General features: G+C 71.0%; 104 protein-coding genes, 2 pseudogenes and 1 riboswitch (1 of these 107 only partly in view). Of the genes and pseudogenes, 22 read left to right on the top strand and 84 right to left on the bottom strand.

All coding sequences use genetic code 11. The annotated features are described in order from the left end of the window. A protein-coding gene (pulA, locus tag QSK32_RS39300; protein ID WP_285474774.1) for a pullulanase-type alpha-1,6-glucosidase crosses the window boundary here: on the bottom strand, positions 1-3587 show its 5' portion. Its footprint begins 1666 nt before the window's first position; 3587 of the gene's 5253 nt are visible here — the first part of the coding sequence; the start codon lies at positions 3585-3587; the stop codon falls past the left edge of the window. A gap of 395 nt (positions 3588-3982) precedes the next feature. Between pulA and QSK32_RS39295 the strand changes: the two genes are divergently transcribed. Then, on the top strand, positions 3983-5023 hold the full coding sequence (locus QSK32_RS39295; protein WP_045743214.1) for a LacI family DNA-binding transcriptional regulator: 1041 nt from the start codon (positions 3983-3985) through the stop codon (positions 5021-5023). A gap of 171 nt (positions 5024-5194) precedes the next feature. Here the strand turns inward: QSK32_RS39295 and argH are convergent, their stop codons facing one another. Continuing rightward, positions 5195-6646: an argininosuccinate lyase gene (gene argH / locus QSK32_RS39290; RefSeq protein ID WP_045743138.1), complete on the bottom strand. Its 1452-nt coding sequence runs from the start codon at positions 6644-6646 to the stop codon at positions 5195-5197. Positions 6647-6735: 89 nt separating this feature from the next. On the opposite strand from argH, the gene dapE reads away from it, so the two are divergent. After that, positions 6736-7821, top strand: coding sequence for a succinyl-diaminopimelate desuccinylase (dapE, locus tag QSK32_RS39285; protein ID WP_285474773.1), 1086 nt, complete (start codon positions 6736-6738; stop codon positions 7819-7821). Between the two features lie 652 nt (positions 7822-8473). On the opposite strand, the gene argG is transcribed toward dapE, so the two are convergent. From argG to egtA, 13 genes are all read right to left on the bottom strand, one after another. Further along, entirely contained in the window at positions 8474-9709 is a 1236-nt protein-coding gene (gene argG / locus QSK32_RS39280; RefSeq protein WP_045743140.1) for an argininosuccinate synthase, read from the bottom strand. Continuing rightward, complete coding sequence (locus tag QSK32_RS39275) at positions 9706-10599, bottom strand: hypothetical protein (RefSeq protein WP_285474772.1); 894 nt, start codon at positions 10597-10599, stop codon at positions 9706-9708. Before QSK32_RS39275 ends, argG begins: the two co-directional genes overlap by 4 nt. Beyond that, positions 10596-11096 (bottom strand): arginine repressor, encoded by a 501-nt coding sequence (locus tag QSK32_RS39270; RefSeq protein WP_045743142.1) that lies wholly within the window; start codon positions 11094-11096, stop codon positions 10596-10598. Before QSK32_RS39270 ends, QSK32_RS39275 begins: the two co-directional genes overlap by 4 nt. Further along, the gene (gene argF / locus QSK32_RS39265) at positions 11093-12031 is read right to left on the bottom strand and encodes an ornithine carbamoyltransferase (protein WP_045743143.1); all 939 of its coding nucleotides are present in this window, start codon (positions 12029-12031) and stop codon (positions 11093-11095) included. The genes QSK32_RS39270 and argF overlap by 4 nt, the downstream gene beginning before the upstream one ends. Further along, positions 12028-13179 carry an acetylornithine transaminase gene (locus tag QSK32_RS39260; RefSeq protein ID WP_045743144.1) on the bottom strand — a complete coding sequence of 384 codons (1152 nt, stop codon included), beginning with the start codon at positions 13177-13179 and terminating at the stop codon, positions 12028-12030. Before QSK32_RS39260 ends, argF begins: the two co-directional genes overlap by 4 nt. Beyond that, positions 13176-14051 carry an acetylglutamate kinase gene (gene argB, locus QSK32_RS39255; RefSeq protein ID WP_045743145.1) on the bottom strand — a complete coding sequence of 292 codons (876 nt, stop codon included), beginning with the start codon at positions 14049-14051 and terminating at the stop codon, positions 13176-13178. The genes QSK32_RS39260 and argB overlap by 4 nt, the downstream gene beginning before the upstream one ends. Further along, entirely contained in the window at positions 14048-15223 is a 1176-nt protein-coding gene (argJ, locus tag QSK32_RS39250; protein WP_045743146.1) for a bifunctional glutamate N-acetyltransferase/amino-acid acetyltransferase ArgJ, read from the bottom strand. The genes argB and argJ overlap by 4 nt, the downstream gene beginning before the upstream one ends. Further along, a complete protein-coding gene (gene argC, locus QSK32_RS39245) occupies positions 15220-16221 on the bottom strand; it encodes an N-acetyl-gamma-glutamyl-phosphate reductase (RefSeq protein ID WP_045743147.1) in 1002 nt (333 codons plus the stop codon). Before argC ends, argJ begins: the two co-directional genes overlap by 4 nt. Before the next feature lie 146 nt (positions 16222-16367). Further along, complete coding sequence (locus QSK32_RS39240; protein ID WP_285474771.1) at positions 16368-16808, bottom strand: hypothetical protein; 441 nt, start codon at positions 16806-16808, stop codon at positions 16368-16370. Positions 16809-16839: 31 nt separating this feature from the next. After that, positions 16840-17802: an L-histidine N(alpha)-methyltransferase gene (egtD, locus tag QSK32_RS39235; protein ID WP_285474770.1), complete on the bottom strand. Its 963-nt coding sequence runs from the start codon at positions 17800-17802 to the stop codon at positions 16840-16842. Next, a complete protein-coding gene (egtC, locus tag QSK32_RS39230) occupies positions 17799-18548 on the bottom strand; it encodes an ergothioneine biosynthesis protein EgtC (protein WP_285474769.1) in 750 nt (249 codons plus the stop codon). The genes egtD and egtC overlap by 4 nt, the downstream gene beginning before the upstream one ends. Continuing rightward, positions 18548-19840 (bottom strand): ergothioneine biosynthesis protein EgtB, encoded by a 1293-nt coding sequence (egtB, locus tag QSK32_RS39225; protein WP_045743151.1) that lies wholly within the window; start codon positions 19838-19840, stop codon positions 18548-18550. The genes egtC and egtB overlap by 1 nt, the downstream gene beginning before the upstream one ends. Then, on the bottom strand, positions 19837-21066 hold the full coding sequence (gene egtA / locus QSK32_RS39220; RefSeq protein WP_285474768.1) for an ergothioneine biosynthesis glutamate--cysteine ligase EgtA: 1230 nt from the start codon (positions 21064-21066) through the stop codon (positions 19837-19839). Before egtA ends, egtB begins: the two co-directional genes overlap by 4 nt. Before the next feature lie 179 nt (positions 21067-21245). Here egtA and QSK32_RS39215 point away from each other — a divergent pair, with 179 nt between their 5' ends. Next, positions 21246-23516, top strand: a complete 2271-nt coding sequence (locus tag QSK32_RS39215) for an exo-beta-d-1,3/1,6-glucosidase (protein ID WP_502872587.1) — start codon at positions 21246-21248, stop codon at positions 23514-23516. A 24-nt stretch (positions 23517-23540) separates the two neighbouring features. On the opposite strand, the gene QSK32_RS39210 is transcribed toward QSK32_RS39215, so the two are convergent. Next, positions 23541-24380, bottom strand: coding sequence for a GNAT family N-acetyltransferase (locus QSK32_RS39210; RefSeq protein ID WP_285474766.1), 840 nt, complete (start codon positions 24378-24380; stop codon positions 23541-23543). Between the two features lie 50 nt (positions 24381-24430). On the opposite strand from QSK32_RS39210, the gene QSK32_RS39205 reads away from it, so the two are divergent. After that, entirely contained in the window at positions 24431-25126 is a 696-nt protein-coding gene (locus tag QSK32_RS39205) for a SanA/YdcF family protein (protein ID WP_502872589.1), read from the top strand. Positions 25127-25271: 145 nt separating this feature from the next. Here QSK32_RS39205 and QSK32_RS39200 read toward each other — a convergent pair whose 3' ends face one another. From QSK32_RS39200 to QSK32_RS39185, 4 genes are read right to left on the bottom strand one after another with little or no spacing between them, the layout of a single operon-like run. Further along, complete coding sequence (locus tag QSK32_RS39200) at positions 25272-27494, bottom strand: YehQ family protein (protein ID WP_285474764.1); 2223 nt, start codon at positions 27492-27494, stop codon at positions 25272-25274. Then, positions 27491-28606 carry a VWA domain-containing protein gene (locus QSK32_RS39195; RefSeq protein ID WP_285474763.1) on the bottom strand — a complete coding sequence of 372 codons (1116 nt, stop codon included), beginning with the start codon at positions 28604-28606 and terminating at the stop codon, positions 27491-27493. Before QSK32_RS39195 ends, QSK32_RS39200 begins: the two co-directional genes overlap by 4 nt. Then, positions 28603-30897, bottom strand: a complete 2295-nt coding sequence (locus QSK32_RS39190; RefSeq protein ID WP_285474762.1) for a DUF5682 family protein — start codon at positions 30895-30897, stop codon at positions 28603-28605. Before QSK32_RS39190 ends, QSK32_RS39195 begins: the two co-directional genes overlap by 4 nt. Continuing rightward, complete coding sequence (locus QSK32_RS39185; RefSeq protein ID WP_245673995.1) at positions 30894-31976, bottom strand: ATP-binding protein; 1083 nt, start codon at positions 31974-31976, stop codon at positions 30894-30896. The genes QSK32_RS39190 and QSK32_RS39185 overlap by 4 nt, the downstream gene beginning before the upstream one ends. A gap of 611 nt (positions 31977-32587) precedes the next feature. Between QSK32_RS39185 and QSK32_RS39180 the strand changes: the two genes are divergently transcribed. Further along, on the top strand, positions 32588-33355 hold the full coding sequence (locus QSK32_RS39180) for a GNAT family N-acetyltransferase (RefSeq protein ID WP_045743156.1): 768 nt from the start codon (positions 32588-32590) through the stop codon (positions 33353-33355). Between the two features lie 900 nt (positions 33356-34255). Here QSK32_RS39180 and QSK32_RS39175 read toward each other — a convergent pair. After that, positions 34256-34939, bottom strand: a complete 684-nt coding sequence (locus QSK32_RS39175) for a class I SAM-dependent methyltransferase (protein ID WP_285474761.1) — start codon at positions 34937-34939, stop codon at positions 34256-34258. A 35-nt stretch (positions 34940-34974) separates the two neighbouring features. Here QSK32_RS39175 and QSK32_RS39170 point away from each other — a divergent pair, with 35 nt between their 5' ends. Further along, positions 34975-35280 carry a hypothetical protein gene (locus tag QSK32_RS39170; protein WP_045743158.1) on the top strand — a complete coding sequence of 102 codons (306 nt, stop codon included), beginning with the start codon at positions 34975-34977 and terminating at the stop codon, positions 35278-35280. Here QSK32_RS39170 and QSK32_RS39165 read toward each other — a convergent pair whose 3' ends face one another. Beyond that, positions 35281-35499, bottom strand: coding sequence for a hypothetical protein (locus QSK32_RS39165; protein WP_045743159.1), 219 nt, complete (start codon positions 35497-35499; stop codon positions 35281-35283). It lies immediately after the preceding gene. A 73-nt stretch (positions 35500-35572) separates the two neighbouring features. Between QSK32_RS39165 and QSK32_RS39160 the strand changes: the two genes are divergently transcribed. Together QSK32_RS39160 and QSK32_RS39155 are read left to right on the top strand one after the other, a co-directional pair. Then, positions 35573-36010 (top strand): MarR family winged helix-turn-helix transcriptional regulator, encoded by a 438-nt coding sequence (locus tag QSK32_RS39160; RefSeq protein ID WP_045743160.1) that lies wholly within the window; start codon positions 35573-35575, stop codon positions 36008-36010. A gap of 24 nt (positions 36011-36034) precedes the next feature. Beyond that, positions 36035-36652, top strand: coding sequence for an isochorismatase family protein (locus QSK32_RS39155; RefSeq protein ID WP_045743161.1), 618 nt, complete (start codon positions 36035-36037; stop codon positions 36650-36652). 89 nt (positions 36653-36741) lie between these two features. Here QSK32_RS39155 and pheT read toward each other — a convergent pair whose 3' ends face one another. The 9 genes from pheT to QSK32_RS39110 all read right to left on the bottom strand — a co-directional run bounded on the left by pheT (position 36742) and on the right by QSK32_RS39110 (position 44552). Further along, positions 36742-39219, bottom strand: a complete 2478-nt coding sequence (gene pheT / locus QSK32_RS39150) for a phenylalanine--tRNA ligase subunit beta (protein WP_045743162.1) — start codon at positions 39217-39219, stop codon at positions 36742-36744. Positions 39220-39223: 4 nt separating this feature from the next. Then, positions 39224-40285 (bottom strand): phenylalanine--tRNA ligase subunit alpha, encoded by a 1062-nt coding sequence (locus QSK32_RS39145; protein ID WP_045743163.1) that lies wholly within the window; start codon positions 40283-40285, stop codon positions 39224-39226. A gap of 167 nt (positions 40286-40452) precedes the next feature. Continuing rightward, complete coding sequence (locus QSK32_RS39140) at positions 40453-41226, bottom strand: TrmH family RNA methyltransferase (RefSeq protein WP_045743164.1); 774 nt, start codon at positions 41224-41226, stop codon at positions 40453-40455. Between the two features lie 73 nt (positions 41227-41299). Then, entirely contained in the window at positions 41300-41692 is a 393-nt protein-coding gene (gene rplT, locus QSK32_RS39135; protein ID WP_045743165.1) for a 50S ribosomal protein L20, read from the bottom strand. Between the two features lie 38 nt (positions 41693-41730). After that, complete coding sequence (gene rpmI / locus QSK32_RS39130) at positions 41731-41925, bottom strand: 50S ribosomal protein L35 (RefSeq protein WP_014446292.1); 195 nt, start codon at positions 41923-41925, stop codon at positions 41731-41733. Between the two features lie 55 nt (positions 41926-41980). Continuing rightward, positions 41981-42607 carry a translation initiation factor IF-3 gene (infC, locus tag QSK32_RS39125; protein WP_045743166.1) on the bottom strand — a complete coding sequence of 209 codons (627 nt, stop codon included), beginning with the start codon at positions 42605-42607 and terminating at the stop codon, positions 41981-41983. A gap of 351 nt (positions 42608-42958) precedes the next feature. Beyond that, a complete protein-coding gene (locus QSK32_RS39120; RefSeq protein ID WP_045743167.1) occupies positions 42959-43405 on the bottom strand; it encodes a PH domain-containing protein in 447 nt (148 codons plus the stop codon). Beyond that, a complete protein-coding gene (hisG, locus tag QSK32_RS39115) occupies positions 43405-44247 on the bottom strand; it encodes an ATP phosphoribosyltransferase (RefSeq protein ID WP_045743168.1) in 843 nt (280 codons plus the stop codon). The genes QSK32_RS39120 and hisG overlap by 1 nt, the downstream gene beginning before the upstream one ends. Before the next feature lie 41 nt (positions 44248-44288). Further along, positions 44289-44552 carry a phosphoribosyl-ATP diphosphatase gene (locus QSK32_RS39110; RefSeq protein WP_045743169.1) on the bottom strand — a complete coding sequence of 88 codons (264 nt, stop codon included), beginning with the start codon at positions 44550-44552 and terminating at the stop codon, positions 44289-44291. Between the two features lie 79 nt (positions 44553-44631). Here QSK32_RS39110 and QSK32_RS39105 point away from each other — a divergent pair, with 79 nt between their 5' ends. From QSK32_RS39105 to QSK32_RS39095, 3 genes are read left to right on the top strand one after another with little or no spacing between them, the layout of a single operon-like run. After that, positions 44632-45507, top strand: coding sequence for an ABC transporter substrate-binding protein (locus tag QSK32_RS39105; protein WP_045743170.1), 876 nt, complete (start codon positions 44632-44634; stop codon positions 45505-45507). Next, positions 45504-46343: an amino acid ABC transporter permease gene (locus tag QSK32_RS39100; RefSeq protein ID WP_045743171.1), complete on the top strand. Its 840-nt coding sequence runs from the start codon at positions 45504-45506 to the stop codon at positions 46341-46343. The genes QSK32_RS39105 and QSK32_RS39100 overlap by 4 nt, the downstream gene beginning before the upstream one ends. Continuing rightward, entirely contained in the window at positions 46343-47083 is a 741-nt protein-coding gene (locus tag QSK32_RS39095; RefSeq protein WP_045743172.1) for an amino acid ABC transporter ATP-binding protein, read from the top strand. Before QSK32_RS39100 ends, QSK32_RS39095 begins: the two co-directional genes overlap by 1 nt. Before the next feature lie 164 nt (positions 47084-47247). Here QSK32_RS39095 and ribH read toward each other — a convergent pair whose 3' ends face one another. From ribH to ribD, 4 genes and pseudogenes are all read right to left on the bottom strand, one after another. After that, on the bottom strand, positions 47248-47724 hold the full coding sequence (gene ribH / locus QSK32_RS39090) for a 6,7-dimethyl-8-ribityllumazine synthase (protein ID WP_045743173.1): 477 nt from the start codon (positions 47722-47724) through the stop codon (positions 47248-47250). Between the two features lie 75 nt (positions 47725-47799). Continuing rightward, positions 47800-48390: pseudogene (gene ribB / locus QSK32_RS39085) on the bottom strand (3,4-dihydroxy-2-butanone-4-phosphate synthase); the annotation flags it as partial. Further along, positions 48383-48982, bottom strand: coding sequence for a riboflavin synthase (locus QSK32_RS39080; RefSeq protein ID WP_045743174.1), 600 nt, complete (start codon positions 48980-48982; stop codon positions 48383-48385). The pseudogene ribB and the gene QSK32_RS39080, both read right to left, overlap by 8 nt. Then, entirely contained in the window at positions 48983-50047 is a 1065-nt protein-coding gene (ribD, locus tag QSK32_RS39075) for a bifunctional diaminohydroxyphosphoribosylaminopyrimidine deaminase/5-amino-6-(5-phosphoribosylamino)uracil reductase RibD (protein WP_285474797.1), read from the bottom strand. A gap of 125 nt (positions 50048-50172) precedes the next feature. Next, positions 50173-50352: riboswitch (FMN riboswitch) on the bottom strand. A gap of 136 nt (positions 50353-50488) precedes the next feature. Between ribD and QSK32_RS39070 the strand changes: the two genes are divergently transcribed. Then, positions 50489-51061 (top strand): TetR/AcrR family transcriptional regulator, encoded by a 573-nt coding sequence (locus tag QSK32_RS39070; RefSeq protein ID WP_285474760.1) that lies wholly within the window; start codon positions 50489-50491, stop codon positions 51059-51061. Positions 51062-51198: 137 nt separating this feature from the next. Beyond that, positions 51199-51891: a lysophospholipid acyltransferase family protein gene (locus QSK32_RS39065; protein WP_045743177.1), complete on the top strand. Its 693-nt coding sequence runs from the start codon at positions 51199-51201 to the stop codon at positions 51889-51891. A gap of 239 nt (positions 51892-52130) precedes the next feature. Here QSK32_RS39065 and QSK32_RS39060 read toward each other — a convergent pair whose 3' ends face one another. Both QSK32_RS39060 and rpe read right to left on the bottom strand, forming a co-directional pair. Further along, positions 52131-53147 (bottom strand): GGDEF domain-containing response regulator, encoded by a 1017-nt coding sequence (locus QSK32_RS39060; protein WP_045743178.1) that lies wholly within the window; start codon positions 53145-53147, stop codon positions 52131-52133. A 72-nt stretch (positions 53148-53219) separates the two neighbouring features. Then, positions 53220-53897: a ribulose-phosphate 3-epimerase gene (gene rpe / locus QSK32_RS39055; protein ID WP_285474759.1), complete on the bottom strand. Its 678-nt coding sequence runs from the start codon at positions 53895-53897 to the stop codon at positions 53220-53222. 7 nt (positions 53898-53904) lie between these two features. On the opposite strand from rpe, the gene QSK32_RS39050 reads away from it, so the two are divergent. Beyond that, positions 53905-54072 carry a hypothetical protein gene (locus QSK32_RS39050; RefSeq protein ID WP_285474758.1) on the top strand — a complete coding sequence of 56 codons (168 nt, stop codon included), beginning with the start codon at positions 53905-53907 and terminating at the stop codon, positions 54070-54072. Positions 54073-54113: 41 nt separating this feature from the next. Here QSK32_RS39050 and QSK32_RS39045 read toward each other — a convergent pair whose 3' ends face one another. From QSK32_RS39045 to QSK32_RS39030, 4 genes are all read right to left on the bottom strand, one after another. Continuing rightward, complete coding sequence (locus QSK32_RS39045; RefSeq protein ID WP_083449086.1) at positions 54114-55583, bottom strand: RsmB/NOP family class I SAM-dependent RNA methyltransferase; 1470 nt, start codon at positions 55581-55583, stop codon at positions 54114-54116. A 70-nt stretch (positions 55584-55653) separates the two neighbouring features. Beyond that, positions 55654-56580, bottom strand: coding sequence for a methionyl-tRNA formyltransferase (gene fmt, locus QSK32_RS39040; protein ID WP_045743221.1), 927 nt, complete (start codon positions 56578-56580; stop codon positions 55654-55656). 4 nt (positions 56581-56584) lie between these two features. Further along, positions 56585-57142 (bottom strand): peptide deformylase, encoded by a 558-nt coding sequence (def, locus tag QSK32_RS39035; protein WP_045743180.1) that lies wholly within the window; start codon positions 57140-57142, stop codon positions 56585-56587. Between the two features lie 58 nt (positions 57143-57200). Continuing rightward, positions 57201-59111: a primosomal protein N' gene (locus QSK32_RS39030; RefSeq protein ID WP_285474796.1), complete on the bottom strand. Its 1911-nt coding sequence runs from the start codon at positions 59109-59111 to the stop codon at positions 57201-57203. A gap of 185 nt (positions 59112-59296) precedes the next feature. Here QSK32_RS39030 and QSK32_RS39025 point away from each other — a divergent pair, with 185 nt between their 5' ends. Further along, positions 59297-59761: a hypothetical protein gene (locus tag QSK32_RS39025; RefSeq protein WP_045743182.1), complete on the top strand. Its 465-nt coding sequence runs from the start codon at positions 59297-59299 to the stop codon at positions 59759-59761. Here the strand turns inward: QSK32_RS39025 and QSK32_RS39020 are convergent. The 3 genes from QSK32_RS39020 to coaBC all read right to left on the bottom strand — a co-directional run bounded on the left by QSK32_RS39020 (position 59721) and on the right by coaBC (position 62892). After that, a complete protein-coding gene (locus tag QSK32_RS39020; protein WP_045743222.1) occupies positions 59721-60287 on the bottom strand; it encodes a histidine phosphatase family protein in 567 nt (188 codons plus the stop codon). The two genes, QSK32_RS39025 and QSK32_RS39020, sit on opposite strands and share 41 nt — an antisense overlap. A gap of 151 nt (positions 60288-60438) precedes the next feature. Continuing rightward, entirely contained in the window at positions 60439-61629 is a 1191-nt protein-coding gene (gene metK / locus QSK32_RS39015) for a methionine adenosyltransferase (protein WP_045743183.1), read from the bottom strand. A gap of 45 nt (positions 61630-61674) precedes the next feature. Beyond that, complete coding sequence (coaBC, locus tag QSK32_RS39010; protein ID WP_285474757.1) at positions 61675-62892, bottom strand: bifunctional phosphopantothenoylcysteine decarboxylase/phosphopantothenate--cysteine ligase CoaBC; 1218 nt, start codon at positions 62890-62892, stop codon at positions 61675-61677. Between the two features lie 171 nt (positions 62893-63063). On the opposite strand from coaBC, the gene QSK32_RS39005 reads away from it, so the two are divergent. Next, a complete protein-coding gene (locus tag QSK32_RS39005; RefSeq protein ID WP_285474756.1) occupies positions 63064-63306 on the top strand; it encodes a hypothetical protein in 243 nt (80 codons plus the stop codon). Positions 63307-63350: 44 nt separating this feature from the next. On the opposite strand, the gene rpoZ is transcribed toward QSK32_RS39005, so the two are convergent. From rpoZ to pyrR, 11 genes are all read right to left on the bottom strand, one after another. Further along, positions 63351-63614 (bottom strand): DNA-directed RNA polymerase subunit omega, encoded by a 264-nt coding sequence (rpoZ, locus tag QSK32_RS39000; protein ID WP_015623990.1) that lies wholly within the window; start codon positions 63612-63614, stop codon positions 63351-63353. 13 nt (positions 63615-63627) lie between these two features. Further along, the gene (gene gmk / locus QSK32_RS38995; protein WP_045743223.1) at positions 63628-64236 is read right to left on the bottom strand and encodes a guanylate kinase; all 609 of its coding nucleotides are present in this window, start codon (positions 64234-64236) and stop codon (positions 63628-63630) included. 32 nt (positions 64237-64268) lie between these two features. After that, on the bottom strand, positions 64269-64586 hold the full coding sequence (mihF, locus tag QSK32_RS38990; protein ID WP_043528493.1) for an integration host factor, actinobacterial type: 318 nt from the start codon (positions 64584-64586) through the stop codon (positions 64269-64271). Between the two features lie 181 nt (positions 64587-64767). After that, positions 64768-65598, bottom strand: coding sequence for an orotidine-5'-phosphate decarboxylase (gene pyrF / locus QSK32_RS38985; protein ID WP_285474755.1), 831 nt, complete (start codon positions 65596-65598; stop codon positions 64768-64770). Positions 65599-65624: 26 nt separating this feature from the next. Continuing rightward, entirely contained in the window at positions 65625-66899 is a 1275-nt protein-coding gene (locus tag QSK32_RS38980) for an adenosylmethionine--8-amino-7-oxononanoate transaminase (protein WP_285474754.1), read from the bottom strand. Then, positions 66896-67933 carry a quinone-dependent dihydroorotate dehydrogenase gene (locus QSK32_RS38975; RefSeq protein ID WP_045743187.1) on the bottom strand — a complete coding sequence of 346 codons (1038 nt, stop codon included), beginning with the start codon at positions 67931-67933 and terminating at the stop codon, positions 66896-66898. The genes QSK32_RS38980 and QSK32_RS38975 overlap by 4 nt, the downstream gene beginning before the upstream one ends. Positions 67934-67956: 23 nt before the next feature. Further along, positions 67957-71271, bottom strand: a complete 3315-nt coding sequence (gene carB / locus QSK32_RS38970) for a carbamoyl-phosphate synthase large subunit (protein ID WP_045743188.1) — start codon at positions 71269-71271, stop codon at positions 67957-67959. 5 nt (positions 71272-71276) lie between these two features. Next, a complete protein-coding gene (gene carA, locus QSK32_RS38965) occupies positions 71277-72383 on the bottom strand; it encodes a glutamine-hydrolyzing carbamoyl-phosphate synthase small subunit (protein WP_285474753.1) in 1107 nt (368 codons plus the stop codon). Then, positions 72380-73648, bottom strand: a complete 1269-nt coding sequence (locus tag QSK32_RS38960) for a dihydroorotase (RefSeq protein WP_045743190.1) — start codon at positions 73646-73648, stop codon at positions 72380-72382. The genes carA and QSK32_RS38960 overlap by 4 nt, the downstream gene beginning before the upstream one ends. Next, entirely contained in the window at positions 73645-74568 is a 924-nt protein-coding gene (locus QSK32_RS38955) for an aspartate carbamoyltransferase catalytic subunit (protein ID WP_045743191.1), read from the bottom strand. Before QSK32_RS38955 ends, QSK32_RS38960 begins: the two co-directional genes overlap by 4 nt. Further along, positions 74565-75125 carry a bifunctional pyr operon transcriptional regulator/uracil phosphoribosyltransferase PyrR gene (gene pyrR / locus QSK32_RS38950; protein ID WP_045743192.1) on the bottom strand — a complete coding sequence of 187 codons (561 nt, stop codon included), beginning with the start codon at positions 75123-75125 and terminating at the stop codon, positions 74565-74567. The genes QSK32_RS38955 and pyrR overlap by 4 nt, the downstream gene beginning before the upstream one ends. 312 nt (positions 75126-75437) lie before the next feature. Between pyrR and bldD the strand changes: the two genes are divergently transcribed. After that, complete coding sequence (gene bldD, locus QSK32_RS38945) at positions 75438-75926, top strand: transcriptional regulator BldD (protein ID WP_014446326.1); 489 nt, start codon at positions 75438-75440, stop codon at positions 75924-75926. Between the two features lie 334 nt (positions 75927-76260). Here bldD and nusB read toward each other — a convergent pair whose 3' ends face one another. From nusB to QSK32_RS38855, 18 genes are all read right to left on the bottom strand, one after another. Beyond that, complete coding sequence (gene nusB / locus QSK32_RS38940; protein WP_045743193.1) at positions 76261-76695, bottom strand: transcription antitermination factor NusB; 435 nt, start codon at positions 76693-76695, stop codon at positions 76261-76263. Beyond that, positions 76695-77252 carry an elongation factor P gene (efp, locus tag QSK32_RS38935; RefSeq protein WP_045743194.1) on the bottom strand — a complete coding sequence of 186 codons (558 nt, stop codon included), beginning with the start codon at positions 77250-77252 and terminating at the stop codon, positions 76695-76697. The genes nusB and efp overlap by 1 nt, the downstream gene beginning before the upstream one ends. A 75-nt stretch (positions 77253-77327) precedes the next feature. Then, the gene (gene aroQ, locus QSK32_RS38930) at positions 77328-77747 is read right to left on the bottom strand and encodes a type II 3-dehydroquinate dehydratase (protein ID WP_045743195.1); all 420 of its coding nucleotides are present in this window, start codon (positions 77745-77747) and stop codon (positions 77328-77330) included. Positions 77748-77784: 37 nt separating this feature from the next. Beyond that, positions 77785-78849 carry a 3-dehydroquinate synthase gene (aroB, locus tag QSK32_RS38925; protein ID WP_045743196.1) on the bottom strand — a complete coding sequence of 355 codons (1065 nt, stop codon included), beginning with the start codon at positions 78847-78849 and terminating at the stop codon, positions 77785-77787. 149 nt (positions 78850-78998) lie between these two features. Then, positions 78999-79502, bottom strand: coding sequence for a shikimate kinase (locus tag QSK32_RS38920; RefSeq protein ID WP_045743197.1), 504 nt, complete (start codon positions 79500-79502; stop codon positions 78999-79001). After that, positions 79502-80680, bottom strand: a complete 1179-nt coding sequence (gene aroC / locus QSK32_RS38915) for a chorismate synthase (RefSeq protein ID WP_045743198.1) — start codon at positions 80678-80680, stop codon at positions 79502-79504. The genes QSK32_RS38920 and aroC overlap by 1 nt, the downstream gene beginning before the upstream one ends. A 201-nt stretch (positions 80681-80881) precedes the next feature. Beyond that, positions 80882-81787, bottom strand: a complete 906-nt coding sequence (locus QSK32_RS38910; protein WP_083449087.1) for a shikimate dehydrogenase — start codon at positions 81785-81787, stop codon at positions 80882-80884. Positions 81788-81828: 41 nt separating this feature from the next. Continuing rightward, complete coding sequence (gene mltG, locus QSK32_RS38905; RefSeq protein ID WP_045743200.1) at positions 81829-83010, bottom strand: endolytic transglycosylase MltG; 1182 nt, start codon at positions 83008-83010, stop codon at positions 81829-81831. Positions 83011-83330: 320 nt separating this feature from the next. Beyond that, positions 83331-84512, bottom strand: coding sequence for an endolytic transglycosylase MltG (mltG, locus tag QSK32_RS38900; RefSeq protein ID WP_502872586.1), 1182 nt, complete (start codon positions 84510-84512; stop codon positions 83331-83333). Beyond that, the gene (ruvX, locus tag QSK32_RS38895) at positions 84513-84974 is read right to left on the bottom strand and encodes a Holliday junction resolvase RuvX (protein WP_045743224.1); all 462 of its coding nucleotides are present in this window, start codon (positions 84972-84974) and stop codon (positions 84513-84515) included. 88 nt (positions 84975-85062) lie between these two features. Further along, positions 85063-87747, bottom strand: a complete 2685-nt coding sequence (gene alaS, locus QSK32_RS38890) for an alanine--tRNA ligase (protein ID WP_045743202.1) — start codon at positions 87745-87747, stop codon at positions 85063-85065. Then, positions 87744-88034, bottom strand: a complete 291-nt coding sequence (locus QSK32_RS38885) for a hypothetical protein (protein ID WP_045743203.1) — start codon at positions 88032-88034, stop codon at positions 87744-87746. The genes alaS and QSK32_RS38885 overlap by 4 nt, the downstream gene beginning before the upstream one ends. Before the next feature lie 17 nt (positions 88035-88051). Continuing rightward, entirely contained in the window at positions 88052-88501 is a 450-nt protein-coding gene (locus QSK32_RS38880) for a DUF948 domain-containing protein (RefSeq protein WP_045743204.1), read from the bottom strand. Between the two features lie 80 nt (positions 88502-88581). Continuing rightward, positions 88582-93927: a hypothetical protein gene (locus QSK32_RS38875; protein ID WP_285474752.1), complete on the bottom strand. Its 5346-nt coding sequence runs from the start codon at positions 93925-93927 to the stop codon at positions 88582-88584. Further along, positions 93924-95678, bottom strand: coding sequence for a replication-associated recombination protein A (locus QSK32_RS38870; RefSeq protein WP_285474751.1), 1755 nt, complete (start codon positions 95676-95678; stop codon positions 93924-93926). Before QSK32_RS38870 ends, QSK32_RS38875 begins: the two co-directional genes overlap by 4 nt. A gap of 183 nt (positions 95679-95861) precedes the next feature. After that, on the bottom strand, positions 95862-96086 hold the full coding sequence (locus tag QSK32_RS38865; protein ID WP_045743206.1) for a hypothetical protein: 225 nt from the start codon (positions 96084-96086) through the stop codon (positions 95862-95864). Positions 96087-96105: 19 nt separating this feature from the next. Next, positions 96106-97371 (bottom strand): MFS transporter, encoded by a 1266-nt coding sequence (locus tag QSK32_RS38860; RefSeq protein WP_285474750.1) that lies wholly within the window; start codon positions 97369-97371, stop codon positions 96106-96108. Continuing rightward, positions 97368-97973, bottom strand: coding sequence for an ArsR/SmtB family transcription factor (locus tag QSK32_RS38855; protein WP_285474749.1), 606 nt, complete (start codon positions 97971-97973; stop codon positions 97368-97370). Before QSK32_RS38855 ends, QSK32_RS38860 begins: the two co-directional genes overlap by 4 nt. 103 nt (positions 97974-98076) lie before the next feature. On the opposite strand from QSK32_RS38855, the gene QSK32_RS38850 reads away from it, so the two are divergent. Next, positions 98077-99273 (top strand): hypothetical protein, encoded by a 1197-nt coding sequence (locus QSK32_RS38850; protein ID WP_285474748.1) that lies wholly within the window; start codon positions 98077-98079, stop codon positions 99271-99273. A 108-nt stretch (positions 99274-99381) separates the two neighbouring features. Here the strand turns inward: QSK32_RS38850 and QSK32_RS38845 are convergent, their stop codons facing one another. The 7 genes and pseudogenes from QSK32_RS38845 to QSK32_RS38815 form a co-directional block, all read right to left on the bottom strand. Beyond that, positions 99382-99870 carry a GyrI-like domain-containing protein gene (locus tag QSK32_RS38845; RefSeq protein WP_052720532.1) on the bottom strand — a complete coding sequence of 163 codons (489 nt, stop codon included), beginning with the start codon at positions 99868-99870 and terminating at the stop codon, positions 99382-99384. A gap of 134 nt (positions 99871-100004) precedes the next feature. Then, complete coding sequence (aspS, locus tag QSK32_RS38840) at positions 100005-101807, bottom strand: aspartate--tRNA ligase (protein ID WP_045743210.1); 1803 nt, start codon at positions 101805-101807, stop codon at positions 100005-100007. Positions 101808-101897: 90 nt separating this feature from the next. Then, complete coding sequence (locus QSK32_RS38835) at positions 101898-102626, bottom strand: hypothetical protein (RefSeq protein WP_285474747.1); 729 nt, start codon at positions 102624-102626, stop codon at positions 101898-101900. A 686-nt stretch (positions 102627-103312) separates the two neighbouring features. Further along, the gene (locus QSK32_RS38830) at positions 103313-103612 is read right to left on the bottom strand and encodes a hypothetical protein (RefSeq protein ID WP_285474746.1); all 300 of its coding nucleotides are present in this window, start codon (positions 103610-103612) and stop codon (positions 103313-103315) included. A gap of 15 nt (positions 103613-103627) precedes the next feature. Then, positions 103628-104416 carry a 2-phosphosulfolactate phosphatase gene (locus QSK32_RS38825; protein ID WP_285474745.1) on the bottom strand — a complete coding sequence of 263 codons (789 nt, stop codon included), beginning with the start codon at positions 104414-104416 and terminating at the stop codon, positions 103628-103630. A gap of 5 nt (positions 104417-104421) precedes the next feature. Next, a pseudogene (locus QSK32_RS38820) lies at positions 104422-104551 on the bottom strand (ADP-ribosylation/crystallin J1); the annotation flags it as partial. Positions 104552-104593: 42 nt separating this feature from the next. Beyond that, the gene (locus QSK32_RS38815) at positions 104594-105760 is read right to left on the bottom strand and encodes an alanine racemase (RefSeq protein WP_285474744.1); all 1167 of its coding nucleotides are present in this window, start codon (positions 105758-105760) and stop codon (positions 104594-104596) included. 52 nt (positions 105761-105812) lie between these two features. Here QSK32_RS38815 and QSK32_RS38810 point away from each other — a divergent pair, with 52 nt between their 5' ends. Then, complete coding sequence (locus QSK32_RS38810) at positions 105813-106604, top strand: aminoglycoside phosphotransferase family protein (protein WP_285474743.1); 792 nt, start codon at positions 105813-105815, stop codon at positions 106602-106604. An 11-nt stretch (positions 106605-106615) separates the two neighbouring features. Here QSK32_RS38810 and QSK32_RS38805 read toward each other — a convergent pair whose 3' ends face one another. From QSK32_RS38805 to QSK32_RS38790, 4 genes are read right to left on the bottom strand one after another with little or no spacing between them, the layout of a single operon-like run. Beyond that, on the bottom strand, positions 106616-107983 hold the full coding sequence (locus QSK32_RS38805; protein ID WP_285474742.1) for a beta-N-acetylhexosaminidase: 1368 nt from the start codon (positions 107981-107983) through the stop codon (positions 106616-106618). A gap of 11 nt (positions 107984-107994) precedes the next feature. Next, complete coding sequence (locus tag QSK32_RS38800) at positions 107995-108834, bottom strand: carbohydrate ABC transporter permease (RefSeq protein ID WP_285474741.1); 840 nt, start codon at positions 108832-108834, stop codon at positions 107995-107997. After that, positions 108831-109712 (bottom strand): carbohydrate ABC transporter permease, encoded by an 882-nt coding sequence (locus QSK32_RS38795; protein WP_045746703.1) that lies wholly within the window; start codon positions 109710-109712, stop codon positions 108831-108833. The genes QSK32_RS38800 and QSK32_RS38795 overlap by 4 nt, the downstream gene beginning before the upstream one ends. Beyond that, complete coding sequence (locus tag QSK32_RS38790) at positions 109709-110971, bottom strand: extracellular solute-binding protein (protein ID WP_045746702.1); 1263 nt, start codon at positions 110969-110971, stop codon at positions 109709-109711. Before QSK32_RS38790 ends, QSK32_RS38795 begins: the two co-directional genes overlap by 4 nt. A 191-nt stretch (positions 110972-111162) precedes the next feature. Here QSK32_RS38790 and QSK32_RS38785 point away from each other — a divergent pair, with 191 nt between their 5' ends. The 3 genes from QSK32_RS38785 to QSK32_RS38775 are packed head-to-tail and all read left to right on the top strand — an operon-like array spanning position 111163 to position 114042. Beyond that, entirely contained in the window at positions 111163-112428 is a 1266-nt protein-coding gene (locus QSK32_RS38785; protein WP_285474740.1) for a helix-turn-helix domain-containing protein, read from the top strand. Continuing rightward, on the top strand, positions 112425-113660 hold the full coding sequence (locus QSK32_RS38780; RefSeq protein WP_285474739.1) for an amidohydrolase family protein: 1236 nt from the start codon (positions 112425-112427) through the stop codon (positions 113658-113660). The genes QSK32_RS38785 and QSK32_RS38780 overlap by 4 nt, the downstream gene beginning before the upstream one ends. A 1-nt stretch (position 113661) precedes the next feature. Beyond that, positions 113662-114042 carry a RidA family protein gene (locus QSK32_RS38775; protein ID WP_285474738.1) on the top strand — a complete coding sequence of 127 codons (381 nt, stop codon included), beginning with the start codon at positions 113662-113664 and terminating at the stop codon, positions 114040-114042. The last annotated feature ends 666 nt before the right edge of the window (positions 114043-114708 follow it).

Below are 114708 nucleotides of genomic sequence, written 5' to 3'. Positions count from 1 at the left end.
ATGGTGGCGAAGTCGAAGGCCGGCAGCAGGTGCAGGTGGGTGACGCCGGATCCGGCGAGCGCGGCGAGATGCGTCATCCCCGCCGTCCCGGGATCGGTGAACGCCTCGAAGGTTCCCCGCTTCTCGGTGGAGACCGTCGTGTCGGCGATCGAGAAGTCCCGCACCGACAGCTCCGAGATCTGCGCCTTCGCGGACGCCTGGGCGGCCGGTTTGCGCAGGGTCTTCCAGCCTTCCGGCGCGAGCGCCGGGTCGGTCAGGTCGGTGAGGCGGCTGCGGGCCGAGTCGGTCGAGACATTCGTCGAGTACGGGTCGGAGACCGATGCCGTGACGATCCGGCCGGACGCGGGTTGCCAGGCGGTGACCCGGAACGTGTACTCGGCGCCGGCCGGGGCCCGTGCCGACCAGATTCCGGTCCGGTCGTCGCGGGTCATCGCCACCGCCCCGGGGTGGAGCTCCAGGTCGACGTTCTGCGCGGTGGGCGCCCAGACCGACACGGTGTCGCCGTGCGGGCCGAGCGTGGCGTCCGCGGCCGGCGCGTAGAGGTCGTCCAGCGCCCCGGCGAGTTGCACGCCGGTCGCCGAGAGCAGCTTGCCGTCGGCGTCGCGTTCGGTCACCACGACCTGGCCGCGCAGGATGTCCTTGACGTCGTTCTTCCCGGTGAGCGTGAAAGCGCCGTGCTGCCACAGGTGCGGGAAACGCTCCCGCTGCGCCTCGGTGATCCCGGTCCGGCGGGCCGACAGCCGGGCACTCCGGTAGGCGCCGGTCAGCTCCCCACCGGCGACGCCGATGCCGCCGGTCCGCGACCAGACCAGGTCGTAGACCCTGCCGTCGGTGTTCGCGCCGACCGGCTCCAGGGTGCTGCCGGTGCCGGTCTTCCAGGCGATCGTCGACCGGTCCATCCAGACCGCCCGGGACTTCGCGACGTCGATCTCGCCGGCCCCGGCCACCGTCTTGACCAGCGGCAACAGACGCGTCTCCTGACCGGCCAGCAGCCACACCTCGTGTCCCGCCCGGGCGAGGTCGAGCGACTGGTCGGTGGGCAGGTCCTTGGTGTCGCCGTTGTGCAGGATGTAGCTCAGCGAGGTCGCCCCGGCCGCCAGCGGCACCTCGAACACCGCGCCGTAGGAGTCGATCCGGGACGGGAGCAGCGGGCTCGCCCAGTCGGTCGGGTTCGCGGCACCGGACCAGACGTGCAGACCCCAGCCGTCGTAGTTCCCGTCGGCACGCCGCCAGTGGATGACCGCTGTCGAATCGTCCGCGGGTGGGCCGGGATCCGCGGACTCGTGGATCGTGGGGTCACCCTGCTTCAACCAGATCTCCGGGTGAGCGCCGACGTCGATCGTCCGGTCGGCGTCGACGTCCTTCACCCCGTCCTTGTCCACCACGATGAAGCCGACACTCCGGGCGCCGGGCTTGAGCTTGACGTACGCGAACCGCCCGTAGGAGTCCTCGCCGGCGAACGGCTGCCCGGCCGGCCAGGTGGTCGTCATCGACGGGTCGACGTCACCCCGGACGTAGAGGCCGTAGTCGTCGTAGTCGCCCGCCGGACGCTGGTAGTGGACCACCGCGTACCCGGCTGAGGTGGTCGGTGCCGGGGTGCCGACGGCGATCTTCGTGGTGGCCTCGGCGAGGCGGCCCCGGCTGTCCCGGACGACCGCCTTGTATCGGACCTCGGTGTTGCCGGCCAGACCGGTCAGGTCGTGGTGGATGCGGTACGGGGCGCTGGTCGCGGTGCCGAGCAGCTGCCACGCGCCGCCGGCCACCTGGGCGGCGAAGGTGACGGTGGCCAGCGGGTCGGTGGTTCCGGTCTCCGCGACGATCTCGGCGCGGGTGGTGTCCCGGGGTGCGGTGAGGGCGATCGTGGGTGTTTCTGTGGGGATCTTTACCTTTTGGCCTTGGTAAACCGCAGTTGATAGGGCGGGGACCGTGATGGTGATCCTGTTGTTCGCCTCGATCCTTCCGTTGTTCCCGTAGATCGCGGTGAACGTGCCGGTGGTCGACGTCGGGAACGTGACGGTCTGCGCGGTGGTCGCGTTGTTGACCGCGACCACGTACTCCGTCCGCTTCGACCGGTCGAACCGGGAGGTGGCGAAGACGCCCTGCCCCTCGGCCGCGTACCGGGTGACCTGCACGCCGTCGACCAGCGCCGGATGCGCCCTCCGCAGCTTCGCCAGGCCGGCGATGGTCCGGTACACCGGATGCGCGGTGTCGAAGTTGTCCACCGCGTGCGTCCGGTCGGTGCCGATCAGGTCGTCGTCCAGGTACTCCGCGGTCCGGCTGGCGAACATGTCCTGCCGGGCGTCCCGGTCACCGCCCGGCCCGGTGAAGCCCTGCTCGTCACCGGAGTAGACGACCGGCTGGCCGCGGGTCAGGAACATCAGCTCGTGCGCCAGCTGATCCCGCTTGAGCTGCGTCTCGGCGGATGCGGCAGCCGCGATGAACGACCCGATCCGGCCCATGTCGTGGTTGCCGAGGAAAGTGGGCAGACGGTCCGCGCCGGTGTCCCGAGCGGTGTAGAGGTCGTCCTCGGCGTACAGACCCTGCAGGGCGGTGGCCGGGCTCGCCCCGGTCACGAAGCCCTTCGCCGTCTCCTGGAACGAGAAGTCCAGCGTCGCGGGCAGACCACCGCGCCGGACGTAGGTCGATTCGATCTCCTGGTCGGCGCTGTAGACCTCGCCGAACATGAAGAAGTCCTTCTTGCCGGCCTTCGTCGCGGCCGCCTCGATGCCGGGCGCCCACTGCTGCCAGAACTCCAGGTTGGAGTGTTTGACAGTGTCCAGGCGATAGCCGTCGATGCCGGTGTCACCGATCCAGTCGGCGTAGATCTTCGTCATGCCCCGGACGACCTCGGGGCGTTCGGTGAACAGGTCGTCGAGGCCGTAGAAGTCGCCGTACTCGCTGTTCTCTCCGGCGAAGGTGGAGTCGCCGCGGTTGTGGTACATCGTGACGTCGTTGAGCCAGGCCGGGGTCTTGGCCGTCCGATCCGAGGCCTGCGGATATATCGGCGTATAAGGGAACTTGCCGATCGGTGGGAAGGTTTTCGCGGTCGCGTAGTTTCGATCCTCGAACGGTTGGCCCTCGGCGTCCACATAGGGCTTCCCCGACTTATCCACGTACGCGTAAGAGTTTTCCGCATATTTGATGACGTCGGCTGTGTGGTTGACGATGATGTCCAGGAAGATCTTCATGCCCCGGGCGTGCGCGAGCCCGACCAGACGCTTCAGGTCGGCGTTGGTGCCGAAATGCGGGTCGACCCGGGTGAAGTCGGTGATCCAGTACCCGTGGTACCCGGCTGACACGTCGTCACCCGTACCCTGCACCGGCTTGTTCTCGAAGACCGGGGCAAGCCAGATCGCCGTGGTGCCCAGCCCCTGGATGTAGTCGAGGCGGTCGATCACACCCTTCAGGTCACCACCGTGGTAGAAGCCCTTGTCGGTGGGGTCGAGACCGGTGGTGAGCCGGTCGCCGGTCAAGCCGCCGGTGTCGTTGCGCGGGTCACCGTTGGCGAACCGGTCCGGCAGGACGAAATAGAACTGTTCACCGCCGGACGGCCGGTCAGGCCGGTCGGAGCCCCAGGAGGCGATCACTGCCGCGCTCGGGTCGGCCTTTGCTGCGGCCTCTGCTGCGGACCCCGCTGCGGCCTTTGCTGCGGCCCCTGCTGCGGCTTTTGTTGCGGCCCCTGCTGCGGCTTTTGTTGCGGCCCCTGCTGCGGCTTTTGTTGCGGCCTTTGTTGCGGCCTGCGTCGCGGCCGGCTCCGCGGTCGCGGCGGCGGGAACGGCGATCACGGGAAGAAGGAGACCGAGCAGCGCGGCACCCAGCCGGCCGCGTCGGGACAGGTTCGGCGCCACAACGCACCTTCCGATTCGAAGACATAGACAATCGCGTATCGGTTCTGTTGCCGGGACGTTAGCAATCCCTTGCAGCGTTTGGAAGGCCTTTCAGCGCCGTGCCGGGGCAGACCGCCGAGCACTACAGTGGGACCATGCGTGCGCGAATGGCCGATATCGCCAAACAGGCCCAGGTCAGTGAGGCGACGGTGTCGCGGGTCATCAACGACCGCCCCGGCGTCTCCACCGAGACCCGGCAGGCCGTGCTCACCGCGCTCGACGTCCTCGGCTACGAACGCCCGGAACGCCTCCGCAAGCGCAGCGCCGGCCTGGTCGGCCTGGTCGTCCCCGAGCTGGAGAACCCGATCTTCCCGGCGTTCGCGCAGGTAATCGAGTCGACGCTGGCCCAGCACGGATACACGCCGGTGCTCTGCACACAGACCCCCGGCGGCGTCACCGAGGACGAATACGTCGAGATGCTCCTCGACCGGCAGGTCTCCGGCATCGTGTTCGTGTCCGGCCTCTCCGCCGACACCACCTCCGACCGGTCCCGATACCAGCGGCTGCTCGACCGTCCACTACCGATCGTGCTGGTCAACGGCTTCGCCGCCGGCCTCGAGGCGCCCTTCGTGTCCTGCGACGACCGGCTCGCCGGCGACCTGGCCGTCTCCCACCTGCTCGCACTCGGCCACCGGCGGATCGGCCTGATCTCCGGCCCGAACCGGTTCGTCAACACCCAGCGCAAGATCCAGGGCTACCGCGCCGCGATGGAACGGGAGACCGGCCTCTCCGGCGCCGACGTGGACTCGTGGATCTCACTGACCCTGTTCGGCGTGGAAGGCGGCGAGGTCGCCGCCGACCGGCTGCTCGCCCAGGGCGTGACCGGCATCGTCTGCGCCTCGGACATGATGGCGCTCGGCGCGATCCGGGCCGCACGGCGCCGGGGGCTGCGGGTGCCGGAGGACGTGTCGGTGGTCGGCTTCGACGACTCTGCGCTGATCCCGTTCACCGATCCGCCGCTGACCACGCTGCGCCAGCCGGTGACGTCGATGGCGGTGGCCGCGGTGCGCTCCCTGGTCGACGAGATCAACGGGCATGGGGCGCCACACTCGGAATATCTCTTCCACCCGGAACTCGTCGTGCGCAACTCGACAGCCATCGCACCGGCCCACGCGTCCCTGGCAGCGCCCGCCTAGGGCCGCATCGGCCCCGGTCGGCGGCTACCTGCCTGGCCTCCCGCGCCTGGGGATCCGGGTGTATCGGCCGGGCGGGAATGCCACCACGGCGCGGGTTGACCTCGGAGGCTCAGGACACGGGAAGCGCGAACGGCATGGCGGCACGTCACCGCCGGGGTGTGACAGCCGGACTCAGCGGGGAACGACCTGCTCGACGGCCCACTGACGCCAGTTGTCGAGCTTGTGCTCCACGACGGCGAGCTGGTCGGCGACCGGGCCGGGACCGGTGGAGCCCGGCGTGGTGCGGGCGGCCAGCGCCGAGGAGACCGAGAGGACCTCGCGCACCGACGGGTCGAGGTGTTCGCTGACCGTCTTCAGGTCGTCGTCGGTGACGTCCTCGAGCTCGCAGTCGCGGGCCGAGCAGAGGGCCACCAGCTTGCCGGTGATCTCGTGGGCGTCGCGGAACGGCACGCCCTTGCGGACCAGCCAGTCGGCGACCTCGGTGGCCAGCGAGAAGCCCACGGGTGCGGCGGCGGCCAGGCGGTCCACCCGGACGGTCATCGTGGAGATCATCCCGGCCAGGGCCGGCAGCAGGAGCTCCAGGGTGTCCACCGCGTCGAAGACGGGCTCCTTGTCCTCCTGCATGTCCCGGTCGTAGGTGAGCGGAAGGCCCTTGAGCATGGTCAGCACCGCGACCAGGCCGCCGACCAGGCGACCGCTCTTGCCGCGGGCCAGCTCGGCGATGTCCGCGTTCTTCTTCTGCGGCATGATCGACGACCCGGTGGCGAAGGCGTCGTCGAGCTCGACCCATCCGAACTCGGTCGAGGTCCAGAGGACGATCTCCTCGCCGAGGCGGGACAGGTGCACGCCGATCAGCGAGGTGATGAAGAGGAACTCGGCGACGAAGTCACGGTCGGCGACGGCGTCCATCGAGTTGGCCGCCGGGGCGGTGAAGCCGAGCTGCTTGGCGACGGCCGCCGGGTCGAGCGGCAGGGACGAGCCGGCGAGCGCGCCGGAGCCCAGGGGGCTGATCGCGGTGCGGACGTCCCAGTCGCGCAGACGCTCCAGGTCGCGCAGCAGCGGCTGGACGTGCGCGAGCAGCCAGTGGCCGAAGCTGACCGGCTGCGCGTGCTGCACGTGGGTCATGCCCGGCGCCGGGGTGTCGACGTTGCGGGAGGCCTGCTCGGTGAGCGCGTCGGCCAGCTCGATCAGCGCGACGGCCACGCCGCGGGCGTGGTCACGCATGTAGAGCCGCAGGTCGGTGGCGACCTGGTCGTTGCGGGACCGGCCGGCCCGCAGTTTGCCACCGAGCGCGCCGAGGCGCTCGAGCAGCCCCCGCTCCAGGGCGGTGTGCACGTCCTCGTCCTCGATCGTGGGACGGAACTCGCCGGCCGCGCAGGCGGCGTCGAGGTCATCCAGCGCGGCGAGCATCCTGCCCAGCTCGTCGGCGTCGAGCAGGCCCGCGTTGGCCAGGACCCGGGCGTGCGCGCGGGAGGCGAGCAGGTCGTAGGGCGCCAGGCGCCAGTCGAACTGGACGCTCACGCTCAGCCGGGCCAGCGCCTCGGCCGGGCCGCCCGCGAAACGCGCTCCCCAGAGCCGCGTCGGCTCGTCGCTCTCCGGCACACCGTCTCCTCGGTCGCTCACTGTATTTCCCTGACCCTATCGCTGAGAGCCTCATGCATAGCGTGAGGCCTGGCTGCATAAAAATACTATCAGCATGATAAAGTTGCAACATGAGCAGCCTCGATCCCACCGACCTCGACCTGACAGGCGACGTGGTCGCCCTCACCCGCGCCATCTGCGACATCCCGTCGGTCAGCAGCGAGGAGAAACAGCTCGCCGACGCCGTCGAGTCCGCCCTCTCGGCGTTCCCGCACCTCGAGGTGCTGCGTGACGGCGACGCCGTGGTGGCCCGCACCAGCCTCGGACGGCCGACCCGGGTGGTGCTCGCCGGCCACCTCGACACCGTCCCGATCAAGGACAACCTTCCGGTCACCACCACCGGCACGGGCGACGACGAGATCCTGCACGGCCGGGGCACCGTCGACATGAAGGCAGGCGTGGCCGTGATGCTGCACCTCGCCGCCGCGCTGGCCGAGCCGCGTTACGACGTGACCTACGTGTTCTACGACCACGAGGAGGTCGCGGCCAAGCTCAACGGCCTGGGCCGCCTGGTGCGCAACCATCCCGAGTGGCTGGCCGGCGACTTCGCGATCCTCGGTGAGCCGTCCGACGGCACGGTCGAGGGCGGCTGCCAGGGCACCATGCGCATCAAGATCACGGTGCCCGGGGTGGCCGCGCACGCCGCCCGGTCCTGGCGGGGCAGCAACGCGATCCACAGCGCGGGGGCGGTGCTCGACGTGCTCCGGGCCTACGTGCCGCGGCAGCCGGTCGTCGAGGGCCTGCAATATCACGAGGGGCTCAACGCGGTGAAGATCGAGGGCGGGATCGCCGGCAACGTCATCCCCGATCTGTGCACCATCCACATCAACCACCGTTTCGCGCCGGACCGGGACGTGGCTGCCGCCGAGGCCCACCTGCGGGAGGTGTTCGCCGGCTTCGAGCTCGAGGTCACCGACGCGGCGCCGGGCGCACGGCCGGGCCTGGAGCAGCCCGCCGCCAAGGAGTTCGTCGACCTGGTCGGCCGGACCCCGGCACCCAAGCTGGGCTGGACCGACGTGGCCCGCTTCGCGACCCTGGGCGTCCCGGCGGTCAACTTCGGTCCGGGCGACCCGCTGCTGGCGCACACCGACCACGAGCACGTGCCGTCCGCCGAGGTCCGGCAGGCCCTCAAAGTGCTGACCACCTGGCTCTCCTGAGTCCGGGTCGCCGCTCGCCGGTGGGATCGGGCCGGATGTGGGCCGGCCCTCCCGGCCTTGCGCCGGGTTGACGACGGCTGGACACGTTTCGTGGACAACGGCCGTGTGGTGACTTGGGCACGTAGCGCTCTCCACGCCTCAAATCACCACACCCCGGCAGCCGTGTTGATTTGGGGCGCGCAGCGCGCCATAACTCAACACACCCCGTCAGCCGTGGCGACTTCGGGCGCGCAGCACGCCATAACTCAACACACCCCGTCAGCCGTGGCGACTTCGGGCGCGCAGCACGCCATAACTCAACACACCCCGTCAGCCGTGGCGACTTCGGGCGCGCAGCGCGCCGTAACTCAACACACCCCGTTCGCTGTTGTGACAGTGAGGGCGCCTGGCGCGGCTGAAGTCACCACAGCGAACGGGCTTCGCACACTGACCACGAAACGTGTCCAGCACCTGGAGACGGCACGTTGCGCCCTGAAGACGACGCCTTGCGCCCGGAGACGAGACGACGCCTTGCGCCTGGAGACGAGACGGATCTCCCACGTCTTGGTGTGATCGGAGCCGGCGGGGCCGCAGCGGGCGGGAGTGGGCACATGGCCCGCCCCGCCCGCAGCTCCAGGAAGGTGTGACCCTGGTGGCAGGTGTGGTTCGTACCCTATGAGGGGTTTCCGGCAGCGCGAGCGATCGTCCCCGGTGTGGCATACATGTGGGCGAACGCCCGTGCCTGTTCGCCGGTCCAGAGCGACGAGCCGTGGCCGTAGACGACGCCCGCGCGGGTGGCGGCGTCGAGCAGGCTGTACGGGCTCCTGCTGCCGAGCAGGACGATGTTGCCCTTGTGCAGCTTGACGCGGACGGCGCCGGTGACCCGGGTCTGGCTGGACGTCAGGAAGGCCCGGAAGTCGTCCATGATCGGGTCGAAGTAGACAGCCTCGTGGAGCAGGTCGCCGTAGGTCGTGCCGAGTGTCTGCTTGGTGGCCTGCTGACGGTTGGAGAGGACGAGTTTCTCCAGCTCACGGTGCGCGGCGATGAGGATCAGCATGCCCGGGGCCTCGAAGCCGACGCGGGCCAGGTTGCCGACCATGGTCGAACCCATGTGGATGCCGCGGCCGACGCCGTGCTCGCCGCCGAGGACGTTGAGCGCCTGCAGGATGGCGAAGTTCGGGGCGTCCTTGTCGACGAGAGAGTCGCCACCGTTCACGGAAGCCGCCGTGACCACGCCCTGCTCGAACGAGATCAGCAGCTCGACGCCCTCGGACGGTGCCTCGTCGATCGACTTGGTGTAGGTCCAGGCCGACTCGGGGAGGTACTCCCAGCTGCCGTAGGTCTCCTCGCCGCCGATCGAGGTGCCGATCAGGCCCTCGTTGATCGAGTACTTCTTGACCTTGTCGCTGACGGCGTAACCGCGGGACCGCAGGAAGTCGGTCTCCTCCTCGCGGGTGGCGCGCTCGTCGCGGACCGGCGTGACGATCTCCAGGTGCGGGGCGAGGGCCCGGATCACCGCGTCGTAGCGGACGTGATCGGCGCCGGCGCCGGTCGAGCCGTGGGCGACGGCGTCCGCGCCGACCTCGAGGGCGACCTGGACGACCTTCTCCGCCTGGATCAGCCGCTCCGCGCCGACACACGACGGGTACGCCCCGTTGCGCAGGTAGTTGGCCTGGATCGCGTACGTGACGACGCGGTCGTAGAGCTCGGCGCGGGCGTCGACGACGTGGTGCTCGACGGCGCCCAGCTCCTCGGCCCGGGCCTTGACGGCCTCGCCCTCACCGCTGTGCAGACCACCGGTGTCGATGTTGGCGGTGATCACGTCCCAGCCCTGCTCGCGGAACTTCACGAGCAGGTAGGAGGTGTCCAGGCCGCCGGAGAAGGCGAGAACGATCTTGCGCTTGGTCATCGGGGCAGTTCCTTTTCGAGAATCGGCACATATGTCTTACCGTCCCGGCGGACGTGGCCGGGCTGCAGGACATAGAACTCACAGCGTCCCGCCTCGATGTCCTTCTGCATCGCCCGCTGGCGACTGTAGTCGAACGGATCGAGCAGGAAAGTCGGCTCGGGCAGCTCTCCCCCGGCGGGGAGGGTGAGGTCACTCTGATAGACGAACGACCCGGGCGAGGTGTGGAACGGGACGGTCGCCACCAGGATCTTCAACGCGCCGAACTCGGTGTGCACCTTGAGGGCGCTGTTGTCGTACTGGGTGACGCCGTCGAGTTTCTGCGCGCGGTACGCCGACAGGGCGAGCGCCTTGGCCGCCTTGCCGAGTCCGACCGCCGGCATCAGCGACCAGAGCGACCAGCCGACCCAGCGCCCCGGCTCGGCGGACGGCGCGGCACAGTAGCCGCCGACCGGCACCGGACCGCGGTAGCCGCTGTCCCGCATGTCCTGCTGGACCTTGCGGAGCAGTTGCTTGACGTCGGTGTCGAAACGGAACGTGGACCGTTCCACCATCGCGGCGAACTCGTCCTGCGGCAGGCCGGCGATCACCGCGGCGGCCGGCATCAGGATCAGGTCGACCATCACCCACTGCGGCATCGGGATGCCCCGGTCGCCGAACGCGATCCCGTTGATCACGTTGAAGAAGTTCAGGAAGTCCCGGGTCGACCAGTCCTTCTCGGTGGTGTCGGTGAAGTCCAGCCAGGTGAGCTTGTGGCCGTACGGCGTCTCGTTGAACTGGGGACGCAGCGTGTCGTTGGAGGCGAGGAAGAACTCCACGCCGTGCCCGACGAGCTTGTCGGTGTGATCGGCGAAGTCGGGGAACCGGGCCTCGACCGCGGGTGCGAAACTCATCGGTGGTTCTCCTCGTTCTCCGACCGGCTCCAGTTGCCGAGCTTCTCGGCCAGGGCCGCACCCGACGTGGGCCCGTTGTCCCGGGCCACTACGAAGATCGTGTCATCACCGGCGATCGTGCCGACCACATCCGACAGACCCGACCGGTCCAGTGCACTCGCCAGGAACTGCGCGGCGCCCGGCGGAGTGCGCAGCACGGCGATGTTGCCGCTCGAGTCCACCCCGGTCAGCAGTTCCTTGAGCAGCCGGATCAGCCGCGCCGGGCCCTGACCGGTGGTCTCCCGCAGCGGGCGCTTGCCGTCCTCCGGGATCAGGTAGGCGCCGCTGACCTTGACGGCGTTCAGCTCCTCCAGATCCCGGGAGAGCGTGGCCTGGGTGACCTGGACGCCCTCACTGGCGAGCATCTCGGCCAGTTCGGTCTGCGACCGCACGGTCCAGGTGCGGATCAGCTCCACGATCCGGGCGTGCCGCCCCGCGCGGGTCACCGGTGCGCTCATCTCTCGTCGGTGTTCTTCGCCAGCAGCCAGGCCAGCAGCGCCTTCTGGGCGTGCAGCCGGTTCTCCGCCTCGTCGAAGACGGCGCTGTGCGGGCCGTCCATCACCTCGTCGGTGATCTCATCGCCGCGATGCGCCGGCAGGCAGTGCAGCACGATCGCGTCCGGGGCGGCCACCGCGAGGAGGTCCTTGTTGATCTGGTACGGCCGGAACGGCGTCAACCGGTCCTTCCCGTCCTCCTCCTGCCCCATCGACGTCCAGGTGTCCGTGGCGAGCACGTGTGCCCCGTCTGCTGCCTCGCGCGGGTCACGCACCACGTCGACCGATCCGCCGGTCCACGCCGCGATCTCGGCGGCCCGGTTGACGACGGCCGGGTCCGGGTCGAAGCCGGACGGGCCGGCCACCCGGACGTGCATGCCGGCGGTCGCGCCCGCGATCAGGTAGGAGTGCGCCATGTTGTTGGCGGCGTCACCCACGTAGGCGAGCGTCCGCCCGGCCGTGGAACCGAAGCGTTCCCGGACCGTCAGCAGGTCGGCGAGCAGCTGGCACGGGTGGTATCCGTCGGAGAGCGCGTTGATCACCGGGACGTCGACGCCGCTGGCCAGTTCGGCGAGACGCTCGTCGCCGTGGGTCCGGAAGACGATCGCGGAGACGTACCGGGAGACGACCCGGCCGGCGTCGGCCAGGCTCTCGCCCCGGCCGAAGTGCGTGTTCTGGGTGTCCACGATGATCGGCTGTCCGCCCAGTTCGGCGATGCCGGCCTCGAACGACAGGCGGGTCCGCAGGCTGGCCTTGTCGAAGAAGACCGCGACCGAGTGGGGGCCGGCCAGCGGCGTGAAGCCGAACCGGTTCGCCTTCATCTCGGCGGCCAGGTCGAGGACGGCGGTCTGCTCCTGCGGGGAGAGGTCGTCGTCGCGGAGGAAGTGTCGGGTGGTCACCGGATACCGTCCAGGGCAGCGATCAGGGCATCCGCCTGATCGGAGGAGATGATCAGGGGCGGGGCGAGCCGGATCACGTCCGGCTTCGGGGCGTTGACGAGGAATCCGGCGTCGCGCAGCTTGGCGGCCACGTCGGCGGAGACCGGCTGGGTGAGGACGATCCCGAGCAGCAGGCCGGCACCCCGGACGTGCTCGACCAGCGGGTGCCCCAGGCCCTCGATGCCGCGGCGCAGCTGCTCGCCGACCCGCTTGACGTGGTCGAGCAGGCCCTCGCTGGCGATCGTGCGGATGACCGCGAGACCGGCGGCGCAGGAGATCGGGTTGCCGGCGAAGGTGCTGCCGTGCGAGCCGGGGGTGAACAGGTCGGCCGTGGGGCCGAAGGCGATGCAGGCGCCCAGGGGGAGGCCGCCGCCGAGGCCCTTGGCCAGGGTGACCATGTCGGGTTCGACGCCCTCGCTCTGGTGGTGGAACCAGTGGCCGGTGCGCCCGATACCGGTCTGCACCTCGTCCAGCACCAGCAGCGTGCCCGTTTTAGTGGTTATCTCGCGAGCTGCCGCCAGATATCCGGATGGCGGCAGGACGACGCCGTTCTCACCCTGGATCGGCTCCAGGATGAGCATGGCGGTCTCCGTGGTGACAGCGGCTTCGAGGGCCTCCACGTCGCCGAAGGGCACGTGGGTGACGTCTCCGGGCAGCGGCAGGAACGGCGTCTGCTTCGACGGCTGACCCGTCAACGCCAGCGCACCCATGGTCCGGCCGTGGAAGGCGCCGTCGGTGGCCACGATGTGAGTGCGGCCGGTCAGCCGGGAGATCTTGAAGGCGGCCTCGTTGGCCTCCGCACCCGAGTTGCAGAACAGCACCCGGCCGGACCGTCCGGCCAGCGCCAGCAGCAGGTCGGCGAGGGCCACCGTCGGCTCGGCGACGTAGAAGTTGGAGACGTGACCCAGCTGCTGGATCTGGTGCGTCACCGCCTCCACCACGGCCGGGTGGGCGTGGCCGAGTGCGTTCACCGCGATGCCACCGAGGAAGTCGACGAACCGCGTGCCGTCCTCCGCGGTGAGCACCGCGCCCTCACCCTTGACCAGGCCGATCGACGGGGTGCCGTAGTTGTTCATCATCGACTGCTGCCAACGATCGACCAGGGTCATGACGGGACCACCATGGTTCCGGAACCTTCTTCCGTGAAGACTTCGAGCAGAGTCGAGTGGGCGACCCGGCCGTCGACGACGTGCGCGGCCGGCACCCCGCCCCGGACCGCGCGCAGGCACGCCTCCATCTTGGGTGCCATGCCCGACTCGAGCGTGGGGAGCAGTTTCTCCAGCTCCTCGGCGTTGATCTCCGAGGTGAGCGAGGAGGTGTCCGGCCAGTTCGTGTACAGGCCCGGGACGTCGGTGAGGACGATCAGCTTGCGGGCCCCGAGCGCCACGGCCAGGGCCGAGGCGGCGGTGTCCGCGTTGACGTTGTGCGGCACGCCGGCGGCGTCCGGGGCGACGGTGGCGATGACCGGGATCCGGCCGGCCGCGATCAGGTCGTCGACCGCCGAGGTGTCGACCTTGTCGACGTCGCCGACCTGGCCGAGGTCGACCTCCTCGCCGTCGAGCAGAACGCCGCGGCGGACCGCGGTGAACAGGCGGGCGTCCTCGCCGGAGAGGCCCACGGCGTGCGGGCCGTGCTGGTTGATCAGGCCGACCAGTTCCCGGCCGACCTGACCGGTCAGCACCATCCGGACGACGTCCATCGCCTCCGGGGTGGTGACGCGCAGGCCACCGCGGAACTCGCTCTCGATGCCGAGACGCTTGAGCATCCGGCTGATCTGCGGGCCGCCGCCGTGCACGACGACCGGCTTGATCCCGACATGGCGCAGGAACACCATGTCGGCCGCGAACGCCTTCTGCAGCTCGGGATCGATCATGGCGTTGCCGCCGTACTTGATCACGATGGTGGTGCCGTGGAAACGCTCCAGGAACGGCAGCGCCTCGATCAGGATCTCGGCCTTCTCCGCTTTCGAGACGAGACTCATGACGAGTACGCCGAGTTCTCGTGCACGTACGCGTGGGAGAGATCGGTGGTCCAGATCGTCGCGTCCATCTCCCCCTCGCGCAGGTGGATCGTGATGGTCACGTCCCGCCCGGAGAGGTCGACCTTCGACCGGTCCTCGGCGGCCGCACCGCCCTTGCAGATCCAGACCCCGTTGATCGCCACGTCGATCCGGTCCGGCTCGAACGCCGCGCTGGTGGTGCCGACCGCGGCCAGGATCCGCCCCCAGTTCGGGTCGTTGCCGAACAGTGCCGTCTTGACCAGGTTGTTGTTGGCGACGACCCGGCCCACCTGCACGGCGTCGGCCTCGCTCGCCGCGCCCTGCACCTGGATGGCGATGTGCTTGGTGGCGCCCTCGGCGTCGCCGATCAGCTGCTGGGCGAGGTCGTGGCAGACCTCGGTGACCGCGGCGGTCAGCTCCTCCAGACCGGGCGCCCGGTCGGACGCGCCGCTCGCCATCAGCAGCACGGTGTCGTTGGTCGACATGCAGCCGTCCGCGTCGATCCGGTCGAAGGTGACCCGGGTGGCGGCGCGCAGCGCCGTGTCGAGCGTCTCGTTGTCCACCGACGCGTCCGTGGTGATCACGACGAGCATGGTGGCGAGGGCCGGGGCCAGCATGCCGGCGCCCTTGGCGATCCCGCCGACCGACCAGCCGTCCCGCGTGACGACCGCGTTCTTCGCCACCGTGTCGGTGGTCATGATCGCCGTGGCGGCCCGGTCGCCGCCGGCGGTGTCGAGCGCCTTGGCCGCGGCGGTGACGCCGGGCAGCAGCTTGTCCATCGGCAGCAGCTCACCGATCAGACCGGTCGAGCAGACCGCCACGTCGCCGGGGCCGACCATCATCGGTTTCGGGCCGACCGTGCGCAGAACGGTCGCGGTGTGCTCGGCGGTCGCGTGGGTGTCGCGGAAACCCTGCGATCCGGTGCAGGCGTTGGCGCCACCGGAGTTGAGGACGACGGCGCGGACCACACCGCCCTTGAGAACCTGCTGGCTCCAGAGCACCGGGGCGGCCTTGACCCGGTTGCCGGTGAAGACCGCAGCCGCGGTGTAGTCGGGGCCGTCGTTGACGACGAGGGCGACATCGGGGTTGCCGCTGGCCTTGAGCCCGGCGGCGACGCCGGAGGCACGGAATCCCTTGGGGGAGGTGACGGTCACGGCGCTACTCCGAAGACACTCAGGCCTGTCGTTTCCGGCAGACCGAACATGATGTTGGCGTTCTGCACGGCCTGGCCGGCCGCGCCCTTGCCCAGGTTGTCGAGTGCGCTCACCACGATGATGCGGCCCGAGTCGATGTCCACGGTGGCCTGCAGGTGGCAGGAGTTGGAACCGGCGGTGGACGCGGTGCGCGGCCAGACGCCCTCCGGCAGCACGTGCACGAACGCCGCGTCGGCGTAGGCCGCCTCGAGCGCCTCCCGCGGGTCGCCGCCGTTGAGCCGGCGCGCGGTGACCGTCGCCAGGATGCCGCGCGGCATCGGCGCCAGCACCGGCGTCATCGACAGCGACGCCGCCCCGGTGGCCTGCTTGATCTCCGCGACGTGCTGGTGGGCGCCGACCTTGTAGGGCGACAGGTCACCCATCACCTCGCTGGCCAGCAGGTTCACCTTGGCGCTGCGGCCGGCGCCGGAGGTGCCCGAACTCGCCACCACGACGACGTCCTCCGGGTCGGCCACACCGGCCGCGATCAGCGGCGCCAGCGCCAGGATGATCGTGGCCGCATAACAACCCGTGTTGGCGACCCGGTCGGCCCGCGCGATGGCGTCCCGCGCGCCGGGCAGCTCGGGCAGGCCGTAGGTCCAGGTGCCGGCGTGCCCGCCACCGTAGTAGCGGGTCCACTGCTCGGCGCTCTCCAGCCGGAAGTCGGCACCCAGGTCGACGACCTTGACACCGGCCGGAAGCTGCGCCGCGACGGCCGCCGACTGCCCGTGCGGCAGGGCGAGGAAGACCAGGTCAGCGTCGCTCAGGCTGGCTGCCTCGGTGGGCGCGAGCGTGAGGTCGAGACCGAAGAGCTGCGGGTGTACGGCACTGACCGCGGACCCCGCCTGACTGTGTGCCGTGGCCGTCACGAGGTCGAACTCGGGGTGCCCGGCGAGCAGTCGGAGCAGTTCGCCCCCCGCATAACCACTGGCGCCCGCCACCGCTACCCGGATTCCCATGCTGACATTTCCTCACTGCGCGGTCTCCGCATGAATATACAGAGAACCGTATCAACTCACATCAGCCCTAGCAACCACCTTTAACATCCATACCATTTACGAAATATCGGGCATTGAAGATTCCGGCGCCGGCCGGAGTGGAGAGATCAGGACGTCCGGACATGCGTGGCCCAGGCGTTCCACTCGTCCAGCCAGCGCCGGTCGTCACCACCGAAGTCCGCGGGACGCATGCCCTCGCGGCGGATCCATGCGACCTGCGCCGCGCGGCTGGGCACCGCCGGCCCCAGGCCGGTGGTGAAGAGCAGGGTCTCGGCTATCGCACGGTCGCGCAGGGCCGGCTCGTCACGGAACCACGGCGCGTCGTGATAGAGGCTGGTGAGCTGGCCGAGCATGGTCTGGACGGCACGCTCGGCCTCGTGGTCCGGCTGCTCGGCCAGGTCGGCCTGGCGGTGCACGGTGGCCCGCCAGAGCGCGCTCCAGCGGTCCGGCAGCGACGGCACCGGGCCGCCGTCGGCCAGCCACTCGGCGCGGGCCCTGGCCTCGGCCAGCACAGCCTCGGCCAGGGCGCGGTGCGGCTCGTCGTCCACGGCCGGCACCTCCTGAAGAGCAGCGGAGGGGTCAGGGGCGCACCGCACGTGCCAGTGTCAGCCCGAACCACTCCTGCGGATCGTTCCACCAGCGATACACCTCGAAACCGGCCGCCGCCAGCTCAGCGGTGATCCCGCCGCGCCGGAACTTGGCGGACACCTCAGTGCGGATCTCCTCCCCGGCGGCGAAGTCCACCGTCATGCCGAGACCGGGGATCGCCACCCGCTGCGCGACGCGGGACCGCAGCCGCATCTCGATCCACTCAGGACCGGGGGCCCAGAGCGCGACGTGATCGAACGCGTACGGGTCGAACGCCGCCCCCAGCTCCCGGTTGATCACCCGCAGCACGTTGCGGTTGAACTCGGCGGTCACGCCGGCCGCGTCGTCGTACGCCGGAACCTCGATCGCCGGGTCCTTGACCAGTCCGGCGCCGAGCAGCAGCCACTCCCCCTCGTGCAGGGTCGACCGCAGCGCGGCCAGGAACGCGGACCGTTCCCGGGGGGTGAGGTTGCCGATGGTGCCGCCGAGGAACGCGACCATCCGGCTGTCCCCGTCCGGCAGGTGGCGCAGGTGCCGGGAGAAGTCGCCGACCACGCCGGTGACGGTCAGCCCCGGGTAGGACTCGCCCAGCACGGTGACCGCGTCGCCGAGGGCGTCCGCCGAGACGTCCAGGGGCACGAACCCGCCCAGGGTGCCGCGGGCGGTCAGCGCGTCGAGCAGCAGCCGGGTCTTCTCCGAGGAGCCGGAGCCGAGTTCGACGAGGGTCTTGACCTCGGTGATCCGGGCGATCTCGGCGGCGTGTTCGGTAAGGACGGCCCGTTCGGTACGGGTCGGGTAGTACTCCGGCAGCCGGGTGATCTCCTCGAAGAGGGCACTGCCCCGGGCGTCGTAGAACCACTTGGGCGGTAAGCGTTTCGGGGTGGCGGTGAAGCCGGTACGCACGTCGGCGCGCAGCCACCGGGCCAGGTCACGCTCGTCCATCAGGGTGATCATGCAGCTCCTAGCGGAGTGAGGTCCAGGGCGCCGGGCGTGGCGACCAGCAGATGCCCGTCGGGCACCGGCTGCCAGGCCGGGTCGTCGTCGAGCGGCTCGCTCGCGACCAGCACCGCGTCCGGTCCGGCCAGCACGTGCAGCGAGTGCCCGAGGGTGCTGGCGACGATCCGGGTGCCGTCGGTGAGCAGCAGGTTGAGCCGCGATCCGGGCGCGGCGGCGGTGACCTCGGCCAGGACGGTGGTGACCGCCTTCGCCGCGGGCCAGCCGGCTCGGAGCCGGGCGCGTACCAGAGCGAAGAGGGCCGCCGAGTCGGTAGGCGCATCCAATGTCAGAAGATCTTCGATCGGCAGTTCGCCGGCCAGGCCGGCGAGGCTGCCGGGCCACCCCTTGACCACGCCGTTGTGGCTGAACAGCCAGCGACCGTCGGTGAAGGGTGCGGCGGCGGTCTCCACCACCGGCATACCGACCGTGGCGGACCGGATCGCCGCGAGCAGCGCACCCGACGTGGTGGCCGCGGCGAGGGCCGGAAGCGCGGCGTCCGACCAGATCGGCATCGCACTGCGGTACCGCACCGGGACGGTGGCGCCGGGCGGGAACCACCCGGCGCCGAAACCGTCGGCGTTCACGGTGCCGCCGCCGCGCATGTCGCGGGGCGCCCAGGCCTGCACGGCGAGGGCATGCGGCAGACCGAGCAGAAACCTTTCCAGGGGTACGGGTGAACCCAGGTACGCCAGGTGCCGGCACATCAGCCGGCGTCCCGGGCGCAGCGGAATCCACTGAAGATCTGCCGCCGGATCGGGTGGTCCCAGTTGCGGAAGGTGCCCCGGACCGCGCCGCCGTCGGTGCCGAACGAGCCGCCTCGCAACACCCGGTAGTCGCCGCCGAAGAACACCTCCGAGTACTCCCGGTAGGGGAACGCCACGAACCCCGGGTACGGGTGGAATCCGGACGACGTCCACTCCCAGACGTCGCCCATCAACTGGTGCACGCCGAGTGGCGAGGCGCCGGCGGGATAGGCACCGACCGGGGCCGGGTTCAGGTGCCGCTGACCGAGGTTGGCGTGTTCGGCGGCCGGGTTCTCGTCGCCCCAGGGGAATCGCCGGGAGCGGCCGGTCGCCGGGTCGAAGCGGGCCGCCTTCTCCCACTCGGCCTCGGTCGGCAGCCGCTTGCCGGCCCAGTCGGCGTACGCCTCCGCCTCGAACCAGCAGACATGGACGACCGGCTCGTCGGGGTTGATCGGGGTCACCCGTCCGAACCGGTTGTTGAGCCACCGGTCGCCGTCGAGAACCCAGTGCAGCGGCCGGTCGATCCGGTTCTTCGTGATGTGCTCCCAGCCGCGCTCGCTCCACCAGGACGGATCCTGGTAGCCACCGGCGTCGACGAACGCCAGGTACGCCCCGTTGGTGACCGGAGCGGCGTCGATCCAGAACGCCGGCACGTGCACGTCGTGGGCCGGCCGCTCGTTGTCCAGCGCCCACGGTTCGGTGCTGGTCCCCATGGTGAACCGGCCGCCCGGCACCAGCACCTCACCCGCGACCGGCACCCGGGCGGCGGGCGCCGGCTCGGCGGTCAGGACCGGATCGCCCACCCGCAACTGGTGGGTGGCGAGCATGGTCTCGTCGTGCTGCTGCTCGTGCTGCACGATCATTCCGAACGCGAAGCCGCCGTCCACCAGCCGTGCCCCGGGATCGAACCGGACCCGGTCCAGCACGTCGAACACCTTGTCCCGGACCTGGCCGACGTACGCCCGCGCCTGCCCCGGATCGAGCAGCGGCAGCCCCGGCCGGTCCTTGCGGGCGTGCTTGAAGGCGTCGTAGAGCTCGTCGATGTCCTGCCGGACCGGCTCACGTCCGCCGACGTCGCGGACCAGCCACAACTCCTCCTGGTTGCCGACGTGCGCCAGGTCCCAGACCAGCGGCGACATGATCGGCGAGTGCTGGCGGACCAGGTCGCCGTCGTCGACCGCGTCGGTGAGTGCCACGGTCCGGGACCGGGCGCGCTCGAGTTCGGCCGCGATGGCGAGCCGCAGATCGGTCATCGAATCCCTCCTCTGATGCGTTCTCGCTGATGCAGGTCCTGCCCGAGGCGCCGGGAGACGATCCCGGCGACGAGGTCCCGGACCGGCGCGGCGAGTCCGGTGCGGTCCAGGTTGCGACAGGCCAGGTCGGCCAGGTCGGCGGCGGACCGGTGCACGTCGGGGTCGGCCAGGCCGTGCCGGGCTGCGGCCTGCCACCGGCCGGCGGCGGGCGCGGCCAGTTCGCGGGCCCGGTCGGTGACCGGGTCGGCGGCGAGCAGGGCGGTCAGCACCGCGGCGGGGGCGATCCACTCGTCGCCGGGCTGCGCGTCCAGGTAGCGGACCTCGAGGTAGCCGCGCGGGCGTACCGGCGGGAACAGCGTCCCCAGGTGGTAGTCGAGGTCGTCGAGGGTGGGCGGCCGGCCGGTCCGGCCCGGGACGGCACCCGTCTCGATCCAGTCCGCGAGGGTCGTTCCGGGTGGGGCGTCCCAGGTGTCGTCCGTGCGTACGCAGAGAAGGGGTGCCTCCACCGCGTAGCGTGCCCAGTCCCCGGCCGGATCGCCGGTGGCCGGGACCGGCGCGGTCCGCCGCTGATCGATGCCGAACCAGGCGGCCATCCGTGCCGACGCCCAGCCGGTGTCCCGGCCGGCGTGCCGGCGGGACGTGGCGAACAGGGCCAGCAGGGCCGGCCCGGCCTCGTGCAGCAGGTGCCAGCGGGCGGCCACGCTGCCCGGCTCGCCGGCGTCGAAGCAGACCTGCAGGCCGGCGGTGGACCCCATCATGGTCCGGCCGGCCTCGTCGAAGGCGCGGTGCATCGCCGCGTACCGGGGGGTGTCGAGGATGCGCCGTGGCCGTCGCTCCGGGTCGATGCCGTGGTCGCCCAGGACGATCCCGGAGCGGGCCAGCAGACCGGCGAGGACGGCGTGGTCGGTGGTGATCGCCGTGTGCAGCGCGGCGAGGGAGTCCGCCGGGGTCGAGGAGATCTCCACCTGTCCGCCGGGTTCCAGGGTCACGGCGCCGCCGGCGGGAAGCGGCACGGGTGCGGTGTTGCCGAGCGTGGCGGGCGCGTGCTCGCCGAGCGCGGCGGCCAGGTCGGCGGGCCGCAGGTACGCGGACGGCTCCCCGGCGCGGTGGGTGGTCCACTCCAGTTCGGCGCCGATCCGGCGCGGTGGTCCGGTCTTGAAACAGATGCCGGAGATGTGTTCGATCGCATCGGCACTGCGTCGCAGCACCCGATCCGTGGATCCCATGATTCCCCCTGTCCGACGTCGGCGATCACTTTGAGTAATCGATAGACTCCATTGGGTGCGATCCATGGAGGACCTTACCGGCACACCCGAGATTTCGCCTCCCCTTACCCCGCACCAGGTTCCGGAACCGGCACGGGGTGCCGGAACCGGTTCCGGACTGGAAGACTTCCACCCTGTTCATGATCGGCAGACCGGAGGCACCCATGCCCGCAGACTTTCCTTTTCAGGATCCGACGCTGCCCGTGGAGCAGCGCGTGGAGGATCTGCTGGGCCGCATGACGCTGCCCGAGAAGGCCGGGCAGATGCTGCAACTCGACGCCCGCCGGGAACTACCGGAACTCGTCCTGGACAAGCTGGCCGGCTCGATCCTGCACACCTCACCGGCGAAGCTGATCGAAGCCGCCGAACTGGTCGCCCGGACCCGGCTGCGGATCCCGCTGCTCACCGCCGAGGACTGCATCCACGGCCACGGCTTCTGGCCCGGCGCCACGGTCTTCCCCACCCAACTGGCGATGGCCTCGACCTGGGACCCGGACCTGCTCGAACGGGTCGCCCGGGCCACCGCCGTGGAAGCCTCCTCCACCGGCGTGCACTGGACCTTCTCGCCGGTGCTGTGCATCGCCCGTGACCTGCGGTGGGGGCGCATCGACGAGACGTTCGGCGAAGACCCGTACCTGATCGGCGAACTGGGCGCGGCGATGATCCGCGGCTACCAGGGCGACGGGCTCGACGACCCGACCGCCGTGCTGGCCACCGCCAAACACTTCGCCGGATACTCCGAGACCCAGGGCGGGCGCGACGCCAGCGAGGCCGACATCAGCCCGCGCAAACTGCGCTCCTGGTTCCTGCCGCCGTTCGAACGGGCCGTCGAGGCGGGCTGCCAGACCTTCATGCTCGGCTACCAGTCGATGGACGGGGTGCCGATCACCGCCAACAAGTGGCTGCTCAACGACGTACTCAAGCAGGAATGGGGTTTCACCGGCACGCTCGTCACCGACTGGGACAACGTCGGCCGGATGGTCTGGGAACAGAAGGTCTGCGCCGACTACGCCGAAGCCGCCGCGGTCGCCGTCAAGGCCGGCAACGACGTGGTGATGACCACCCCCGCCTTCTTCGAGGGCGCGCAGGAGGCGATCAGCCGCGGACTGCTCACCGAACAGGACCTGGACGGCGCGGTCCGCCGCATCCTGCGCCTCAAGTTCGAACTCGGCCTCTTCGAGAACCCGCGCACCCCGGACCCCGCGCGGCAGGCCGCGGTGATCGGCAACCCGGAGCACACCGCGCTCAACCTCGAGGTCGCCCGGCGGTCCCTGGTCCTGCTGCGCAACGACGGCGTGCTGCCGCTGCCCGCAGCCGCCGGACCACGCCGGATCGCGGTGCTCGGCCCGAACGCCGACAGCGTGTCCGCCCAGCTCGGCGACTGGGCCGGCGACTCCGGCCAGGTCGACTGGATGCCCGGCGGCCACCCGCGGGAACTCACCACGACGGTGCTCGACGGTCTGCGCGACCTCGCCCCCGACGGCTGGGAGATCCACCACGAGCCGGGCGCCGGCATCGTCCGGCTGGTGCCCGACCCGGAGGGCGCGACCTTCCCGGACGGCCAGCCCCGGCCGCCGATCGCCGAGCCGATCACCGCGGACCCGGCACAGCTCGAAAACGCCCGGCAGGCCGCCGCCGGAGCCGACTACGCGATCGTGGTGGTCGGCGACACCGTCGAACTCACCGGCGAGGGCAGGTCGACCGCCACCCTGGAACTGCAGGGCGGACAGATCGCGCTGCTCGATGCGGTGGTCGCCACCGGCACCCCGACGATCGTCGTGCAGATCAACGGCAAGCCGCACGCGCTCCCGCCGTCCGCCCTCGCGGCCTCGGCCGTCGTGCAGGCGTTCAACACGGGCATGCGCGGCGGCCAGGCCGTCGCCGAACTGCTCCTCGGCCTGATCGAACCGTCCGGCCGGCTGCCCCTCTCGGCCGCCCGGCACGCCGGGCAGCTGCCGGTCTACTACAACCAGCTGCGCGGCCAGCACGGCGGACGCTACGCCGACCTCAGCCAGGAACCGCTGTTCGTGTTCGGCGAAGGACTCAGCTACACGACGGTCGTCTACGACGGACTGAGCGTGGAGGAACCGGAAGTGACGGCCGACGGTGTCGTGCGCGCATCGGTGCGGCTGACGAACACCGGCGGGCGGCCCGCGCTGGAGACCGTCCAGGCCTACGTGAGCGACCTGGTCACCAGCGTCACCTGGGCGCAGCGGGAGTTGAAGGCCTACCGGCAGGTGACCGTCGAGCCGGGCGAGAGCGTGACCGTGACGATCGAGGTGCCGGCGCGGGTCTGCACGCTCGTCGGCGCGGACGCCCGCCGGGTGGTCGAACCGGGCGACTTCGAGCTGCTGGTGGGCCCGAGCTCGAAGCCGCAGGACCTGCTCACCGCCAAGTTCCGGATCAGCTGAGAGGCCCCGGCCGCGGCCGGTCGCTCATCGGCGACGGGCCGCGGCCACCGGACGCCGCTTCAGACCCATTCTCGTGTACGCGGAAACGGCCGCCACATTCGAGTAGTCGACGATCAGGGCCACCCGGGTCCGGTCCGGCGCGGCCAGCTGCTCGTTGGTGACGAACGTGCACAGGGCCGCGGCCAGGCCCCGCCCGCGGGCGTCCGCGCGGGTCGCCACCCCGGCCACGAAACCGATCTCGGCGGACGACCACGCCTCGGCGGCCACCACGAGCAGGGTCCCGTCGTCGTCGCGGATGCCCGCCCACCGCCGCACGTCGAGGCCGCCCGGTCGTGCGTACGACTCCGGGAAGTCCCTCTCGATCAGCGCGGTCACCTCGGGCCAGGCGTCCTCGGTCAGCCAGGCCGCTCGCTGCGTGCCACCCGCCGGCCTCCCCGTGCCACCCGTCGGCCTCTCCGCGTCACCCGCCGGCCTCTCCGCGTCACCCGCCGGCCTCTCCGTGCCGCCCACCGACCTCTCCGCGCCGCCCGCCGACCTCCCCGTGCCGCCGGGGCCGAGCGGATCTGTCGTCTCCATCCAGGCGAAACGGGCGCTCACCTCGAGTTCCGGCATCCGCGCCACGACGGCGGTGACCAGTTCCTCCGACCCGAACGGCCGGAAATCGCCGTCGATCTCGGTATAGACCGTCCGGAGCAGACCGGCCAGAGCATCAGGCTCGCCACTCATCGCCAGACGGTCCCAATGCGCCAGACCGGGGCAGGCGACCACGGCCGCCCCCGGACGACGCCAGACCCGGGCATCCCGGGCGGCGAGCGCCCATCCGAACCAGGGTTCCGCGCCGTTCGGGTCAACCTTGTCGATCATGAGAGCCATGGTGCCGCATTGCCCTCACCTGCCATCCTCGGGCGGTGCGCATCTTCCGACGGCTGACCGTTCCTGATCGCCTCAAGGCCGCCGGCCGCCGCATCGTGGTGGCCGGCACCCTCGGCGGCCTCCTCGCCTTCGCCGTCACCGCGGGCTCCCTCACATGGGTACGCGACAGCGCGGACGGCCACATCTACCAGATGAACACGGTGCCCGCCGCGCCGGTGGCACTGGTCCTCGGCGCCCAGGTCGGATTCGACGGCCAGCCGTCCGCGTTCCTCGCCGCCCGCCTGGAGATCGCCCGGCAACTCCTGAACGCCGGCAAGGTCAAGGCCATCCTGGTCTCCGGCGACCACGGCAACTGGAACTACGACGAACCCGGCTCGATGATGGTCTGGCTCGCGGCCCGTGGCGTACCCACCTCGAAGATCGTGCTCGATCACGCCGGCTTCGACACCTACGACTCCTGCTCCCGCGCCCACCGCGTCTTCGGCGTGGACCGGGCCGTCGTCGTCACCCAGGGCTACCACCTGGAACGGGCGGTGGCCCTCTGCCGCAGCCTGGGCGTCGACGCGGACGGGGTGGGCGACGACTCGGTCCGCGTGTTCCGCGAGATGTGGTTCCGCAGCGAGATCCGCGAGCAGGGCGCGGCGGTCAAGGCGGCCGCCGACGTGCTCTCGCGCCGCGACCCGATCTTCCTGGGCCGCCACGAGACCGGCGTCGAGGACGCGCTCGCCGCCTCTTGAGGCCCGCGCGCGCATTTTGACTCCCGCACCCGCCGAGTCCCGACCCGCGCTCGCCGCTCCCTGCCCTCTTTCGGCGCGTCCCGATCCCGCACCCGCCACGTCCCGACCCGCACCCGCTGCGTCCTGAGCCGTGCTTCGGACCTGTTCAGAGCAGGTCGGCCGCCAAGGAGACGCGCAGGTGGGCATCGGCCCAGGCCTGGACGGCACCGTCCCCGGGGTCGGGGCCGAGCCGTGCCGCGAACCGGTCGAGCGCCTCGGCCACCCGCCGCAGGCCGACCGTGGCCAGGCTCGCGCGGGCGGCGGTCAGCCGGTGCGGATAACCGCCGGGCAGATGCGCCAGCCCGGCATGCGCGACCTCGCCCAGAACCGCCCGGGCCTCGTCGAGCGCTGACCGTAACGGGTCAGTCTCCTCGAAGTCGGCGAAGGGCGTCTTCCCGGCGATACTGTCCGGGGCGCTGAGGTCGGGCACCACGACCGCACCGCCGACGGCGATCGCGGACGGCTCGACGACCAGGCCGCCGCCGCTGCGGTGCACGGTGCCGGCCACGTACTCCGGGCGACCGTGCCGGCCGGACAGCGCCGCCGCGACCGCGTCCAGACGGCCCGGCACCACCGCGGCGTGAACGGCGGTGACCTGCGCCGGGCGGCCCGTGGCGTCCCGGACGACGACGGTCAGCCGCTGCATGCCGTGGGCGTAGTGGAAGTCTCCCACCTCCTCGATCGCCAGGACCCGCACCAGTTCGGCGCGCACCCGGGCCCGGACCGGCCGGGGCGGCAGGGCGTCCAGTTCGGCGCCGAGAGCGGCGAAGTCCCGGGCCACCAGGGCCGGCGGCAGTTCGCCCCAGGCGCCGGTCGACGCGGTGACCGTGGACGGGGCGATCCGGCTGTTCGCCAGCCGCACGGTCCGGCTGGCACTGCGCAGCGCCGACTCGGTGACCAGCACCCCGGCGGCGAGCCGGGCGATCGTCGTCGTGCCGGAACGGCGGCGGGCCAGGTCGGGGCCGGTCTCCGGGGAATCCCAATGCCGGTGCGAGACCAGCACCACCCCGGAGGCGGCCTGCGCGTGGAAGATCTCCACATGCCGGCGGTCGTCGACCGCGGTCACCCGGGCGCCGAGGCCGTCCAGGCGTACCCGGCGCATCGGTGTCTCGGCCGCCTCCTCGGTGCCGAGCACCCGGGCCCGGACACCGAGGCCGAGGCCGTCACCGGAGACCGCGCGGTGCCTGGCGAACAGTTCCGCGATCAGGTCTGCCAGGGTCTCCGGCGCGTAGCGGGCGCTGCGTTCGCGGTACGCGACGAGCTGGTCGGCCAGCTCGGTGGTGGCGTCGACCGGCCAGCGCAGGCCGGACCGCTCCAGCCGGGCCAGGTGCCCGGCGGCTGCGGCGGTGAGCCCCGGGCCGGCGTGGACCGCGCCGGTCCGCAGCACCTCGGTGGCGAACTCCAGCACCGCCTCCAGCCCGGAACCCGCGTCCCCGCCCGCCCCCGGCTCACCGCCGACGTCGACGAGCAGATCCGCTGCCCCAAGACGCCCCTCGGCGGCGAACTGGTCCCCCGCCCCGGGACGACCCTCGGCCGCGAACTGATCCCCCGCCCCGGGACTGCCGTCGGGATACCCTTCGGCGGGCGGGTTCTCGACGACGGGATGTACCTCGTCGGCGGCCCGGAACGCCCACACCGCCAGGGCGATCACGTCGTCGCGGGCGCCACGGCGGGCGTCGGTGTGCACGTATCCGAGATCGTGCGGCACCAGGAACCGCACCGTCGCCGACGGCAGCTCGACGGTGGGCACCGCGCCCCGCCGGATCCGGGCGGTGTATCCGGCCCGCAGCGTCCGCCGGGCGGCGTCGACGAGCCGCGCCCCGATCCGGGCGACCAGGTCGGCGTCGGTGAACCCGCCCGGCGACCAGGCGACCGGTTCCGCCTCGCGACCCTCCACCGTCTCGCCGGGGTCTCCGGCGGCGGCCGCCTGGTAGGCGAAGACCAGACCGATCAGGTGGCGGCACACCCCGCTCGCCCCGCACGAACAGCTGCCCCGCTCCAGACCTCCGGCCGGGAGTTCACTGTGGACCCCGTCGGCCCACTCGGCGACGATCGCGGACTGCTCCCCGGACCGCAACGCCGGGGGTTCCCGTTCCGCCTCCCGGGCGGCCCGTTTGACCAGGCCACGGTTGGCCAGCGCCACGAGAGCGTCGGCGTCCAGCGCCAGAAGATCAGCACGCGACGGCAGCCCGGCGCGCGGAGGCAGCCCGGCGGCGGCTGGCAGATCGGCCCGCAGTGGCGGGTCTGCGGCGGGCGGCAGATCAGCGGCGGGCGGCAGGTCGGCGGCGGGCGGCAGATCAGCAGCGGGTGGCAGGCCGGCGGCGGTCATCGGCCCACCCGTTCCGCGACGAAGGCGGCCAGCTCGCCCGGCGTCATCGCGCCCACCGTCGCCCCGGCGTCGGCCAGACGCTGCGCGCACTTCCGGTCGAACGCCGGATCCGCCTCCTCGTCGAGCGCGGCCAACCCCAGCACGATCGTGCCCTGACCGGCCAGTTCGCGGACCCCGTGCACCAGGTCGTTCTCCGATCCGCCCTCGTAGAAGTCGCTGATCACCGCCACGATCGCGCGCCGTGGACGCTCGATCAGCCCGGTCGCGTACCGGACCGCGCGGGCGATGTCGGTGCCCCCGCCGAGCTGTGTCTTCATCAGTACCTCGACCGGTTCGGCGACGTCGTCGGTGAGGTCGACCACCTCGGTGTCGAAGGCGATCAGGTGGGTGCGTACACCGGGAAGGCCCCAGAGACACGCGGCGGTGACCGCCGAGTGGATCACCGACGGGAGCATCGACGCGGACTGGTCCACCAGCAGGATCACCTGCCAGGGCACGAGTTCCCGGCGGCTGCGGGAGAGGAAGTACGGCGTCTGCACATAGAGCCTCCGCTCCTCCGGCCGGTAGTGGCCGAGGTTCGCCCGGATGGTCCGCCGGGCGTCGAAGTCGCGGGCCTGCTTGAAACGGCTGGCCCGGCGGGCCCGCGCGCCGGAGAAGCTCTGCCGCATCTCGGTGGCGAGCCGGGCCACCAGGTCCCGGACGACGGTGTCGACCAGGCGCCGCGCGAGACGCAGCACCTCCGGGTTCATCAGGTGTTTCGTCCGCAGCACGGCCCGCAGCAGCGCCGGGTTGGGTTCGATCCTCTCCAGAACGGCGGGGTCGGTCACGATGTCGTTGATCTCGTAGCGTTCGACGGCGTCGCGCTGCAGGCGTTCGACGGTCTCCTTGGGGAAGAGCCGGGTGATGCCGTCCAGCCAGTCCACCGTGGTCAGCCGGGACGGCCCGGGCCCGCCGTCCCGCCGGATGTCGCGGCGCGTCAACTCCTCGTCGCGGCCGTAGAGCCAGGACAGCGCGGCGTCCTGTCCGGCCGCGTCACCGGTCAGGTCACCGAGGCCCCCGGCGGCCGGCGCACCCAGGATGAGGCGCCAGCGTTCCAGCCCGTGATCGCTCATCGTTCTCCCGTGCCCAGGCCTGCGGCGGACAGCCGTCGCTCGACCAGTTCGTCCAGGGCCATCCCGGCGGCCACCACCTCGGGCGTCGCCGGCACCCGCAGCAGGGCCCTCCCGGAGCCGGTCATCCCGCGCCAGTCCAGCAGACGGTCCGCGATGGTCTCCCGTTCCCGGGGCGGGAAGAACTCGAAGGCCTGCCGCAGCGCGGGCAGCGCCACCAGGAACTCGTCGGCGGCGAATCCGCTGATCAGGTCGTCCAGCAGGGGCAGCATCCCGTCCACGGCGAGTACGGTCTCCCGCGCCACCCCGAAGAGCCCGGCCAGCCAGTCCCCCGCGGTCCCGCCCGCGAACGCCCCGCGCACCGCCTCGGCCGGGGTCGGCAGCCCCGGCACCCCGGGGAGATCCGTGAGGACGGCGGCGGCGACCACCCGGGCCAGGCCGTAGAAGGCGCCGCGCAGGTCGGGTGGGGCAGCCCGGTCCACCGCGACCCGGCCGGCCACCTCGACCGCGGCGGCCGGGAGCACCCCGGCACGGCGGCCGTGCAGCACGGCGTCGCGGACGGCCACCACCGCGCGGATCCGTTTCGGGTCGGCCGGCCGGCCCGGGCCGTGCAGACCGTCGGACAACCACAGGATGCGGCGGGTGGCGGCCTCCAGGACCACGCCCAGCGCCGCGGTGCCCGCCGTGCCGAACAGTTCGTCGTGCCGCCACAGGGCCAGCGCCACCGACAGCACGCGGCCCAGCTCGGCCAGGTCGGTGCCGGCCGCCACCCCGTGCCCCAGCTGCTCGAGCACGTCGCCGGTCAGCTCGCCGACCCCGCTGAGCGCCACGTCGAACAACACCGCGGCCAGCGCCGCGAGGTCTCCGGGGGACTCGGCGACCCGCTCGGCCAGGCGGGCCTCGACCGCGGCCGGAAGGGTCGCGCCGTATCCACCCGCCTCGATCAGGGCGACGAGGCGGCTGCCCTCGTCGCGGAGAGTCCACGTCTCGACGAGCGCCGGGTCCAGGCCGCTCTCCGGTCCGGTGCTCCGGGCGTACCCGGGAATGGCCATGACCCGCAGCCGGTGCAGCACCCGGCTCCGCTCCCGGTCCCGGGGGTCGAGCAGGTCGACGGTGATCTCGCCGGAGCGGTCCAGGCCGTGGCGTTCGAGTTCGGCGGTGACCGCGTGGACGAGCGGCGGCAGCGGGGTGTCCGGGTGGAGACGGCCGAGCCGGGCGCCGCTCAGGGCCGCGGTCATCTCCACCACCGCCGGATGCTGGCCGGCGGTCAGGGCGCCGCGGACCGACCAGGGCAGCGGCACGTCCAGCGCCTCGGCGACCAGCGCGGAGGCCAGGCCGTCGAGCACATCGACCCGGGCCGGGACCGGGTGGCCGCGCAGCAGGGCGAGTGCCTCGGCGGTGGTCCGGGCCGCGATCAGATCGGCGGTGGACACCGGGTGGCCGCGCCCGCGGAGACGGCCGGCGACCGCGGTGACCAGATGCCGGGCGGCGGTCTCGGGGCCGTGGTCCCAGAGCTGCTGGTAGTACTCCGGGGAGGGCATGCCGGACTGGTAGCCGGCGAAGGCGTCCAGCCGCCGGAACGAGTAGGGCACCAGATAGCTGCCGACGACCGCGCCCGCCGGCAGGTCCGGCACCGGTGGCCAGTCAGCGGGGCCGCCCTCGGCCAGGCGCAACAGTGCCGGCCGGTGAAAACCACCGACCACGGCGACGACCGGCCGATCACCGGCATGCGCGCGGGCGGCCCGGAGCCACCCCGCCATGTACGCCTCCCGCGCGGTGTCCGACTCCCCCGCCGCCGACTCGCCCCGGATCAGGTCGAAGTACGCCGTGAGGCGCTCCGCGATCTCCTCCTGCGGCCCCATCTCGACCAGGTGATCCCAGAGCGCGTCGGTGTTGTCCACCCCGAACGTCGTGCACAGCCGGTCGACCGCCTCGGCATAGCGCAACTCCGCGTCGGCGTAGCGGTTGCTGCGGTCGGCGAACGCCTCGTGCCAGGCCGGCAGGTCGATGAACCGCAACTCGGCACCGGTCTCGTGGCCCGTCTGCAACGCCACCCACTCCGGCGAATACGCGCAGAACGGCGCCCACGACCCGTGCCGGCGTTCCCCGTCGGCGTAGTTGGTGAACACCGCCACCGGCAGTTCGTGGCCGAGCAGCATCTCGCCGATCCGGCCGTTCATGTCGGACGGGCCCTCGATCAGCACGTACGCCGGACGCAGCGCCCGGATCGTGGCGGCGACCAGCCGGGCGCAGGCCGGGCTGTGGTGCCGGACGCCGATGACGGTGAGACTCATCCGCCGGGGAGTTCCCGCCGGGCGTCCCGCAGTTCCCGCCACGGTTCGCCGGTCCGCCACGCGGTGTGCTGTTCGAGGTAGCGGCGCAGCTTGGCGAGATCGTCCGGGCTGTCCTTGGCGGCCGTGCCCGCCAGGCAGGACACCAGGTCGGCGGCGGTGCCCGGCGCCCCGTGCAGGAACCAGCCGCGCAGACCGACCGCATGCGCGACCGCGACCGCCTCGGCGGTGCTCATCACCGCGGAGAGCCGGTCCATCTCGTCGCCGCGGGCGGTCCGCCCGGCCCGCAGCTCGCGGAACGCCGTGACCAGAACCTCGAGCACATCCCGCCGGGGTGGCGCGGTCACCCCGGAGCGGCGCAGCAGCGCGCCGGACTCGGACTCGACCAGGCTGAGCTCGGTGTCGAAGTCGGCGATCGGGAAGACCGTCTCGAAGTTGAACCGCCGTTTCAGGGCGGCGCTCATGTCGTTGACACCGCGGTCCCGGGTGTTCGCGGTGGCGATGATGTTGAAGCCGTCCCGGGCGAAGACCATGCCCGCGTCACCGGGCAGCTCCGGGATCGCCAGCACCCGGTCGGAGAGCGGCGAGAGCAGGCAGTCCTGCACCTCGAGAGGGCACCGGGTGATCTCCTCGAACCGGACGGTCATCCCGCCCGCCATGCCGCGCAGCAGCGGCGCCGGCACCAGCGACCGTGCGGTCGGCCCCTCGGAGATCAGCATCGCGTAGTTCCACGAGTATTTGATCTGATCCTCGGTGGTGGCCGCGCCGCCCTGGACGGTGAGGGTCGAGTCGCCGCTGACCGCCGCCGCCAGCAGCTCGGAGAGCAGCGATTTCGCCGTGCCGGGCTCGCCGACCAGCAGCAGACCACGGCTGGTGGCCAGGCTGACCAGTGCCCGGTCGATCAGGGACGGGTCACCGACGAACTTGCGGCTGACGCCGAGCGCGTCGTCGCCGACGATGAACGCGCGGGCGGCCCGCAGCGACAGCGCCCAGCCGGGCGGCCGGGGCGCGTCGTCGGTCTCCCGCAGCCTCGCCAGCTCGTCGGCGAACCGGACCTCGGCGGGCGGCCGTTGGACATTCACAGAAACACCTCTTTCACGTCGCACAGCAGCTCGGACGCCGCCACCGGGCCGGCTCACTCCGGCAGGACAGGCGTCCCCCACGGCAGGCCGGCCCGGATCTCCCCGATCGCGGCGATGCGTCCACCACGGACGAAGGTCCAGCCATGATCACTCCCGAAGGCACCGGGGGAACGGAACGGCGAAACCCTAGCGGCCACCACCGACAAAAACCGGAAGATCATCAAAACCCCTCGGGGGTACGCGTCGCAGCAGTCCCGTGGCTCCCACGCGGCCTGCGTGCGCCGTCCGGGCCGTTGCGCCGCCGCCGGGCTTCGGCGGTCCGTCCGGGTTGGGCTTGCGCTGTGCCGTGGTGCTGTGAAATTCTCGCTGTCGCTTCTTGTTGCGGGCCGCTCCATCCGCTCTTGTTGCGGGCCGCTCCATCCGCGACCTCGATGTCTGCGAACCTTCTGTCTGCGGACCTTCTGCCTGCGAACCTTCTTGTCTGCGAAAGAGTGACGCCAATGATCTCGGCCCGGCCCAGCGGCCGCTGCTGAGTTTGCTTCAGCGGTGGCCCCACGACGCTCCCGCATGCCTTCACGGCACTCTCTTCATCGCGAAAAGGTCATCCCACCATGGATCTGCGCATCCAGCGCTCCGTCGTGTCCACCCTCCGTTCCCGCCGGCAGTCCGTCGAGAGCGGACCGTTCGTCATCGGAATCGACCCGGAGACGGACAGCCCCTTCATCAACTACGCGACTCCGGTGCCCGGCGCCCCGATCACCGCCGCTGACGTGACCGCCCTGGTCAAGGCGTTCGGCGAGGCCGGCCGCCGGCCACGGCTCGAATACGTGACGGTCACCTCCCCCGGCCTGGAAACGCTGCTGCTCGACGCCGGGTTCGCCGTCGAGGAACGCCACGACTACCTCAACTGCACCCCCGGGTCGCTGATCGTCCCGCCCGCGCCGGACGGCTTCACCCTGGCCGACCCGGCCACCGACGACGACCGGGCCGGGCTGGCCGCCGCCCAGAACGAGGCGTTCGGCGGGACACCGGTCGCCTACCCGGACCAGATCAAGCGATTCCGCCGCCTCCAGGAGAACGGCGGCGTCATCCTGGCCGCCCGGACCTCCGGCGGGGACTGCGCCGGAGGCGGGCAGGCCACCGTCCCGTCCGACGGGGTCAGCGAGATCGCCGGCATCGCGGTCCGTCCCGCGTTCCGTCGCCGCGGCGTGGCAGGCGCCGTCACCGCGGGCATCACCGAGCGCCTGTTCTCGCGGGGTGCCGACTTCGCCTGGTTGGAGGCGTCCGGACCGGATTCCTGGCGGGTGTACGAACGGGTCGGCTTCAGCAGGGCCGGCAACCGCCTCTACATCTCGATGCCCGAACCGTCCCTGCCCTGACACACCGCCACGCCAACGGCACGCCCCAGCCCTCAACACCGGCACGTGCCGCGGCATGCAGTTGGCGTGGCGGGGCGTGGCATTGGCGTGGCGGGGCGGGGCGGGGGTGGCATTGGCGGGGCGGGGCGGGGGTGGCATTGGCGTGGCGGGGCCGGGCGTGGCGTGCCGTTGACACGGCGGGGCGTTGACACGGCGCGGGGCGTTGGCACGGCACGGCCTGCCGTGGAGTCGGTCAGCGCACACCGGTTCACCGCACAGCCGTTCGATCCCAGCCCTCAACGACGGCCCGGCGTCCCCAGCCGTCGCTGACGGCTGCCCAACCGGCGAAAACCAGCCCTCAACGACGGCCCAGTGTCCTCAGCCGTCGCTGACGGCTACTCAGCCCGCGGAAACCAACCGTCAACGACGGCTCGGTGTCCCCAGCCGTCGCTGACGGCTACCCAACCCGCGGAAACCAACCGTCAACGACGGCCCGGCGTCCCCAGCCGTCGCTGACGGCTACCCAACCCGCGGAAACCAACCGTCAACGACGGCCCGGCGTCCCCAGCCGTCGCTGACGGCTACCCAACCCGCGGAAACCAACCCCCAACGACGGCCCGGGGTGGGCCAGCCGCCGTTCATGGTCGGTTTCGGCTTGCGGGCCGACCATGGATGACGGCCGGGCCGGGCGTAAGGCCACTCGGGAGTGGCCGAGACGGATTCCCTGGTCAGGATCGTGATCACATCGGGCTGAGTTACGTCGGCGCGGGCGAGCCGTTGTCTGCCGTCGGTCTCGGCTCGCGGACAGGGCGAAGTCCGACACCGCGAGGTCCGAGCGGGAGATGTTCGACAGAGCGAGATCCGACAAAGCGAGATCCGACAAAGCGAAGTCCGACAGAGCAAGGTTCGACGGGGAGCGGTTCAGGTCGGGACGGCGGCTGCCCAAGTGTCGTCTTCGGTCAGGCGGCGGTCCAGGCGCAGGCCTGCCCTGTTCAGCGTCTCCTCGAACTGGGCGGCGGAAAGCGGGCGGGACCGGAACTCCTGGGTCCAGGTGGCGTCGGGGAAGGCGTACTCGAATCGGATCAGGCGTGTGCCGTCGCCCTGGTCCGTGGAGGAGAGCGCCCGGGCCACGCCGTCGCCGAGCGGGGATTCGCGGGGTACGTTCTTGTGCCAGTCGGGGCCCTCGTGCTGGATCAGGACCACGCCGCCGGGTGCGGCGTGCCGGCGGCAGGTGGCCAGCAGGGCGTCGCCGACCGGGTGGGGGGCGTGTATCAGGAACGAGCCGAGCAGCACCACGTCGAAGGTTTCGCCGAGGTCCAACTCCTCGATGCTGGACCTGATCGTCCGCGCGCCGCGGATCCGGTCCAGCATTTCGGGGGACTCGTCGACTGCTGTCACGGCGTACCCCAGGGAGAGCAGGGGGTGAGTCACCCGGCCTGCGCCGCAGCCGAGTTCGAGGAGTGTCGCCGGTGGTGGCGCCGCCGCGGCGATGATCTCCGGTTCGCCGCGGGCCGGGAGCCGGGAGTAGAGGTCGACCGCGCAGCCGTCGGGGGTGAAGTCGCCTGGTCCGCTGCCTGTGTAGCCCTTCCGGAATCCCCGCGTCATGGCGTCATGCTGGCACCCCGGGCTACCGTTCGGCCATGCGACAGGTCTACGCCCACCAGGCGATCATCGTGCCGGTGACCGAGAACGATCCGGTAATGGTTATCGATGGGGTGCTGGCCGGAGCGGCACACCGGGTGCTGACGTCGGCCGATGGTGACCGGTCGTTCGTGCGGATTCTGTTCGCCGTGGAGCCGCATCGGGTGGAGGGCCTGCGGGAACGGCTCGACGCGGCGATGGCCGGCGGCGCGTGGACGCTGGTCGAGTCGGGGTGCACCCGGGTCACGACCGAGGAACGCCCGGCCGCCCGAGCTCTCCTGGCCGCCAGACCTGACTGTCTCTGATCAGTCCTCGGCGTCGCGCAGGCGTGCGCGGTTGCGGGCGACCCCGATCAGGTAGCCGACGCAGACGACCACCATCACGGCCGCGACCGCCGCCCACGACCAGCGGGTGAAGGCGTCGTCGGCCCGGATCGCGCGGACGACGCTGAGCACGGCGATGACCAGTGGGCCCGCCACCGTCAGATCGTTGATGGTCAGGTCACGCAGAATTCGGCCGAACATGCCCCGACCCTAGCCGACCCTTTCCTTCAGGCTGGACTGTTCAGTTTTACCTGAAGAATCTAAGGTAGGGATCATGACGGAGATCCCCGCGTCGGCGGCGCGTGCCGCCGGTGAGACCCGGGTCGTGTTCAGCCGGATCTGGCGGCGGCTGCGGGAGGCCACCGGCATCGGCAGTTTCACGCCTTCGCAGATGGCGGTGCTCAGCCGCCTCGACCGCGGCGGCCCGGCCACGATGAGTTCGCTGGCCGCGGCCGAACGGGTCCGCCCGCAGTCCATGTCCGCCACCCTCGCGGTGATCGAACAACACGGCCTGATCAAGCGGGAGCCCGACCCGGCCGACGGACGGCGGCAGATCGTCTCGCTCACCGGCACCGGAGAGCAGGCCATCCTCGGGTGGCGGCGGCAGCGGGAGGAGTGGCTGGTCAGCGCGTTGACCGAGCACTACACCGAGGCGGAACGCCAGAAGATCCTCGAGGCGATGGCGCTGCTCGACCGGCTCTCCGATCTCTGAACCGCTCTATCGAAAGGCCGCACCATGCCTGTCTCCACCATCGACCCGAGGACCGCGCTGGTGGTCGTCGACGTTCAGCGCCGGATCCTCGCCGCGCCGCTCGCCCCACACTCCGCGGCCGACGTGGTGGCCCGCAGCATCGCGCTGGCCGAGGCGTTCCGCAGCCGCGGACTTCCGGTGATCCTGCTGCGTGACGTCGCCTCGCCGCAGGACGCCACCTCGACCCGCATCGACGCCCGCCGCCCCGCACCCGCCCCGGCCGACGCCACGACGGCAACACCGGCCCCGGCCCCGGCGAAAGTGTCCCCGGAGGTGAGAGCGGGCGAACTACTCGTCGAAGGCCTGGCCACCGACGACGATCTGGTGATCGACAAGCACACCTGGGGCGGCTTCCACGGCACCGGCCTCGACCTGCGCCTGCGTCGCCGCGGCATCACCCAGGTCGTGCTCACCGGCGTGGCCACCAGCCTCGGCGTGGAGTCGACGGCGCGGGCCGCCCACGAGCACGGCTATCACGTCACGCTCGCCGTCGACGCCCTCACCGACATCGACCCCGAGGCGCACCGCAACAGCGTCGAACGGATCTTCCCGAAGATGGCCGAATCCGCCACCACCGCCGAACTGATCGCCCTGCTTCCCTGACACCAGGACATACGACGAGACACCAGGGCATACAGACGGAAAGCGCGTGGTGACCCGAGTCGGGTCACCACGCGCTTTCCGTGAAGGGATCAGGCCCCGCGGAGGGTCGCCCCGAATCGGGACGCGGTGACGGCCACAGCCGCGTCACGGGCCGCGATGGTCTCCTCGGACGTGAGGGTCCGGTCCGGCGCGCGGAACGTCAGCTTGTACGCCAGCGACCGCTTGCCCTCGCCGACCTGCGCCGACTCGTACACGTCGAAGAGCGCGACCGACTCCAGCAGCGGTCCCGCACCCTCGGCGAGAGCCGCCTGGACCTCGCCGGCCGGGACCGTCGTGTCCAGGATCAGCGCCACGTCGAGCAGCGCCGGCGGGAATGTGGAGATCGTCGGCGCGTAGACGACCGGGGCGTCCGGGAGGGCGTCCAGGTCGAGTTCGACGGCCGAGGTGCGTTTCGGCAGGTCGAACGCCGCCAGCACGGCCGGGTGAAGCTCACCCGCGTGGCCCACGACCGTGCCGTCGACGGTGATCGCCGCGCACCGGCCGGGGTGCCACGGCGCGTTCTCGGCAGCGCGTACCCCGACGGTGTTCGCGGGAACGCCCGCCGCGGCAAGCGTGATGCGCGCCGCCTCGATCGCGTCGGCCCAGGTGGCCGGGCGTCCGGCACCCCACCAGCCGGCGGGCTCCGCGTCGCCGGCGAGGACCGCGGCGAGGTGCCACGGCTGGGCGGGGACGACCGCGTTCGCGGCCGCCCACTCCTCGTCGGTGGGACGGCGGTCGACACCCAGGAGCGGCGGCGCGGCGGCCGCCGGGCCGGGCTGGAACACCGTGCCGACCTCGTAGAGCGCCACGTCGCGGTGACCGCGGCCGAGGTTGCGCTTGAGGGTGCCGAGCAGCGTGGCGAGCAGGCTCGTCCGGAGCTGAGGCTCCTCCTCGGAGAGCGGGTTGCTGAGCCGCACCGCGTTGCGCCGCGCGTCGTCGGCGGGCAGGCCGAGGGCGTCGGCACTCCCGGCGGCGGCGAACGGGTACGACAGGACCTCGACGTATCCGTTCTCGGCGAGCGCCCGGCCCACCGACCGGCGCCGCTTCTGCGCCGGGGTGAGGCCGCTGCTGCTCCGGGCCCGGGGCAGCTTGCTGGGGATGTCGTTGTATCCGCCGAGGCGTGCCACCTCTTCGACCAGGTCGATCGGGGCGAGCAGGTCGGGACGCCAGCTCGGCGGCACGACGGTCAGCGTCTCCTCGCCGGTGACCTCGGCCCCGACCTGGTTCAGCAGCTCGATGACCCGGGTGACCGGGTACACCACTCCGGTGATCTCGGTCGGGAGGGCGGCGGGCAGCGTGATCGGCGTGGGCGGCACGACGTTGTCGATGTCGAGCACACCCGGGTCGACGGTGCCGCCGGCGTGCGTGGTGAGGATCTCGACGGCACGCTCCAGCGCGACCAGCGCCAGCTGCGGGTCGACACCACGTTCCCACCGCTTGGCGGCCTCGCTGAACAGCTTGTGGCGGCGGGCGGTGCGCCCGACCATCACCGCGTCCCAGTGGGCGGCCTCGAGGAGCACGTCGACCGTGCCCTCCTGCCATTCACTGGTCTGGCCGCCCATGACGGCGGCGAGCGAGATCGGACCGGTCTCGTCGCAGATCACCATGTCCTCGGCGTCGAGTACGCGCGCGACGCCGTCCAGCGTGGTCAGTTTCTCGCCGGCCCGGGCCCGCCGGACGACCAGGCCGCCGTTGAGGCGGTCGACGTCGAAGACGTGCATCGGCTGGCCGAGTTCGAGCATCAGGTAGTTGGTGATGTCGACGGGCAGCGAGATGGCCCGGATGCCGGCCGCGATCAGGCGGCGCTGCATCCACGCGGGGGACGTGGCGGACGGGTCGATGCCGCGGACCACGCGGGCGGCGAACCGGTCACAGCCGACGATGTCCTGGATCTCCACGTCGTAAGGCGACTCGCCCCCGGAAGCGGCGGCCCCGAGACCCGGATCCGTGAACGGGACACCGAAGTACCCGGCCAGCTCCCGCGCGATCCCGCGGACGCTCATCTCGTAACCCCGGTCCGGGGTGATCTCGACCTCGATCAGCACCTCGTCGAGCCCGACGACCGGACGCGCGTCCACACCGGGCACGGTCGCGTCCGACGGCGTCAGCACGATGATGCCGTCGTGGTCGCCGGAGAGACCCAGCTCGGCGGCCGAACAGATCATGCCGTGCGAGTTGCGCCCGTACGTCTTCCGCGCGCCGATCTTGAAACCGCCGGGCAGCTCGCCGCCGGGCAGGATCACCACGACGAGGTCGCCCTCGGCGAAGTTCCGCGCCCCGCAGACGATCTCCTGCGGCTTCTCGTTGCCCACGTCGACCGTGCAGAACCGGATCGGCTTCTTGAAGCCGGTCAGCTCCTCGATCGTCAGCACCCGGCCGACGACCAGGTCACCGGTGACGGTGGCGGCCTGGTCGACGATCCCCTCGACCTCCATGCCGAGCTCGGTCAGCGCGGTGTCGAGCTCCGAAGCGGTGACCCCGGCGGGCAGCTCGACGTACTCGCGCAGCCACGACAGTGACGTCTTCATCGCTTCAGGACTCCATTCCGAAGTTCGTGGTGAACCGCACGTCGCCCTCGACCATGTCGTGCATGTCGGAGACGCCGTTGCGGAACATCAGGGTCCGCTCGACGCCCATGCCGAACGCGAAACCCGAGTAGCGGTCCGGGTCGATGCCGCAGGCGGTCAGCACCCGGGGGTTGACCATGCCGCAGCCGCCCCACTCGACCCAGCGCGGGCCGTCGCGGTGCTCGGCGAACCAGACGTCGAACTCGGCGGACGGCTCGGTGAACGGGAAGTAGTGCGGACGCCAGCGGGTCCGCGCGTCCGGCCCGAACAGCGACCGGGCCAGGTGGTCCAGGGTGCCGCGCAGGTGGGCCATCGTGATGCCCTCGTCGATGACCAGGCCCTCGATCTGGTGGAAGACCGGGCTGTGCGTGGCGTCCAGCTCGTCGGTCCGGTAGACCCGGCCCGGGCTGACCACGTAGATCGGGGGCTGCCGGTCGAGCATGGTGCGCACCTGGCCGGGCGACGTGTGGGTCCGCATCACCAGGCCGGGCAGGTCCACGAAGAACGTGTCGCTGGCGCCGCGCACCGGGTTGTCCGGTCCGATGTTGAGCGCGTCGAAGTTGGCCCACTCCAGCTCCAGCTGGGGACCGTCGATGATGTCGTAGCCCATGCCGACGAAGATGTCGCCCATGTGCTCCATCAGCGTGGTCAGCGGGTGCCGGGCGCCCCGCGGGCGGCGGGTCCACGGCAGGGTGACGTCGACGCGTTCCTCGACCAGCACGCGGGCGGCACGGTCGGCCGTGAGCTCCGCGAGCCGGGCGTCGTAGGCACCCTGAACCGCCTGGCGGGCGATGTTGACGCGCTTGCCGGCGTCGGATTTCGCGGCCGGCGGCAGCGAGCCGATCTCGCGGCGGGCCAGCGACACCGGCGAGCGGTCGCCGAGGTGCGCGGGCTTCAGCGCGGCGAGCGCGTCGAGGTCGGCGGCGGCGGCGAACGCCTTCTCCGCCTCGGCGACAGCGCCCTCCAACGACGAAGGGTCGAGCAGGGCTGCCTGCTTCGGGTCGTACGGATCGTTGCGGTAGGACATGGTAGGGCGAACTCCCTCACACCGGATGAGCCATCGGGCAGTGTACGGAGGCACGGCTGAGCCGCAGCCCGCCGGTCAGGGCAGTCAGCGCAGGAGAGTGTCAGATCCGGCGCCCGCGACCAGCGGGCCACATAAACTTCCGATCCGACATGCGGCCCAGCATACCGTCAGCGTTGGGCGCGGGCCGAGGCATAAAGACAGACAGCAGCCGCCGCCGCGAGATTGAGGCTCTCCGCCTCGCCGTAGATCGGCACCCGGACCCGGCGGTCCGCCGCGGACAGCACCGACGCCGGCAACCCGTGCGCCTCGGACCCGAACAGCCACGCGGTCGGGGACGCCAGCAGCCCGCCGTCGAGCAGCGAGTCCACATCGTCGTCACCGGTGCCGCTGGTGGCCAGCACCTGCAGGCCGGAGTCCTGCAGCAGGTCGAGCACGCTCAACGGGGAACGCACGACGTCCACGTGGAACAACGAGCCGGCGGAGGCGCGTACACACTTGCCGTTGTACGGGTCGACGGCGTCCCCGGCGAAGATCACCGCACCGGCGCCCGCCGCGTCGGCAGTGCGCAGGACGGTGCCGGCGTTGCCCGGGTCGCGGATCTCGGCGACCACCGCGACCAGGCGCGGCTTCTTGGCCAGCGCCTCGGCGATCGGCACGTCGACCTGCTCGCAGAGCGCCACCAGGCCCTGCGGCGCGACGGTCTCGGCCAGCGCGGCCAGCGCCTCCTCGGTGACCGGGGAGACCTCCGGGGCCTGCGCGGCCAGCTCGGCGTACCGGTCCAGGGCGGGGCCCGTGCCGAACAGCTCCAGCACGACTCCGGCGGCCAGCGCTTCGCGCACGGCCTGCGGGCCTTCGGCCAGGAAACGGCCGCTCTGGTCACGGTCCCGGCGACGCTGCAGGCGCCGGGCGGAGACGATTCTGGGGGTACGGGGTGTGAACATGCGCTCCGACCTAAAGGCAGGAGGCGCCTCCCGTATCACCGGGAGACGCCTCACAAACGTGCTACGCGATAGTTCAGGCAGCCTGCGCGGCAGCGCCGCCGGTGCCCTCGGCCGCGACGGCCGCACGCGCGATCTCGACGATGCCCGCGAACGCGGTGGCGTCGTTGACCGCCAGGTCAGCCAGGATCTTCCGGTCGACCTCGACGCCCGCCAGCTTCAGACCCTGGATCAGGCGGTTGTAGGTCATACCGTTGGCCCGGGAGGCCGCGTTGATACGCGTGATCCACAGCTGGCGGAAGTCGCCCTTGCGGTCACGACGGTCCCGGTACGAGTACTGCATCGAGTGCAGCACCTGCTCCTTGGCCTTGCGGTACAGCCGGGAACGCTGACCGCGGTAACCGCTCGCGGTCTCGAGCAGCGTGCGGCGCTTCTTCTGGGCGTTTACCGCCCGCTTGACGCGTGCCATTTCTAGTTACTCCTTAAGGGGAACGAGTCTGGCGCGCGTCAGCGGCCCAGAAGCTTATTCACTCGCTTGGTGTCGGCCTTGGCCACGGTGACCGTTCCGGTCATCCGGCGGGTAACCCGGGAAGACTTGTGCTCCAGCAGGTGACGCTTGCCGGCCTGCTCGGTGACGAGCTTTCCCTTGCCGGTGACCTTCACCCGCTTACCCATGCCGGTGTGGCTCTTCATCTTCGGCACTTGACGCCTCTTTCTGGTCTTTCCCCGCGACCGGGGGGACGCGGGGAAAAGCTGACTACTCTGCGGTGGTTTCGACGACCTCGGCGGCCGCCGGCTCCGTCTCGACGGCGTCGCCCTCGACATCGCCCTCGCGCGGCTCACGCGGCGGACGTGCGTTGGCGGCGATCGTGGCGGCCGCGGCGGCCTTGGTGGCCCGGTGCGGAGCCAGCACCATGATCATGTTTCGGCCGTCCTGCTTCGGACTGGCCTCGACGAAGCCCAGTTCCGAGATCTCCTCGCTGAGCCGGCGCAGGAGCCGGAAACCCAGCTCCGGGCGGCTCTGCTCACGACCGCGGAACATGATCGTCACCTTGACCTTGTCGCCCGCCTTGAGGAACCGCACCACGTGACCCTTCTTGGTCGCGTAGTCGTGCGGGTCGATCTTCGGCCGCAGCTTCATTTCCTTGATGACGGTCTGCTGCTGGTTGCGCCGAGCTTCGCGGGCCTTGAGTGCGCTCTCGTACTTGAACTTGCCGAAGTCCATGAGCTTGCACACCGGCGGCCGCGCCATCGGAGCAACCTCGACCAGGTCCAGGTCGACGTCCGCAGCCAGTTGGAGAGCGCGCTCGAGCGGCACGATGCCGACCTGCTCACCCTCCGGACCGACCAGGCGGACCTCACGAGCCCGGATCTGTTCGTTCACGCGTGGTTCGACGCTGATGGGGCCTCCTCAGAACGTTGTTCTCCGCCGTCACGAACCGGTCGTGCGGCGGTGCCAATGGCGGTCGGCCCCGAGTGTCCCGCCGAGGCGGGACGCCGGGAAAGCAGAAGGCCCCGCGTGCGGCTGACGGAAATCAGCGCATGCCGGGGCCCGCTCGACCGGTCATCGGCGTCCTGGAGGACGCGCACCCGGACAGGATCATTCCCGTCGGGTTGACCGGACCCGGCCATAGTCAATGACTCGGGTGGGAACCTGCGGGCTCCTCTTTCGCGCCCCCGCTCGGCTCTCGGCGAAGAGAGTAAGCGGGAGACGTGGTCGACTACCGTGAGTCTATCAGGCGGTTGTCGCGTCGGCGTGCAGGGCCCGCAGCGCGCGGACCCCGTCCACCGCGTAGTCCTTGTCGACCGCCTGCAGAGCGTGCACCGGCACCTGATCGTCGTTGAGCAGTTCGAGGTGCGCCCACGCCGAGTTCCGGTCGAACCGGACCGCGGCCACCACGTTCCACGGCAGGTCGTACCCGCCGATCACGTTGCGCACGTGTACGCCCTCGGCGTCCGCGGCCACCCGCGGCCGGCAGAACGCCAGCACACCCAGGCCGATCAGGATCCCGACGCCGATCATCGCGAGCTGGTCGCCGCGCTGGAACGTGGCCTGCGAGTTCTCGAAGCCGGCGTTACCGGTCAGCCCGAAGCTGAGCACGGTGAACAGGATGACCACCGCGGCGGCCATCGGGCCGGCCACCCAGCGGATCTTCTTCGGTCGGTAGATCACAGAGGTCATCACAGCCTGCAGTTCGCGATGTCGGTGACGAGGATGGCACGGGCGCCGAGTTCGTAGAGCTCGTCCATGATGCGGTGTACGTCGGCGCGCTGCACCATGGCCTGCACCGCGACCCAGCCCTCACGGTGCAGCGGGGACACGGTCGGTGACTCGATACCCGGGGTCAGGCCGGTGGCCTGCTCCAGCAGGTCGGCACGGACGTCGTACGCGAGCATCACGAAGCTGCGGGCGACGAGTACCCCCTGCAGCCGGCGCAGCAGCTGCGACGCCCCGGCCGGTGGCTCCGCGTCGCGGCCGATCAGGATCGCCGACGACTGCATGATCGGTTCGCCGAGCGTGACCAGGCCGGCCTGGCGCAGTGTCGCCCCGGTCTCCACCACGTCGGCGATCAGGTCGGCGACGCCCAGGCGGACCGCGTTCTCCACCGCGCCGTCCAGGCGTACCACGTCCGCCTTGAGGTCGTGCTCGGCCAGATAACTCCCGACCACCCCGGGGTACGCCGTGGCGATCCGCTTGCCACCGATCTCGTCCGCGCTGGTGAGCGTGCCCGCGGGCACCGCCCACCGGAACGTCGCCCGGCCGAAGTTCAGGTCGAGCAGCTCGGTGGCCGTGACCCGGGAGTCGACGAGCAGGTCCCGGCCGGTGATGCCGAGATCCAGATCACCCGAGCCGACGTACGTCGCGATGTCCTTCGGCCGCAGGTAGAAGAACTCGACGTTGTTGCCCTCGTCACGGCAGAGCAGATCCTTGGGGTCGGTCCGCTGGCGGTAACCGGCGTCCCGCAACATCTGTGAAGCCGGTGCGGACAGGGTCCCCTTGTTCGGAATGGCGATGCGCAGCATTGACGTGCTCCTTCGAATCTGACGGACGGATCGGGGTCACGTCAGAGATGTCGGTAGACGTCCTTGAGCTCGAGCCCGGTCGCGATCATCAGGACCTGGGCCTGGTAGAGCAGCTGAGAGATCTCCTCGGCGGCGCGTTCGGGGCCTTCGTGCTCGGCCGCCATCCACGACTCGGCCGCCTCTTCGACGACCTTCTTGCCGATGAAGTGGACACCGCGCTGCAGCGCCTCCACGGTGCCCGAACCGGGTGTCTGCTCGGCCGCTTTGCTTTGCAACTCGGCAAACAGTTCTTCGAACGTCTTCACGGGACACGATTCTTGCAGCTCATCACGTCTTGACCACGAACGGCCCCAGCCCGTGGGACAGTCTTCTAAGCTGCCCGGCATGGTCAGCCGATTCACCCCCGTGGCCGTCGGCGGCGCAGCGCTCCTGCTCGCCACCGTCACGGCATGTTCCCCCGTGGAAGAGGAGAGCGCCACCACCAGCGCCTCCGCATCGTCCTCCGCCGCCGCCTGCGCGCCCGGCACGCTCGCCACCCTGACGACGGGCAAGCTCACGATCGGCACCGACACGCCCGCCTACGAGCCATGGTTCAAGAACAACAAACCGGACAGCGGTGAGGGGTTCGAATCCGCCGTGGCCTACCAGATCGCCGAGCGCCTCGGATACGCGAAGACCGACGTGGTGTGGGCGTCGGTGACGTTCACCAACGCCATCGCGCCGGGACCCAAGCCGTTCGACATCGACATCAACCAGGTCTCGATCACCGATGAGCGCCGGAAAGCGGTCGACTTCTCCTCGCCGTACTACCTGGCCCGGCAGACCGTGATCACCGTCAAGGGCTCGAAGATCGAGAACGCGAAGTCGATCGCCGACCTGCAGAAGGCCAAGCTGGGCGCCCAGGTCGGCACCACGAGCTACCAGGCGATCACCGACCTGATCAAGCCGGCCACCGGCGCCTCGGTGTTCAACAACAACGACGACGCCAAGGCCGCCCTGGTCAACGGCACCGTCGACGGCATCGTGGTCGACCTGCCGACGGCGTTCTACATGACCGGCGCCGAGCTCGACAACGGCATCATCATCGGCCAGCTGCCCCAGGTCGGCGTCCCCGAGCAGTTCGGCGTCCTCCTCGACAAGGGCTCCTCGCTGACCGGATGTGTCAGCCAGGCCGTCGACCAGCTGCGCCAGGACGGCACCCTCGCGGTGCTCGAGAAGACCTGGCTGGCCGACAGCGCGGGAGCGCCCGAACTCTCGTGAAGCACAAACCCAGCACCCGGCAACTCGAGCGGATCGCCTACCGGCGACGGCAGGCGATCCGCTCGGTTCTGCTCGCGGCCGTGTCCACCGCGGTCGTCGGCACACTGCTCGCCGTCGGCGTCACCGGCGCACCCGGCTGGGACCGGGTCAAGCAGTCGTTCTTCGATCTCGACGTGGCACAGCGCCACCTCCCGGCGATCCTCGACGGCCTCTGGCTCAACCTGAAGCTGCTGGTCTTCTGCGCGGCGGCGGCGCTCTCCCTGGGCCTGCTGATCGCCGTGCTGCGGACACTGCGCGGGCCGGTGTTCTTCCCCGTCCGCGCCATCGCCACCGGATACACGTACTCGTTCCGCGGTCTGCCGCTGATCATCGTGATCTACCTGTACGCCTTCGGCATCCCCGGGCTGCGCCTGCAGGGCACCCCGGACGTGCTGGTCCTCGGCGGCGCCGCGATCGTCGTCACCTACGGCGCGTACCTCGCCGAGGTGTTCCGGGCCGGCATCGAGTCGGTGCATCCGAGCCAGATCGCCGCCGCCCGGTCCCTGGGCCTGAGCTACCGCCAGGCGATGCGGCACGTGGTCCTGCCCCAGGCGGTCCGCCGGGTCGCCCCGCCGCTGCTCAACGACACCGTGGCGTTGCAGAAGGACGTCGGCCTCATCTCGCTGGCCGGTCCCATCGACGCGATCCGGGCGGCCCAGATCGGTGTCGCCGAGGACGCCAACTTCACCCCGTACATCGTCGCCGGGGTGCTCTTCGTCCTGCTCGCCCTGCCCCTGATCGGCGTCACCGACTGGGTGACACTGCGGGCGGCCCGCCGCCAGAACGCGGGGTCCTGATGCTTCTCTCCTGCACCGACGTCCGGAAGGTGTTCGGCGACCACGTCATCCTCGACGGCCTCAGCCTGGACGTCGCCGAGCACGAGGTGATCGCGCTGATCGGCGCCTCCGGTTCGGGCAAGTCGACGCTGCTGCGCTGCGTCAACCTGCTCACCGACATCGACGACGGCGCGATCCTGCTGGACGGCACCGAGATCACCGACCCGCGGGCCGACCCGGACAAGGTACGCCAGAAGATCGGACTGGTCTTCCAGTCGTACAACCTGTTCCCGCACATGACGGTGCTGGACAACATCACGCTGGCGCCGATCCGGGTGCACAAGCGGCCGGCCGCCGAGGCGAAGGACCAGGCGATGACCTGGCTGGAGCGGGTCGGGCTGGCGGCCAAGGCGGGCGCGTACCCGGACCGGCTCTCCGGCGGCCAGCAGCAGCGGGTCGCGATCGTCCGGGCCCTGGTCAACAACCCGCGGCTGCTGCTGCTCGACGAGGTCACCTCGGCGCTCGACCCGGAGCTGGTCGGCGAGGTGCTGACCATGATCCGTGAGCTCAAGGGCGAGGGCATGACGATGGTGCTGGCCACCCACGAGATGGGGTTCGCCAAGCAGGTCGCCGACCGGGTGGCGTTCCTGGACGCGGGCCGGGTGCTCGAACAGGGACCGCCGGAGCAGGTGCTCGGCGATCCCCTGGAGGCGCGGACCCGTCAGTTCCTGGGCCGGATCATCGAGGCCGGCCGCCTCTAGAAACACCGGTGTGTTGATTTAGGGCGCGCAGCGCGCCACAAATCAACACACCCCCGCCCGCGTGTTGATTTCAGGCGCGCAGCACGCCACAAACCAACACACCCCGCCCGCTGTGTTGATTTCGGGCGCGCTGCGCGCCCTTAATCAACACAAGCGGTGTGGGGTCACGCCTTCTGCACCTCGCGGATGGCGAGCACCGCGTCGAGCACGGCCACCGTGCACTGCCAGCCCTTGTCCTCGATCGAGTCCTCCAGGCCCGCCCGGTCGCGGGCCTGGCCCAGGCTGTGCACGGTGAGCACGCCGTGGGCCACCGGTTTCTGCTCGTCGAGCGCCACCCGGATCAGGCCCTCGGTGACGGCGTCACACACGTACTCGAAATGCTGTGTCTCGCCCTTGATCACAACGCCGAGCGCAACCACCGCGTCGCACTTCTTGGCGAGCGCCTGCGCGACGATGGGCAGTTCCACCGAGCCGGCCACCCGCACGGTGAGCACGTTCGCGACGCCGCACGCCTTCGCGGCCTCCTCGGCCCGGCTGATCATGTGGTCGACGAGATCGTTGTGCCACCGGGACCCGACGATGCCGAGTTTCAGCCCGGATCCGTCGACGGTCTCCATGTGCGGGTCACCAAAGCCGGCCATATAAGTCCCCCTTCATCATTATCTTCCCGCCTCAACCGGCTGTTTTCCCCACAAAACCCCAAAACGCTCGTGGAGGTAGACGACCAGTTCGGCGATGCTGATCAGCACCAGGCCGTGCTCCGCCGCGAACCGCTCCAGGTCGGGCAGGCGCTGCATGGTGCCGTCGTCGTTGACCATCTCGCAGAGCACCCCCGCCGGCCGGCACCCGGCGAGCACCGCCAGGTCGATCGCCGCCTCGGTGTGCCCGGGCCGGCTCAGCACGCCGCCCTGCTTCGCCCGCAGCGGCACCACGTGCCCCGGACGCGACAGATCGTCCGGGCGGGTGTCCGCCGACGCCAGCAGGCGGATGGTGTGCGCCCGGTCGGCGGCCGAGATGCCGGTGCTCACCCCGGCGGCGGCGTCGACGGTCACCGCGTACGCCGTCCCCCGCTTGTCCTGGTTGGTGCGGAACATCGGGGGCAGGTCCAGCCGGTCCGCCTCGGCCTCCGGCAGCGGCACGCAGATGTAACCCGACGTGTACCGGACCATGAACGCCACCAGTTCCGGCGTGGCGTGCTCGGCCGCGAAGATCAGATCGCCCTCGTTCTCGCGGTCCTCGTCGTCGACCACGATCACCGCCTGACCGTTCCCGATCGCGGCAATCGCGCGTTCCACCCGCTCAGACATCCCGGCTCCCCAGCATCTTCTCGACGTACTTGGCGATCACGTCGACCTCGAGGTTGACCGGATCACCGGCCGATTTGGAACCCAGCACGGTGTGCTTCGACGTGGCCGGGATCAGACCCACCGAGAAGGTGTCGGCGGTGACCGCCATGACCGTCAGCGACACCCCGTCGACGGTGATCGAACCCTTCTCCACGACGTATCTGGCCAGCTCGGCGGGGAGCGAGAAGGTCACCACCTCCCACTTGTCGGCCGGCTCACGGCCGATCACGGTCGCCACCCCGTCGACGTGCCCCTGTACCAGGTGACCGCCGAGACGGCTGCCCAGCGCGGCGGCCCGCTCCAGGTTGACGGTGCCGCCGACGGCCAGCGCGGCCAGCGACGAACGCCGCAGCGTCTCGCCCATCACGTCCGCGGTGAACACGCCGTCCACGTTGTCGATCACGGTCAGACAGACGCCGTTGACGGCGATCGAGTCGCCGTCGCGGGCGTCCGACGTGACCAGCGGACCGCGGACGGCGATGACCGCCGAGTCCTCGCTGCCCTCGGTGAGACGGACGACCTCACCCAGTTCCTCGACGATGCCGGTGAACATTCAGATCTCCCCTTGTCGGAGCTCGTGGCGGAGCGTGGCGGTGAAGCGCAGGTCGCCGCCGATCTGCGCGATGTCGGTGAATTCCAGGACGGCCGCGTCGGCGATGGCACCGATCCCGGCGTCCTGCAGGGCGGCGCGGCCGGCCCCCAGCAGCTTCGGCGCGACATAACCGACCACCCGGTCGATCAGTCCGGCCTCCAGGAAGCCGCCCGCGAGCGTGGGGCCGCCCTCCAGGAGGACGTTGCGCACCCCGCGCGCATACAGCTCGGTGAGCATCACGCCCAGATCGACACGACCCTGCGGGCCGGCGCCGGTCGCCTCCGCGGTGACGATCCAGGTGGGTGCCGCGGCATCCCGCACGCGGGCTTTCTCCGGGGTACGCCTCCGTGAGTCCACCACCACGCGCAGAGGCTGTTTGATCGCCAGCGTGCCGTCCCGCAGATCCCGCACGGTCAGCTGCGGATCGTCGGCGAGCACGGTGCCGACCCCGGCGACGATCGCGTCCACCGTGCTGCGCAGCACATGCACGTCGGCGCGCGACGCGGGCGACGAGATCCACTGACTGGAACCGTCCGCGGCGGCCGAACGACCGTCGAGTGTGGCGGCGAACTTCCAGGTCACGTAGGGGCGGCCCCGGCGTACCGCGGTCAGCCAGGCGATGTTGCCGGCCTCCGCGGCGGCCCGGTGCAGACCGGACTCCACCTCGACACCGGCGGACCGCAGCGTGCTCGCGCCGCCCGCGGCCATCGGCGTCGGATCGTCGACGGCGACGACCACCCGGCGGACGCCCGCGGCGATCAGCGCGTGCGAACACGGGCCGGTGCGCCCGGTGTGGTCGCACGGCTCCAGCGTGACGACGCAGGTTCCGCCCCGGGCCCGCTCACCGGCCTGCGCCAGCGCCACGATCTCGGCGTGCGGGCCGCCGGCGTACACATGGAAGCCCTCACCGACCACCTCGCCGCCGGGATCGAGCAGCAGGCAGCCGACCACGGGGTTGGGACTGGTGGTGCCGAGACCCTTGGCGGCCAGCGCGACAGCGCGGCGCATCGCCTCGTCCTCGGTCATCGTGTTCCTCTCGCGCGGTTCGATCACGCGCGAGAGAGCAGGGGAGGGCCGGGAGATCGGACATGAGGGTACGCTTCGCGCACCCCCGGCCGGCGTGGCCCACGAGGGCACGCCGATCCGACTCCGCGCGCTGTCTCCCATCCGGACTGTCTGATCGTGCGGTCATGCCGCTCGATCAACCGTCGGCCCCGGAGTCTCACCAGGTCCACCGGTCCGTCATGGTCGACGTCCGGGTCGCGGGCTTACCAGTGCCGGAGCACCGGATCACCGCCGGTTCGGAATTTCACCGAGTCCCGCCAGCGCGTGGTGGGTCATCCCCGAGTGTTGCACGCCGTCACGGTTTTGCCACCCACCGGGCGAGCTACCTCACAGCGGGCTTGCCGGTGGACACTCACGAGCTCGGGGTAGACAGTGTCAATCGGAGCCTGGTAGACACTGTCTATGGACGTCGACCTGGGACTACGCGACCGACTGGTACGGGCCGGGGTCGAACTGCTTCGATCCGAGGGACCGACCGCCCTCACGCTGCGCGAGATCGCCCGGCGGGCCGGGGTCTCCCATGGCGCGCCACGGCGACACTTCCCCACCCACCTGTCGCTGCTGTCGGCCATCGCCGCGGCCGGATTCACCTCCCTGGCTCAGCGGTGTGATGCGGCGCTGTCCGGGCCGGAGGCGGACACCCGTCGCCGGCTCGCACTGCTGGCCGGGGTCTACCTGGACTTCGCGGCGTCCGAACGCGGCATGTTCGAGCTGATGTTCCGCCACGACCTGCTGGAGAGCGGGCACCTGGGATTGCGGGACACCAGCCTTCCGCTGTTCCGCCTGCTGACGACCCTGATCGCCGAGACCCGGGCCACCCCGGCGCCGGAGGTGACGGCGGCGGCACTCTGGTCGGCGCTGCACGGGCTGGCGCAGTTGCGGGCATGGGGCAGTCTTCGACTGGTCACCGGATCCGACGACATCGGCCCGACCCTGGACGCCATCCTGACCGCCCATCTCGGACCAGCCACCTGATCCCGCCCGCCTCCGGTGGCGGGACCACCACACCGGACCAGCCACCCGACCCCGCCCGCCTCCGGTGGCGGGACCACCACACCGGCCCAGTCCTCCTCGCACCCCGGCAGCGTCACCGCCCACCCCGGAGTACTCACGTGACCAGCAGCGCAAGCCGGCTCGCTCCCGGCGCCCCGCCCCTCTACGCCCTGACCGACCGCACACTCGGTGCCCTGCTCCGCACGGTCTGGCGTCCCACCGTGACCGGCCTCGAACACCTTCCGGCCGGCGGGGCGATCCTCTGCCCCAACCACCTGTCCGTCGGCGACCAACTGTTCCTCGCCATCTGCATACCGCGACACATCACGTTCTGGGCCAAGGCGGAGTATTTCCGCGCCACCGGCCTGCGGGGCGCCCTCACCCGGCGGGTCGTCACCGGGATGGGCGCGATCCCGGTCGAACGCGGCGGCGGACGGGCGGTGCTGTCGGCGTTCGACGCGGCGGTCCCGCTGCTGCGGGGTGGCAGCCTGGTGGCGGTCTTCCCGGAGGGCACCCGATCCCCGGACGGGCGGCTCTACCGGGGACGGACCGGAGCGGTCCGGCTGGCGGCACAGGCCGGCGTGCCGGTGGTCCCGGTCGGCATCACCGGTACGGGCGACGCCACGGCCCGCGACATCCTCGCCCCGAGCCGCCGGCCCGTCACGATCACTGTCGGTCCGGCGCTACCGGGGGCGGCTACCGCCGACGATCCGGTCACGGTACGTGCCGTCACTGACGAACTGCTGGCGGCCATCCAGTCGCTGACCCATCAGGAGTACGTTCCGACATATGCGCCGCCTCGCGCCCCCTGAGCCTCGGGGCCGCTTCCGGGTATCGCCCGCTCACCGCGCCCGTGCTGACATTCCGGCCGACGGGCGCGGCTGCGGCTGCGGCTGACAGGCGCGGCTGCGGCTGACAGGCGCGGTGACGTTCGGATGTGCGCGTTCGGGTCGGGTGGTTCGGCACAGAATCTGGAGTTTTACTGCCTAACGACGGCAAACGGGCGTTTCAGGCGTACAAGAAGAAGGAAGAGGGAGGGAGACGACCGCCCTCACCCGAACGGGGTCTCCTCCGCCTCGCTGCGCCTCCGGTCGATGGCGACGTAGGACCCGGGCTGGGATTTCGCCACCTTCTTCATCTCGGAGGCGACGCCGATCACCACCCGGGGATCGGCGAAACGGCGGCCGTCGGCGGTCGCCTGGGCGACGCCGATCGAGAGGGTGACCAGGGCGGCCTTCTGCTTGTTGCCGCGGCGGTCGGGCACCTCGATGTAGCCGCGCTGGGCGTCCCGCGGCTCGTAGAGACGGTCCGCCGCCAGCTCGTAGTCGGTGACCATCCGCTTGGTCAGCGGCAGCACCTGGTCGGGCTGGCAGATGAAGACGAAGTCGTCGCCGCCGATGTGGCCGAGGAAGATCGACGGTTTGCCGGTCTGCTGGGCGGCCCGTTGCAGGCTGCGGGCGAGGGCGATGATGAAGTCGTCGCCGCGGTCGAAGCCGTAGACGTCGTTGACGCTCTTGAAGCGGTCGATGTCGATGTAGCCGACCGAGAAGTCGGAGCCGTTCCGGATCCGGTCGCCGATCTCGCGGCGCACCCGGGCGTTGCCGGGCAGGCCGGTCAGCGGCGACACCTCACGGGTCTCCTTGTTGCGGCGCAGCGTGGTGGTGACCCGGGCCATCAGTTCGGCGGTGTCGAACGGTTTGACCAGGTAGTCGTCGGCGCCCGTGGTGAGGCCGTAGACCTTGTCCACGGTGAGACTCTTCGCCGTCAGCATGATCACCGGGGTGGTGGAGGTGAGCGGCTCCGCGCGCATCCGGCTGATCAACTCGACGCCGTCCATGCGCGGCATCATCCAGTCGATGATGGCCAGGTCGGGCCGTTGCGTCTCCATGATGTCGAGCGCCTCGACGCCGTCCCGGGCGCGGACCACCGCGAAGCCCAGCACCTTCAGGTTGAACTCCACGAAGGCGGCGATGTCCTGATCGTCGTCGACCACCAGGATGAGCGAGGGGCCCTCCTCGGGATCGAGCTCCGCATCGATGGTCTCGGGTCGCGACTCAGCCGTGCTCATCGCACCTTCCTGCTCGTCCGGTTCGTGCTCGTCCGGGGTATTGAGCCTAGATAATGGTCCCCCGGACGGCTGTCACGCCAGTCCCATCTTGGCGGCCGCGAGTCCCCGCAGCTTACGGATGGCCTCGGCGGGGTCGGTGGCGCCGTAGACCGCGGTGCCGGCCACGAACGCGTCGGCGCCCGCCTCGGCGGCCTGCTCGATGGTATTGGCCGCGATGCCGCCGTCCACCTCGATGCGGACCTCGAGCTCGTTGACGTCGACGCGGCGGCGCACGTCACGCACCTTCTGCAGCATCTCCGGGAGGAACGACTGACCGCCGAAACCCGCCTTGATCGTCATGATCAGGACGGTGTCCAGATAGGGCAGCAACTCCAGGTACGGCTCGACGGGGGTGTCCCGGTCGATCGCCAGACCGGCCTTGGCACCCGCCGCCCGCAGGTCCTTGGCCAGGGCCACCGGGTCGTCGCAGGCCTCCGCGTGGAAGGTCACGTTGTATGCCCCGGCCTCGGCGTAGCCCGGCGCCCACCGCTGCGGATCGTTGATCATCAGGTGGACGTCGAACGGGATCGTGGTCGCCTTGCGCAGACTCTGCACGATCGGCAGGCCCAGCGTCAGGTTGGGCACGAAGTGGTTGTCCATGACGTCGACGTGCACCCAGTCGGCAGAGCCCTCGATGGCGTGCACCTCCTCCGCGAGGCGGGAGAAGTCCGAGGCGAGGATGCTGGGCGCGATGATCGGCGACGGTTTCACGCCTGCAGTGTATGACCTGCTGGTCAAGCCGCCGCCCGCGGTCACGGCGACCGAGGCCCGGTGCGGCCGGCCGGGCACCCCGGTGGTGGCGGTCCGGGGCGAACCCGGGCAGGGCCGGATCAGCTCCTCGCCGGCGGCCGGCATGGTGGGGCGGGTCACCGCCAGGTCATCATGAAGGGGGCCGGTTCGCCCCGGCCCCCTCGTCCTGATCGCCGATCAGCTGGTGCGGCGCAGCACCGCCAGGAACATCGCGTCCGTGCCGTGCTTGTGCGGCCAGAGCTGCACCGTCGGGCCCGGGCCCAGGTGCGGCATGCCCGGCGGCAGCAGCGGGCGGGCGTCCACGAAGTCGACCTCGACGCCGCTGCGCCGGGCGCCCTCGCTGACCGTGACCTGCGTCTCCACCATGTGCGGGGAGCAGGTCACGTAGGCCACCACGCCACCTGGTCGTACCGCCCGCAGCGCCGCGACCAGCAGCTCACGCTGCAGTTTCGTCAGCGGCGGCAGGTCGGCGGGCTGGCGGCGCCAGCGCGACTCCGGACGGCGCCGCAACGAACCCAGACCGGTGCACGGGGCGTCCACCAGCACCCGGTCGAACCCCTCCTCGGGCAGGTCCGGGTCCCGGCCGACGGACCGGCCGTCCATCGGCAGCACGGTCACCGGCATGCCCTCGGTGGCCTGGTCGACCAGGCGGGCCCGGTGCTCGGCCACCTCGACCGCGGTCACCTCGGCGCCCCGGCCGGCCGCGATCGCACCGATCAGACCGGTCTTGCCGCCCGGCCCGGCGCACAGGTCGAGCCAGCGGTTGTCCTGCCCCTCCACCGGCGCGGCCAGCAGCGCGGCGGCGACCAGCTGGGAACCCTCGTCCTGGACGTGCGCCTGACCGTTCCGGATGGCCGCCAGGTTTCGCGGCGCACCACCGTTGAGGTAGACCGCGTACGGCGAGAACGCGCCCGGGACGCCGCCCGCCTCGTCGGCCAGCTCGATCGCGTCGGACCGGCCGGGACGCGCGCACAGGTGCACGGCCGGCGGCTGGTTGTCCTCGATCAGCAGCCGGGCGGTGTCCTCCAGGTCGCCACCGAGCGCCTCGGCGAACGACCGGACGATCCACTGCGGGTGATTGTGGATCACCGCGAGGTTCGCGATCGGGTCGGCCTGGTAGTCCGGGGCGATCCGTTCCAGCCACGCCTCATGGGTGGTCTCGGAGATCGTGCGCATCACCGCGTTGGCGAACCCGGCCGCGCCCGGCGCCACCGAGCGGACCAGGTCCACGGTCTGGTTGACGGCGGCGTGCACCGGCACCCGGGTGTGCAGCAGTTGGTACGCCCCGAGGCGCAGCGCGTCCCGGGCCGGCGGGTCGATCCGGGCGACGTCCCGCCCGGCCGCCTCGGCGATGATCAGGTCCAGCGTGCCGACGGCCCGCAGGGTCCCGTAGGTCAGCTCGGTCGCGAACGCCGCGTCCCGCCCGTGCAGACCCAGACCGTCCAGGATCTCGGAGAGGACCAGGTTCGCGTACGCGTCGTCGCGGTTCACCGCCGCGATCGCCTCGTACGCGGCCTGCCGTGCCGGATCGGACGGCGGCCGCCCGCTGCGGGGTGCCCGGCCGCTGCGGTCGTCGCGGGAGTGTCCCGGACCCGCGGGCCGGCTCGGCCGCCCGCCGTGCGGCCGTGAGGCCCTGTGCTCGGTCACGACGACTTCTCCCCAGTTTCGATGCGCACGCCGAACGGCGTCACGACGGTGTCTCCCCAGTTCGGCACGCTCACGACAGTCGCTCCCCGGCCTCGATGCGCATGCCGCGCGCCCAGTCCGTGGCCGACATCGGCTTCTTGCCGGCGGCCCGGACCTCGCCCAGGCTCACCGGCGTGGTGGCCGTGCCCACCAGCACCTGCTTGCGCTCCACCAGCAGCTCACCCGGCTGCAGGTGCGGCGCGTTGGCGATCGGGCGCACCGGCCCGAGCTTGAGACGCTCGTCGCGCAGGGTGGTCCACGCCCCGGGCGCCGGCGTGCAGGCCCGGATCCGGCGGTCCACCGCGAACGCCGGGTCGTCCCAGCGGATCCGGGCGTCCTCGACGGTCAGCTTCGGCGCGAAGGTGACGCCGTCGGCCGGCTGCGTGTGCGCCCGGGCGGTGCCCGCCTCGATCGCGTCGAGGACCGCGACGAGCAGTCCGGCCCCCTCGACGGCGAGACGCTCCAGCAGGTTGCCGGACGTGTCGGTGAACCGGATCTGGTCGGTCAGGGTGCCGTAGACCGGTCCGGTGTCCAGGCCCGCCTCCAGCTCGAAGACGCTGGCGCCGGTCACCTCGTCACCGTGCAGGACGGCGTGCTGGACCGGAGCCGCGCCACGCCACGCGGGCAGCAGCGAGAAGTGCAGGTTCACCCAGCCGTGCTTGGGGATCTCCAGCGCGGTGGGCGGGACGAGAGCGCCGTACGCCACCACCGGCACGCAGTCCGGCGCGAGCTCGCGCAGGCGTTCCTGGAAGGCGGGGTCCCGCGGTTTCTCCGGGGTGAGCACCTCGATGCCGCGCTCGTCGGCCCACGCCCCGGCGGGCGAGCGGACCAGGCGCCGGCCGCGGCCGGCGGGGGCGTCCGGGCGGGTGACGACGGCGAGCAGTTCGTGCCCGGAGGCGGCGATGGCGTCCAGGCTGGGAATGGCGACGGCCGGTGTGCCGGCGAAGATCAGGCGCATCGGGTCACCGCCCCACACCGAAGATGCCGCGCCCGTGCGGGCTCTCCTTGATAGTGGGCGGTCGGCCCGCGTCGTACCAGTCTGCGGAGCGGATCTGCTTCATCGCGTCCTTGCGTGCGGCGGCGTCCAGCCGGTCCAGGAAGAGCACCCCGTCGAGGTGATCGGTCTCGTGCTGCACACAGCGGGCCATCAGGCCGGTGCCGACCAACTGGATCGGGTCGCCGTGCTCGGTGAAGCCGTTGGCCACCACGTTCTGCCGGCGCTTGGTGTCGATGTAGATCCCGGGGATGGAGAGACAGCCCTCGGGACCGTCCTGCTCCTCCTCGTCGGGGAAGGAGAGCACCGGGTTGACGATGTGACCGACCACGTCGTCGACGTCGAACGTGAACACGCGCAGACCGACGCCGAGCTGGGGTGCGGCCAGGCCGGCACCGCCCTCGTCGAGCATCGTCTCGGTCAGGTCCTTGACCAGATTGCGCAGTTCCTTGTCGAAATCGACCACGGTGTCGGCCGGCGAGCGCAGCACCGGGTCGCCGAAGAGGCGGATGGACTGGACGGTCACGCGGAGAGACTCCTCAATCTGATGGGCAGCACCCGCCCAGTCTACGGACCGGCTCAGCTCAGAAGAGGTCGGCCGGATCGACCTGAACACGCACCGTCACAGCGGCCTTCCGGGCGCTGCGCATCGCGGCGGCCTCGTGCAGCGCGTGTGCCAGGCCGGCGGCCCGGGACCGGGACACCCGCAGCAGCATGCGCTCCTGGTCCTTGTCGGCCGGCACCGGGCCCAGCACCTCGACGTCGTCGTCCAGGCGGGCCTGGGCCAGCAGCTCGGCCACCGCCGTCGCGGGCCCGGTCACGCTGGCCATCCGGGCCGCCGGCGGGAAGCCCAGCTCGCGGCGTTCGGCCAGCTCGCGGGCGGCGAACCAGCCCGGATCCCAGCGCAGCAGCGCCTGGACCGGCACCAGCGAACCGTCCGCGACCACCACCACCCGCCCGCCCGCCGGGGCGGACCGGGCCAGCGCCGACGCGTTCAGCCAGCGGCGCATCGCCTCCTCGGCGGCCCGCAGGTCGGACCGGCTCAGCAGGGCCCAGGTGTCGAGCAGCAGCACCGCGCCGTAGCCGCCACCCTCGGCAACCGGCTCGGCACCGGGAGTGGCGACCACCACAGTCGCCTCGGCCGGCACCGTGTCCAAGATCTCGTCGCGGCCGGAGGTGCGCACCGGCACTCCCGGGAACGCCCGGCCGAGTTCCTCCGCCGTGCGCCGGGCGCCGGTCACCGAGGCGCGCAACCGTCGTTCGCCACAGGCCGGACAGGAGTACGCCGCGGCGGCCCGCCCGCACCAGTGGCAGGTCGGCACGTCCCGGGCGCCCTGCAGGCCGAGCGACCCGGAACAGTGCGGACAGCGGGCCGGCGTGCGGCACTCGGCGCACGCCACCGCGGGCAGGTATCCCCGGCGCGGCACCTGCACCAGCACCGGGGTGCCGGCCGCCAGCGCCTGCCGTGCGGTCTCCCAGCACAGACTGGGCAGCCGGGCGATCGCCGCCCCGGGGTCGCGGGCCAGCTGCGGGTCGTCGCCGGTCGGTGCGATCATCGGCGACCGGCGCCGCAGCGTCACCCGGTCGGCGACGATCTCCTTGGCCCACCCGGTCTCCAGCAGCAGCTGGCCCTCGCCGGTCCGGGCGAACCCGCCCACCAGCGCGGCGCACCCGGCCAGCTGGGCCCGGGTGAGCAGCACGTCACGGGCGTGCGGGTAGGGCGATCGGGGCTCGGCGTGCACGTCGTCGCCGTCGTCCCAGATCACCACCAGGCCGACGTCGGCGACCGGCGCGAACATGGCCGCCCGGGTGCCCGCCACGACCGGCACCCGGTGCCGGCTGGCGGCCAGGAACCGCCGGTAGCGCTCGGCGGGCCCGAGAGCCGCGTTCAGCGCGACGTGCCGGCCGGCACCGAGGACGGCGAGCAGCGCACGGTCCACCCGGTCCAGGTCCCGGGCGTCGGCGACGACGATCACCACGCCCCGCCCGCCCCGGACGGTGGCGGCGGCGGCCTCGGCGATCCGGGCCGGCCAGTCCTCCCCCGGCGTCGCGCTCCAGACCGCCCGGGCCGGGCGCCCCTCGTGCAGGGCTCGTAGATAGGCGGCGCCGGTCGGATAGCCGCTCCACCCGCTGTCCGACGGCTCCGGCATCTCCGGAACGTCGATGTCGGAAACCGGCTGCGCCTCGGCCCGGGCGTGCCGCGGTGGCACCGCCAGGCGCAACACGTCGGACAGGTTGCCGGCATAACGGTCGGCCACCGCCCGAGCCAGCCGGACGATCTCCGGGTCGAGCACCCGCTCGGCGGAGACCACCTTCTCCAGGAAGGCCAGCTTGCCCTCGTGCTCGGACCGCTCCACCCGCTCCAGCAGGAACCCGTTCACCAACTGGCCGGCGAACCGCACCTTGACCCGGACGCCGGGCTGCGCGGCCTCGTCGTCCCCCGAGGCGACCCGATAGTCGAAAAGCCGGTCGAGGTGGGCCAGCGACACGTCCACACACACCCGTGCGACGGGTAACCGATCCGCCGGTTCCCGTTCCGCCCGTGCACCCTTGCCCGCCATCGCCGACCATTCTGCCGGTATCCCCGACAACGCCGACAAGATCATCCACAGGACGGTGGCCCGGCCGCTCCGCAACCCTGTAATCCTGGACGCATGCTGGTCGAGGACACGTGATCGGGGTGACCCGGCGACTCACCCCGATCAAGGAGCTGCCCGAGGCCGCGCGCCCGCTGGCCGGGGCCGATCACGCGGTGACGTCGGCGCTGGCGTACACGGATCCGGATGAACTTCGAAAGATCGCCCTGTGGGCCGCCGACCTGGCGCTGACGCTCTCCGGCACCCGCAGCCTGCCCTGGGTGGACACCACGATGACCGCCCTGTACCGGGGCCACCCGGCGCCCACCGGCCAGGATCCGCGCGCCGGGCGGTTCCTCACCACACCGGAACAGTTCTGGGCGGCCCGGGTCCTGGAGGGCGCGGCGGACCCGGACCCGCTCACCGCCGCCTACCTCACCCTCGGGCACGCCGGCCACGCGCCCGGCGCGGACCTGGAATGGGTGATGGGCCTCGCACCCGGGCTCTTCCCCACCCTGGCGGCGTCGGTCAGTGGACCAGGCAGCTCACCGTCTCGGTCCGCAGGTTGATCTCGATGATGTCCGGGAAGCGCAGACCCTCCCAGAAACTCGCCGGGTCCGGATCCAGCTGATAGCGGCTGGCCATCCACACCGTGGGCGCCAGGCCGTGCGTCCCGATCACCAGCGTCCGCCCCTGCGCCGCGGCGGCCTCCGCGTGCCGCAGCACCGCCGCGTCGAACCGGGCGATCACCTCGTCCCGCGGCTCCCAGCCGTCGGGGCTCTGCCCGGCCGCATAGGCGCGGGCCGCCGCGTGGTACTCCTGCTCGTCGGCGAACCACACGTCCGGCCGGTGCACCTCGGCCAGCCCCGCGTCGGTGGCCACCCGCTGCGCCCCGGCGATCTCCTGCATCGTCTGGGCGGCCTTCGGCTCGGTGCTCGCCACGTAGTAGGCGGGATGACTGACGTGCAGCCTCAGCAACCGGGCCGCCACCCGGCTGTCCCACGCCAGCGACCAGCGGTCCGCCGGCACACCCGGATCGATCGCCGGCATCGCGTGCCGGACCAGGATCAGCCGTTCACCTTGGACAGCCGTCATCGCGACAGAGTAACCGCCCACACCACCGAAGACGCTCATGCGAACAATCACGCATCAGGAACGCTCCCGGATCACTGAAGATCAAGAAACCCCGATGGGCGACGAAAAGCCGGCGCCGCGCTTGCGCGTGACGCCGGCTGTGAAGCGAGGGTCAGGAAGCGGCGCTCTTCAGGTCCGCGGCCCGGTCGGTGCTCTCCCAGCGCAGGTCCGGCAGCTCCCGGCCGAAGTGACCGTAGGCCGCCGTCTGCTGGTAGATCGGGCGCAGCAGGTCCAGGTCCCGGATGATCGCGGCGGGCCGCAGGTCGAAGACCTCCTTGATGGCCTTCTCGATCCGCTCGACCGGCACGTTCTCGGTGCCGAAGGTCTCCACGAACAGCGACACCGGGTGCGCCTTGCCGATCGCGTAGGCGACCTGCGTCTCACACCGCTCGGCCAGGCCGGCCGCCACCACGTTCTTGGCGACCCAGCGCATCGCGTACGCCGCCGAACGGTCGACCTTGGACGGGTCCTTGCCGGAGAACGCGCCGCCACCGTGCCGGGCGTACCCGCCGTACGTGTCGACGATGATCTTGCGACCGGTCAGGCCGGCGTCGCCCATCGGGCCACCGATCTCGAAACGACCGGTCGGGTTCACCAGCAGGCGGTAGCCCTCGGTGTCCAGGCCGAGGCCCTCCAGCTCCGGCGCGATCACGTGCTCGCGGATGTCCGGGGTGAGCAGCGACTCCAGCGAGATGTCCGCGGCGTGCTGCGACGACACCACGACGGTGTCGAGGCGGACGGGACGCAGTCCGTCGTACTCGATGGTGACCTGGGTCTTGCCGTCCGGGCGCAGGTAGGGGATCGTGCCGTCCTTGCGGGCGGTGGACAGCCGGCGGGCCAGGCGGTGCGCGAGAGCGATCGGCAGCGGCATCAGCTCGGGCGTCTCCGAGCAGGCGAAGCCGAACATCATGCCCTGGTCGCCGGCGCCCTGCTGGTCCAGGATGTGCTCCGAGTCACCCTCACGCAGCTCGAGGGCGCTGTCGACGCCCTGCGCGATGTCCGGCGACTGCGAGCCGATCGAGACGCTGACGCCGCAGGAGAGGCCGTCGAAGCCCTTCTTGGACGAGTCGTACCCGATGCCCAGGATCGTGTCGCGCACGATCTTGGGGATGTCGGCGTAGGCCTGCGTGGTGACCTCACCCGCCACGTGCACCTGGCCGGTGGTGATCAGGGTCTCCACCGCGACGCGGCTGCGCGGGTCCTGCGCGAGCAGGGCGTCGAGAATCCCGTCGCTGATCTGGTCAGCGATCTTGTCCGGGTGGCCTTCCGTGACCGACTCGGAGGTGAACAGGCGGCGTGCCACGGTGCTCCTCAGATTTGTCGAATACAACGTAACGCGGAAGTGTAGTCAGCTCCGCGGGGCTGGACGGACCTGGGCATCCAGGCGTACCGCGACGTGGTCAAAAATCCTATCCGCCACATCATCTTTAGGGAGTTCGCCGAATTTCGACGTACTCCCGTCGTCGCCCAGCAGGGTGACGGTGTTGCGATCCTGACCGAATACCAGATCCGGACCCACCTCGTTAACGACGATCAGGTCCGCACGTTTCTTCACCAGCTTGGCACGCGCGTGCTCGAGGGCGTCCTGAGTCTCGGCAGCGAACGCCACCAGCACCTGCCCAGGACGCTTCGAAGCACCCAGTTCCGCCGCGATGTCCGGGTTGGTGACCAGGGCGATCGGCTCCGGCAGCCCACCCTCGGTCTTCTTGATCTTCTGCTCGGCGACGTAGGCCGGCCGGAAGTCGGCGGGAGCGGCGGCCATCACCACCACGTCCGCCGAGGCCGCCGCCCCGACCGTGGCCACCCGCAGCTCCTCGGTCGTGCCGACGCGCACCAGGTCGGCGCCGGCCGGGTCGGGAAGCGACACGTTCGCCGCGATCAACGTCACCCTCGCGCCGCGGGCGAGCGCCGCACGGGCCAGGGCGTACCCCTGCTTCCCGGACGAACGGTTCCCCAGGAAACGCACCGGATCGAGCGGTTCCCGGGTGCCACCGGCGGTCACCACGACATGCCGGCCCGCCAGATCAAGATCAAGACCGTTGCGGAGTACGCGCAGCGCGTACCCGAAGATGGCCTGCGGGTCCGGAAGCCGGCCCTTGCCGGTGTCCTTACCGGTGAGACGGCCGACCGCGGGCTCGATGACGTGCATGCCGCGCTCGCGCAGAATCGCCACGTTGGCCCGGGTGGCGGGGTTCTCCCACATCTCGGTATGCATCGCCGGCGCGAACACCACCGGGCAGGTCGCCGTCAGCAGCGTGTTGGTGAGCAGGTCGTCGGCGAGCCCGTGCGCCGCCCGAGCCAGCACGTCGGCCGTCGCCGGCGCCACCACGACCAGCTCCGCCTCACGGCCGATCCGCACGTGCGGCACCTCGTGCACGTCCTGGAACACCTCGGTGGCGACCGGCCGCCCGCTGAGCGCCGCCCAGGTCGGCTCCCCCACGAACCTCAGCGCCGACGCCGTGGGCACCACCCGGACGCCGTGCCCCGACTCGGTGAACAACCGCAGCAGCTCACACGCCTTGTAGGCGGCGATGCCCCCGCAGACTCCCAGCACGATCTCGCTCACGTCACCGCTCCACAGTCCGCGTCACCATCGAAGTATCCCGCCCTGCCCGACGCCCCGCCCACCGTCGTCCAACCGTCCGCCTGCACACACACGTCGGGTGCTAGCTGACCCAACCCAGCTAGCACCCGACGCAGCTCCCACCCGCGTGTAGCACCCGCAGCTCCCACCCGTGTGTTGATTTTTGGCGCGCTGCGCGCCCAAAAACAACACACCCCCGGCACCGTGATGACTTCCGGCGCGCAGCGCGCCCAAAAACAACACACCCCCGGCACCGTGATGACTTCCGGCGCGCAGCGCGCCCAAAAACAACACACCCCCGGCACCGTGATGACTTTCGGCGCGCAGCGCGCCCAAAAAAAACACACCGTGGGGGCAGGGGCGGACATGCGAAGTGCCTCCGTTCACGAAGCGTGAAACGGAGGCACTCGACAAGCTTCAGGCACGAACGGCCCCGTCGATCAGGGGTTGTCGGTGGCCTCGGCGGTCAGCAGGCCGGCGTTGATCTCGCGCATGGCGATCGAGAGCGGCTTCTCCTGCGGCGTCGTCTCGACGAGCGGGCCGACGTATTCCAGGAGGCCCTCACCGAGCTGGCTGTAGTAAGCGTTCACCTGGCGGGCGCGCTTGGCCGCGAAGATCACCAGCGAGTACTTCGACGAGGTCTTGTCGAGCAGCTCGTCGATCGGCGGATTGGTGATGCCTTCGGGGTTCGCGATGGTTCCCACTGTGTCTGGATCCTTAATGCTCGTGAGCCGACTGCGCTTGGGCAAGATCTAAGTCTGATGAACCGAGCAAGCCTACCAGCTCATCGGCGGCCCGTTCGACGAAGTCGTTCACGACGGTGACGTCGAACTCCGCCTCGGCGGCCAGTTCCTCGTCCGCGTGTGCCAGGCGGCGGGCGATCGTCTCCTCGTCGTCGGTGCCCCGGCCGATCAGTCGGCGCTTGAGCTCCTCGACGCTAGGTGGGGCCAGGAAGACCAGTTGGGCTCCCGGCATCGCCGCGCGGACCTGCCGCGCGCCCTGCAAGTCGATCTTCAGTAGGACGGGGCGGCCCTGATAGAGCCATCCCTCGACCTGTGCCCGGGGCGTCCCGTAGAGGTTGCCCGCGAACTCGGCCCATTCCAGCAACTGGTCACCGTCGATCAGGCGCTGGAACTCGGACCGGGTGACGAAGTGGTAGTGCTCTCCGTCGGTCTCGTAGTCCCGCATCTTGCGCGTCGTCACCGACACGGACAGCCTGATCCAAGGCGAGCGCGCCCGGATCAGCTCGATCACGCTGTCCTTTCCGACCCCGGAGGGGCCGGAAAGGACAGTGAGGCGGGCTGCCGGGCGCGCGTCGTCATCCATGCTCACGGCTCATTCCTACACGAGCCGGTGAGTCAGTTCGCAGCGAACTCCCCCAGGAGGGCCTTGCGCTGCTGGTCGCCGAGACCCCGGAGCCGGCGGCTCTCGGCGATCTTCAGCTTCTCCATGATCTGCGTCGCGCGGATCTTGCCGATGCCCGGCAGCGCCTGAAGCACGGCCGAGACCTTCAGCTTGCCGACGACCTCGTCGCCCTCCGCGCGCTCCAGCACGGCGGCGAGGGTGGTCTTGCCGGACTTGAGCTGTTCCTTCAGCTCAGCCCGAGCCTTGCGAACTTCCGCGGCCTTCTCCAGCGCAGCTTGGCGCTGTTCGGGGCTCAGTGACGGGAGCGGCACCAGTTCTCCTCAGGTCCCTTACGCGGCGGTAGCAATACCGGCGCTTTGTGAAACGTGGTGTGCCAGGGAACCAAAGGGGCATGTGGTTCCCGGCGCCGGGAAAACTAGCGGTCAACGGCGCATTCGGCAACGTGGGGGTACCCCTGCACGGCCCACCTCAGACGCTGGTAAGCAGGCTGTTTCATCCGAGAGCAGCGCGACAGTCGTCGAGAACGCGGCTCGTCGCGGCCCGAAGTTCGGTGATCGACGGGCCGGCGGAGAGAACTTCGCGTGAGTACGACGGCAACACGTTGTGCAGGCTCTCGCCGAAGACCGCGCGCAGGTCGGCAGGGGTCGCGCCCTGTGCGCCGAGTCCCGGCGCAAGCAACGGGCCGTTAACATTCGCGAGATCATGTCCGGTCTCCCCGATCGTCGCTCCGACGACGAGCCCGAGACTTCCGAGCGGCGTCGCACCCGCGTTGACCTGCGCAATCTCGTCGATCACCGTTTGCGCGACGGTCGCGCCGGACGGCGTGACGGCGTGCTGGACGGCCGGCCCCTCGGGGTTGGAGGTCAACGCCAGGACGAAGACTCCGGCCCCGTTGGCGGCCGCGAGATCGAAGGCCGGCCGCAGAGAACCGACTCCGAGATAAGGACTCACAGTAATCGCGTCAGAGCGCAGCGTGCTTGCCGGATCGAGATACGCGGAGGCGTACGCGGCCATCGTCGAGCCGATGTCGCCCCGCTTCACGTCGAGAAGGACAAGAGCTCCGGCTTCTCGGGACTGTCGGATAGTTGACTCAAGAACAGCGATGCCACGTGACCCAAATCTCTCAAAAAACGCGGACTGCGGCTTCAGAACAGCCACCCGATCGGCCAGCGCCTCGACCACCGTTAGGGCGAAGCGTTCCAGGCCGGCGATGTCGTCCGAGAGGCCCCAGCGCGCCAGCAGAGAAGCGTGCGGATCGATGCCCACACAGAGCGGTCCACGCTTCGCCACGGCCGCGTGGAGGCGTTCCCCGAAGGTCTCCATGGTTCTGTCCCCCCAATGGGTAGATGTCAGGCCGCCACCGCCACCGCGGCACGGATGCCGGCGGTGATCCGGGCGATGTCGTCGTCGGCCGCCACGTACGGCGGCATGGTGTAGATCAGGTTCCGGAACGGGCGCAGCCAGACGCCCTCGGCCACGGCCGCCGCGGTGGCCCGCGGAAGATCCACGTCGTGGTCCATCTGGATCACGCCGATCGCGCCCAGGACGCGGACGTCGGCGACCCCTCGCGCCCCGCGCAGCGGCTCCAGGCCGTCCCGCAACAAGCCTTCGATGCGGGGTACGTCCGAACGCCACCCCCCGTCCGCCAGGAGGCCGAGCGAGGCGTTCGCCACCGCACAGGCCAACGGGTTGCCCATGAAGGTCGGCCCGTGCGCCAGGCCGCCCCCCTCGCCCGCGGAGACCGCCTCGGCGACCTCGGTGGTGCACAGGGTGGCCGCCAGGGTCAGGTATCCCCCGGTGAGCGCCTTCCCGAGGCACATGATGTCCGGGCTGACACCGGCGTGCTCCGCCGCGAAGAGCTCCCCGGTCCGGCCGAACCCCGTGGCGATCTCGTCGAAGATCAGGAAGATGCCGTGGGCGGCGGTCGCCTCCCGCAGCACCCGCAGGTACTCCGGATCGTGGAAGCGCATCCCGCCGGCACCCTGCACCACCGGTTCGACGATCACCGCGGCCAGTTCGTCCGCGTGCTCCTCGATCATGGCGGTCAGGGCGGCGGCGTACTCCGGCTCGTACCCCGCAGGAGGCGGAGCCGCGAAGACCTGGACCGGAAGAACCCCGGTCCAGAGGGCATGCATGCCGCCCTCGGGGTCGCAGACACTCATCGGGTGGAAGGTGTCGCCGTGGTAGCCGCCGCGCCAGGTGGCGAGCCGCCGCCGGCCGGGCAGACCCCGCGCCCGCTGGGCCTGCAGCGCCATCTTGACCGCCACCTCCACGCCGACCGAGCCGGAGTCGCAGAGGAACACGTGCGCAAGTCCCGGCGGCGTGATCTCCACCAGGGTGCGGGCCAGCGTGATCGCCGGTTCGTGGGTGAGCCCGCCGAACATCACGTGGCTCATCCGTCCCGCCTGATCGGTCAGCGCCGCGTCCAGCACCGGGTGGCGGTACCCGTGGATCGCCGCCCACCAGGACGACATCCCGTCGACCACCTCCCGGCCGCCGGACAGCCGCAGGCGCACCCCCTCGGCGCTCTCCACCAGGTAGGGCTCGCTGCGCCCCGGCATCGGCCCGTACGGGTGCCAGACGTGGGCGCGGTCGAGCGCGAGCAGATCGCGCCCGGCGGTCATCGGTTCCGGGGAGCCCGGTGCGACCGGATCGGGCGGGCGCCGCGGGCGACCGCCCGGACCAGGTCCGGCCCGCGGTAGATGAACCCGCTGTAGAGCTGCACCAGCGAGGCTCCGGCGTCGAGCATCCGGGCCGCGTCGTCGACCGCCATGATCCCGCCGACCCCGATGATCGGCAGCTTGCCGCCGGTCTCGTCGTGCACGAACTTGACCACCTCGCGGGCCCGCTCGGTCAGCGGCTTGCCGGACAGGCCACCGGCCTCACCGGCCAGCTCCTGGTCCGTCTCGGCCAGCCCGTCACGGCCCAGCGTGGTGTTGGTGGCGATCAGGCCGGCCGCGCCGTGCGACAGGCAGACCTCCAGCAGCTCGGCGATGGCCGGCTCGGTCAGGTCCGGGGCGATCTTCACCAGCACCGGCACCGGGCCGGTCAGCGCCTTCAGCAGCCCCGCCAGCGCGTCCTTGTCCTGCAGGGTGCGCAGGCCGGGCGTGTTGGGCGAGGAGACGTTCACCGCGATGTAGTCGGCGTACGGGTGCAGCAGCCGGTAGGACGTCAGGTAGTCCTCGACGGCGTCCTCCAGCGGCGTCACCTTGGACTTGCCGAGCGAGACACCCAGCGGCACCGGCAGCGGCCCCACCTCGGCCAGCCGCTCGGCCAGTGCCGCCGCGCCCTCGTTGTTGAAGCCCATCCGGTTGATGATCGCTTCGCTCTCCCGGAGCCGGAACAGCCGCGGGCGCTCGTTGCCCGGCTGCGGCTTCGCGGTGACCGTGCCGACCTCGACAAACCCGAAGCCGAGCGCCGGCCAGGCCGAGAGCGCGATCCCGTTCTTGTCCATCCCGGCGGCCAGGCCGACCCGGTTCGGGAAGCGGACGCCGAAGACGTCCACCGGGGCGGAGAACGCGTACCGGCTGCGCATCGCGGCCAGCGCCGGCGCGGGCAGCGCGGCGAGGCGCTTCAGCGTCCACTCGTGGGCGTGCTCGGCGTCCCCGCCGCCCAGCCGGAACAGGACCGGCCGGGCGACGTTCGCGAAGAGATTCAAGGGAGTGGGCCTTTCCGTTGGTGCTAGTTGGTGCCCCGGAGGGTCGCGTGCAGCTCCTGCAACGGGCGGACACTCATGTCGCCGTTGCGGAGGGCCTCGATGCCCATCACCGCGGCGGACGCGCCGGGCACGGTGGTGACGCTCGGGACGTCCGCGGTGACGGCGGCGCTGCGGATCTCGTACCCGTCGAGACGGGCGCTGGCACCGGAGCCCTGCGGGGTGTTGATGATCAGCGAGATCTCGCCGGCCAGGATCAGCTCGACGGCGTTGCGCTGTCCCGGGTTCTCGTAGTGCTTCGGGACGATCTCGCACTCGATGCCGTACCGGCGCAGGACCTCGCCGGTGCCGGCCGTGGTGACGATGGTGAAGCCCAGATCGGCGAGCCGCTTCACCGGGAAGACCATCGCGCGCTTGTCCCGGTTGGCCACCGAGACGAAGACCTTGCCGCTGGTGGGCAGCGAGCCGTACGCCGCCGCCTGCGACTTGGCGAACGCCTGACCGAAGCCGGCGTCGATGCCCATCACCTCGCCGGTCGACTTCATCTCCGGGCTGAGCAGGTTGTCCACGCTCTTGCCGGCCGGGGTGCGGAACCGCTTGAACGGCAGCACCGCCTCCTTGACCGCGATCGGCGCGCCCTCGGGCACCACGCCGCCGTCACCGGTGGGCAGCAGGAGGCCCTCGGCGCGCAGGTCGGCGATGGTCGCCCCGAGCATGATCCGGGCGGCCGCCTTGGCGAGCGGGACGGCCGTGGCCTTGGAGACGAACGGGACCGTCCGCGAGGCGCGCGGGTTGGCCTCCAGCACGTAGAGCGTCTCGTCCTTGAGCGCGTACTGGACGTTCATCAGGCCGCGCACGCCGATGCCCCGGGCCAGCGCCTCGGTGTACCGGCGGACCTCGGCGATGTGGGATGCGGCCAGGGTGATCGGCGGCAGCGTGCAGGCCGAGTCGCCGGAGTGGATGCCGGCCTCCTCGATGTGTTCCATCACGCCGCCGAGGTAGACCTCGCCGTCGGCGTCGCAGAGCGCGTCCACGTCGATCTCGATGGCGTCGTCCAGGAACCGGTCGACGAGCACCGGGTGGTCCGGGGAGATCTCGGTGGCCCGGTCGATGTAGTCCCGCAGCGTCGGCTCGTCGTAGACGATCTCCATGCCGCGGCCGCCGAGCACGTACGACGGGCGGACCAGCACCGGGTAGCCGATGTTGTCGGCGATCGCCTTGGCCTCGGCGAACGAGACGGCGGTGCCGTGGTCCGGCGAGCGCAGGCCGTTCTCGTTCAGCAGGGCGCCGAACAGTCCGCGGTCCTCGGCCAGGTCGATCGACTCGGGCGAGGTGCCGACGATCGGCACACCCGCGGCCTTGAGCCGGTTCGCCAGGCCCAGCGGGGTCTGGCCGCCGAGCTGCACGATCACGCCGATCACGCCGGGGCCGCCGGCCGCCTTGCCGGAGCTGTCCTCGGCGTGGAACACCTCGAGGACGTCCTCGAAGGTGAGCGGTTCGAAGTAGAGCCGGTCCGCGGTGTCGTAGTCGGTGGAGACCGTCTCCGGGTTGCAGTTGATCATCACGGTCTCGTAGTCGGCGCCGCGGAGTGCCATCACCGCGTGCACGCACGAGTAGTCGAACTCGATGCCCTGCCCGATCCGGTTCGGCCCGGAGCCCAGGATGAGCACCTTCGGCCGGTCGCTCGGCGCCACCTCGGTCTCCTCGTCGTACGACGAGTAGTGGTACGGGGTGTCCGCCTGGAACTCGGCCGCGCAGGTGTCCACGGTCTTGTAGACCGGGCGGACCCCGAGGCGGTGGCGCAGCGCGCGGATGCCGTCCTCGCCGGCCAGCTCGGGCCGCAGCGTCGCGAGCTGGCGGTCGGACAGGCCGGACCGCTTCGCCCGGCGCAGCAGCTCCTCGTCCAGGACCGGCGCGGCCAGGATCTCGGCGCGCAGGTCGATCAGCGCCTGGATCTCGTCCAGGAACCACGGGTCGATCCGGCCGCTGGCCTCGTGCACCTGCTCGACGGTCGCGCCGAGCCGCAGCGCCGCCTCGACCGTGTAGAGCCGGCCGTCGTGCGGGGTCCGCAGCGCCTCGAGCGCCTCGTCGACGTCGGTGAAGGTCGGTGCGGTCCAGAAACCGGCGGCCTTGGTCTCCATCGAGCGCATCGCCTTGTTCAGCGCCTCGGCGAAGTTGCGGCCCAGGCTCATCGCCTCGCCGACCGACTTCATCGTGGTGGTGAGTTCCTTGTCCGCGCCGGGGAACTTCTCGAACGCGAACCGCGGGATCTTGACGACCACGTAGTCGAGGGCCGGCTCGAAGGCGGCCGGGGTCTTCAGCGTGATGTCGTTGGGGATCTCGTCCAGGGTGTAGCCGATGGCCAGCTTCGCGGCGATCTTCGCGATCGGGAAGCCGGTGGCCTTCGACGCCAGCGCCGAGGAGCGGGAGACCCGCGGGTTCATCTCGATCACGATCATCCGGCCGTCGTCCGGGTTGATCGCGAACTGGATGTTGCAGCCGCCGGTGTCCACGCCGACCTCGCGGAGCACCGCGATGCCCAGGTCACGCAGCTTTTGATACTCCCGGTCGGTGAGCGTCATGGCCGGGGCCACGGTCACGCTGTCACCGGTGTGCACGCCCATCGGGTCGATGTTCTCGATCGAGCAGACGACCACGACGTTGTCGTGCTTGTCGCGCATCAGCTCGAGCTCGTACTCCTTCCAGCCGAGCACGCTCTCCTCGATGAGCACCTCGGTCACCGGGGAGGCGGCGAGGCCGGAGCCGGCGATGCGCTCCAGGTCCTCGTCGGTGTGCGCCATGCCGGAGCCCAGGCCGCCCATGGTGAACGACGGGCGGACGACGACCGGCAGGCCGATCTCGGCGACGGTCGCGCGGACCTCGTCCATCGAGTGGCAGACCCGCGAGCGCGGCGTCTCACCGCCCGCGAGGGCCACGATGTCCTTGAAGAGCTGACGGTCCTCGCCCTTGCGGATCGCGTCGACGTTCGCGCCGATCAGCTCGACGCCGTACTTCTCCAGGACACCGTTCTCGTGCAGGGCGATCGCGGTGTTCAGCGCGGTCTGGCCACCCAGGGTCGGCAGGATCGCGTCCGGGCGTTCCTTGGCGATGACCAGCTCGACGAACTCCGGGGTGATCGGCTCGACGTAGGTGGCGTCGGCGAACTCCGGGTCGGTCATGATCGTGGCCGGGTTGGAGTTGACCAGCGACACCCGGATGCCCTCGGCCCGCAGGACCTGGCAGGCCTGGGTGCCGGAGTAGTCGAACTCGCAGGCCTGGCCGATGACGATCGGACCGGAACCGATCACCATGATGTGCTTGAGATCTTCACGCTTCGGCATGAGCGTCAGCCCTTCTTTTCCACGAGCTCGACGAACCTGTCGAACAGGTAGTCGGCGTCGTGCGGGCCGGCGGCGGCCTCGGGGTGGTACTGGACGGTGAAGGCGGGCACCTCGATGCCGCGCAGGCCCTCGACCACGTCGTCGTTGAGGCAGACGTGCGAGACCTCGACACCGCCGAAGTCGGTGTCGATCACGGTGTTCAGCGGCGCGTCGACCGCGAAACCGTGGTTGTGGCTGGTCACCTCGACCTTGCCGGTGGTCTTGTCGAGCACCGGCTGGTTGATGCCGCGGTGGCCGTACCCCAGCTTGTAGGTGCCGAAGCCGAGCGCGCGGCCGAGGATCTGGCTGCCGAAGCAGATGCCGAACAGCGGCACCTCACGGCGCATCACCTCACGGGCCAGCGCGACCGGGCCGTCGGCGGTCGCCGGGTCGCCCGGGCCGGGCGAGAAGAACACCGCGTCCGGGCTGACCGCGAGCAGGTCCTCGATCGACGAGGAGGCCGGGAAGATGTGCGTGGTGACGCCGCGGGCGGCGAGCCGGCGCGACACGTTGCGCTTGATGCCCAGGTCCAGCGCGGCGACCGTGTACCGGTGCTCGCCCTCGGCCTCGACGGTGTACCGCGACGCGGTGGTGACCTGTGCGGACAGGTCCGCGCCGAGCATCTCCGGCTGGTTTCGCACCTTCGCCAGCAGCGACTGCGGGTCCAGGTCGACCGACGAGACGCCGACCCGCTGAGCGCCGCGTTCGCGCAGGTGGCGGGTGAGCGCGCGGGTGTCGACACCACTGATCCCGACGATGCCCTCGGCGGCCAGACGCTCGCCCAGGTCGCCCCGCGAACGCCAGTTGGAGGGCCGGCGGGCCGGGTCGCGGACGACGTAGCCGGCGACCCAGATCCGGTCCGACTCGTCGTCCTCGTCGTTGACGCCGGTGTTGCCGATCTGCGGCGCGGTCTGCACCACGACCTGCTTGTGGAACGACGGGTCGGTCAGTGTCTCCTGGTATCCGGTCATGCCGGTGGTGAACACCGCCTCGCCGAACGTCTCCCCGACAGCGCCGTAGGCGGAACCGTGAAATGTGCGCCCGTCTTCGAGCACCAGAATCGCCTTGGTCACTTGACTGCCTTTCCGTCCAGAACCGTGGCCTCGCCCCGCAGGAAGGTCGCGACGATGCGACCCGGCAGCGTGGTGCCGGCGTACGGCGTGTTGCGGCTGCGGCTCGCCAGTCCGGCCGGGTCGACGACCCAGCTCACCGACGGGTCCACCAGCGTCAGGTTGGCCGGGGTGCCGGCCTTCGTCAGGTCACCGCCGTGCCCGTCCAGCCCGGCGATGCGGGCCGGCGCGACGGACATCCGGTCGGCGATCAGGTCCCAGTCCTCCCCGAACACACTGAGCACGATCGGCAGCGCGGTCTCCAGGCCCAGCATGCCGGGCCGGGCGTACGCCCACTCGCATTCCTTGTCCTGGACCGCGTGCGGCGCATGGTCGGTGGCCACCACGTCGATGACCCCGTCCCGCAGTGCCTGGCGGAGGGCTTCGACGTCCTTGCGCGTACGCAACGGCGGGTTGACCTTGAAGACCGGGTCGTAGCCGGCCGCGAGCTCGTCGGTGAGCAGGAGGTGGTGGGGGGTGACCTCGGCGGTCACGCGTACGCCACGCGCCTTGGCCTGGCGCAGCACCTCGACCGAACCGGCGGTGGACACGTGGCAGACGTGCAGGCGGCTGCCGACGTGCTCGGCCAACAGCACGTCCCGGGCGATGATCGCCTCCTCGGCGACCGCGGGCCAGCCGGTCAGGCCGAGGCGGGTGCTGACCTCGCCCTCGTGCATCTGCGCGCCCTCGGTGAGCCGGGGCTCCTCGGCGTGCTGGGCGATGACACCGTCGAACGCCTTCACGTATTCGAGCGCGCGGCGCATCAGTTTCGGGTCGGCGACGCAGAAGCCGTCGTCGGAGAAGATCCGCACGTTCGCCGCGGAGCTGGCCATCGCGCCGAGCTCGGCCATCTGCTTGCCGGCCAGCCCGACGGTGACCGCGCCGATCGGCTGCACGTCGACCAGTCCGGCCTCGCGGCCGAGTCGCCAGACCTGCTCGACCACGCCGGCGGTGTCGGCGACCGGCGAGGTGTTCGCCATCGCGCAGACCGCGGTGTATCCGCCGAGGGCGGCGGCCCGGGAGCCGGTCTCCACCGTCTCGGCGTCCTCGCGGCCGGGTTCGCGCAGGTGGGTGTGCACGTCGACCAGGCCGGGCAGCGCCACGAGACCGGTCGCGTCGATCACTTCGGCGCCTTCGACCGGTTTGTCGGAGATGACGCCTTCATGAATAAAAAGATCAGCCGGCGCGGCGCCGAGAATCGAGACGCCCTTGAGCAGGTACGCCATCACTTGCCTCCCAGGAGCAGGTAGAGGACGGCCATCCGGACGCTGACGCCGTTGGCGACCTGTTCGACGATCGTGGAACGGGGCGAGTCGGCCACCTCGGGCGCGATCTCCATCCCGCGGTTCATGGGCCCGGGGTGCATGACGATCGCGTGTTCCGGCATCTTGCGGAGCCGAGCGACGTCGAGGCCGTAGCGACGGCTGTACTCACGGGCCGACGGGAAGTACGAGTCCTGCATCCGCTCGGACTGCACGCGCAGCATCATCACCACGTCGCTGTCCGGAACGACCGCGTCCAGGTCGTAGCTGACCTGCGTCTTCTCCGACAGGGCGGCGGCCACGTCCAGGGGGATCAGCGTCGGCGGGCCGACCAGGGTGACCTGCGCGCCGAGCGTGGTGAGCAGCAGGACGTTCGAGCGGGCGACCCGGCTGTGCAGCACGTCCCCGACGATGGCGACCCGCAGGCCGTCGAGACGGCCCATCCGCGAGCGCATCGTGTACGCGTCGAGCAGCGCCTGCGTCGGGTGCTCGTGGGTGCCGTCGCCGGCGTTGACCACCGAGCCGTCCACCCATTCGGCCAGCCGGTGCGGGGCGCCACTGGCCGGGTGCCGGATCACCACGGCGTCGGCGCCCATGGCCTGCAGCGTCAGCGCGGTGTCCTTGAGGCTCTCACCTTTTGAGACACTCGACCCTTTAGCGGAGAAATTGATCACATCCGCGGAGAGGCGCTTGGCGGCCGCCTCGAACGAGATGCGGGTACGCGTGGAGTCCTCGTAGAAGAGGTTCACCACTGTCCGGCCGCGCAGGGCCGGGAGCTTCTTGACCTCGCGGCCACCGGTCAGCGATGCCATCTCACCGGCCGTGTCCAGGATCAACGTGGCGTCGGCGGCATCCAGATCGGCGGCCGAGCGCAGGTGCCGGATCACGAGAGGCCCCCGATCAGCCGGACCTCGTCGCTGCCGTCGACCTCGGTGAGGGTGACCTTGACGCTCTCGGCGAGTGCCGTCGGAATGTTCTTACCGACGTAGTCGGCCCGGATCGGCAGCTGCCGGTGTCCGCGATCGACCAGCACCGCGAGCTGCACCGAACTCGGCCGGCCGATGTCGTTGAGTGCGTCCAGGGCGGCCCGCACGGAGCGTCCGGAGAACAGCACGTCGTCGACCAGGATGACCCGCAGCCCGTCGATGCCCCCGGGCGGCAGCTCGGTCTTGCCGAGCGCGCGGGTGGCACGCATCCGCAGGTCGTCGCGGTACAGCGTGATGTCCAGCGATCCCACCGGCACGTCGACGCCCTCGAAGGCGTGAATCCGGGCGGCGAGCCGGTGCGCGAGCGGGACACCGCGGGTGGGGATGCCGAGAAGCACGGTGCCGGTGGCGCCGGAGGTCTTCTCGAGGATCTGATGAGCGATGCGATCGACGACCCTGTGCAGGTCGGACCCCTCTAAAATGATCTTGCTAGGCGCGTCTGCGCGTGGCTGTGCCACGGCGGACCTCCTTCCCCGCCTCACGGGACGGGTCGTTAAAGGACGTCTGGTCGGGCCCACCCCGGAAACGGGCGACCCGATGGCTGACGCTACGTTACCAGTGGACGCAGCGTTGATTATGGTGACGTGCCTGACTGGAGCAGTCCGGACAATTCCTCGCGACTAGGGATACAGCCGGTTACTTTGGTGCGGCCCGTGCGACTCATCGGTAACCAACACTTGACCGGCGGTCGCAAACTCCGTACCGTCACGCAGCGTAGCGATCCGTGAGGAAAGAACCCTCCGGGCCAGCACAGCACTGGGAGTGTCCGTATGCCGTCTGAGTACGCCAAGTCGCTGGGCGCTCGCCTGCGCTCCATCCGCCAGCAGCAGGGCCTGTCCCTGCAGGGCGTCGAAGAGAAGTCCAACGGCCGCTGGAAAGCAGTGGTCGTGGGCTCGTACGAGCGCGGCGACCGTGCCGTGACCGTCTCGCGCCTGGCCGAGCTGGCCGACTTCTACCGCGTCCCCGTCTCCGAGCTGCTGCCCGACGGCAGTGGCATCCGCCTGGAGGCGACCAACAAGATCGTCCTGGATCTCGAGAAGCTCTACGACACCACCGGCGAGGACCTCGCCTACGTGGCTCGTTACGCGCGAGCCATCCAGCAGCAGCGCGGTGACTACAACGGCCGGGTCCTCTCGATCCGCGCCGACGATCTGCGCGCGCTCGCCATCGTGTACGACATCTCGCCGTCCGGCCTCATCGAGCGCCTGACCGAGCAGGGCGTCCTGGTGGCCGACCCCCGGGCGTTCTTCGCCAGCTGAGCACCGTCACCCGAGCCCGCGTCGCGCTGCGACGCGGGCTTTCGTGTGTCCATCAGCCGGTAACCACTTCGATAAGTTACTGACCGGTTTTCTTTGATCGTGTGGACTTCCGACGCCGGACCACCACGAAACTCACAACAACGCGCAGGATCGGCAATCATCGTCGTCTTATCGGCCTCAGACGGCCGTGTGCCGCTTTTCGGCCCCCGACGGTAACCCCGGTCACCCTCCGCGCACCCGCTTCTCCAGGAGCCCTCCTGCGAGCGATCTTGGAAAAGGCCAGACATCAAGAACGGCCCGGACTCCAAGAGTCCGGGCCGTCGTGAAGCACTTGTCACCGCGTGGCGAACGCCGCGATCCGGTCCAGCAGACCGTTCAGGAAACGCGGACTGTCATCCGTCGACATCTCCTTCGCCAGCTCGACCGCCTCGGTGATCGCCACCGGGTCGTCGACCTCCGGCACGAACAACAGTTCGTAGACCGCGATCCGGGCGAGGTTCCGATCCACCGCCGGCATCCGGTCGATCGTCCAGCCCTCCGCGTAACTCGCGATCAGCTCATCGATCCGGTTCAGATGCTGAGCGACCCCCTCGATCAGGGTGATCGCATAAGCGAGATGCTCGGGGTGCGGCTTCGCAATCCGATCCAGGTAGGTGACCAGAACCTGACTCGGCGGCAGATCACGCAGGTCGGCCTCGAAGAGGACGTCGAGTGCTCGCTTACGCGCCTTGCGACGCGCGAGCCGTTCCTTCTTGGGACCTTCCGCCATCAGCTGCGGCCGAGGTAGCGGCCGTCGCGGGTGTCGACCTTGATCTTCTCGCCGGTGGTGATGAAGAGCGGGACCTGAACGGTCGCGCCGGTCTCGATGGTCGCCGGCTTGGTGCCGCCGGTCGAACGGTCACCCTGCAGACCCGGCTCGGTGTAGGTGACCTCGAGGAACACGCTGGTCGGCAGCTCGATGTAGAGCGGCACACCCTCGTGCGTGGCGACCGTGGCCTCCGCCTCGGGCAGCAGGTAGTTGGCGTTCTCCCCGACGGTGCCGCCGGAGACCGGAATCTGGTCGAACGTGTCCAGATCCATGAAGATGAAGTCTTCGCCGTCTTTGTACAGGTATTGCATCGTGCGCTTGTCCACGGTCGCCGTCTCGACCTTGGTGCCGGCGTTGAACGTCTTGTCGACGACCTTGCCGGACAGGACATGCTTCAGCGTCGTGCGCACGAAGGCCGGACCCTTACCGGGCTTGACGTGCTGGAACTCCACGACGGTCCACAGCTCTCCGTCGAGATTGAGAACCAGGCCGTTCTTCAGGTCGTTGGTGGAAGCCATGTCCTGCCTTGGTTTTGATGCGTATCGGTGACCGAACGAGTCTACCGGCGTGAACCCCTCCGGAGCGAACCGGGTCTACCTGGCGATGTGCTCCAGCGCCAACCGGTAACCGTCGAAGCCCAGGCCGGCGATCACGCCGGTGGCCACCGCGGAGATCACCGATCGATGCCGGAACTCCTCCCGGGCGTGCACGTTCGAGATGTGCACCTCCACCAGTTTGCCCCGCAACATCGCGCAGGCATCCCGAACCGCATAGTTGTAGTGCGTCCAGGCGCCCGGATTGAGCACCACGTCGGCGCCCTCGTCGGCCGCCTGGTAGAGCCACTCGAGCATCTCGTGCTCGGCGTTCGTCTGCCGCACCTCGACCGTGACACCCAGGTCGTCGGCGACGGTCTGGCACAGGTCGGCCAGGTCCTGGTACGTCGCCGAGCCGTACACCCCCGGCTCCCGCAGGCCCAGCCGGCCCAGGTTCGGCCCGTTCAGCACGTAGATCATCGCGCCACCGCCGTTTCCGGCACACTCGCCACACGGGTCATCGCGCCACCGCCGCGTACGCCCGCTTCAACAGCTCCTCGTCCGGCCCGGCCAGGATGCCCGGCTTCGCCAGGCCGTCCAGGACCACGAACCGCAAGGTCGCCGCCCGCGCCTTCTTGTCGACGCGCATCGCGGGCAGGAGATCGGTCCAGGCTTCTTCCGGGTACGCCGTGGGCAGCCCCAACGACTCCAGCACCGTCCGATGCCGGTCCGCCGTGGCGTCGTCCAGCCGTCCGGTGAGCCGGCCCAGCTCCGCGGCGAAGATCAACCCGACCGCGATCGCGTTGCCGTGCCGCCACGTGTACTTCTCGCGGCGCTCGATCGCGTGACCCAGCGTGTGCCCGTAGTTCAGGATCTCCCGCAGCCCGGACTCCTCGAGGTCGACACCGACCACGTCCGCCTTCACCTGGATCTTGCGGACGACCAGCTCACGCAGCACGTCCGACCGTGGGTCCAGGGCCTGCGCGGGATCCGCCTCGATCAGCTCCAGGATCCGCGGGTCGGCGATGAACCCGCCCTTGGCCACCTCGGCCATTCCCGCCGCGATGTCCTGAGCCGGCAGCGTGTCCAGGGCGTCCAGGTCGCAGATCACCCCGGCCGGCGGGTGGAACGCACCGACCAGGTTCTTGCCCGCGCCGATGTTCACCGCGGTCTTGCCGCCGACCGCGGCGTCGACCATGCCCGCCACCGACGTCGACACCGGCACCCAGCGCACCCCGCGCAGCCAGGCCGCCGCAACGTAACCGGCCAGGTCGGTGGTGGCCCCACCGCCGACACCGACCACCACATCGGTACGCGTGAAACCGGCCTCGCCCAGCGCATCCCAGCAGCGGGCCGCCACCTCGACGGTCTTGCCCGCCTCGGCGTCCGGCACCTCGATCGGCACCACCGTCGCCACCCCGGCCGCGTCGGCGACGGCTCGCGCCCGATCCCGCAGCGTCGGCGGATGGATCACCGCCACCCGGGCCGCGCCGTCGATCATCTCGGGCAGTTCGCCCGCCAGCCCACGCCCGACGACCACCTCGTAAGGCCGGTCGCCCGTCACCGGAATCCGCGTCACCACGGCCGTACCCTATCCGCGCCTTTCCGTCCCCGGTGTCCCACCCGCCGCGGGTTCCACCTCGTGGATCGCTTGAAAAGGGTCCGTCAGGCCGTGAGGAGGCCCGGCGGCCGTCCCCACACGGATGCGACCGACTCCTCGTCCTGCGGCAATCAGGAGCGGAGCAGGGCTGCCACCTCGGGAGCGATCTCCTCGGGAGCCCGGCCGTCGGTCGGGATCACGTGGGTCGCCACCTCCAGGTACAGCGGGCGCCTCTGCTCCAGCAGGTGCTTGAGTGTCGCCCGCGGGTTCAGGGCCAGCAACGGACGGCCCGCTCCCAGCCCCACCCGCTTGAGCGCGTCCGTCAGCTCCACCGACAGGTAGACGACCGTCTGGTCGGCGAGGAGTTTGCGCGTACCCTCGTCGAGGATCGCTCCGCCGCCCAGCGCGAGCACGCCCTCGAAGGTCTCCAGGCAGCTTGCCACGGTGGTCCGCTCGCGGGCGCGGAACGCCGCCTCGCCGTCCTCGACGAAGATCTCCGGGATGGGCTTGCCCACCTCGGCCTCGATGATCAGGTCGGTGTCGGCGAAGGGGACGCCGAGGATCTGGGCCACCGACTGGCCGACGGTCGTCTTGCCGGCGCCCATCACGCCGACCAGGACGGCGACCGGGGCCATCAGCGGAAGACCAGGTTCGACAGGTAGGAGTCGAGGTTGCGGCGGATCTCGGCGACCGAGTCGCCGCCGAACTTCTCGGTGGCGGCTTCGGCGAGGACCAGGGCGACCATCGCCTCGGCGACGACGGCGCCGGCCGGGACCGCGCAGACGTCGGAACGCTGGTTGATCGCGGTGGTGGCCTCACCGGTGGTGATGTCGACGGTCTGCAGTGCCCGGTTCAGCGAGGAGATCGGCTTGAGGGCGGCGCGGACGCGCAGCGGCTCGCCGTTGGTGATGCCGCCTTCCAGGCCGCCGGCCCGGTCGGTGATGCGCTTGACGCCGTCGGGGCCGGGGACGATCTCGTCGTGGGCGACCGAGCCGCGCGAGCGGGCCTGGGTGAAGCCGTCGCCGATCTCGACGCCCTTGACCGACTGGATGGACATCAGGGCGGTCGCCAGGCGGGCGTCGAGCTTGCGGTCCCACTGGACGTGCGAGCCGAGGCCGGGCGGGACCTGGTAGGCGAGGACCTCGACGATGCCGCCGAGGGTGTCGGCGTCCTTCTTCGCGGCGTCGACCTCGGCGACCATGCGGGCGCTGGCCTCCGGGTCGAGGCAGCGCAGCGGGTCGGCGTCGATGCGGTCGAAGTCGTCGGGCGTGGGGACCAGGCCGGTCTTGGCGGCCACCGAACCGAGTTCGATGACGTGCGAGACGATCTCGATGCCGAGTGCCTGGCGGATCAGCTGTTTGGCGACGACGCCGACGGCGACGCGGGCCGCGGTCTCCCGGGCACTGGCGCGCTCCAGGATCGGGCGGGCGTCGGTGTGGCCGTATTTCTGCATGCCGGCCAGATCGGCGTGACCGGGGCGGGGCCGGGTCAGCGGGGCGTTGCGCGACTGGGCGGCGAGGAGTTCCGGGTCGACCGGGTCGGCGGCCATCACCGTCTGCCACTTGGGCCATTCGGTGTTGCCGACGCGGATGGCGACCGGGCTGCCGAGGGTGCGGCCGTGCCGGACGCCACCGATGATCTCGATTTCGTCCTGCTCGAACTTCATCCGGGCGCCACGACCGTAGCCGAGACGACGGCGCACGAGATCACGGGTGATGTCCTCGCTCGTCACCTCGATCCCGGCGGGAACGCCTTCCATCAGCGCGACGAGCGCCGGTCCGTGAGATTCACCTGCGGTTAGCCAGCGCAACACGCGCCCAGTCTCCCACGCCCCGCCGGCCTCCCGGCATACGGTCACCCTCGTCCCGCCCAGCGGACCATTCATCGGGTACGAGCTACCGGCGTCCCGGAGCTACCAGCGCGGCCTCTCACCGCGGTGCGAGGCCGTGACGCGGCTCCGGCAGCGTGGTGACTTCAGCAGCGGCACGCCGGAAGTCACCACGCCCGGGGTTCCTCAGTCGATGAACTGGGTGCGCTTGCGGACGGCCTCGTCGAGGGCGGTCCGCATCGCCTCCTGCGGCGCCGAGCGTACCCCGGTGAACTGCTCGAACTGGCTGAGCGCCTGGGCGATCAACAGGTCGAGCCCGGACACGACCGACACGCCCGACTTCATCGCCGACGCCGCCAGTGCGGTCGGCCACGGGTCGTAGAGCGCGTCGAACAGCACCGACCCCGGCCGCCACTTGATCTTGTCGGCGAGTTCGTCGGAGGCACCCTTGGGCACGGTGGCCACGACCGCGTCGGCGTCGAAGGCCGGCACGGCGTCGGCCCAGTTCACGCCCTCGAAGCCGAGGTTCAGCGTGGCGGCGACCTTGGCCAGTTCCAGGCGGGCGTCGGGCCGCCGGGTCACCACGGTCACGCTCTCCGCGCCGAGGTCGGCCGCGGCCGCGATGGCTGCCCGGGCGGTGCCGCCGCCGCCCAGAATGGTGATCTTCGGGGGTTCCTCGGTGGACGCCTTGGCGGCGTGCCGGCCGACGCTGATGCCCAGGCCGGCCTCCCGCAGCACGTGCACCATGCCCGGGATGTCGGTGTTGTCGGCGTGCCATGTCCCGTCGGGCTGGCGGACCAGCGTGTTGGCGACACCGGCGGCGACCGCGGCGGGCGTCGCCTGGGTGGCCACTCGCAGGGCCACTTCCTTGAGCGGCATGGTGAGCGACAAACCGGCCCATTCCGGTCCGAGACCCGCCACCAGGTCGGGAAGCTCGGACTCGGCGCACTCGATCGCCTCGTACGTCCATCCGGAGAGCCCGCTCGCGGCGAACCCGGCTTGGTGGATCACCGGGGACAGCGAGTGGGCGATCGGCTTACCGCACACCGCGGCCTTACGGCCGGAAGTCGGATTCTCGTCTTGGCTCTGCACGCGCTCACTCTACGGAATGGGAAATCGGGACCAACCGACTGTCACTCGTTGCAGAGAGGTACGCCGTTGGCACAGGCCTTGACGACATTCCGGTTGTGTTCCTCGTTGGTGACCGCGAATGCGGACCGTCCGCTCTTGTCGATGGCGACGAAGAACAACCAGGGTCCCGGGGTCGGCTTGAGCGCTCCCTGCAGCGCCGCCCGGCCAGGGTTGTTGATCGGCCCGACCGGCAGCCCGACCTTGTTCTCGGTGTTGTACGGGTTCTTCGGGTCGGTCATCTCGGCGGTGGTGAGCTTGCCGGAGTGCTTGCCGTCCTTGCCGTTCAGTTGCAGCCAGTAGTTCGTCGTCACGTCGAACTGGAGCGGGATCTTCTCCTTGTACGCCCGGTTGTACGCGACCCGGGAGATCTTGGGCAGGTCGCCCGCGATGCCGGCCTCGGCCTGGGACAGCGACGCCGTGATCAGCGCCTCGTACGGCGAGATCGAAAGGTTCTTCTGCGCATCATCCGCGAATCCGAGCTCACCGGTCACGGTGAGGAAGTGCTCGATCATGGTGCTCAGGATCTGCGGAGCGGTCGCCTTGGGGTCGAACTCGTAGGTGTCCGGGAAGAGGAAACCCTCGAGGCTCTTGGCCACCGGCCTGCCGTCGGTCCGTTTGAACCACCAGTCCGGGACGCCCAGGCCCTCCGGGTCCTTCGCCGCCTCCTGGAAGTCGGCCACCGGGATTCCGGTCGTCTTGGCCAGCATGGCGTAGACCTGTTTGGCGGTCCAGCCCTCCGGGATCGTCACGCCCTTGCTCACCCGGGCCGCCGGGTCGAGCATCAGGGACAGGGCCGCCGCGCCGGACATCTGGCTGCGCAGGTTGAAGGTGCCGGACTGGATGTTCTTGCTCTTCGGCTCGGCCTCGGCCGCGTCCAGGAACGCCTTGGTGCTCTTGATGACGTCCGCCTCGACCAGCACGTTGCCGATCTCGGTGAGCGACGCGCTCTTGGGGATGGACACCTCGACCACGCCGGTGCCGGGACCGCTGTAGTCCGCGGCGACGAAGAAGCTCTTGACCTTGGTGTATCCGAAGTAGACGCCGCCACCCAGCGACGCGAGCAGCAGGAAGGTCATCACGAACGCCACAGCGGTGCGGCCGCGCCCCTTGTCGTTCCGGCGCGCCCGCCCGGCTCTTCCCTGCTCGGCATCCTCTTCGAACGCCACATCCAGTTCGTCGATCATGTCGTTCGCCTCCGCTGTACGCCGGCCGGCTCCGAAGACCCCTCTGGGATGCCCCGATAACCGCGGTCGACACCCTCCCGTCAGCCAGGACGTTCTCCTGGCACTGACGGGCACCATACCCACATCGATGCCCCACCGCCCACCCCTGCCACCGGTTGCTTACACGGCGGTAACCGACAGTGGGGGCGTTCGGCGCGGAGCACTGTGCCTAACGCAGCGCCTCCGGACACGAAACGCGGCGGCCGCCGGGAGAAAAATCTCCCGGCGGCCGCCGTTTCGTCGCTTTCATCCACCAGTCGGCAGACGCTCTCCACCACCGGTCAGCAGATGGGGATGCCGTTCTTGCAGGCGATCTTGATGTTCGCCTCGTGTTCGGCGAACGTCTTCCCGTACGCCGTCTTGCCCTTGTCGTCGATCGTCACGAAGAAGAAGTAGGGGCTCTTCTTCGGGTTCATCGCGCCACGCAGAGCCACGTCACCGGGGTTGCTGATCGGGGTGATCGACATGCCGGGGACGTTGTACCGGTACGGGTTGTTCTCGCCGTGCATCTCGGAGATGGTCAGCTTCTCCGAGGACTTGCCCTCCTTGCCGTTCAGCCGCAGCCAGTAGTTGACCGTGCTGTCGAGCTGCAGGCAGTTGCAGGGGAAGTCACCGGTGTAGACCCGGTTGTACAGCACCCGGGCGATCGGGCCCATGTCCTCGGCGAGAAGGCCCTCCACCTGCGCGATGGACGCTGCGACCAGCGCCTCGTACGGCGAGATGTTGAGCTTCTCCTGCACCGTGTCGACGAACTTGATCTTTTCCATCTCGTTCAGGAAGTTCTTGATGAAGATCTTGAGGATGCTCTCGGCCGTGGCGTCCTTGGGAATCTCGTACGTCGCCGGGTAGAGGAAGCCCTCGATCGACGTCTTGTCGACCTTGATGCCGTCCTTGCGCTTGAACCACTCGGCCGGCATGCCCAGCCCGGCGGGGTCCTTGGCGGCCTTCACGAAATCCGCCCGGTCGATCCCGGTCGCCTCCGCCAGCTTGTCGAACACCTGCATGGACGTCCACCCCTCGGGGATGGTCACCGTGCTGACGTTCTTGTTCTTCAGGTCGAGCAGCATCAGGAGAGCGTCGCTCGCCTTCATCTGCTTCTTGAGCTTGTACTCCCCGACCTGGATCTTCTGGCTGTCGGCGTTGTCCTTGGCCGCGCTCACGAACGCCTTCGCGCTCTCCACCACGCCCGCCTCGTACAGCGTGTTCGCGATGGCCGTGGCGCTGTCGCCCTCCTTGACCTCGACGATCGCCTCACCCGAACCGGGCCCGGCGTAATCGGCGCCGCCGAAGAAGCCCTTCACCTTGTCGTAGCCGTACCAGGCGCCACCACCGAGAGCACCGAAGAGCACCAGAACCATGAAGAAAGCCAGAAAGGTCCTGCTGCCCCCCTGCTTCTTACGATGTCGCCATCGCCCGGGGTCCTCGTTGTCCTCGAATTTGAGGTCCTGCTGCTCGTCGATCAATTAGCTCTGCCTCCGCTGCGCGTTGAGCCAACTCTGCAGAATCTCGACAGCCGCCGCCTGATCCACCACGGCACGCTGTCGCCGGCCCTTGACGCCCCGCTCGGACAACCTGCGGCTGGCGACGACGGTGGACATGCGCTCGTCGGTCAACACGACCGGCAACGGGGCGACCAGCTCACTGAGCCGGTCAGCATACGCACGGACGTGGCCGGCCGCCACGCCCTCGCGCCCGTTGAGCGCCACCGGAAGACCGACCACGAACTCGACCGCCTCGTGCTCGGCCGCCAGCCGGATCAGTTCCGTCATGTCCGTCGGCGTGCCGTCCGCGGCGGTCTCCCGGTCACGGGGCACGGTCATCACCGGACTGGCCAGGATGCCGTCGGGATCGCACTTGGCGACCCCGACACGCACCTGGCCCACGTCCACGCCGAGGCGAACGCCCCGAACGAAGGTCTGCGTCACGCCTTCATCCTGCACAGCTGCAACACGCGCCTCCAAGTCCGATCAAGCTTTGGTGCGAAGAGTAGCCACCGATCGGCCGGAGCCGCTATCAGCTCGCTTCGATGATCGCCTTCTCGATCGCGCCCAAGAGCTTAGCGGCATCCCCGGCGGGCACGCCGCCACCCTGAGCAAGGTCCGCATTGCCCCCGCCACGACCCGAGAGAGCCGCCTTGACCAGGTCGGACGCCGCCAGGCCACGCTCACGCGCCGCACTGTTGATCGCCACGATGAGTGACGCCTTGCCATTGGCACGCGCCGTCACCGCCACCACAGCAGGGCGTGATCCATCGATCTTGCCGCGGATCTCCTGCGCCAGGGTCCGGACGTCGTTGCCGCCGGCACCCTCCGGCGCCTCGGTCCCGACATACGCCACGCCGCCCAGATCCTTCGCCTGCTCGGCGAGCGTCGCCGCGCCGCCCAGCACCATCTGCGCCCGGAGCTTCTCCAGCTCCTTCTCCGCGTCGCGCAGCGCCGTGACGGTCTGCTCGACCCGGTCCGGTACCTGATCCACCGGAACCTTCAGCAGCTCCGCCAGACGCGACACCAGGTCACGTTCCCGGGCCAGGTAGCGGAACGCCTCGATGCCGGTGACCGCCTCGACACGACGCTGCCCGGCACCCACCGACGACTCGCCGGTGATCGCCAACGTGCCGATCTGCGCCGACCGGTCGACGTGGGTGCCACCGCACAGCTCACGGGAGAACGGGCCACCGATCTCGACCACGCGGACCGTGTCGTCGTACGTCTCGCCGAACAGCGCGATCGCACCCAGCTCCTTGGCCTCGCCCAGCGTCATCAGCTTCGCGCTGACCGGCAGGTCGGAACGGATCGCCCGGTTGGAGACCTCCTCGATCTCGCTGCGGGTCACCGGCGACAGACCGCCACGCCACGCGAAGTCCAGACGCAGATAACCCGGCCGGTTGTACGAACCCGACTGCAGCGCGGTGGGGCCGAGCACCTCACGCAGCGCCGCGTGGATCACGTGCGTGCCGGAGTGCGCCTGACGCGCACCGACCCGCCACTCGTGGTCGACCTGGGCGTGCACGCCGTCGTCGACCGCCAGCTCACCCTCGAGCACCCGCACCTTGTGCGCGACCAGGCCCTTGACCGGACGCTGCACGTCGATCACCTCGGCCTTCGCGCCCGGCGCGACGATCGTGCCCGCGTCCGGCGCCTGACCACCCGACTCCGCGTAGAACGGGGTCTTGTCCAGGAACACCGTGACGATCTCACCGGACGCAGCCGTGGTGACCGGACCCTGCTCGCCGAGGATGCCCAGCACCCGCGAATCGGTCTCCAGCGTCTGGTACGCCAGCCAGTCGGTCGGCCCGTGCGCGTCCAGCACCGTCCGGAACACCGACAGGTCCGCGTGGCCGGTCTTGCGCGCCTTCGCGTCCGCCTTGGCCCGCGACCGCTGGTCGGCCATCAGCGCCCGGAAACCGTCCTCGTCGACCTTCAGGCCCTGCTCGGCCGCGATCTCCAGGGTCAGGTCGATCGGGAAGCCGTACGTGTCGTGCAGCTGGAACGCCTTGTCGCCGGCCAGCTTCGCGCCGCCCGCCTTCTTGGTGTCACTGATCGCGGTGTCCAGGATCGTGGTGCCCGCCTTCAGCGTCGAGCGGAAGGTGTCCTCCTCCGCATACGCCTGGTCGGAGATCCGCGCGAAGTCGGTCGCCAGCTCCGGGTACGACGGGGACATGCAGTCCCGCGCGATCGGCAGCAGGATCGGCAGCGCCGGGTCCTGCCAGCCGAGCAACCGGATCGCCCGGATCGCCCGGCGCATGATCCGGCGCAACACGTAGCCGCGTCCCTCGTTGGACGGGGTGACGCCGTCGCCGATCAGCATCAGCGCGGTCCGCACGTGGTCGGCGATCACCCGCAGGCGTACGTCGTCGGGGTGCGACTCGCCGGCCACCTGACCCGAGTTCGCGCCGTACTTCTTGCCGGTGAGCTCCGCCGCGCGGGCCAGCACCGGGTGCACCTCGTCGATCTCGTAGAGGTTGTCGACACCCTGCAGGATCGACGCGATGCGCTCCAGGCCCATGCCGGTGTCGATGTTCTGCTTCGGCAGGTCACCGACGATGGTGAAGTCTTCCTTGCTGCGCACGTCGGTGATCTCGTACTGCATGAAGACCAGGTTCCAGAACTCCATGAACCGGTCCTCGTCGACCTCCGGGCCGCCGTCCTTGCCGTAGGCCGGACCACGGTCGTAGAAGAGCTCCGAGCACGGGCCGGCCGGGCCGGGGATGCCCATCGACCAGTAGTTGTCCTTCTTGCCGCGGCGCACGATCCGCTCGAGCGGCACGCCCTGCGCCTTCCACAGCTCGAACGCCTCGTCGTCGTCGTGGTAGACGGTCGGCCAGATCCGCTCCGGGTCGAGACCGTAGCCGCCCTCGTCGACCGACTTCGTCGACAGCTCCCAGGCGAGCTTGATCGCGCCTTCCTTGAAGTAGTCCCCGAACGAGAAGTTGCCGTTCATCTGGAAGAACGTGCCGTGCCGGCTGGTCTTGCCGACCTCGTCGATGTCCGGCGTCCGGATGCACTTCTGCACGCTCGCCGCCCGCGCGTACGGCGGGGTGCGCTGTCCCAGGAAGAACGGCACGAACTGCACCATGCCGGCGTTGATGAACAGCAGGTTCGGGTCTTCGATGGCGGGCAGCGGGGCACTCGGGACCACCGTGTGCCCGTTCGCCTCGAAATGCGCCAGGAAGCGCCGCTTGATCTCCGCCGTCTTCATCGATGTCCCTCCTGCGAGCCGTATCCCGCGTCCTCGCGGAGATCGGCGAATTTGTCCTCATACAGCTCCCCCGCGGCGAACGCCTGGTGGATCTGCTGTTCCCGCTCGGCCATGCCTTCGCGGACGTCTTCCACGAAGCTACGCACCGACTCGACGAGGCCGCCAGCGGATTCCGACAGCGACGTGGCGATGCCGGTCGGAGTGAACTCCTCGGCCTTGCGGGTCAGCTTGTGCACGATGAGGGCACCGACGGCCAGACCGGCGCCGAGCCAGAGCAGACGCTTCATGACTATCTCCCTAGCGGCTAGCGGGCGGCCTTGCGGCGCTGCTTGATGGCGGCGCGAACCTCGCGCTCGTCTTCGGCGGACCGGCGGGCGGCCGACGCCTTACGCAGGCCGTACCCGAACGAGGCCACCTTGACCAGCGGGTTGGCGGCGGCGGCGGACACCACGGTCACCAGGTTGGCGACGTTGGCCGTCACGTTCTGGGCGTGCTCGGTCATCGTGTCGACCTTGGCGAGCTGCACGTTGACGCCGTCCAAAGAGACCTGAACCTGACCGAGCGCGGTGTTCACATTCTCCACCGTGGTGTTCACGTTGCCGAGCAGCGGCCCGGTGCGGTCCACCGTGTCGTTGATCGCACGGGTCGCGGCGTCGATCGTGCGGCCCAGCTTCAGGATCGGGACAGCGAGCACGAGGACGAGCATCAGGAAGGCGCCCGCCGCGATCAGACCTGCGATTTCTCCGGCATGCATGTGGCGCGTCTCCTCTGGTGGTGGTCACGGGTTCGGCGGGACATCGTGGGAGACCCTACCGTCCGTGACCACCGGTCGCCTCACGACGCCTCGGGTGTCGGCTCCAAGAGGGGATCGTCCAGGTCGACCACCGGCTCCGGGGTCTCCCCGACCGGCCCGGGAGTGGTCTCGGTCTGGCCGCGGGTGTCGCCGATCGCGTTCTGCACCTTGATGCTGACCGTCGATCCGACGCACGACGCCGGATCGGCCGCCGCCTCGGCCTGCGCCTGCGCCTCCTCGTCGGTGGTCGAAGGGATGGCGTCCGCCGCGATCTGGTCGACGGCGCAGCCCGGCAGGCTCACGAACAGGTCCAGGTTGAGCTCGTCACGTTTCCAGCAGCTGTAGGTGCCGTCCTCGGCGCGGATCGGCGTCTCCGGGCACTCGGCGACCTTCCACTGCGTCCACCCGGCCTTCTTGAGCGCCGTCGTCCACGCCTCCGAGGTCTCCTGGAACGGCTTCTCGGACGCGGTCACCCGTTCGCGGAACCGGCACTCCATGAAACACCAGTCGTTGCCGTTGCGCCGGTCCTCGGTCTCCGCGGCGGCCCACGACGGCACGTTCAGCTCATCGAGTGACGCGAAGACCGGGTCGCTGCTCATCGCCCGGATCCCGAAGAACATCGGCAGCACCAACAGGACGACCACGGCCACCGAGGACAACGTGATCACCCGCAGGCGCCGCTGGGTGCGCAGCTTGCGGCGCAGTTCGGCACCGGCACCACGCAGACCACCGGCGGCCTCGGCGTCCTCCTCGTCCCCGGCACCGGACGTCCCGGCCGGAAGGGCGAGCGCGGTCCGGGCGGCGGGCAGGGCCGGACGGCCACCCACGCGAGCTGCCGCGACGGCCTCACCGCCGGCACTCGCGCCGGGTGCGTCGTCATCCTCATGCCGGGGTACGCCCGGAGCACCGTCCCGTGCACCGGCCGGAGCCCGGGAGCCGTCACCCGGTCCGGCAGGGCTCCCGCCGGGAACCCGTGCGGCACCCGCGGCGTCGTCCGGTCCCGGCACAGCCCGTCCGGGCACGACCGCACCGGCACGGGCCGCCTTGACGACCGCGCCGCCACGGGCGGGTCCACCAGCCGGGCCGGAACCGGGCACAGACGCGCCACCTCGGGCAGGTCCATCCGGTCCGGAACCGGGCACGGAGGCGCCACCGCGGGCGGTCCCATCCGGTCCGGAGCCCGGCACGGACGCGCCGCCTCGGGCGGGTCCACCGTCCGGGCCGCCCGCCGCGCGTCCGGGCACGACAGCCCCACCACGCGCCGGACCGCTGTCCGGGCCGGAACCGGGCACCGAAGCGCCACCACGGGCGACTCCACCGTCCGGGCCGTCGTCGGCGCCCATCCGGCCGTGCACGATCGCGCCGCCACGCGCCGGTCCACCGTCCGGGCCGCCCGCCGCACGTCCGGGCACGACAGCCCCACCACGCGCCGAACCGTCCTCAGCGCCCGCTCCGGGCCGACCGGGAACCGCGGCACCACCGCGCACGGGGGCAGCGCCACCACGCGCGGAACCGTCCTCAGCGCCCGCTCCGGGCCGACCGGGAACCGCGGCACCGCCACGGGCCGGACCGTCGTCACCGTTCGCTCCGGGCCGTCCCGGGACCACGGCGCCACCACGTGCGGCCGCACCCGGTCGTCCACTCTCCGAGGCAGGCCGGCCGGGCACCGCGGCGCCGCCACGGGCCGGGCCGTCCCCAGCACCGGCACCGGCACCGGGCACGGCGGTGTCCGGGCGCGCCGGGGCCACCGCCGCGGACCTGGCCGTGCCGGTGTCCGGGCGCGCGGGCTTCCCCCCGGCTGCTCCGGAAGTGCCGGCGTCCGGTCGTCCCGGTGCCACCACGGCGGCGGCTCCGGCCGTACCGGCCGGGTCCGGCGGGTCGTCGTCCGATGAGCCGCCTTCGTGCCAGCCTTCGTCGGAATCGCCGGCGTCGTCACGGGCCCGGCGCCGGCCCCCGGGCGGTCCGGACGGCATGCTGCGGTCCGGGCCGATCTGACTCTGGCCGCCCTGCTGCAGACCCGGCGGGAGACCGCCCTGGTGCAGCGCGCCCGGGTTGACACCCGGATTCGGTCCGCCCTGGTAGGGCCCGTTCTGCTGTGGGCCGTTCTGCGGCCCCGGCCCCCGGCGGGGCGCACCGGGACGCTGGATCACGCCGGAGGTGCTGTCCGCCATCGCGCCGGCCCGTCCGGGCAGCGCCGGGGTACGGGCACCCTCACGACCGGGCACGACCGGCGGGACCGCGGCCGCGGCACGCACCGGGCGGCCGTCGCCGGGCCCGATCCGCCGCGGACCGGTCACCCCGGAACCACTGGCCGGGTCGACGACACCGCTGTTCGGCTCGTCGGCCTCCTCCGCGGCACGGCGGGCAGCCCGGGTACGCGGCTCACCGGGCCGGACCAGGTCGTGCGCCCCGGTGTGCGACCCCGGGCGGACGATGCCGTGCGCGCCGGTGTGCGAACCGGGACGGACCAGACCGTAGGAACCGGTGTCGGACCGCGGCGCCCCGTCGTCCGGAGCACCGTGCCGGCCGGACCGCTGCTCGCCGGGACCCTGGCCCCAGCCGGCATCGCTGTCGGGCCCGGCATGACCACCCCGGGCGATCCGGCCGTGGCGTCCGGTCGACTCCTCGCCGGCCTGCGGGTAGCCGCCGGCCGAACCCTGCTGCTCATCGTCGTCGGGCCGCGCGCGGCGACCACGGCGGGACCGCTCTTCCGGGGCGCCGTACTGGCCACGGGGGCCGCCGGGCAACGGGCCCGACTGGTTGACCTCGTCGTACCCGGGCATCGGCCCGGACTGGCCCGCGTCGAACCCGCCGGTCCGGTGCGCCGACTCGTAGCCCGCGCCGGCCGGGTCGTAGCCCGGGCCCGCCGGGTCGTAGCCGCCCGGGTTGGCCCGTCCCCGCGGGATCGGACCGGAACGCTCGGACTCGTCGTAACCGGCCGGGTTCACCTGCCCCCGCGGAATCGGGCCCGAACGCTCGGACTCGTCGTAACCGGCCGGATTCGCACGGCCACGCGGAATCGGGCCGGACTGTCCGGACGGGTCGTAGCCCGCCGGGTTGGCCCGCCCCCGCGGGATCGGACCCGACTGGCTGCCCGGGTCGTAACCACCACGGCCACCCGAGACCGGGTTCACCTGGCCGGACGCGTCGTAACCACCGCGACCACCGGAAACCGGGTTCACCTGACCCGACGGGTCATAGCCACCACGGCCACCCGAAACCGGGTTCACCTGACCACGGCCGCCGGAAACCGGGTTCGGCTGGCCGGACGGGTCGTAGCCCGCCGGATTGGCGCGCCCACGCGGGATCGGACCCGACTGGTTGACTTCGTCGTAGCCGGCCGGGATCGCACGGCCACGCGGAATCGGACCCGACTGGTTGGACTCGTCGTAACCGGCCGGGTTGGCACGTCCACGGGCCCCGGGGATCGGGCCGGACTGGTTGACTTCGTCGTAGCCGGGAATCGGGCCGGACTGGTTCACCGCGTCGAACCCGCCGGGCGGCGGGGCCACCGAGGCGCGGCCGGGCGCACCGTCCGGGCGGAACCGGTCCCGGGCCGGGCCGGCCGGAGACGTCGGACGGATACCCGGGGAGACCGGGCGGACGCTGGAACGGGCGACCGGGATCTCCGGCGCATTGCCGGATAGCGGGACGATCGGGCCTGCGGGCTGCCCACCACCGGCACCCGGACCACCGAACCCGGGACCACCGGCACCGGGACCACCGGCGCCAGGCCCACCGAACGCGGGGCCACCGGCAGCGCCGGGACCACCAAAACCGGGGCCACCAGCGTTGGGCCCACCGAAGCCAGGAGCCGTGCCGGACGGCGCGCCGAAGCCGGGTACGTCCTGGTCGGCGTCGATCTGCCGACGGCTGTGGCCGGGCTCGACCGGTTCGGGACGGCCACGCTGCGGCGGACCACTGCGGCGGGCGCCGGGCGGCAACTGCGCCGAAGCCGGGCCGGCCGACATCTGCCCAGGCTGCCCCGGACCCATCGAACCGGGCTGTCCCGGACCCATCGGCCCAGGCTGTCCCGGACCCATCTGACCGAGTTGTCCCGGCGGCATCTGACCGGGCTGACCCGGCTGCATCGCAGGCTGGCCGGGACCCGTCTGGCCCTGCCCCGGACCCATCTGACCCGGACCCATCTGACCAGGCGGCATCTGACCAGGCGGCATCTGACCGGGGTGACCCGGGCCCATCTGACCGGGCCGCATCGGGCCAGTCATCTGACCAGCGTGTCCGGGCTGACCGGGCGGCATCTGGCCGGGCTGGAAGGGGGCACGGCCCTGTCCGGGCACCTGAGCGGCACCCGTGCCGGGCGGAGCCTGACCGGGGATCTGGCCGGCGGGAACCGGACGCGGACCGCCGGGAACCTGCTCCGGCGGCACCTGTCCGGGCTGGGCCGCGCCACGCGCGCCGACCGCACCGGGGTTGACCGGAACAGATCGGTGCCCCGGACCCATCTGACCGGGACCGCCCGCGCCGGGACCCATCTGCCCTGGAGCCATCTGCCCTGGAGCCATCTGCCCTGGAGCCATCTGCCCTGGAGCCATCTGGCCGCCGGGACCCGCCTGACCGGGCGCCACCTGACCGGGGCCGCCGACACCGGGGCCCATCTGACCGGGGCCGCCCTGGCCCGCACGCGGGCCCATCTGTCCCATACCGGGCTGCCCAGGACCACCCCTGCCGGGCTGACCGGGACCACCCATGCCGGGCTGACCGGGAACTCCCATACCGGGCTGACCGGGACCCTGCTGGCCCGGCTGACCGCCGAAGGATCCGGAACCCTGCTGGCCGAAACCCTGCTGACCCGCCGCCCCGTCAGGACCGGCACCGAAACGGCCGGGCCGCTGACCGAGACCGCCGGGAGCACCCGGGCCGCCAGGTCCACCCGGACCACCGAAGCCACCAGGAGCGCCCATGCCGCCGGGTCCACTCGTGCCCCCGGGTCCGCCCATGCCGCCGGGAGCGCCCATGGCGGGGCCACCGGAGACCGGACCGGGACCGGTCGGGGCGCCCGACACCGGGCCGGGGCGATGCCCCTGCTCGTCGGTGTCAGGACCGGCACCGCGGGACGGGTCGCCGTCCTCGTCGTCGCCGGGCATGAAGAAGTCGTCGTCCGGGGCGTCGTCCGGGCCGGGGGCGACCCGGCCGGACTTGCTGGTCCGGGCCATCTCGCCGGGCGAGGCGCCCGGGCCGATCGCGACCCGGTCCTGCTTCGCCGTGCGCAGGTCGTCGAGCCAGCCGGTCTCCTCCTGCGGGATCACCTCGGGGACCATCGGCTGTTCGGGACGTCCGCGGCCGAAGCGGAGGCGACCTCTGCCGGTCTTCTCCGCCTTCTGGCCGGCGTCCTCGTCGGGCTGATCGGGACCCCGCGATTTCACGGCTGTTCCTCCCCGGCAGTGTCGCCGCTGTCGTCTGTCGTGCCGGCGTTCGCCGCACTCGTTGCCGTTGATGACACACCGTCTGCTACGGTCTCGGGACCGTCCGCTGTCGCGTCCGGAGCGGATCCCGCCACGGACTGTGCTGCGTCCACGGCCTGGTCACCACTCGAGCCCGCCGCGGACCGTGACGCATCCACGACTTGCTCACCACCCGAGCCCGCCGCGGACTGTGCTGCGTCCACGGCCTGCTCACCACTCGAGCCCGCCACGGACTGTGACGCATCCACGGCTCGTTCACCACCCACCGCGTGGTCGGCTCCGTCCGCCGAAGCGGTCGTCGCCGTGGTCGCCACGGTGGTGGCGGTCGCACGCGGAGCCGGGCCGAGACCTCGCACAATCCGGCGAAGACGCGGGACCCTCTCTCCCACCGCGCGTTCCGCGCCGTGGTCGGTCGGCCGATAGTAGTCGGTGCCGACGAGATCGTCCGGCGCGTACTGCTGGCGCACGACGCCACGCTGGTCGTCGTGCGGATAACGGTATCCCCGCCCGTGGCCCAGGCCTTTCGAGCCGGAGTAGTGCGCGTCCCGCAGATGGGCCGGCACCGCCCCGCCGCGGCCTTTGCGGACGTCGGTGATGGCCTCGCCGATGGCGGTGGTGACGGTGTTGGATTTCGGCGCGGTGGCCATGTGCACCACGGCCTGCGCCAGGTTGAGCTGTGCCTCGGGCATGCCGATGAGCTGCACGGCCTGGGCGGCCGCGGTGGCCACCAGCAGCGCCTGCGGGTCGGCCATGCCGACGTCCTCACTGGCGAAGATCACGATGCGCCGGGCGATGAACCGCGGGTCCTCGCCGGCGACCAGCATCCGGGCCAGCCAGTGCAGCGCGGCGTCCGGGTCGCTGCCCCGCATGCTCTTGATGAATGCGCTGGTCACGTCGTAGTGGGCGTCGCCGTCCCGGTCGTAGCGTACGGCCGCCACGTCGACGGCGCGTTCCGCGGTGGCGAGATCGATCTCACGCGCGCCCTGTGCCTGGGCGGATCCGGCCGCGGCTTCGAGCGCGGTCAGCGCCTTGCGGACGTCACCGGACGCCAGGCGTACCAGATGGTCCTCTGCTTCGGCGGTGAGCGTGACCGCGCCGCCCAGACCGCGCCCGTCGGTGACCGCGCGCCGGATGAGACCGCGGACGTCGTCCTCCTCGAGCGCCTGCAGGGTCAGCAGCACGCAGCGGGAGAGCAGGGGCGAGATCACCGAGAAGTACGGGTTCTCGGTCGTCGCCGCGAGCAGCGTGACCGTGCGGTCCTCGACCGCGGCGAGCAGCGAGTCCTGCTGGGTCTTGCTGAAGCGGTGCACCTCGTCGATGAAGAGCACGGTGGGCGGGCCGCCGTAACGGCGCTCGCGGCGCGCGGTGTCGATCACCGCACGGACGTCCTTGACGCCCGCGGTGAGCGCGGACATCGCGACGAACTTGCGGTCCGTGGCGTTCGCCACCAGGTGGGCGATCGTGGTCTTGCCGGTGCCCGGCGGGCCCCACAGGATGACCGACATCGGACTCGAGCCGGTGACCAGCTGGCGCAGCGGGGCGCCCGGGGCGAGCAGGTGCTCCTGACCGATGAGCTCGTCGAGGCCGACCGGGCGCATCCGCACCGGCAGCGGCGCGTCAGCGGCGGGTGCCCCGAAACCGGACGCCTCGGCGCCGGTGGGTGCGACCCGATCGCCGGGTGACGCCAGTGAGAAGAGCCCGTCCGTTTCCATCGCATCCGACAGTACCGGGGGTTCGGAGCAGTGCCGAAATCGCGATCGTCCGCGGGCCGGGGACGTGCTACGACGCGACCGGCCCGTCCCGGTGCCCGGTTCGTGGATCGCGGGGGAACAGGTCCCCGCGCGATCCACGAACCGGACCGGAACAGGCCGGATGCGGCGGATGAACGGCAGCGGTCAGCCTCGGCCGGGACGACGGCCGTAGAAGCGACGGCCGGAGCCGGTGCCGCCGGAGGAGGCCCGCGGCCCGCTGCCGATGCCCGCCAGGTAGAGCGAGAGCAGCAGCAGGCCGAGAGAGGCCATGGTCGGGAAGTTGAAGAGATCGGGGGCGCCGAAGTTGGTGTCGAGCAGGTCGGCGAGAAGCCAGATGCCGAAGACTACGGCGGCGGCGATGGCGAGCATCGGAATCCTCCGGGGGGGGTCAGAGAGCCTGTGACTCGGAGGTACCCGAGTGGGAGGGCTCCCGAAACGCGGTTCTTTCCCGGACGAGATAGAGGGGCGCCGCTGCTGCCAGAACGATCGCACCGGTCATGATCGCCGCCGGGGTGCCGGCCCGGGCCGCGACGGCGGTGAGGACGATCGATCCGATCGCGAAGCCGGGCTGTCCCAGCATCGAGTTCAGCGAGAGCAGACTCGCCCGGTACTCCCCCTCGGCCTGCCGGTGCAGCAGTGCCGCGTGCACCGGGTTCGCCGCGCCGTGTACCGCATAGGTGAGCAGGAACGCGGCGATCAGGCCGGCCGGGCCGCCGGCCAGACCCATGCCGAGGATGGTCGCGCCCTGCACCAGGCGCAGCGTGAAGCCGGTCCAGGGCGCACCGATCCGCCGGGTGAGCAGCGGGACCACGGCAGCGCCAGCGGCCGAGGCGGCCCAGGCCACCGAACTGACCGGGCCCATCAGGGCGGCCGCGGCGTCCGGGTCGGCGGTGACCTCGCTGAGCCGCAGCGGCATCAGCTTCTCGAAAGTGACCATGCCCACGCTCCAGAGCAGCTCCACGCCGATCAGGGCGAGCACCACCCGGGACCGGCGGACCAGCCCGAGCGCGCCGCCGATCGCCGTGGGCACGCCCCGGATCGAGGCGACCAGGGCGGCCGCCCCGCGCGCCGGGCGTTCCTCGGTCATCAGCAGCGCCACCGCCACCGTGGCCGCCACGCTCAGCACCAGGGCGACCAGCACCGGCAGGGTCAGCGCGCTCACCGGCCCGAGGGGCCCGAGCCAGATCAGGCCGCCGCTGATCAGGGCCGCGCCGGAGATGGACAGGCCGACCACCACGCCGCTGCGGCTGAGCGCCGTCTCCAGGTCGGCCGCCGGGTCGGCGGCCAGCGCCCGGTCCACGAACCAGGCCTCCAGCGGCCCGCTGTCCAGCGCCCGGTAGACGCCCTGCAGGAAGTAGGCGGCGCCGAAGAGCAGGGCCGAGGAGGCCGACGCGATCAGCGCCAGCGAGACGACGTTGACGGCACCGGCGAGCAGCAGCACCGGGCGGCGGCCGAGCGCGTCGGTGAGGCCGCCGGTGGGGAGTTCGAGGAAGAGGACGGTGAAACCCTGGATCGCGGCGAGGGAACCGATCTGGGCGATGCTGAGGCCCCGCTCGAGGGGGAGCAGGACGAGGACCGGGATGGTGAGACCGACCGGGAACCATCGCATCCCGATCAGGACCAGGAAACGGAGCCGGGCCTGCGCGAGCGTCATCTGTCGTCCTCCTCCGTGGGGGTGACGGCGTCGTGCCGGCGGGGCAGCGCGGCCAGGTAGAGCGAGACCGGGCGGGCGCCGGGCTGCGGATCGGTGCGCCCGGCCAGACCGTGCCGCATGACCACCTCCTCGATCTCGGCCATCAGGGTGCGCAGCTGCTCGGGGGTGAGCTCCATGAAGTAGTCGCTGAGCTCGCCGGAGTCGCGCCACTCGGCGGGCTCGTCGGCGACGCCACGACGCCACTCGCCGGCCAGCTCGACGAACCGGTTGACCTGGAACGCCTCCATCCACTCGACGGCCGCGGTGGCATCCGGATCACCGGCGAAGTTGCTGCGCCGCCAGCTCGACATGTCGTGCTCGGCCCGCCAGAAACGGCGCCGGCCGGTGCCCGGGCGCTCCTCCTCGACGACCAGGCCCACCTCGGCGAGCCGGCGCAGGTGGTAGCTGGTCGCGCCGGTGTTGGTGCCGAGCAGCTCGGCGAGCCGGGTGGCGGTGGCCGGGCCCTCGGCGCGCAGCCGGCCGAGCAACTGCACGCGGAGCGGATGGGCGAGGACGCGGATCTGCCGGCCGCTGAGGTGGACCTGGGTGACATCTTCCGTCATGAGTGCACAATAACTGTGCAAAGAATTTATGCACAAGTTATTTGCATGCTTGATTCATCGATGGGCTTGAACTGAAGTCGGGTTCAGGTCGCAGAGTCGAAAGATGACCGACCACACCCTGGACGAGGCACTGCACCGGCTACGCGACACCGGGCCGGAACGCGACGGCTGGCTCTCCAACCACGGGCCGATGGCCGCCGAAGCGCTGATCCGACACGGTCACGGTGAGAGCGTGCACCGATGGCTGGACGACTACCGGCCCCGGCTGGAGCAGGTGCCGCGGGGCATCGCCGCGATCCGGCCGCAGGAGTGGCGTGACCCGCTCGGCGACCCGGTGCGGACCGGGGACTGGCTGACGTTCTTCGCCCGGGAGACGACGCTGGCGCCGTGGCGGGACATACTGGTCACATGGTGGCCGCGACTGCTGCCGGGCATCGCCGCGGGCGCCACCCACGGGGTGATCCGGGTCGGGCATGCGGTGCGGGCACTGCTCGAGGAGGAGACCCCGGAACGGGTCGGCGAACTGGGCCGGGGCCTGGCCTACTGGGCGGCCCGGTGGCAGCCGCTCGCACCGGCCGGGAAAGGGCCGTACCGGGCGTCGGATCCGCGGACCGCACTGGACGCGGTGCCCCGGGTGCCGGATCAGCGGTTCGGGGTGCGGAACCGGCTCTCCCAACTGGCCACGATGCCGGACTGGGCGGAGACGGCCGGGGCGGTGCCGGCGGTGACCTCGCCCGCGGCTTCGGACCGACTGCGGGCGATCGTCGCGGCCGCGGTGCGGCGTCATCTCCATTTCGGGTACGGGAGCCCGATCATGCTCGTGCACGCGGCGACGGCACCGGCCGCCGTGGCACGGGTACTGCCGGCGTTGCCACCGTCGATGGCGGGCGCGAGCGTGGCGGCGGCATGGGCGGCCACGGCGGCGATCACGGCCGCCTACAGTCCGGCCGAACCCGACCCGCGGGCGGCGGCGATCCGCTCGGCACCCTCGGACGGAACGTCGACGTCCTCCGGAATCGCCACCGCATCGCCCGAACCGGCCGCCCTGCTCGAGCGGTCGGGTTCGTCGGCGCGGCCGCCGGCGCGATCGTCAGCGTGGCCGTCAGCGCGGCCGCCGACACGATCGTCAGCGCGATCGTCGGCGCGGTCGGCTGCTGACGCGTTCGCGCGGGCCGCCGGGAGCGGGGACGCCCACGCGATCAAATTCGCGGATGCCGCGGTGGAGACGTGGAGCGTCGCCGGTGATCCGGGACTGCTCGCGGCCGCTGAACGCGCCACGGAACTGATCATGGAGCAGTGAGAGGAGAAGCACCTGGGGCAGGCCGGGACGCGTAGTCGCTGAGGGAGGTGTGGCTCGTACCCCATGAGAAGCGTCAGCTGAGGCAGTCGCCCGCACCACCGGGGGTTGTCAGTCGGCGAGCTTGAAGAGGAGCGCGGTCTCCCATTTGTGCATGTCCGGCTGCTCCGCCGGGTTCGTCAGCATCATCTCCAGGCGGCCGCCCCAGACCTCGCCGGTCGGGGTCGGGGTGACGTCCCAGGACAGGCCGTTGCGGGGCGCCCAGTCGAGCAGCCGCGCGGTGACGGCCATCAACTCGCCGGGGTGGCCGATGTGGGTGATCGTCGCGTAACGGCCGCCCGGCAGCACGTCCACGAAATCGGGCGGCTCCACCGGGATCGCGTTGGCGAGCGGAATGCCGGCTTCGACGACCATCTCCGCCGCCATGTCGATCACGCGGTAGCGGAAGAACGGTGGGCCGGCGATCGGGACGCCCTGCCGGGCCAGGCCCGCGAACATGCCGGGCAACTGGTCCGCCAGGCGGGCGAACTCGGTCATGGCGATCGATTCGCGGCGGCCGAGATAGTGCTGCGGCTCGCGAAGAACGATGGTCGGCTCCACGCTGCCAGTCTCACAGCAACGGCGGCCGGGTGCATCCCGGCCGCCGTTGAACGTTCCGCCCTCGCTCGTCAGGCGCTCGACGTTCGCCCGTCAGAGCGAGGCCGAGCTGTTCGGGCTGTTCGAGCTGTTCTCGATCAGTTGGAGTGCTGCACCGGGGCCGCCTGGCCGTCCGTTCCCGGCGCGCCCGCCGCGGACTTCGGCTTGGCGTCGATGCCGGCCTCCAGACGCTGCTGCCGGGTGATCGGCGTCGGCGCGGTGGTCAGCGGGTCGAAACCGCCCCGGGTCTTCGGGAAGGCGATGACCTCACGGATCGACTCGTTGCCGCTGAGCAGCATGCAGGTCCGGTCCCAGCCGATCGCGATGCCGGCGTGCGGCGGCGGGCCGTACTTGAAGGCCTCCAGCAGGAAGCCGAACTTGTCCTCGGCCTCCTCCGGCGAGATGCCGAGCAGCGAGAACACGCGGCTCTGCACGTCGGCGCGGTGGATACGCACCGAACCGCCGCCGATCTCGTTGCCGTTGCAGACGATGTCGTACGCGTACGCGAGGGCCTTGTCCGGCGCCTCCTCGAAACGCGGCTCCCACTCCTCGTTCGGCGACGTGAACGGGTGGTGGACCGCGGTCCAGCCGCCGTCGTCGGTCTTCTCGAACATCGGCGCGTCGACGACCCAGCAGAACGCCCAGGCCGACTCGTCGATCAGCTTGGCCCGCTTGGCGATCTCGATGCGGGCCGCGCCGAGCAGTTCCTGCGCCTCCCGCCGCTCGGTGGCCGCGGCGAAGAAGACCGCGTCGCCGGGCTTCGCGCCCACGGCGTCGGCCAGGCCGGCCAGGTGCTCGGCGGACAGGTTCTTGGCCACCGGGCCCTTCGCCTCGCCGGTCTCCGCGTCGAGGACCACGTAGGCCAGACCGCGGGCGCCCCGGGCCTTCGCCCAGTCCTGCCAGCCGTCCAGCTCCTTGCGGGTCTGCGTGGCGCCACCCGGCATGACGACCGCACCGACGTAACCGCCGGCGTCGATCGCACCCGCGAACACCCGGAACGACGTGCCACGCAGGTAGTCGGTCAGCTCGACCAGCTCGACGCCGTACCGCAGGTCGGGCTTGTCGGAACCGTACCGGTTCATCGCGTCGGTCCACGTGATCCGCGGAATCGGCAGCTGAACCTGGTAGTCGGCCAGCTCGCCCCACAGCTTGCTGACGAGCTCCTCGCCGAGCGCGATGATGTCGTCCTGCGTCACGAACGACATCTCGATGTCGAGCTGGGTGAACTCCGGCTGCCGGTCGGCGCGGAAGTCCTCGTCTCGGTAGCAACGGGCGATCTGGTAATACCGCTCCATGCCGGCCACCATCAGCAGCTGCTTGAACAGCTGCGGGGACTGGGGAAGCGCATACCACGTGCCGGGCTGCAGGCGGACCGGCACCAGGAAGTCGCGGGCGCCCTCCGGCGTCGACCGGGTCAGAGTCGGCGTCTCGATCTCGTTGAAGTCGCGGGCGTGCAGCACCTCCCGCGCGATCTGGTTGGCGCGGCTGCGCAGGCGCAGAGCGTTCGCCGGACCGGAACGGCGCAGGTCCAGGTATCGGTACTTGAGGCGCAGATCGTCGGCGGCGGTGATCGTGTCGTCGATCGGCAGCGGCAGCGGAGCGGCCTCGGAGAGCACGGTCAGCTCGGACGCGACGACCTCGATCGCGCCGGTGGCCAGCTCCGGGTTCTCGTTGCCGTCCGGGCGGGCGTTGACCTCGCCGACGACCTTCACGCAGAACTCGTTGCGCAGCGCGTGCGCATCCTCCTCGCGGAAGACGACCTGCACCACGCCGGAGGCGTCCCGCAGATCGACGAAGATGACACCGCCGTGGTCGCGCCGACGCGCGACCCACCCGGCGAGCGTCACCGTCGTGCCGGCGTCGCTCGCGCGCAGAGTGCCGGCGTCATGGGTACGGATCACGGAAACGTCTCCTAACAGAGTTCGCGGGGCGCACCCGACATTCTGTCAGGCACGCCCCGCGCCGCGCGCCACGGGCCGGTCACTGCTCTGCTAATCAGCGACCCGCCAGGAGGTGACACGCAGGCCGGCGGTGCCGGTACCGCCGACGTCGACGATCTCCACGAGCGCGAGAGTGGGCGGATCGGCGGAGGTCAGCACGCAGAGCGCGGAGCCCTTCACCACCTCGAGGTCGGCGCCGGGCCCGAGCGGCCGGGTCCGGATCGCCCGCCGGCAACCGGCGGGATCGGTGCCCCGGGCGACGCGCTGCGTGACGGCGACGGCACCGGTTCCCGCACCGAGCCGGGCCGGCCGGTCGCACGGGTCGGCGTAGGTGAGGTCGGCTTTCGCCCGCTCGACGTTGACCCGGGGTTCGTCGAGGTCCACCGGCAGTTCGGCGTCGCAGCCGACCCGGAGGGCGAGGGCTTCCGCGGGGTACGCGGGACGGTCCACTTCGACCTTCGTCTTGCCGGCGGTCGGGCTGGCCGCCGCCGACATGGATGCCAGAGATGCTTGCGGCGCGGATGGCGTCGTCGCCGGTGCTCCAGGCGCGGACGTCGCCGCCGACGATCCAGGGGCGGACGTCGCCGCCGGAGCTCCGGGCGCGGACGTCGTCCCCGCCGCTCCGGAGACGGACGTCGTCTCCGCCCTCGTGCCCGTCGCCGCGCCCTTGGCGGCCCGCCAGGACACATATCCGGTAGCCGCCGTCGCCACCGAGAAGATCAACGCCAGTGAACTGAGCACGACCGCGACGACCAGCCCGAGGGACCACTTGCGCTTCACCGGTCTGCCGCCGGCCAGGGGTTCGGTCGGTCCGTCATTCGCCGGGGTACGCCTACCGTCACTCCCGTCCCTCCCCGCTCTTGCGGTGCGCCCGCCCGTACCCGCGCCGGCGCCCCGGGCGGGCGAATAGGCCTTGTACCCGGGCGGCCGGCCACCGCCGAGCGGGGTGACCGGTTTCCCACTGAGCCGCCCCGCGTTGCTGGGATAGATCGCACTCCCACCCACCCCCGTCCGTCCCGGCTGCGGCGTTGCTTCCGACCCCGGCGCGGGTCCCGGCGCGGGTCTCGGTGATGGTGCCGACGCCGGTCTCGGCGATGACGCCGGCGCCGGTCTCGGCGATGGTCTCGACCGCATCGGGGTGCCCCGGTCCGGCGGCAGGATCTCCGGCTCCCCGACCGCCCGGGGTTGCGGCGCCGGTCGCATCGGCACCCGTTCCGCGGCAGGCCGGCCACCCGCATCACCGGTGGTTCCGGTTATTCGTCCCGGCCCGGGCGGCTCACCCGGCGAACGGTCGGTCGGCTCATGGGCTGCACGAAAAACGGGCATCGCAGACTCCCGCAGCACAGGGGGCAAAACACTCGATCAGCTCTCAAGCACCATAAACAGTCCAGATCATGACCAGCCATCCCCCAGCTCAGCGACCGCCCACCCCACCAGCCGCACCACCGTGACGCCTCCCACCCGGCTCACCCACCGGCGTCCGAGGGCGGGCGGGTGCCGGCTCCCCACAGATGCGCGGCGCTCAGTGCGCCGACCGCGCTTCCGGCCGGCGCCACCAGCAGCGCCGCCGTGCACCAGTCGCGATGTGTCAGAGCGGTGGCACGGCAGGCGTACACGTCGGGGAAGAGCCGGACCCACCGCCCGCCGCGCAGCGCGCCCCGGGAGATCAGACCCGCGGTGACCGCGTCCGAGCCCCGGAACGGGCCGGTGGGGAGACCTGTGGGGAGACCCGCGGGGAGGCCGGTGGGCAGATCGGGCTGAGGCATGCCGCCACGGTGTCGCTATGCCGAGGCCGCCGCCGAGGAGACTGTGGACGACGCGGCATTGTGGAACCAGCCGTCGTGCAGGACCGGAACGGCGGTCGTGGCGTCGAGCTGGGCGGCGATGGTCACGTCGGCGGTGAAGCCCTTCGTGGTCAGTTCGCGGCCCGAGGCGGATGCGGCGAGTGCGGTGCCGAGCGTGTCGGCGACGGCACGGTACGCCGCGACGGCGACACCGGCCTCCGGGGAGAGGCCGTCCGGGGGCAGGGCGTTGAGGAAGGCCCCGGCGCCCCACAGGTCTTCGATGGCCGGGCGCAGGGAGCCGTCGGGCCAGCGTTCGCCGGCGGCGACGACCGCGATCGGGCGTCCCGCGGCCTGGGCCCGCACCCAGGCGGCGGCCGCGGTGGCGTTGCGCAGGCTGACGCCGACGACCGTGGCGCCCGATTCGGCGAGCAGGGCGGAGACCGTCGAGCCGTTCGGGGACGGCAGGACGAGCCGGTGCACGGTGCGGCGGGACGCGACCTGGGGGATCGTCGGCGGGGACAGGCTGATGTCGTCCGGGCCGGCCTGGCTGCGGCCGACGGCCAGGTCCGCGTCGTGGGCGGCGGCGGTGGTGGCCGCGGTGGCGTCGCGCCAGCGGTACGGCAGGACGGCGATGTCGTGTTCCGCCGCCACGGTCAGTGCCGTGGTGAACGAGAGCACGTCGATCACCGCGACGTAGGCGGCGCCGGATGCGACGGCGGCGGCCCCGGTCGGCCCCCACTCGAATCGTGTCAGGTGTTCGGTCTGCCGGAAGCAGGCATCCGTCATCGGAACTCCCTCGGCACCGGGTAGAAGATCGGCTGGTCCGGGAGCCGGGCCGGCCAGCGCCCGGAATCCGCTCTCCCGGACCAGGTCGAGTTCCTCCGGGCCGGTCGGCCGCCAGAGCGTCATCGTCGTGGTCATCGGACGAGTCTGGCGGAGCGGACGACCACGATCAAAGGCGTTTCAGAAGTACGTGTCGAGCACGTCCACCACCCGATGATCGTTGTCGACGACCGGGATGTGCCGCCATTTGTCGAACGCCGTACACGGGTGGGAGATCCCGAACCGGATCAGGTCGCCCGGCGTCACCGAAGCGTCCGGGTCGGCCAGGTAGGTGTGGTGGTCGTTGAGTTTCACCACCTGCAGTCCGCCGGCCGGGAAGGTCGTGTCGCCCCGCCGGATCTCGATCGGCACGGGGAGCCCTTCGTCGATGGGTGCGTCCCGTTTGCCCATGCCGGCGATGGCCAGGCCCGGTTCGGGGGTGGACTGCACCTGCGCCCAGATCTCCAGGGCCGGGGCGAGTCCGCCGTCGATCCGGTTGAACGGGGTGTGTTCCCGGTAGAACCCGTCGTCGTGGGTGATCGATGCGCCGCTGCGAAGTATCAGCTGACAGTCGTCGAGAGCGGCGAACCGTTCGACGACCCGGTCGAACCACGCGCTGCCGCCCGCCGACACGATGGGCCGGTCCGGCAGGAGTCCGGCGGCCCGCAGCTGCCGCACCCCGTCGACCATCGTCGCGACGAACCGGTCCACGTCGTCCACCGTGGAGAGTTGACCTTCGTAGCCGGTCACGCCGGCGAGGGTGAGCCCGGGCGCCGCGGCGACCGCCTGCCCCACCTCGGACAGCGCGGGCAGTGACCGGATTCCGGTACGCCCGTTCGCATGCCCCAGCTCGACCAGGATCCGTAGTGGCCCGCCGGTCGCCGCGGCCGCCGCCACCCCTTCGAGCGAGTCGACCTGGAAGTAGACCTCCCAGCCGGCCGCCGACGCCGTGGCCAGCCAGCCGAGGGCTGTCGGGTCCAGGATCTGATTGGCGATCAGCACCCGCGGGATGCCCAGTTTGTGCAGTACCAGTGCCTGGTTGGGGGTGGCCACCGTCAGGCCCCACGCGCCCGCCGCCATCTGCGCGTCCAGCAGCCCGGGCGCCATCGTCGTCTTGGCGTGCGGCGCGAAGTCAAGTCCGTGCCGGGCGCAGTACGCCGCCATGGTCGCGATGTTCGCCCGCACCGCGTCCCCGCGGACCACCATCAGCGGCCAGGTGAAGTCGCCGTCGAAGATGCCCGGTTGCCGCGACGGGTCCCAGGTCCCGTCCGGGAGCCAGAAACCCTTGCTGCGCCAGTCGATCGTCACGCGGATCCTCCTATAGAAAGAGTGGATGCTTTCCACGACCATCGATGAGCTCATGACGGAGTGGGACCTGGAACCGGCCGGGGACCTGCCGTTGAGTATCAACTGGGTGGGCCGGGTGCGTCGGGCGGACGGTTCCGGCGCGGTGCTGAAGCTGGCCGTTCCGGGTGCCGGTCACCTCGGGAACGAGGCGGCCGCGTTGGAGTTCTTCGACGGCCGGAGTGCGGTGCGGGTGCTGGCCCGCGACCGTGAGCGCGATGCGCTGCTGTTGGAGGAGGCCCGCCCGGGCACTCAGTTGCGCGTTCTGGTGCCGGAGAGGGACGAGGACGCCACGGCCACGCTGATCACGGTGATGCGCGGGCTGCACCGCCCGGCCCCGGACGGCATCGCGCTGCCCGAGCTGGCCGACCGGGCCGCGAAGTTCACCGTGTGCCCGCCGCGACTGCCCCGCCACCTGGTGGAGCGGGCCGGCCGGCTGTGGACGCAGTTGTGCGCGTCGGCGACCGAACGCGTCGTCCTGCACGGCGACCTGCACCACGACAACGTGCTGGCCGCGGAGTCCGGCTGGCTGGCGATCGACCCGCACGGCGTGGTCGGCGATCCCGGTTACGAGGTGGGCGCGATGCTCTACAACCCGTTCGGGTCGCTCGCCGACGACACCGTGCTGGACCTGGTGCCGGCCCGGATCGAGCAGCTCGCCGACGGTCTGGGCATGCCGGCCGAGCGGGTCGCCGCCTGGGGGTTCGTGCAGGCGGTGCTCTCCGAGATCTGGACCCTCGAGGACGGCGGCGTGGTGACCGGCCGCCCACTGCTGCTGGCGGAGCGGCTGCTGCCGCACCTTCCCTGAGGGCCCGGCGGTCATCGCAGCTCGGCGGTCATCTCACGCAGTTCAGCGAGACGATCTTCGAGGGTACGGGGATGGCCGGGCGCCCCGTCGCGGCCGTCCGCGGGCCGGGGTCCGCTGAGGGGCCGGTAGTTGACCCCGAGCTTGTCGAGGCGTCCGAGGTGTTCGGTGAGTCGTGCGGAGAATTCGGCGAAGTCGCGGTCGGCCGGTCCCCACACCACTTCGGCGAACGCGCACAGCCGCGGGAACGCCATGTATTCGACGCGCCGCAGCGACTCCATGTGCTCGGTCCAGAGGTTGGCCTGGGCGCCGCGCACGAGTGGCGACGACGGCGGCTCGTAGGAGTAGACGTCCTCGAGCGTCAGCAGGGTGCCGACCGGCGTGGGTTCGCCGGGGTCGTCGGACTGCCGGTAGTCCAGGTAGAGCTTGACGTCGGGACAGCACACCACCTGGTGGCCCGCGGCGATGGCGACCTCGGCGGGCTCCTCACCGCGCCAGGCGGCGATCACGGCGCCCTCCGGTGCTCCGCCGGCCAGGATCTCGTCCCAGCCGTAGATCCGGCGTCCCCGCCCGGCCAGGTGTTCGGCCATCCGCGCGGTGAAGGCGGTCTGCAGTTCCCGGCCGCCGGGCCACTCGTCGGTGGGGCACTCGTCGCCGCCGATGCCGATCAGCTCGGACGGAAAGACGTCGCAGACGTGGTCCAGGACCTGGCGGCAGAAGTCCAGCGTCTCCTGGGAGAGGTTGAGAACGTGCGGCGAGATGCCCCAGCTGGTGCGGACCGGGCCGTCGAAGCCGTTGCCCAGTTCCGGGTACGCCGCGATCGCCGCCTGCATGTGGCCGGGCATCTCCACCTCGGGCACCACGGTCACGTGCCGTTCCGCCGCGTACGCGACGATCTCCCGCAGTTCGGCGGTGGTGTAGAAGCCGCCGTGCGGGGTCCCGTCGTGGATCCCGTGCTGCCGGGAGCCGAGCATCGACTCGGTGCGCCAGGCCCCGACCGACGTGAGGCGCGGCCATCCCGGCACCTCGATCCGCCAGCCCTGGTCGTCGGTCAGGTGCAGGTGCAGCACGTTGAGCTTGTGGAAGGCCATCAGGTCGACGAACCGCAGCACGTCGGCCACCGGCATGAAGTGCCGGGCCACGTCGAGGAGCACGCCCCGCCAGCCGAAGCGGGGCTGGTCGGAGATCCGGCCGCACGGCACGTCCGGTCCGAGCTGGTCCAGCGTCTGCCGGCCGTAGAAGATGCCGGCCTCGCTGCCGCCGCGGATGAAGATGCCGGACTCGGTGCAGTAGAGCACGTACCCCTCGGGTGGGAGCGACGTGTCGATGCTGGTCTCGATCGGTCCGGGGGCGGCTGTACCGGGCAGCGCCCGTACATTCAAAGGTTTAGGTATCAATCTTTTACCGCTCCTCCCAGGCCGGCCACCAGGCGGCGGCGCACGATCAGGAAGAAGATCATGACAGGCAGCGTCATCAGGGTGGACGCGGCCATGATCGCACCCCAGTCGTTCTCGTCGGGCTTGAAGAAGACGAGCAACGCCATCGGCAGGGTCTGGTTGTCGGCCGCGCTGATGATGAACGTCCGGGCGAACAGGAAGTCGTTCCACGCGTGGATGAAGGAGAACACGCTGACCGCGGCGAGACCGGGTGCCACCAGCGGGAACAGGATCCGCCACAGCACGGTGAAACGGCCCGCGCCGTCGAGTTGCGCGGCCTCGTCGAGTTCGTCGGGGATCGCCTGGACGAAACCGCGCAGCATCCAGATCGCGAACGGCAGCGTGAACGCGGTGTGCACCAGCATCAGCGAGCCGAGCGTGTTCAGGCCGATCCCGGGCACGACCGTGCCGACGTCGCGGACCAGGAAGAACAGCGGGATGGTCAGCGCCTCGATCGGCACCATCTGCGCGATCAGGAAGGTCACCAGCAGGGTGGTGCGGAACCGGAACCGGAACCGGGTCAGCGCGACCGCGGCCAGGAACGCGATCAGCCCGGAGATCAGCACCACGACCAGGGCCACCAGGAGGCTGTTGAGCAGGTACCGCCCGAAGTCGTTGACCGCCAGGACACGGCGGAACGCATCCAGCGAGGGCGCGAGCGTCCACGGCTTCTGGTCCAGCGACTGGATCTCGCCGGCCGGTTTCACCGCGGACAGCACCATCCAGTAGATCGGGAAGACGGTGATCAGCGCGATCAGCACCGCCACCGCGTCGAGCATCCGGCGTCCGGCTCTCATAGGGTCTCTCCCGAGCGGCGCAGGGTCCGCAGATAGAGCAGCGTGACGGCGAGCAGGATCAGCATCATCACCACGCCGATGGCAGCACCCCGGCCGTACTCGCTGGAGGCGAAGGCCTGCTGGTACGCGTACACGTTGAGGGTCATGTTCTGGCCGGCCAGGCCGCCGCCGCGGGTCATCACGTAGATCTGGGTGAAGACCTTGAAGTCCCAGATGATCGACTGGATCACCACGATGGCCAGCACCGGCCGCAGGATCGGCACCATGATCTGCCAGAACGCGCGCCACGCGTTCGCGCCGTCCAGGGCGGCCGCCTCCAGCACGGACTTCGGGATGGCCTCGATGCCGGCGTAGAGCGTGACCATGACGAACGGGAACGACGCCCACACCACCACCGCCCCGACCAGGGCGAACGCGGTGTACCTGTCGTACATCCAGTTGAAGCCCTCGATGCCGAGCAGCTGGTTGACGTAACCCAGGTCGGTGTCGAAGAGGAACATCCAGGTGGTCGACCCGGAGACCGCGGGCACCGCCCAGGCGGCCATCGCGGCCAGCGACAGCAGCAGTCGCGGGATCCGGCTGATCCGGGTCAGCAGGACGGCCAGGCCGGCGCCGACCGCGAGGGTGGCGAGCACGCACGCCGCGGCGAACAGCACCGTGGCCAGCAGCACGTCCCAGAACCGCGGATCGGTGAACAGCCGGGTGTAGTTGTCCGCGCCGACGAACCGGGTCGGCTGCCCACCGCTGACCTGCGCCTGGGTGAAGTCGAGCACCGAGAGCAGGCCGAGCTGGTACATCGGGTAGAGGAACAGACCTCCGAGCACCACCGCGGCCGGCAGCAGCAGCCACAGTGGTGCCCGTGTGCGGACGCGAGTCACTTGGTGAGGGCCTCGTCGATCAGCTTGGCGGCCTCACCGGTGGCCTCGTCCACGCTCGCCTTGCCCGTCGCCACCTTCTCGATCATGGTGGGCAGCACCGCGGAGGCGTCGACCTTGCCCCAGCCCGGGTTCAGCGGGACGAACTTCGTACCGGCGGTGATGGTGTCGAGGAACGGCTTGACGAAGGCGTCCTTGGCGGCGACCTCGTCACTGGCCGACTTGAGGGTCGGCAGGTTGCCCATCGCGTCGTACATCTTCGCCTGGTACTTCTTGCCGGCCAGCAGGGTGAGGAAATCGGCGGCGAGGGCCGGGCGCTGGGCGTTCTTCATGACGCCGAGGTTGTTCCCACCGGCGAACGCGGGGGCCACCGAGCCGGCGGTGACACCGGGCAGCGGGACGACGGCGTACTTGCCCTTGGCCACGCCGGCGTCGACGGCGGCCCGGTTGAAGTTGCCGAGGATGCCCATCCCGGCCTTGCCACTGGCGAACAGGTCGACGGTCTTGCCGCCGGTCAGGTCGGCGCAGTTCTGCGGCGGGCAGTTGTCCTCGGCGATCAGGTCGGTGTAGCTCTTCAGACCGGTCTTCGACGCCGCCGAGTCGATCTCGGTCAACTCACCGCCGTTGGCCCAGACGAAGGGCATCGCGCCGTACGTGTACTTGCCGCCGACTGCGATGCCGTACATGTCCGGTTTTTTCGATCGAATAGTGCGGGCCGTGGTGGTCAGCTCGGCCAGTGTGGTGGGAGCAGTCAATCCCAGTGAGGTGAACACGTCGGTGCGGTAGTAGAGGGCGCGGACGCCGACGTACCACGGGACGCCGAGCAGGGTGCCCTCGTAGGTGGCGCTCGCCTTGGCGTCGGCGCTGAGGTCGGCGCCCTCGGACCAGCCGGAGACGACGGTCCCCAGGTCGGCCAGGCCACCGGCGGCGGCGTACTCGGGCAGGTCGGTGTTGCCGTACTCGACCACGTCCGGGGCGCTGGCCGGGTCGTTGAAGGCGCCCTTGAACCGCTCGCTGCGGGTCTCCACCGCGATGTACTGGACGTCGACGCTCGTGTCCGGGTGCGCGGCGGTGAACTCGGCGACCGCCTCCTTGACGACCGCCTCCTTGGGCGCGCGGTTCGGCTCGTCGAAGAGCCACACCTTGAGGGCGCCGGTGCGGGGGCCGCCGTCGGTGGCGGTCGCGGCGGGGGTGGAGGTGGAGGGGGCGCAGGCAGTCATCGTGAGGGCGAGGGCGGAGGCCACCGCGAGGCGTAGTCTCATCAACACTCCAGACGAACCAGGTTCGTTAATAGTTCGTTTCAGTGCGCAACAGCCTGCGGGTCTCATCGCTGGTCGTCAACCCTCTGTTTCCGCTTTTAACCGTGGAAACACGATGGTGACTTGACCGCGCCCGGCAGGTTGCAGCACGCTACGACGACTATTACGAACTACTTGAGAACCCCGGGGGCGAGATGATCGGACTGGTCGTGCACGCCGCACACCGGCAGCGGTTCGCCGACGCCGCGAGCACGCTCACCGGCGTCACCCTCGCCTGGGCGGTCTACGAGCACGAGGACGAGATCCGCGACCGGGTCGCCGGACTGCTCCGCGGCCACCGCCTCGACGGGCTGCTCCTCGGGCTCGTCCCGTACGCCCGGGCCCGCGACCTGATCCCCGCCGACCTGCCGGTGACCGTCACCCGTTCCGCCGCCCTCGACCTGGCCCTGGCCTGGGCCCGCGCCCGCGGCAACGGCTGGCCGGCCACCCCGGTCAGCATCGACACCTTCGCCGGCGAGACGATCGACGAGGTCGCCACCGCGCTCGACCTGGACCGCACCGCCATCGCCGCGCTGCCGTTCGAACCGGGCCAGCCGGTCGCCGACGTCGCCGCCTTCCACCGCGAGCAACTGGCCCGCACCGGCGCGTCCTACGTGATCAGCGTCCGGATGGGCGTCGCCGCCGCCCTCGACGGGCAGACCGCCGTGCTGCACGCCCTCGCCACCCCCGGCACGATCCGCGCCGACCTGAACGAGCTGGCACTGCGCGTCCACACCAAACGCGCCGACGGGCAGCGCTTCGCCGCCGGGCTCTTCCGCACCGAGAAGATGAACGGCCTGCGCCAGCTGCTGCTCAACACCCCCGAGTTCGCCGACGCCTGGATCGACCAGCACGGCGCCCGCGGCGTGCTGGTGTTCGCCCCGGTCTCGCTCTTCGAGACGGTCACCCACCAATGGGTCGGCCTGCCCGTGCTCGCCGAGGCCCGCGACACCCTCGGCGTACGGACCGTGGCCGGCTTCGGCATCGGCGCGTCCGCCCGGCTCAGCGTCACCCTCGCCGAACGGGCCGCCGCCCGCGCCGAACAGGACACCGACCCGGGCGCCTACCTGTTCACCGGCGACGGCATGACGATCGGCCCGATGGGGGCGACCGCCGCGCCGCTGACCTACACCTACCGCGAACACGGCGACATCGAGGACCTGGCCGCCCGGGCCGGGCTCAGCGCGGCCACCCTGTCCCGCCTGGCCGCGATCGAACGCGGACTCGACGGCCGGCCGCTCTCCCCCAGCGAACTGGCCCGCGCCCTGGGCATCACCGACCCCAGCGGCCGCCGGCTGATCCGCAAACTCACCACCGCCGGACTGGTCAGCGAGTCCGGCAGCGCCCAGGAACACCGCAAGGGCCGGCCCACCCGCCTCTACCGGCTGTCGATCACGGCCGATTCCCAGGACCGCCGATGACCTGGGATCTTCTTCTCACCGGCGGTGATCCGCACGACATCGCGGTGCACAACGGGCGCATCGCCGCAGTAGGGTCCGACCTGCCCCGCGACGCCCGCCAGGTGCTCGACGTCTCCGGACGCCTGATCACTCCCGGACTGATCGATCTGCACACCCACGTCGGCCCGGGCTACTGGGGGATCGACCCGGACCCCGTCGCGTGGTACTCCGGCGTCACCACCTGGGTGGACGCCGGTTCGGCGGGCGCGTACACGGCAGCCGGACTGCGCCGCGTGGTGGCGGCGGCGACGGTCCGGGTGCGCGCCCTGCTGAACATCTCCGCCGTCGGCCTGGCCGGGCGCACCGGCGAGAGCCGCGACCTGGCCAACTGCGACGTGCCCCTGGCCGTCGACACGATCCAGGCGAACCGCGACCTCTTCCACGGGATCAAGGTGCGGATCGACCGGGAGACCGTCGGCGACAACGGGGTCGAGCCGCTACGCCGCGGACTGGCCGCCGCCGCCGCCTGCGACGTGCCCGTCATGGTGCACATCGGCACCGCGCCGCCGTCCCTCGACGAGGTGCTCGACCTGCTCCGGCCCGGCGACATCGTCACCCACTGCGCCAGCGGGATCGCCGCACCGCTCGGCCGCGCGGTCCGCGAGGCGGCCGCCCGCGGCGTACTCCTCGACCTGGGACACGGCTCCGGCGGCTTCGCCTTCGACGTGCTGGAACGCCAACTGGACGCGGGCCTTCACCCGTACACGATCTCCACCGATCTGCACGCCCGCAGCCTGCACGGACCGGTCTTCGACCTGCCCACCACAATGGCCAAACTGCTCGCCTGCGGCGTCGCCCTCCCCGACGTGCTCGCCGCCGCGACCACCCATCCGGCCCGCGCGCTGGGCCTGCCCGGCGGTTCCCTCACGGTGGGCGACCCCGCCGACTTCGCGATCTTCCGGGTACGCGCGGAGCCCACTCCACTGGCCGACGCCCACCGCCAGATCCGTGTCTCCCCGGTCCGCCTGGTCAACGAGGCGACCTACGTGGACGGACGTCCCCTGCCTCCGCGGCTGCCCGCCCCGCCCGCGCCGTGGATCCCGCTCACCGACACCCAGCGTGCCGCCCTGGACCGCCGGGCCCGCGACATCCGTGCCCTGCTCTCCACGCCGCTCGTCGACGTGGACGGCCTGGCCGAACAGTTCCCCCGCAACTCCCTCCACCACTCCCTTCGCAACGACCAGGAGTCTTGACATGCCGAAACGCGCCATCACCACCGACACCGCGGCCCCGGCCGGCGGCCCGTACTCGCACGCCGTCGTCGCCGGCGACACGATCTACCTGGCCGGCGCCATCCCGGCCCTGCCCGACGGCACCCGCGTCACCGGCACCTTCGCCGAGCAGGCGCACGCCGCCTTCAAGAACCTCGCCGCGGTCGCCGAGGCGGCCGGATCCAGCCTGGACGACGCCGTGAAGATCGGCGTCTACCTGCGCGACTTCGCCGACTTCCCGGAGATGAACAAGATCTACGCCGAGTACATCAAGGGCACCGACCTGCCGGTCCGCACCACGATCCCGGTAGCCCTGGTCGGCTTCGACATCGAGATCGACGCGGTCCTCTACACCGGCCCCTGACCGGCCCGCCGCTCCGCCGGCCACGGTCCTCCCCGGCACCCACAACGGCCCAACGTCGCCCAGCCACGTTTCGTTGTCAGGGTGCGAAGCCCATCCGCGTGGCGAGTTCGGGTGTGATGGACACCCGAAGTCACCACGCCCACCACGGGCGTGGTGATTACGGGCGCGCTGCACACCCCAAGTCACCACACCCATGGCGGGCGTGGTGTTTTCGGGCGGGATGGGCGGCTGAAGTCACCACGCGGACCCCGATGACGAAGCGTGACCAGCCGTCCACCACGGCTACCCAGACGACGAAACTCAGCCGTCAGTAACGGCTCGGGGCGTCCAGCCGTCGTTGGCGGTCGACGCCAGCACCAAAACCGACCGTCACCGACGGCTGGACGCCCCCGAGCCGTTGTCGACGGCTGAGTTTGATCTCCGAAACAGCCGTGGCCGACGGCTCACCCAATCCGGCCGTCGACCACGGCTCACCCACCAAGCAAAAACAGCCGTCAACGACAGCCGTGGCCCCCGACCGTCGTTGACGGCTGAAAACTGCCTCTGGAACAGCCATAGGGGACGGCTCGTGCCCGGGGTGCGGGGTGCGGGGTGCGGGGTGCGGGGTGCGGGGTGCGGGGTGCGGGGTGCGGGGTGCGGGCTGCGGGCTGCGGGCTGCGGGGGCGG

It is taken from the genome of Actinoplanes sp. NBRC 101535, from assembly GCF_030269225.1.
GTDB classification, from domain to species: domain Bacteria; phylum Actinomycetota; class Actinomycetes; order Mycobacteriales; family Micromonosporaceae; genus Actinoplanes; species Actinoplanes rectilineatus.
Note: the sequence above shows the minus strand (reverse complement) of the source record. Positions and strands in the feature narration are given on the sequence as shown.

What these genes read in the sequence shown, in the direction of transcription:
- QSK32_RS39295 (WP_045743214.1), top strand. Translation starts at nt 3,983, where the DNA reads ATGCGTGCGCGAATGGCCGATATCGCCAAACAGGCCCAGGTCAGTGAG.
- dapE (WP_285474773.1), top strand. Translation starts at nt 6,736, where the DNA reads ATGAGCAGCCTCGATCCCACCGACCTCGACCTGACAGGCGACGTGGTC.
- argG (WP_045743140.1), bottom strand. Translation starts at nt 9,709, where the DNA reads ATGACCAAGCGCAAGATCGTTCTCGCCTTCTCCGGCGGCCTGGACACC.
- QSK32_RS39275 (WP_285474772.1), bottom strand. Translation starts at nt 10,599, where the DNA reads ATGAGTTTCGCACCCGCGGTCGAGGCCCGGTTCCCCGACTTCGCCGAT.
- QSK32_RS39270 (WP_045743142.1), bottom strand. Translation starts at nt 11,096, where the DNA reads ATGAGCGCACCGGTGACCCGCGCGGGGCGGCACGCCCGGATCGTGGAG.
- QSK32_RS39260 (WP_045743144.1), bottom strand. Translation starts at nt 13,179, where the DNA reads ATGACCCTGGTCGATCGTTGGCAGCAGTCGATGATGAACAACTACGGC.
- argB (WP_045743145.1), bottom strand. Translation starts at nt 14,051, where the DNA reads ATGAGTCTCGTCTCGAAAGCGGAGAAGGCCGAGATCCTGATCGAGGCG.
- argC (WP_045743147.1), bottom strand. Translation starts at nt 16,221, where the DNA reads ATGGGAATCCGGGTAGCGGTGGCGGGCGCCAGTGGTTATGCGGGGGGC.
- egtD (WP_285474770.1), bottom strand. Translation starts at nt 17,802, where the DNA reads ATGATCACCCTGATGGACGAGCGTGACCTGGCCCGGTGGCTGCGCGCC.
- egtC (WP_285474769.1), bottom strand. Translation starts at nt 18,548, where the DNA reads ATGTGCCGGCACCTGGCGTACCTGGGTTCACCCGTACCCCTGGAAAGG.
- egtB (WP_045743151.1), bottom strand. Translation starts at nt 19,840, where the DNA reads ATGACCGATCTGCGGCTCGCCATCGCGGCCGAACTCGAGCGCGCCCGG.
- egtA (WP_285474768.1), bottom strand. Translation starts at nt 21,066, where the DNA reads ATGGGATCCACGGATCGGGTGCTGCGACGCAGTGCCGATGCGATCGAA.
- QSK32_RS39215 (WP_502872587.1), top strand. Translation starts at nt 21,246, where the DNA reads ATGATCGGCAGACCGGAGGCACCCATGCCCGCAGACTTTCCTTTTCAG.
- QSK32_RS39210 (WP_285474766.1), bottom strand. Translation starts at nt 24,380, where the DNA reads ATGATCGACAAGGTTGACCCGAACGGCGCGGAACCCTGGTTCGGATGG.
- QSK32_RS39200 (WP_285474764.1), bottom strand. Translation starts at nt 27,494, where the DNA reads ATGACCGCCGCCGGCCTGCCACCCGCTGCTGATCTGCCGCCCGCCGCC.
- QSK32_RS39195 (WP_285474763.1), bottom strand. Translation starts at nt 28,606, where the DNA reads ATGAGCGATCACGGGCTGGAACGCTGGCGCCTCATCCTGGGTGCGCCG.
- QSK32_RS39190 (WP_285474762.1), bottom strand. Translation starts at nt 30,897, where the DNA reads ATGAGTCTCACCGTCATCGGCGTCCGGCACCACAGCCCGGCCTGCGCC.
- QSK32_RS39180 (WP_045743156.1), top strand. Translation starts at nt 32,588, where the DNA reads ATGGATCTGCGCATCCAGCGCTCCGTCGTGTCCACCCTCCGTTCCCGC.
- QSK32_RS39175 (WP_285474761.1), bottom strand. Translation starts at nt 34,939, where the DNA reads ATGACGCGGGGATTCCGGAAGGGCTACACAGGCAGCGGACCAGGCGAC.
- QSK32_RS39170 (WP_045743158.1), top strand. Translation starts at nt 34,975, where the DNA reads ATGCGACAGGTCTACGCCCACCAGGCGATCATCGTGCCGGTGACCGAG.
- QSK32_RS39165 (WP_045743159.1), bottom strand. Translation starts at nt 35,499, where the DNA reads ATGTTCGGCCGAATTCTGCGTGACCTGACCATCAACGATCTGACGGTG.
- QSK32_RS39160 (WP_045743160.1), top strand. Translation starts at nt 35,573, where the DNA reads ATGACGGAGATCCCCGCGTCGGCGGCGCGTGCCGCCGGTGAGACCCGG.
- QSK32_RS39155 (WP_045743161.1), top strand. Translation starts at nt 36,035, where the DNA reads ATGCCTGTCTCCACCATCGACCCGAGGACCGCGCTGGTGGTCGTCGAC.
- pheT (WP_045743162.1), bottom strand. Translation starts at nt 39,219, where the DNA reads ATGAAGACGTCACTGTCGTGGCTGCGCGAGTACGTCGAGCTGCCCGCC.
- QSK32_RS39145 (WP_045743163.1), bottom strand. Translation starts at nt 40,285, where the DNA reads ATGTCCTACCGCAACGATCCGTACGACCCGAAGCAGGCAGCCCTGCTC.
- QSK32_RS39140 (WP_045743164.1), bottom strand. Translation starts at nt 41,226, where the DNA reads ATGTTCACACCCCGTACCCCCAGAATCGTCTCCGCCCGGCGCCTGCAG.
- rplT (WP_045743165.1), bottom strand. Translation starts at nt 41,692, where the DNA reads ATGGCACGCGTCAAGCGGGCGGTAAACGCCCAGAAGAAGCGCCGCACG.
- QSK32_RS39120 (WP_045743167.1), bottom strand. Translation starts at nt 43,405, where the DNA reads ATGACCTCTGTGATCTACCGACCGAAGAAGATCCGCTGGGTGGCCGGC.
- hisG (WP_045743168.1), bottom strand. Translation starts at nt 44,247, where the DNA reads ATGCTGCGCATCGCCATTCCGAACAAGGGGACCCTGTCCGCACCGGCT.
- QSK32_RS39105 (WP_045743170.1), top strand. Translation starts at nt 44,632, where the DNA reads ATGGTCAGCCGATTCACCCCCGTGGCCGTCGGCGGCGCAGCGCTCCTG.
- QSK32_RS39095 (WP_045743172.1), top strand. Translation starts at nt 46,343, where the DNA reads ATGCTTCTCTCCTGCACCGACGTCCGGAAGGTGTTCGGCGACCACGTC.
- ribH (WP_045743173.1), bottom strand. Translation starts at nt 47,724, where the DNA reads ATGGCCGGCTTTGGTGACCCGCACATGGAGACCGTCGACGGATCCGGG.
- QSK32_RS39080 (WP_045743174.1), bottom strand. Translation starts at nt 48,982, where the DNA reads ATGTTCACCGGCATCGTCGAGGAACTGGGTGAGGTCGTCCGTCTCACC.
- ribD (WP_285474797.1), bottom strand. Translation starts at nt 50,047, where the DNA reads ATGACCGAGGACGAGGCGATGCGCCGCGCTGTCGCGCTGGCCGCCAAG.
- QSK32_RS39070 (WP_285474760.1), top strand. Translation starts at nt 50,489, where the DNA reads ATGGACGTCGACCTGGGACTACGCGACCGACTGGTACGGGCCGGGGTC.
- QSK32_RS39060 (WP_045743178.1), bottom strand. Translation starts at nt 53,147, where the DNA reads ATGAGCACGGCTGAGTCGCGACCCGAGACCATCGATGCGGAGCTCGAT.
- fmt (WP_045743221.1), bottom strand. Translation starts at nt 56,580, where the DNA reads ATGCGCCTGATCTTCGCCGGCACACCGGCCGTCGCCATTCCCAGCCTG.
- QSK32_RS39020 (WP_045743222.1), bottom strand. Translation starts at nt 60,287, where the DNA reads ATGACGGCTGTCCAAGGTGAACGGCTGATCCTGGTCCGGCACGCGATG.
- gmk (WP_045743223.1), bottom strand. Translation starts at nt 64,236, where the DNA reads ATGGATGACGACGCGCGCCCGGCAGCCCGCCTCACTGTCCTTTCCGGC.
- pyrF (WP_285474755.1), bottom strand. Translation starts at nt 65,598, where the DNA reads ATGGAGACCTTCGGGGAACGCCTCCACGCGGCCGTGGCGAAGCGTGGA.
- QSK32_RS38980 (WP_285474754.1), bottom strand. Translation starts at nt 66,899, where the DNA reads ATGACCGCCGGGCGCGATCTGCTCGCGCTCGACCGCGCCCACGTCTGG.
- carB (WP_045743188.1), bottom strand. Translation starts at nt 71,271, where the DNA reads ATGCCGAAGCGTGAAGATCTCAAGCACATCATGGTGATCGGTTCCGGT.
- bldD (WP_014446326.1), top strand. Translation starts at nt 75,438, where the DNA reads ATGCCGTCTGAGTACGCCAAGTCGCTGGGCGCTCGCCTGCGCTCCATC.
- nusB (WP_045743193.1), bottom strand. Translation starts at nt 76,695, where the DNA reads ATGGCGGAAGGTCCCAAGAAGGAACGGCTCGCGCGTCGCAAGGCGCGT.
- efp (WP_045743194.1), bottom strand. Translation starts at nt 77,252, where the DNA reads ATGGCTTCCACCAACGACCTGAAGAACGGCCTGGTTCTCAATCTCGAC.
- aroQ (WP_045743195.1), bottom strand. Translation starts at nt 77,747, where the DNA reads ATGATCTACGTGCTGAACGGGCCGAACCTGGGCCGGCTGGGCCTGCGG.
- QSK32_RS38920 (WP_045743197.1), bottom strand. Translation starts at nt 79,502, where the DNA reads ATGGCCCCGGTCGCCGTCCTGGTCGGCGTGATGGGCGCCGGCAAGACG.
- mltG (WP_045743200.1), bottom strand. Translation starts at nt 83,010, where the DNA reads ATGATCGACGAACTGGATGTGGCGTTCGAAGAGGATGCCGAGCAGGGA.
- alaS (WP_045743202.1), bottom strand. Translation starts at nt 87,747, where the DNA reads ATGAAGACGGCGGAGATCAAGCGGCGCTTCCTGGCGCATTTCGAGGCG.
- QSK32_RS38885 (WP_045743203.1), bottom strand. Translation starts at nt 88,034, where the DNA reads ATGAAGCGTCTGCTCTGGCTCGGCGCCGGTCTGGCCGTCGGTGCCCTC.
- QSK32_RS38880 (WP_045743204.1), bottom strand. Translation starts at nt 88,501, where the DNA reads ATGCATGCCGGAGAAATCGCAGGTCTGATCGCGGCGGGCGCCTTCCTG.
- QSK32_RS38870 (WP_285474751.1), bottom strand. Translation starts at nt 95,678, where the DNA reads ATGGAAACGGACGGGCTCTTCTCACTGGCGTCACCCGGCGATCGGGTC.
- QSK32_RS38865 (WP_045743206.1), bottom strand. Translation starts at nt 96,086, where the DNA reads ATGCTCGCCATCGCCGCCGCCGTAGTCTTCGGCATCTGGCTTCTCGCC.
- QSK32_RS38860 (WP_285474750.1), bottom strand. Translation starts at nt 97,371, where the DNA reads ATGACGCTCGCGCAGGCCCGGCTCCGTTTCCTGGTCCTGATCGGGATG.
- QSK32_RS38855 (WP_285474749.1), bottom strand. Translation starts at nt 97,973, where the DNA reads ATGACGGAAGATGTCACCCAGGTCCACCTCAGCGGCCGGCAGATCCGC.
- QSK32_RS38850 (WP_285474748.1), top strand. Translation starts at nt 98,077, where the DNA reads ATGACCGACCACACCCTGGACGAGGCACTGCACCGGCTACGCGACACC.
- QSK32_RS38830 (WP_285474746.1), bottom strand. Translation starts at nt 103,612, where the DNA reads ATGCCTCAGCCCGATCTGCCCACCGGCCTCCCCGCGGGTCTCCCCACA.
- QSK32_RS38825 (WP_285474745.1), bottom strand. Translation starts at nt 104,416, where the DNA reads ATGACGGATGCCTGCTTCCGGCAGACCGAACACCTGACACGATTCGAG.
- QSK32_RS38810 (WP_285474743.1), top strand. Translation starts at nt 105,813, where the DNA reads ATGACGGAGTGGGACCTGGAACCGGCCGGGGACCTGCCGTTGAGTATC.
- QSK32_RS38800 (WP_285474741.1), bottom strand. Translation starts at nt 108,834, where the DNA reads ATGAGAGCCGGACGCCGGATGCTCGACGCGGTGGCGGTGCTGATCGCG.
- QSK32_RS38790 (WP_045746702.1), bottom strand. Translation starts at nt 110,971, where the DNA reads ATGAGACTACGCCTCGCGGTGGCCTCCGCCCTCGCCCTCACGATGACT.
- QSK32_RS38785 (WP_285474740.1), top strand. Translation starts at nt 111,163, where the DNA reads ATGATCGGACTGGTCGTGCACGCCGCACACCGGCAGCGGTTCGCCGAC.
- QSK32_RS38780 (WP_285474739.1), top strand. Translation starts at nt 112,425, where the DNA reads ATGACCTGGGATCTTCTTCTCACCGGCGGTGATCCGCACGACATCGCG.
- QSK32_RS38775 (WP_285474738.1), top strand. Translation starts at nt 113,662, where the DNA reads ATGCCGAAACGCGCCATCACCACCGACACCGCGGCCCCGGCCGGCGGC.